The sequence below is a fragment of the Devosia sp. CAU 1758 genome (assembly GCF_054482695.1).
Map to the genome: position 1 here is coordinate 330,879 of NZ_JBTLRJ010000004.1, position 110,824 is coordinate 441,702.

112 protein-coding genes, 1 tRNA gene and 1 pseudogene (2 of these 114 only partly in view) are annotated in these 110,824 nt (G+C 61.9%); 69 read left to right on the forward strand and 45 right to left on the reverse strand.

What is annotated here, in order from left to right:
* Positions 1-966 carry the 3' portion of an aminobutyraldehyde dehydrogenase gene (locus ACXYMS_RS15105; protein WP_458907600.1) on the forward strand. Its footprint begins 462 nt before the window's first position, so only the last 966 of its 1,428 coding nucleotides appear in the window; the start codon falls outside the window, past its left edge; the stop codon is at positions 964-966.
* 44 nt (positions 967-1,010) lie between these two features.
* Here ACXYMS_RS15105 and ACXYMS_RS15110 read toward each other — a convergent pair whose 3' ends face one another.
* The 4 genes from ACXYMS_RS15110 to ACXYMS_RS15125 are packed head-to-tail and all read right to left on the reverse strand — an operon-like array spanning position 1,011 to position 9,466.
* The gene (locus ACXYMS_RS15110) at positions 1,011-4,610 is read right to left on the reverse strand and encodes a WD40 domain-containing protein (RefSeq protein ID WP_458907602.1); all 3,600 of its coding nucleotides are present in this window, start codon (positions 4,608-4,610) and stop codon (positions 1,011-1,013) included.
* A gap of 22 nt (positions 4,611-4,632) precedes the next feature.
* Entirely contained in the window at positions 4,633-8,454 is a 3,822-nt protein-coding gene (locus ACXYMS_RS15115; protein ID WP_458907604.1) for a caspase family protein, read from the reverse strand.
* A gap of 57 nt (positions 8,455-8,511) precedes the next feature.
* Positions 8,512-8,892: a hypothetical protein gene (locus ACXYMS_RS15120; RefSeq protein ID WP_458907606.1), complete on the reverse strand. Its 381-nt coding sequence runs from the start codon at positions 8,890-8,892 to the stop codon at positions 8,512-8,514.
* The gene (locus tag ACXYMS_RS15125) at positions 8,873-9,466 is read right to left on the reverse strand and encodes a hypothetical protein (RefSeq protein ID WP_458907608.1); all 594 of its coding nucleotides are present in this window, start codon (positions 9,464-9,466) and stop codon (positions 8,873-8,875) included. The genes ACXYMS_RS15120 and ACXYMS_RS15125 overlap by 20 nt, the downstream gene beginning before the upstream one ends.
* A 165-nt stretch (positions 9,467-9,631) precedes the next feature.
* Here ACXYMS_RS15125 and ACXYMS_RS15130 point away from each other — a divergent pair, with 165 nt between their 5' ends.
* From ACXYMS_RS15130 to ACXYMS_RS15165, 8 genes are all read left to right on the forward strand, one after another.
* Positions 9,632-10,699 carry a DUF4384 domain-containing protein gene (locus ACXYMS_RS15130; protein ID WP_458907610.1) on the forward strand — a complete coding sequence of 356 codons (1,068 nt, stop codon included), beginning with the start codon at positions 9,632-9,634 and terminating at the stop codon, positions 10,697-10,699.
* Positions 10,700-10,726: 27 nt separating this feature from the next.
* Complete coding sequence (locus tag ACXYMS_RS15135) at positions 10,727-11,704, forward strand: OmpA family protein (RefSeq protein WP_458907612.1); 978 nt, start codon at positions 10,727-10,729, stop codon at positions 11,702-11,704.
* Between the two features lie 5 nt (positions 11,705-11,709).
* Positions 11,710-13,275: a caspase family protein gene (locus tag ACXYMS_RS15140; RefSeq protein WP_458907614.1), complete on the forward strand. Its 1,566-nt coding sequence runs from the start codon at positions 11,710-11,712 to the stop codon at positions 13,273-13,275.
* On the forward strand, positions 13,248-14,816 hold the full coding sequence (locus ACXYMS_RS15145; RefSeq protein ID WP_458907616.1) for a caspase family protein: 1,569 nt from the start codon (positions 13,248-13,250) through the stop codon (positions 14,814-14,816). Before ACXYMS_RS15140 ends, ACXYMS_RS15145 begins: the two co-directional genes overlap by 28 nt.
* Before the next feature lie 404 nt (positions 14,817-15,220).
* Complete coding sequence (locus ACXYMS_RS15150) at positions 15,221-15,922, forward strand: hypothetical protein (RefSeq protein ID WP_458907618.1); 702 nt, start codon at positions 15,221-15,223, stop codon at positions 15,920-15,922.
* Positions 15,922-16,338, forward strand: a complete 417-nt coding sequence (locus ACXYMS_RS15155; RefSeq protein ID WP_458907620.1) for a phage holin family protein — start codon at positions 15,922-15,924, stop codon at positions 16,336-16,338. The genes ACXYMS_RS15150 and ACXYMS_RS15155 overlap by 1 nt, the downstream gene beginning before the upstream one ends.
* Positions 16,338-17,408, forward strand: coding sequence for a DUF3618 domain-containing protein (locus ACXYMS_RS15160; protein WP_458907622.1), 1,071 nt, complete (start codon positions 16,338-16,340; stop codon positions 17,406-17,408). The genes ACXYMS_RS15155 and ACXYMS_RS15160 overlap by 1 nt, the downstream gene beginning before the upstream one ends.
* 50 nt (positions 17,409-17,458) lie before the next feature.
* Complete coding sequence (locus ACXYMS_RS15165; protein ID WP_458907624.1) at positions 17,459-18,592, forward strand: YihY/virulence factor BrkB family protein; 1,134 nt, start codon at positions 17,459-17,461, stop codon at positions 18,590-18,592.
* A gap of 139 nt (positions 18,593-18,731) precedes the next feature.
* Here the strand turns inward: ACXYMS_RS15165 and ACXYMS_RS15170 are convergent, their stop codons facing one another.
* The 5 genes from ACXYMS_RS15170 to ACXYMS_RS15190 form a co-directional block, all read right to left on the reverse strand.
* Positions 18,732-18,932: a hypothetical protein gene (locus ACXYMS_RS15170; RefSeq protein WP_458907626.1), complete on the reverse strand. Its 201-nt coding sequence runs from the start codon at positions 18,930-18,932 to the stop codon at positions 18,732-18,734.
* Between the two features lie 438 nt (positions 18,933-19,370).
* Positions 19,371-21,431, reverse strand: coding sequence for a glycogen debranching protein GlgX (gene glgX / locus ACXYMS_RS15175; RefSeq protein ID WP_458907628.1), 2,061 nt, complete (start codon positions 21,429-21,431; stop codon positions 19,371-19,373).
* A gap of 116 nt (positions 21,432-21,547) precedes the next feature.
* The gene (treY, locus tag ACXYMS_RS15180; RefSeq protein ID WP_458907630.1) at positions 21,548-23,806 is read right to left on the reverse strand and encodes a malto-oligosyltrehalose synthase; all 2,259 of its coding nucleotides are present in this window, start codon (positions 23,804-23,806) and stop codon (positions 21,548-21,550) included.
* Positions 23,803-25,524, reverse strand: coding sequence for a malto-oligosyltrehalose trehalohydrolase (gene treZ / locus ACXYMS_RS15185; protein WP_458907632.1), 1,722 nt, complete (start codon positions 25,522-25,524; stop codon positions 23,803-23,805). Before treZ ends, treY begins: the two co-directional genes overlap by 4 nt.
* A gap of 340 nt (positions 25,525-25,864) precedes the next feature.
* Positions 25,865-25,954: transfer RNA gene (locus tag ACXYMS_RS15190), tRNA-Ser, on the reverse strand.
* 265 nt (positions 25,955-26,219) lie between these two features.
* Here ACXYMS_RS15190 and ACXYMS_RS15195 point away from each other — a divergent pair.
* Both ACXYMS_RS15195 and msrA read left to right on the forward strand, forming a co-directional pair.
* On the forward strand, positions 26,220-26,543 hold the full coding sequence (locus ACXYMS_RS15195; RefSeq protein ID WP_458907634.1) for a hypothetical protein: 324 nt from the start codon (positions 26,220-26,222) through the stop codon (positions 26,541-26,543).
* Between the two features lie 95 nt (positions 26,544-26,638).
* Positions 26,639-27,295 carry a peptide-methionine (S)-S-oxide reductase MsrA gene (gene msrA / locus ACXYMS_RS15200; RefSeq protein ID WP_458907636.1) on the forward strand — a complete coding sequence of 219 codons (657 nt, stop codon included), beginning with the start codon at positions 26,639-26,641 and terminating at the stop codon, positions 27,293-27,295.
* A 99-nt stretch (positions 27,296-27,394) separates the two neighbouring features.
* On the opposite strand, the gene ACXYMS_RS15205 is transcribed toward msrA, so the two are convergent.
* Entirely contained in the window at positions 27,395-29,185 is a 1,791-nt protein-coding gene (locus ACXYMS_RS15205) for a hypothetical protein (RefSeq protein WP_458907638.1), read from the reverse strand.
* Positions 29,186-29,297: 112 nt separating this feature from the next.
* Between ACXYMS_RS15205 and ACXYMS_RS15210 the strand changes: the two genes are divergently transcribed.
* Together ACXYMS_RS15210 and ACXYMS_RS15215 are read left to right on the forward strand one after the other, a co-directional pair.
* Positions 29,298-29,675 carry a VOC family protein gene (locus ACXYMS_RS15210; RefSeq protein WP_458907640.1) on the forward strand — a complete coding sequence of 126 codons (378 nt, stop codon included), beginning with the start codon at positions 29,298-29,300 and terminating at the stop codon, positions 29,673-29,675.
* An 84-nt stretch (positions 29,676-29,759) separates the two neighbouring features.
* The gene (locus ACXYMS_RS15215) at positions 29,760-30,833 is read left to right on the forward strand and encodes a diguanylate cyclase domain-containing protein (RefSeq protein WP_458907642.1); all 1,074 of its coding nucleotides are present in this window, start codon (positions 29,760-29,762) and stop codon (positions 30,831-30,833) included.
* Positions 30,834-30,839: 6 nt separating this feature from the next.
* On the opposite strand, the gene ACXYMS_RS15220 is transcribed toward ACXYMS_RS15215, so the two are convergent.
* Positions 30,840-31,595: a TetR family transcriptional regulator C-terminal domain-containing protein gene (locus tag ACXYMS_RS15220; RefSeq protein ID WP_458907644.1), complete on the reverse strand. Its 756-nt coding sequence runs from the start codon at positions 31,593-31,595 to the stop codon at positions 30,840-30,842.
* Between the two features lie 124 nt (positions 31,596-31,719).
* Between ACXYMS_RS15220 and aptA the strand changes: the two genes are divergently transcribed.
* The 12 genes from aptA to ACXYMS_RS15280 all read left to right on the forward strand — a co-directional run bounded on the left by aptA (position 31,720) and on the right by ACXYMS_RS15280 (position 44,436).
* Entirely contained in the window at positions 31,720-33,048 is a 1,329-nt protein-coding gene (gene aptA, locus ACXYMS_RS15225; RefSeq protein WP_458907646.1) for an omega-aminotransferase AptA, read from the forward strand.
* Positions 33,049-33,114: 66 nt separating this feature from the next.
* On the forward strand, positions 33,115-34,611 hold the full coding sequence (locus tag ACXYMS_RS15230) for a CoA-acylating methylmalonate-semialdehyde dehydrogenase (RefSeq protein ID WP_458907648.1): 1,497 nt from the start codon (positions 33,115-33,117) through the stop codon (positions 34,609-34,611).
* Between the two features lie 159 nt (positions 34,612-34,770).
* On the forward strand, positions 34,771-35,217 hold the full coding sequence (locus tag ACXYMS_RS15235) for an endonuclease domain-containing protein (RefSeq protein WP_458907650.1): 447 nt from the start codon (positions 34,771-34,773) through the stop codon (positions 35,215-35,217).
* 4 nt (positions 35,218-35,221) lie between these two features.
* On the forward strand, positions 35,222-36,472 hold the full coding sequence (locus ACXYMS_RS15240; RefSeq protein WP_458907652.1) for a Zn-dependent hydrolase: 1,251 nt from the start codon (positions 35,222-35,224) through the stop codon (positions 36,470-36,472).
* The gene (locus tag ACXYMS_RS15245; RefSeq protein ID WP_458907654.1) at positions 36,469-37,344 is read left to right on the forward strand and encodes a hypothetical protein; all 876 of its coding nucleotides are present in this window, start codon (positions 36,469-36,471) and stop codon (positions 37,342-37,344) included. Before ACXYMS_RS15240 ends, ACXYMS_RS15245 begins: the two co-directional genes overlap by 4 nt.
* Positions 37,345-37,379: 35 nt before the next feature.
* Positions 37,380-38,834 (forward strand): dihydropyrimidinase, encoded by a 1,455-nt coding sequence (gene hydA, locus ACXYMS_RS15250; protein WP_458907656.1) that lies wholly within the window; start codon positions 37,380-37,382, stop codon positions 38,832-38,834.
* Positions 38,835-38,988: 154 nt separating this feature from the next.
* Positions 38,989-39,774: an ABC transporter ATP-binding protein gene (locus tag ACXYMS_RS15255; protein ID WP_458907658.1), complete on the forward strand. Its 786-nt coding sequence runs from the start codon at positions 38,989-38,991 to the stop codon at positions 39,772-39,774.
* A 125-nt stretch (positions 39,775-39,899) separates the two neighbouring features.
* Positions 39,900-40,286 (forward strand): hypothetical protein, encoded by a 387-nt coding sequence (locus tag ACXYMS_RS15260; RefSeq protein WP_458907660.1) that lies wholly within the window; start codon positions 39,900-39,902, stop codon positions 40,284-40,286.
* The gene (locus ACXYMS_RS15265) at positions 40,283-41,149 is read left to right on the forward strand and encodes an ABC transporter permease (RefSeq protein ID WP_458907662.1); all 867 of its coding nucleotides are present in this window, start codon (positions 40,283-40,285) and stop codon (positions 41,147-41,149) included. Before ACXYMS_RS15260 ends, ACXYMS_RS15265 begins: the two co-directional genes overlap by 4 nt.
* Entirely contained in the window at positions 41,146-42,285 is a 1,140-nt protein-coding gene (locus ACXYMS_RS15270) for an ABC transporter permease (RefSeq protein WP_458907664.1), read from the forward strand. Before ACXYMS_RS15265 ends, ACXYMS_RS15270 begins: the two co-directional genes overlap by 4 nt.
* A gap of 20 nt (positions 42,286-42,305) precedes the next feature.
* A complete protein-coding gene (locus ACXYMS_RS15275) occupies positions 42,306-43,283 on the forward strand; it encodes an ABC transporter substrate-binding protein (protein WP_458907666.1) in 978 nt (325 codons plus the stop codon).
* Positions 43,284-43,545: 262 nt separating this feature from the next.
* Positions 43,546-44,436 carry a hypothetical protein gene (locus ACXYMS_RS15280; RefSeq protein WP_458907667.1) on the forward strand — a complete coding sequence of 297 codons (891 nt, stop codon included), beginning with the start codon at positions 43,546-43,548 and terminating at the stop codon, positions 44,434-44,436.
* 178 nt (positions 44,437-44,614) lie between these two features.
* Here ACXYMS_RS15280 and ACXYMS_RS15285 read toward each other — a convergent pair whose 3' ends face one another.
* Entirely contained in the window at positions 44,615-45,154 is a 540-nt protein-coding gene (locus ACXYMS_RS15285) for a TetR/AcrR family transcriptional regulator (protein ID WP_458907668.1), read from the reverse strand.
* Between the two features lie 122 nt (positions 45,155-45,276).
* On the opposite strand from ACXYMS_RS15285, the gene ACXYMS_RS15290 reads away from it, so the two are divergent.
* From ACXYMS_RS15290 to ACXYMS_RS15335, 10 genes are all read left to right on the forward strand, one after another.
* The gene (locus ACXYMS_RS15290) at positions 45,277-45,687 is read left to right on the forward strand and encodes a VOC family protein (RefSeq protein WP_458907670.1); all 411 of its coding nucleotides are present in this window, start codon (positions 45,277-45,279) and stop codon (positions 45,685-45,687) included.
* A gap of 102 nt (positions 45,688-45,789) precedes the next feature.
* Positions 45,790-46,272 carry a glutathione peroxidase gene (locus tag ACXYMS_RS15295; RefSeq protein WP_458907672.1) on the forward strand — a complete coding sequence of 161 codons (483 nt, stop codon included), beginning with the start codon at positions 45,790-45,792 and terminating at the stop codon, positions 46,270-46,272.
* A gap of 159 nt (positions 46,273-46,431) precedes the next feature.
* Positions 46,432-47,064: a DUF1236 domain-containing protein gene (locus ACXYMS_RS15300; RefSeq protein WP_458907674.1), complete on the forward strand. Its 633-nt coding sequence runs from the start codon at positions 46,432-46,434 to the stop codon at positions 47,062-47,064.
* 130 nt (positions 47,065-47,194) lie between these two features.
* Complete coding sequence (locus tag ACXYMS_RS15305) at positions 47,195-47,653, forward strand: Crp/Fnr family transcriptional regulator (protein ID WP_458907675.1); 459 nt, start codon at positions 47,195-47,197, stop codon at positions 47,651-47,653.
* Positions 47,650-47,943, forward strand: coding sequence for an Rdx family protein (locus tag ACXYMS_RS15310; protein ID WP_458907676.1), 294 nt, complete (start codon positions 47,650-47,652; stop codon positions 47,941-47,943). The genes ACXYMS_RS15305 and ACXYMS_RS15310 overlap by 4 nt, the downstream gene beginning before the upstream one ends.
* Positions 47,944-48,066: 123 nt before the next feature.
* On the forward strand, positions 48,067-48,855 hold the full coding sequence (locus ACXYMS_RS15315; protein WP_458907678.1) for a substrate-binding periplasmic protein: 789 nt from the start codon (positions 48,067-48,069) through the stop codon (positions 48,853-48,855).
* A 116-nt stretch (positions 48,856-48,971) separates the two neighbouring features.
* Entirely contained in the window at positions 48,972-49,790 is an 819-nt protein-coding gene (locus ACXYMS_RS15320; RefSeq protein ID WP_458907680.1) for an amino acid ABC transporter permease, read from the forward strand.
* A 142-nt stretch (positions 49,791-49,932) separates the two neighbouring features.
* Positions 49,933-50,463, forward strand: coding sequence for a CreA family protein (locus ACXYMS_RS15325; protein WP_458907681.1), 531 nt, complete (start codon positions 49,933-49,935; stop codon positions 50,461-50,463).
* 165 nt (positions 50,464-50,628) lie between these two features.
* Positions 50,629-51,264, forward strand: coding sequence for a peroxiredoxin (locus ACXYMS_RS15330; RefSeq protein ID WP_458907683.1), 636 nt, complete (start codon positions 50,629-50,631; stop codon positions 51,262-51,264).
* Between the two features lie 453 nt (positions 51,265-51,717).
* The gene (locus tag ACXYMS_RS15335; protein WP_458907684.1) at positions 51,718-52,071 is read left to right on the forward strand and encodes a septal ring lytic transglycosylase RlpA family protein; all 354 of its coding nucleotides are present in this window, start codon (positions 51,718-51,720) and stop codon (positions 52,069-52,071) included.
* 52 nt (positions 52,072-52,123) lie between these two features.
* On the opposite strand, the gene ACXYMS_RS15340 is transcribed toward ACXYMS_RS15335, so the two are convergent.
* Positions 52,124-53,131 carry an aldo/keto reductase gene (locus tag ACXYMS_RS15340; protein WP_458907685.1) on the reverse strand — a complete coding sequence of 336 codons (1,008 nt, stop codon included), beginning with the start codon at positions 53,129-53,131 and terminating at the stop codon, positions 52,124-52,126.
* Positions 53,128-53,292: a DUF1127 domain-containing protein gene (locus ACXYMS_RS15345; RefSeq protein WP_458907686.1), complete on the reverse strand. Its 165-nt coding sequence runs from the start codon at positions 53,290-53,292 to the stop codon at positions 53,128-53,130. The genes ACXYMS_RS15340 and ACXYMS_RS15345 overlap by 4 nt, the downstream gene beginning before the upstream one ends.
* A gap of 185 nt (positions 53,293-53,477) precedes the next feature.
* Between ACXYMS_RS15345 and ACXYMS_RS15350 the strand changes: the two genes are divergently transcribed.
* The 6 genes from ACXYMS_RS15350 (at position 53,478) to ACXYMS_RS15375 (ending at position 59,118) form a co-directional block, all read left to right on the forward strand.
* Positions 53,478-54,350: a LysR family transcriptional regulator gene (locus tag ACXYMS_RS15350; RefSeq protein ID WP_458907687.1), complete on the forward strand. Its 873-nt coding sequence runs from the start codon at positions 53,478-53,480 to the stop codon at positions 54,348-54,350.
* 88 nt (positions 54,351-54,438) lie between these two features.
* Positions 54,439-54,996 (forward strand): response regulator, encoded by a 558-nt coding sequence (locus ACXYMS_RS15355; protein WP_458907688.1) that lies wholly within the window; start codon positions 54,439-54,441, stop codon positions 54,994-54,996.
* Positions 54,997-55,107: 111 nt separating this feature from the next.
* A complete protein-coding gene (locus ACXYMS_RS15360) occupies positions 55,108-56,280 on the forward strand; it encodes an MFS transporter (RefSeq protein WP_458907689.1) in 1,173 nt (390 codons plus the stop codon).
* Positions 56,277-57,467 carry an MFS transporter gene (locus ACXYMS_RS15365; protein ID WP_458907690.1) on the forward strand — a complete coding sequence of 397 codons (1,191 nt, stop codon included), beginning with the start codon at positions 56,277-56,279 and terminating at the stop codon, positions 57,465-57,467. Before ACXYMS_RS15360 ends, ACXYMS_RS15365 begins: the two co-directional genes overlap by 4 nt.
* Positions 57,460-57,942 carry an MmcB family DNA repair protein gene (locus ACXYMS_RS15370; RefSeq protein ID WP_458907691.1) on the forward strand — a complete coding sequence of 161 codons (483 nt, stop codon included), beginning with the start codon at positions 57,460-57,462 and terminating at the stop codon, positions 57,940-57,942. Before ACXYMS_RS15365 ends, ACXYMS_RS15370 begins: the two co-directional genes overlap by 8 nt.
* A 42-nt stretch (positions 57,943-57,984) precedes the next feature.
* The gene (locus ACXYMS_RS15375) at positions 57,985-59,118 is read left to right on the forward strand and encodes an MFS transporter (RefSeq protein ID WP_458907692.1); all 1,134 of its coding nucleotides are present in this window, start codon (positions 57,985-57,987) and stop codon (positions 59,116-59,118) included.
* Here the strand turns inward: ACXYMS_RS15375 and truB are convergent.
* The 4 genes from truB to ACXYMS_RS15395 form a co-directional block, all read right to left on the reverse strand.
* Positions 59,108-60,019: a tRNA pseudouridine(55) synthase TruB gene (gene truB, locus ACXYMS_RS15380; RefSeq protein ID WP_458907813.1), complete on the reverse strand. Its 912-nt coding sequence runs from the start codon at positions 60,017-60,019 to the stop codon at positions 59,108-59,110. The two genes, ACXYMS_RS15375 and truB, sit on opposite strands and share 11 nt — an antisense overlap.
* Positions 60,019-60,432 (reverse strand): 30S ribosome-binding factor RbfA, encoded by a 414-nt coding sequence (rbfA, locus tag ACXYMS_RS15385; protein WP_458907814.1) that lies wholly within the window; start codon positions 60,430-60,432, stop codon positions 60,019-60,021. The genes truB and rbfA overlap by 1 nt, the downstream gene beginning before the upstream one ends.
* Before the next feature lie 33 nt (positions 60,433-60,465).
* Positions 60,466-61,131, reverse strand: a complete 666-nt coding sequence (locus ACXYMS_RS15390; RefSeq protein ID WP_458907693.1) for a hypothetical protein — start codon at positions 61,129-61,131, stop codon at positions 60,466-60,468.
* 171 nt (positions 61,132-61,302) lie between these two features.
* Positions 61,303-62,322: a 2-hydroxyacid dehydrogenase gene (locus tag ACXYMS_RS15395; protein WP_458907694.1), complete on the reverse strand. Its 1,020-nt coding sequence runs from the start codon at positions 62,320-62,322 to the stop codon at positions 61,303-61,305.
* A 112-nt stretch (positions 62,323-62,434) separates the two neighbouring features.
* On the opposite strand from ACXYMS_RS15395, the gene ACXYMS_RS15400 reads away from it, so the two are divergent.
* A complete protein-coding gene (locus tag ACXYMS_RS15400) occupies positions 62,435-62,980 on the forward strand; it encodes an SH3 domain-containing protein (protein WP_458907695.1) in 546 nt (181 codons plus the stop codon).
* Here the strand turns inward: ACXYMS_RS15400 and ACXYMS_RS15405 are convergent.
* The gene (locus tag ACXYMS_RS15405) at positions 62,977-63,768 is read right to left on the reverse strand and encodes a siderophore ferric iron reductase (protein ID WP_458907815.1); all 792 of its coding nucleotides are present in this window, start codon (positions 63,766-63,768) and stop codon (positions 62,977-62,979) included. The genes ACXYMS_RS15400 and ACXYMS_RS15405 overlap by 4 nt on opposite strands.
* A 184-nt stretch (positions 63,769-63,952) precedes the next feature.
* On the opposite strand from ACXYMS_RS15405, the gene ACXYMS_RS15410 reads away from it, so the two are divergent.
* The 3 genes from ACXYMS_RS15410 (at position 63,953) to ACXYMS_RS15420 (ending at position 67,256) form a co-directional block, all read left to right on the forward strand.
* A complete protein-coding gene (locus ACXYMS_RS15410) occupies positions 63,953-64,381 on the forward strand; it encodes a TadE/TadG family type IV pilus assembly protein (protein ID WP_458907696.1) in 429 nt (142 codons plus the stop codon).
* Positions 64,378-66,018, forward strand: coding sequence for a TadG family pilus assembly protein (locus ACXYMS_RS15415; protein WP_458907697.1), 1,641 nt, complete (start codon positions 64,378-64,380; stop codon positions 66,016-66,018). The genes ACXYMS_RS15410 and ACXYMS_RS15415 overlap by 4 nt, the downstream gene beginning before the upstream one ends.
* Positions 66,019-66,128: 110 nt before the next feature.
* Positions 66,129-67,256: a Gfo/Idh/MocA family protein gene (locus ACXYMS_RS15420; protein ID WP_458907698.1), complete on the forward strand. Its 1,128-nt coding sequence runs from the start codon at positions 66,129-66,131 to the stop codon at positions 67,254-67,256.
* Positions 67,257-67,428: 172 nt separating this feature from the next.
* Here the strand turns inward: ACXYMS_RS15420 and ACXYMS_RS15425 are convergent, their stop codons facing one another.
* Positions 67,429-68,034, reverse strand: a complete 606-nt coding sequence (locus tag ACXYMS_RS15425) for a hypothetical protein (RefSeq protein ID WP_458907699.1) — start codon at positions 68,032-68,034, stop codon at positions 67,429-67,431.
* Positions 68,035-68,134: 100 nt separating this feature from the next.
* Here ACXYMS_RS15425 and ACXYMS_RS15430 point away from each other — a divergent pair, with 100 nt between their 5' ends.
* The 3 genes from ACXYMS_RS15430 to ACXYMS_RS15440 all read left to right on the forward strand — a co-directional run bounded on the left by ACXYMS_RS15430 (position 68,135) and on the right by ACXYMS_RS15440 (position 70,553).
* Positions 68,135-68,572 (forward strand): RrF2 family transcriptional regulator, encoded by a 438-nt coding sequence (locus ACXYMS_RS15430; protein WP_458907700.1) that lies wholly within the window; start codon positions 68,135-68,137, stop codon positions 68,570-68,572.
* 79 nt (positions 68,573-68,651) lie between these two features.
* The gene (locus tag ACXYMS_RS15435) at positions 68,652-69,542 is read left to right on the forward strand and encodes an NAD(P)/FAD-dependent oxidoreductase (RefSeq protein ID WP_458907701.1); all 891 of its coding nucleotides are present in this window, start codon (positions 68,652-68,654) and stop codon (positions 69,540-69,542) included.
* Between the two features lie 135 nt (positions 69,543-69,677).
* A complete protein-coding gene (locus ACXYMS_RS15440) occupies positions 69,678-70,553 on the forward strand; it encodes a FecR domain-containing protein (protein WP_458907702.1) in 876 nt (291 codons plus the stop codon).
* A gap of 118 nt (positions 70,554-70,671) precedes the next feature.
* On the opposite strand, the gene ACXYMS_RS15445 is transcribed toward ACXYMS_RS15440, so the two are convergent.
* Positions 70,672-71,709: an aldo/keto reductase gene (locus ACXYMS_RS15445; RefSeq protein WP_458907703.1), complete on the reverse strand. Its 1,038-nt coding sequence runs from the start codon at positions 71,707-71,709 to the stop codon at positions 70,672-70,674.
* A 69-nt stretch (positions 71,710-71,778) separates the two neighbouring features.
* On the opposite strand from ACXYMS_RS15445, the gene trhO reads away from it, so the two are divergent.
* Together trhO and ACXYMS_RS15455 are read left to right on the forward strand one after the other, a co-directional pair.
* Complete coding sequence (gene trhO, locus ACXYMS_RS15450; RefSeq protein WP_458907704.1) at positions 71,779-72,816, forward strand: oxygen-dependent tRNA uridine(34) hydroxylase TrhO; 1,038 nt, start codon at positions 71,779-71,781, stop codon at positions 72,814-72,816.
* An 81-nt stretch (positions 72,817-72,897) separates the two neighbouring features.
* Positions 72,898-73,851 carry a LysR family transcriptional regulator gene (locus ACXYMS_RS15455; RefSeq protein WP_458907705.1) on the forward strand — a complete coding sequence of 318 codons (954 nt, stop codon included), beginning with the start codon at positions 72,898-72,900 and terminating at the stop codon, positions 73,849-73,851.
* Between the two features lie 226 nt (positions 73,852-74,077).
* On the opposite strand, the gene ACXYMS_RS15460 is transcribed toward ACXYMS_RS15455, so the two are convergent.
* Complete coding sequence (locus tag ACXYMS_RS15460) at positions 74,078-74,650, reverse strand: TetR/AcrR family transcriptional regulator (protein WP_458907706.1); 573 nt, start codon at positions 74,648-74,650, stop codon at positions 74,078-74,080.
* 103 nt (positions 74,651-74,753) lie between these two features.
* Here ACXYMS_RS15460 and ACXYMS_RS15465 point away from each other — a divergent pair, with 103 nt between their 5' ends.
* Positions 74,754-75,152: a hypothetical protein gene (locus tag ACXYMS_RS15465; protein WP_458907707.1), complete on the forward strand. Its 399-nt coding sequence runs from the start codon at positions 74,754-74,756 to the stop codon at positions 75,150-75,152.
* 22 nt (positions 75,153-75,174) lie between these two features.
* Here ACXYMS_RS15465 and mbfA read toward each other — a convergent pair whose 3' ends face one another.
* Positions 75,175-76,155: an iron exporter MbfA gene (mbfA, locus tag ACXYMS_RS15470; protein WP_458907708.1), complete on the reverse strand. Its 981-nt coding sequence runs from the start codon at positions 76,153-76,155 to the stop codon at positions 75,175-75,177.
* 97 nt (positions 76,156-76,252) lie between these two features.
* Between mbfA and ACXYMS_RS15475 the strand changes: the two genes are divergently transcribed.
* From ACXYMS_RS15475 to ACXYMS_RS15485, 3 genes are read left to right on the forward strand one after another with little or no spacing between them, the layout of a single operon-like run.
* Positions 76,253-76,702 (forward strand): hypothetical protein, encoded by a 450-nt coding sequence (locus ACXYMS_RS15475; RefSeq protein WP_458907709.1) that lies wholly within the window; start codon positions 76,253-76,255, stop codon positions 76,700-76,702.
* Between the two features lie 60 nt (positions 76,703-76,762).
* Complete coding sequence (locus tag ACXYMS_RS15480) at positions 76,763-77,737, forward strand: copper chaperone PCu(A)C (protein WP_458907710.1); 975 nt, start codon at positions 76,763-76,765, stop codon at positions 77,735-77,737.
* Positions 77,738-77,742: 5 nt separating this feature from the next.
* The gene (locus ACXYMS_RS15485) at positions 77,743-78,426 is read left to right on the forward strand and encodes an SCO family protein (protein WP_458907711.1); all 684 of its coding nucleotides are present in this window, start codon (positions 77,743-77,745) and stop codon (positions 78,424-78,426) included.
* A 24-nt stretch (positions 78,427-78,450) separates the two neighbouring features.
* On the opposite strand, the gene ACXYMS_RS15490 is transcribed toward ACXYMS_RS15485, so the two are convergent.
* Positions 78,451-79,704: an NAD(P)/FAD-dependent oxidoreductase gene (locus ACXYMS_RS15490; RefSeq protein WP_458907712.1), complete on the reverse strand. Its 1,254-nt coding sequence runs from the start codon at positions 79,702-79,704 to the stop codon at positions 78,451-78,453.
* A gap of 163 nt (positions 79,705-79,867) precedes the next feature.
* Positions 79,868-80,791 carry a LysR substrate-binding domain-containing protein gene (locus ACXYMS_RS15495; RefSeq protein WP_458907713.1) on the reverse strand — a complete coding sequence of 308 codons (924 nt, stop codon included), beginning with the start codon at positions 80,789-80,791 and terminating at the stop codon, positions 79,868-79,870.
* A 105-nt stretch (positions 80,792-80,896) separates the two neighbouring features.
* Here ACXYMS_RS15495 and ACXYMS_RS15500 point away from each other — a divergent pair, with 105 nt between their 5' ends.
* Positions 80,897-81,034: a hypothetical protein gene (locus ACXYMS_RS15500; protein WP_458907714.1), complete on the forward strand. Its 138-nt coding sequence runs from the start codon at positions 80,897-80,899 to the stop codon at positions 81,032-81,034.
* Here the strand turns inward: ACXYMS_RS15500 and ACXYMS_RS15505 are convergent, their stop codons facing one another.
* Positions 81,035-81,949, reverse strand: a complete 915-nt coding sequence (locus ACXYMS_RS15505; RefSeq protein WP_458907715.1) for an extensin family protein — start codon at positions 81,947-81,949, stop codon at positions 81,035-81,037.
* Positions 81,950-82,052: 103 nt separating this feature from the next.
* Between ACXYMS_RS15505 and lepA the strand changes: the two genes are divergently transcribed.
* Positions 82,053-83,858, forward strand: coding sequence for a translation elongation factor 4 (lepA, locus tag ACXYMS_RS15510; protein WP_458907716.1), 1,806 nt, complete (start codon positions 82,053-82,055; stop codon positions 83,856-83,858).
* A 19-nt stretch (positions 83,859-83,877) separates the two neighbouring features.
* On the opposite strand, the gene ACXYMS_RS15515 is transcribed toward lepA, so the two are convergent.
* Genes ACXYMS_RS15515 through ACXYMS_RS15525 form a run of 3 tightly spaced genes read right to left on the reverse strand, consistent with a single transcriptional unit; the run spans position 83,878 to position 86,934 of the window.
* On the reverse strand, positions 83,878-85,746 hold the full coding sequence (locus ACXYMS_RS15515; protein ID WP_458907717.1) for a hypothetical protein: 1,869 nt from the start codon (positions 85,744-85,746) through the stop codon (positions 83,878-83,880).
* Between the two features lie 31 nt (positions 85,747-85,777).
* Positions 85,778-86,275 (reverse strand): ABC-three component system middle component 5, encoded by a 498-nt coding sequence (locus tag ACXYMS_RS15520; protein WP_458907718.1) that lies wholly within the window; start codon positions 86,273-86,275, stop codon positions 85,778-85,780.
* A gap of 2 nt (positions 86,276-86,277) precedes the next feature.
* Positions 86,278-86,934, reverse strand: coding sequence for an ABC-three component system protein (locus ACXYMS_RS15525; protein ID WP_458907719.1), 657 nt, complete (start codon positions 86,932-86,934; stop codon positions 86,278-86,280).
* A 327-nt stretch (positions 86,935-87,261) separates the two neighbouring features.
* Between ACXYMS_RS15525 and ACXYMS_RS15530 the strand changes: the two genes are divergently transcribed.
* Positions 87,262-87,819 carry a hypothetical protein gene (locus ACXYMS_RS15530; protein WP_458907720.1) on the forward strand — a complete coding sequence of 186 codons (558 nt, stop codon included), beginning with the start codon at positions 87,262-87,264 and terminating at the stop codon, positions 87,817-87,819.
* A gap of 591 nt (positions 87,820-88,410) precedes the next feature.
* A complete protein-coding gene (locus ACXYMS_RS15535; protein ID WP_458907721.1) occupies positions 88,411-89,142 on the forward strand; it encodes an SDR family NAD(P)-dependent oxidoreductase in 732 nt (243 codons plus the stop codon).
* Here ACXYMS_RS15535 and ACXYMS_RS15540 read toward each other — a convergent pair.
* Genes ACXYMS_RS15540 through ACXYMS_RS15550 form a run of 3 tightly spaced genes read right to left on the reverse strand, consistent with a single transcriptional unit; the run spans position 89,132 to position 90,781 of the window.
* The gene (locus tag ACXYMS_RS15540; protein ID WP_458907722.1) at positions 89,132-89,551 is read right to left on the reverse strand and encodes a DUF2177 family protein; all 420 of its coding nucleotides are present in this window, start codon (positions 89,549-89,551) and stop codon (positions 89,132-89,134) included. The genes ACXYMS_RS15535 and ACXYMS_RS15540 overlap by 11 nt on opposite strands.
* A gap of 10 nt (positions 89,552-89,561) precedes the next feature.
* On the reverse strand, positions 89,562-90,209 hold the full coding sequence (locus ACXYMS_RS15545; RefSeq protein ID WP_458907723.1) for a ChrR family anti-sigma-E factor: 648 nt from the start codon (positions 90,207-90,209) through the stop codon (positions 89,562-89,564).
* Positions 90,206-90,781: an RNA polymerase sigma factor gene (locus ACXYMS_RS15550; protein WP_458907724.1), complete on the reverse strand. Its 576-nt coding sequence runs from the start codon at positions 90,779-90,781 to the stop codon at positions 90,206-90,208. Before ACXYMS_RS15550 ends, ACXYMS_RS15545 begins: the two co-directional genes overlap by 4 nt.
* A gap of 245 nt (positions 90,782-91,026) precedes the next feature.
* Between ACXYMS_RS15550 and ACXYMS_RS15555 the strand changes: the two genes are divergently transcribed.
* Positions 91,027-92,376, forward strand: coding sequence for an NAD(P)/FAD-dependent oxidoreductase (locus tag ACXYMS_RS15555; RefSeq protein ID WP_458907725.1), 1,350 nt, complete (start codon positions 91,027-91,029; stop codon positions 92,374-92,376).
* Positions 92,373-93,107 carry a DUF1365 domain-containing protein gene (locus ACXYMS_RS15560; RefSeq protein WP_458907726.1) on the forward strand — a complete coding sequence of 245 codons (735 nt, stop codon included), beginning with the start codon at positions 92,373-92,375 and terminating at the stop codon, positions 93,105-93,107. Before ACXYMS_RS15555 ends, ACXYMS_RS15560 begins: the two co-directional genes overlap by 4 nt.
* Before the next feature lie 188 nt (positions 93,108-93,295).
* On the opposite strand, the gene ACXYMS_RS15565 is transcribed toward ACXYMS_RS15560, so the two are convergent.
* The 3 genes from ACXYMS_RS15565 to ACXYMS_RS15575 form a co-directional block, all read right to left on the reverse strand.
* Positions 93,296-94,234, reverse strand: a complete 939-nt coding sequence (locus ACXYMS_RS15565; RefSeq protein WP_458907727.1) for a Gfo/Idh/MocA family protein — start codon at positions 94,232-94,234, stop codon at positions 93,296-93,298.
* Positions 94,235-94,319: 85 nt separating this feature from the next.
* Positions 94,320-94,682, reverse strand: a complete 363-nt coding sequence (locus ACXYMS_RS15570; protein WP_458907728.1) for a VOC family protein — start codon at positions 94,680-94,682, stop codon at positions 94,320-94,322.
* 62 nt (positions 94,683-94,744) lie between these two features.
* The gene (locus tag ACXYMS_RS15575) at positions 94,745-95,998 is read right to left on the reverse strand and encodes a glycerate kinase type-2 family protein (RefSeq protein ID WP_458907729.1); all 1,254 of its coding nucleotides are present in this window, start codon (positions 95,996-95,998) and stop codon (positions 94,745-94,747) included.
* A gap of 124 nt (positions 95,999-96,122) precedes the next feature.
* Between ACXYMS_RS15575 and ACXYMS_RS15580 the strand changes: the two genes are divergently transcribed.
* The 5 genes from ACXYMS_RS15580 to ACXYMS_RS15600 are packed head-to-tail and all read left to right on the forward strand — an operon-like array spanning position 96,123 to position 98,919.
* Positions 96,123-96,815 (forward strand): DUF1045 domain-containing protein, encoded by a 693-nt coding sequence (locus tag ACXYMS_RS15580; RefSeq protein WP_458907730.1) that lies wholly within the window; start codon positions 96,123-96,125, stop codon positions 96,813-96,815.
* A 3-nt stretch (positions 96,816-96,818) separates the two neighbouring features.
* Positions 96,819-97,955, forward strand: coding sequence for an alpha-D-ribose 1-methylphosphonate 5-triphosphate diphosphatase (locus ACXYMS_RS15585; protein ID WP_458907731.1), 1,137 nt, complete (start codon positions 96,819-96,821; stop codon positions 97,953-97,955).
* A complete protein-coding gene (gene phnN / locus ACXYMS_RS15590) occupies positions 97,952-98,518 on the forward strand; it encodes a phosphonate metabolism protein/1,5-bisphosphokinase (PRPP-forming) PhnN (protein ID WP_458907732.1) in 567 nt (188 codons plus the stop codon). The genes ACXYMS_RS15585 and phnN overlap by 4 nt, the downstream gene beginning before the upstream one ends.
* A gap of 58 nt (positions 98,519-98,576) precedes the next feature.
* Complete coding sequence (locus ACXYMS_RS15595) at positions 98,577-98,726, forward strand: hypothetical protein (protein WP_458907733.1); 150 nt, start codon at positions 98,577-98,579, stop codon at positions 98,724-98,726.
* Positions 98,713-98,919 (forward strand): hypothetical protein, encoded by a 207-nt coding sequence (locus ACXYMS_RS15600; protein WP_458907734.1) that lies wholly within the window; start codon positions 98,713-98,715, stop codon positions 98,917-98,919. Before ACXYMS_RS15595 ends, ACXYMS_RS15600 begins: the two co-directional genes overlap by 14 nt.
* A 51-nt stretch (positions 98,920-98,970) precedes the next feature.
* Here ACXYMS_RS15600 and ACXYMS_RS15605 read toward each other — a convergent pair whose 3' ends face one another.
* A complete protein-coding gene (locus ACXYMS_RS15605) occupies positions 98,971-99,186 on the reverse strand; it encodes a hypothetical protein (protein ID WP_458907735.1) in 216 nt (71 codons plus the stop codon).
* Between the two features lie 507 nt (positions 99,187-99,693).
* Between ACXYMS_RS15605 and ACXYMS_RS15610 the strand changes: the two genes are divergently transcribed.
* Positions 99,694-100,740: a LacI family transcriptional regulator gene (locus tag ACXYMS_RS15610; protein ID WP_458907736.1), complete on the forward strand. Its 1,047-nt coding sequence runs from the start codon at positions 99,694-99,696 to the stop codon at positions 100,738-100,740.
* On the opposite strand, the gene ACXYMS_RS15615 is transcribed toward ACXYMS_RS15610, so the two are convergent.
* On the reverse strand, positions 100,737-102,560 hold the full coding sequence (locus tag ACXYMS_RS15615) for an ABC-F family ATP-binding cassette domain-containing protein (protein WP_458907737.1): 1,824 nt from the start codon (positions 102,558-102,560) through the stop codon (positions 100,737-100,739). The genes ACXYMS_RS15610 and ACXYMS_RS15615 overlap by 4 nt on opposite strands.
* A 249-nt stretch (positions 102,561-102,809) precedes the next feature.
* Entirely contained in the window at positions 102,810-103,265 is a 456-nt protein-coding gene (rirA, locus tag ACXYMS_RS15620) for an iron-responsive transcriptional regulator RirA (protein ID WP_458907738.1), read from the reverse strand.
* 173 nt (positions 103,266-103,438) lie between these two features.
* Here rirA and ACXYMS_RS15625 point away from each other — a divergent pair, with 173 nt between their 5' ends.
* Positions 103,439-103,750 (forward strand): HU family DNA-binding protein, encoded by a 312-nt coding sequence (locus tag ACXYMS_RS15625; RefSeq protein WP_458907739.1) that lies wholly within the window; start codon positions 103,439-103,441, stop codon positions 103,748-103,750.
* On the opposite strand, the gene ACXYMS_RS15630 is transcribed toward ACXYMS_RS15625, so the two are convergent.
* From ACXYMS_RS15630 to ACXYMS_RS15645, 4 genes and pseudogenes are all read right to left on the reverse strand, one after another.
* On the reverse strand, positions 103,747-104,931 hold the full coding sequence (locus ACXYMS_RS15630; protein ID WP_458907740.1) for an ROK family transcriptional regulator: 1,185 nt from the start codon (positions 104,929-104,931) through the stop codon (positions 103,747-103,749). The genes ACXYMS_RS15625 and ACXYMS_RS15630 overlap by 4 nt on opposite strands.
* 68 nt (positions 104,932-104,999) lie before the next feature.
* A complete protein-coding gene (locus ACXYMS_RS15635) occupies positions 105,000-105,383 on the reverse strand; it encodes a glycosyl hydrolase-related protein (protein ID WP_458907741.1) in 384 nt (127 codons plus the stop codon).
* Positions 105,383-106,026, reverse strand: a pseudogene (locus ACXYMS_RS15640) (glycoside hydrolase family 38 C-terminal domain-containing protein). The gene ACXYMS_RS15635 and the pseudogene ACXYMS_RS15640 overlap by 1 nt, the downstream one beginning before the upstream one ends.
* A 21-nt stretch (positions 106,027-106,047) precedes the next feature.
* Complete coding sequence (locus ACXYMS_RS15645; protein WP_458907742.1) at positions 106,048-106,206, reverse strand: hypothetical protein; 159 nt, start codon at positions 106,204-106,206, stop codon at positions 106,048-106,050.
* A gap of 429 nt (positions 106,207-106,635) precedes the next feature.
* Here ACXYMS_RS15645 and ACXYMS_RS15650 point away from each other — a divergent pair, with 429 nt between their 5' ends.
* Entirely contained in the window at positions 106,636-107,664 is a 1,029-nt protein-coding gene (locus tag ACXYMS_RS15650; protein ID WP_458907743.1) for a LacI family transcriptional regulator, read from the forward strand.
* 10 nt (positions 107,665-107,674) lie between these two features.
* On the opposite strand, the gene ACXYMS_RS15655 is transcribed toward ACXYMS_RS15650, so the two are convergent.
* Genes ACXYMS_RS15655 through ACXYMS_RS15665 form a run of 3 tightly spaced genes read right to left on the reverse strand, consistent with a single transcriptional unit; the run spans position 107,675 to position 109,511 of the window.
* Positions 107,675-108,613: an aldo/keto reductase gene (locus ACXYMS_RS15655; protein WP_458907744.1), complete on the reverse strand. Its 939-nt coding sequence runs from the start codon at positions 108,611-108,613 to the stop codon at positions 107,675-107,677.
* A 14-nt stretch (positions 108,614-108,627) separates the two neighbouring features.
* Positions 108,628-109,146 carry a hypothetical protein gene (locus tag ACXYMS_RS15660; protein ID WP_458907745.1) on the reverse strand — a complete coding sequence of 173 codons (519 nt, stop codon included), beginning with the start codon at positions 109,144-109,146 and terminating at the stop codon, positions 108,628-108,630.
* The gene (locus tag ACXYMS_RS15665) at positions 109,119-109,511 is read right to left on the reverse strand and encodes a VOC family protein (RefSeq protein WP_458907746.1); all 393 of its coding nucleotides are present in this window, start codon (positions 109,509-109,511) and stop codon (positions 109,119-109,121) included. Before ACXYMS_RS15665 ends, ACXYMS_RS15660 begins: the two co-directional genes overlap by 28 nt.
* Positions 109,512-109,737: 226 nt before the next feature.
* Between ACXYMS_RS15665 and ACXYMS_RS15670 the strand changes: the two genes are divergently transcribed.
* Positions 109,738-110,824 carry the 5' portion of an ABC transporter substrate-binding protein gene (locus tag ACXYMS_RS15670; protein WP_458907747.1) on the forward strand. The gene runs 509 nt beyond the window's last position, so the window shows 1,087 of its 1,596 coding nt (coding positions 1-1,087); its start codon is at positions 109,738-109,740; its stop codon lies off the right edge, out of view.

Consider the following 110,824-nt stretch of genomic DNA (forward strand, 5'->3'; position numbering starts at 1 on the left):
CCGCTGCTGATGGCCGCCTGGAAAATTGCCCCGGCCATTGCCGCGGGCAATGCCGTGGTCATCAAACCCTCCGAGATGACACCGCTGAGCCTTCTGGCGATGAGCGAGATCCTTGCTGAAGTTCTCCCTGCCGGGGTCGTCAATGTGATCTGTGGCAATGGCCCCGAGGTCGGGCAGGCGCTGATCTCGCATGATCTGGTGCGAATGATTTCCCTGACCGGCGATGTCCGCACTGGTCGCGCCGTCCTGCAGGCGGCGGCCGGGCCGATGATCAAGCGCACCCATCTCGAACTCGGGGGCAAGGCGCCGGTCATCGTCTGCGAGGATGCCGATCTCGACAAGCTGGTCGAGACCCTGCGCGAGGCCAGTTTCTACAATGCCGGGCAGGACTGTACCGCCGCCTGCCGCATTCTCGCCCATCGCAATGTGGTCCAGCCTCTGACCGACCGGCTCGAGACCATGATCGGCTCGCTGGTCTATGGCCGCCCCGAACGCGACGATGTCGAATTCGGCCCTGTGATCAGTGCCCGCCAGCAGGAGCGCGTGGATGGCTTTGTGTCCCGAGCGCGGGCGCAGGGTTTCGACGTGATGCAGGGCAAAGCCGCCGAACCGGAGGGCTTTTTCTTCCCGCCCACCCTCGTTGCAGCGCCCATAGAGGCAGAAATTGTCCAGAAAGAGGTCTTCGGGCCGGTGCTCAGCATCACGCCATTCAACGACAACCAGACTGCGCTCGACTGGGCCAATGCCTCCGAATACGGCCTTGGCTCGTCGGTGTGGTCGCAAAAGACCGAAACCGCCATGGACCTGGCCAATGCGCTCGAATATGGCGTCACCTGGATCAATACGCACGGCGTCATGGCCAGCGAAATGCCCCATGGCGGCATGAAGAATTCCGGCTATGGGTCCGATCTCTCCATGCAATCGCTCATCGACTATACCCAGATCCGCCATTTGATGCTGGGTTGAGTCGTTGGCCCGAAATCGTCTCCGGCCCTCGGAAACAGGTCCGGCTAATTCGTTGGGGCGAGCGTTGACGCATCGACATATCCAAGCGCCTTGCCGTCCTTCGAGACTTCAACAAATCTGCCCGATGTTTGAATGGTGCCGACCAGAGTGCCAACGGGCAGAACGCTTATGAGGTCACTTCCGGGTTCGGGTTCGGCGAAAACCTCGGCCGGCGCGATGATGACGTGGTTATGCGCCGATGGCGCCGGTCGGTCAGGGCTCGGCACCGCCAGAGCGCCCAGAATATCGGCGCGCTGCACCACCGGAAAATCCGAGCCGACAATGCTCATCTGTGGGATCTGGCGGAAGTTGAACGCGGCATAGCTGAGCTCTGGCACGGCGATGTCCACCGATCCGGCCAGTTCGGTCACGGCAATGGTGCCATCGGAATTACTGTCGCCATTGTTGAGGGCCTGGAGCAGCGCATAGGTGAAGACCCCGTGACCGCGATAGCCTTCGAGCGCTGGCGCACTGTCGGTTGATGCCGACATGACAGTTCGTCCCATGGCGCGTGTCAGGCGGGCCAATGCCGCGACTTCTTCCAGGCCCCGGCTCGCCACGCCATTGGTAAGCGATCCGCTTTCGCAGGTGTCGTAGAGCAACAGACTTTTGCGAGCCGGGATGGACGATAGCCACGCCTGGAACTGGTCCTGGCCGATACCGTATTCGGCCACCGAAGTTTCATCCACATAGCGGAAGTCCTGCGGCAGGAAGTAATAATGTCCGTCCTGCGTCTTGCCATGCCCGGCCATGAACAGGACGAATACATCGCGCGCGCGAACCCGCGCGGAAAGAGTCTGGAAGGCCGCGGCCAGACCGGACGACGTCACGTCCGCATCGGTGAGGGTCATCACCTCGACGCTCTGATAGAGCCCGGCTCCAGCGCGCCTGAAGGCGTCGCCGATGGCCGCGGCGTCGCTGGCGGCGTAATTGAGGCGCAAGCGGCTGTCATTATATTCGTCAACGCCCACTGCCAGGACATGCAGGGTTGGAGGCTCGGAGGCCGAGATACCTTCCCAAATGACGGTAACGCTGGACGGCGCCGAGGAGATCAATTCCTCCTTGTTATAGGCGACGGCCTCGATGAGATTGACCCCCGGGTCGAGGGTAAGAAGCTGGCTGACCGCGACGGGCTCGTGTCCGGTCTGCCCTGCCTCGGGCGAAAGTCGGTCAAAGCCGCGCGCGTCGAGGCCGAGCGTAATGCCGTTGACGCGCCATTCGATCCTGCCTATGCCGCCGCCCCGGTCCGTCACCAGCGCCGACACCTCGATCCTGTCCGTCTCCACGATGCTCCCGTCGTCGAGGCCGGCAATGACAATCCCAGGAGCTGCTCCACTGTCGAGTACGCTTTCGAGAGCGAGCTGGCCGGCGGCGTCAGCCACCAGAAGGTCGGGGTCACCGGCCAGCTTGGCCGCGACAAGGTCGGGTCGGTAGAGCGCCTCGAAGAGCTGGTCGATCGAATAGGATTCGAGCCCGCGCACAACCGCAAGATTGTGCGCCCCGCTTTCAGAACCGGCAAAGAAACCCTCGGGGGTCAGCGTGACCCATTCGCCGTCCTTGAACGCGAAAGACTGCGCCAGCAGCTTGCCTTTCTGTGCATCCCACAATTGGAGCGCGCCGCTTCCGCTCAGGGCGGCCGCCAGAATTCGCCCGTCAGCTGAATAGACGAGCTGACCTCGGTTACCCGCAAACCGGTTCGGCAGGGCACGCAACAACTGCCCCGTAGCAGCATTGCGAATTCTGATCAGTCCGCTATTGCCCAGGCTGGCCAGCTCCTGACCATCTGGCGCGAACACGATAGCGGAAATCTCGTCCTGTCCGGCTTCAAGGGTCAGTTTGACCCGGCCCGTGGCTGCCTCCCAGATGATCAAGTCGCCGTCCTCTGTCGATGTTGCGGCAAGTCGCCGTCCGGCCAGAAACCGGCCATCCGACGAAAAGGCGAGGGCGTCGGCTCCGGTGGGTATCCGGCGCAGGATTTCGCCTGTGCTCGGCCTGGCAAACAGAGTTTCGTGGAATGTCGACATCACCACCAGGTCACCCTGAGGGGCAAAAGCCACCTCGAATACGGAGTCCTCCAGGTTGAACTGATGCAGCAGAACGGCTGAACCTGTGTCGTACACGAAGACAGATTTGCGGCTTGGGGGCATCGCCGCAACGACATTTCCATCAGGGGACAGAGCCAGCAAATTGACGTCGATATCCGCGGATGCACGCATCGAGCGGGTGGAATTGTCCCACATAATCAACTTGCCCTCGCTGAAGAAGACCGAAGTGTTTCCAGCGATGGCGAAGAGGGAACCTTTGCGGTCAAACCCTTCCAGAGCTTCCATTTCACCGGTGCGGCTGTTCAGCTCGCGCACCCCCTCGGAGGAGATGATCTTAAGTTCGCTGGAGTCGAGCGAAAAACTGTCCAGCCTCTGGCGGATGACCTTGCTGTCCATTTCCGAGAGCGTTTGGCCGTTTAGGGGGTCTATGATCCTCAGCCGGCTGCTAACGAGTACGACGTGTCCGTCGGGCGTACGCGCCATGCCGACCCCGGAACCAGGAAGTTCTCTGACCAGATGACCCGTCTCTATGGATCGAACCTGGAGTTTTCCATCCAACTTCGAAAGCACGTTCTTCCCGTCCGGCAGGAAGAGCAGGGTAGTGTATTCTTCCGCGGGAAACCGGGTCTGCTCATGGCCGCTCGCCAGATCCCAGATCACCACGTCTTGCTTTCCCACGGCGGCTGCAAGGTATCGTCCGTCCGGCGAAACATCGGTGCGGCTCATATGCGCGTCCTGGTCAAATGCCGGTCCCACGCTTTGAACCACCCTCCCGCGCGTCAGATCCCAGATCTCGAAGGAGGAAAATGCGGTTACCAGCAGCTGGCGGCCGCCATCCAAAAAGAACAGATTGCTCAAAAGGGATTGGTTCGATCTCATGACTTTGAGGCGCTCGCCGGTCCGAAGACTCCAGAACTGGATCTCATTGGACATGCTGGATGTCAGCAGTGCCGCGCCATCGGGAGAAAAGTCGACATCCCGTCCATCGCTCGGCAAGGGAAAAACATGAAGCAGCCTTCCGCTTTCCACATCCCAAAGCCGGGCCGTGTCGTCGCGGCTGGTTGAAGCAAGCATGCTGCCGTCCCTTGAAAAGGCAACGGCTTGCACGCCCTCTCCATGCCCCACCAGGGTCCGCAACACGCGTCCTGCGACCAAATCCGCGATGACTATCTGTCCGCCGAAATCGGCGGCTGCGACGAGTTTGCCGTCCGGTGACAGTGCGATCGTCGTACTCAAGTCGATCTGCGGCATGATCTCGGTGGCGATGCCGGTCGTCTGACTGACGCCGCCCGATGCGACTTGCCGGAGGCGCGGCAGGATTTCGGCCGGCGCGGTCTCGCTGTCCAATTGGTGTTCGGTCGCGAACCGGTCGAGGGCTTCGCGCGTACGCTGGCCGCTGAGACCGTCGGCAGGTCCCGGTTCATATCCCAATTCGGTCAGCAGCACCTGGAGTTCGTAGGTGGTCTGATCGAAAGCCAACACCGCAGAATGGCCCAGGCTCCAGATCAGCAAGGCGGCCGCGAGCCCCCGGCCCAGCCATGTCAGAACCCGCTTGCGCATGACGCCCCTCCTCCGCCTTTGCCTATAGCATGGCCGCCAGCGCTGCCGTGGGGACAAAGCCGAGGATCACCCCATCCTTGGCGATCTGGCTCCATCCCTCGCCCTCGGACACGACCCGCACCAGCGTGCCGGGGGCGACCGCCCCCAGCGCCGCCGTCTCATCGGCAGGTTCGCCGCGCAGATTGGTATCGGCGATGACCACATGGCTCGGCGTGCGGTTCACCGGCGCCTGTGTCTCGCTCAGCACGGCCATGGTCTGCACCACGGGGAAGCTGGACCCGACGATGGACATCTGTGGCACCTGCCGCAGACGGAAGGCGTCAAAGGAGATTTGCGGCACCAGGCGGTCGATCGATCCCGCGATCTCGGTGACCTCGATGCTGCCATCGCCATTGCTGTCGCCATCCTCCAGGGACTTGAGAAGCGCATAGGTGAACACACCATGGCCATTGTAACCCTCGATGGCGGGCGCATTGTCGGTCGAGGCGGACAGGATGGTGCGGCCCATGGCCCGGGTCAGCCGCGCCAGCGCCGCGACTTCCTCGAGCCCGCGCGATGCCGCGGCATTTGTCAGGCTGCCACTTTCGCAGGTATCGTAAAGCAGCATCGATTTCCGGGCCGGGATCAGCGCCAGCCATTCCTGGAACTGGTCCTGATCGATGCCACCGGCGGCAATCGAGCTCTCATCGGTGTAGCGGAAATCCTGCGGCAGGAAATAATAGCGTCCGTCCTGGGTCTTGCCGTGCCCGGCCATGAACAGGACAAAGACGTCGCGCGGGCGCACCTTGCTCGAGAGATCGGCAAATACATCGCCCAGATTGCTGGCCGTGACGGCCTCGTCGAGCACCGTGGTGACTTCGACGCTCTGGTAGAGTTTCTCGCCGGCGACGCGGAAGGCCTCGCCGACGGCCCTGGCGTCTGAAGTCGCGAAGTTGAGCTTGAGACGGCTGTCGTAATAATTGTCCACGCCGACGGCCAGGACATGCAGCCTGGGCGGCGTCATCGACGAGGCGCCGTTCCATTGGACCATGACCGAGGCGGGCTCGGAAGCAATCAGCCCGCTTTGATTATAGGCCAGGACTTCGATGATATTGTCGCCCGGATCGAGCGAAAGCGTCTGGCTGGCGGCGACAGCCTGTACCATCGTCAGGTCCGCTTCGGGGGAGAGCCGGTCAAACCCTCGCTCCTCGATCCCCAGAGTGATGCCGTTCACGCGCCACTCGATCTTGCCGATGCCGCCGCCGCGATCGGTGATGGAGGCATTGACCGTGATGCTGTCGGCATCCACCTCCGTGCCGTCGGCCAGACCGGCTATCGCGACATTGGGCGCGAGGCCGCTCTCGATGACCGCCTCGATATCCAGTTGCGCGGCTGCGGCGACCACCACTCCCTGCGGGTCGCCAACGAGTTTGGCTGCGACCAGGTCGGGGCGGTAGAGCGCGTCATAGACGGACTCGATCGGGGAGACATTCTCGCGGCCGCTGCGGATCAGCAATTGCTTGTCGCCGATGCCGGATGACACGAAGAAGCCCTCCGACGTATAGGACACCCAGTCCTCTGGGCCGAAAAGCTGGGTGCGCAGGAGTTCGGCGGCCTTGCGTTCCATCAGGTCCGGGCGAAGGAAGACAATGTCACCCGCATTCCCGACACTGACGAAGCGACCATCGGGCAGGGCCACGGTGCCGGCCACCTCGCCCGAATGACGCGTCAATAGGAAGTGACCGCTCTCATCGGTGTTTATCCCAGAAACGGTACTGCCGTCATTATAGGTGAAGGTTTCCTCGGCCAGGGACGTCACATAGCCCGAATTTCCGGATCGAAGAATTCGGCCTGGCTGGGCCGAAAGGTCGCGCAACCGGCCATTCTCGTAGACCCATATCTTGCCGATGCCCCAGATGGCGTTCCCACCGATGAGGTAGCGCTCCGATCCCTCGCCCATGGGAGTAATGAAATTGGACTGGAGTGTGTAGTGCTGTCCCTCGGCGCGCAGTTCGAAGGGCGATGTCAGCAGCCGCTGCCCCGACTGGACCGAAATGACATCGATGCGCTCGTATGAACCGATCAGCAGGTTCTTGCCGCCGTCGACATAGTTCATGGGCATGCCAAACGCCTTGTCGAATTCCCTCTCTATTGTCCTCTCCACCGACCAGTCGGTGGTCGACAGAAGGGTTATGCCGGTGGCGCGCGCCACGGCCAGCTGGTTGCCGTCAGGGGATAGCGCCAGCCCTGCAAACATGGCCTCGTAGGTCGCGTCTTCAAGCACGGTCTCCACCGCGCCAGTGCTGAGCGTCACAACGATGATCTTGCCGCTGTCGGAGAACAGGACGCGGTCATTACCCGGAAGATAGAGGACCTTGCGGGACGACGCGCAGCCGAAACAAGCGCTGCTGTAGACCGGTACACCCAATGGGATGTGGTCGACCTCGCCATTGCTGCTATCGACGAGAAACAGCACCAGTTCCAATGAACCGGATGCCGGGACGGCACCCATGATCGCGAGCTGTCCGCCATCGGGACGGGCGCCCATGGCCATGGTCTGGACCCCCCGGCGGACATCGCGACTGATAATGCCCTGCTCACCGGAAAGATCGACGGATCGGACGCCGCCCGCATCGGCAATGAGCAGTCGGTTCTCCTGTTGGTCGACTGTCGCATAGCCGTCAAAAGGCGCTGGCAACGGGGTTGCGACGATTTCGTCGCTGCCGATGGTCCATTCCAGGACTTCGGTGCTGCCCGCCTCCGCTTGCCCGCCGAACAGCACGACGCTTTGTCCATTGTCCGCGAAATCGAGGAAATAGCTGCCATAGACGGCTCGACCGTTGGAGTAATGGGTGCCAAGCGGGAATGTGGGGCTTTGCGCGATCAGGGCATCGTCGGCGATGTTGCGAACTTCGATGCGGGCCGTGCCGTCATCATGGACGAACAGCAGCGCCAGATGAGAGGATGACAGTGCACCGATCCATGAATGGTCATAGGTCCGCACGGACCGGCCACGCGCCAGATCCCAAAGCTGCACGCCCGCCGATGCGGTCAACGCATACTGTCCATCCTCGGAGATGCTGATGTCGAACACCTCCTCCTCGCCGGCAATCTTGCCGATTGTTCTTTCCAGATAGGGCGGTGAGAGGGATAGGGTATACAACGTGCTGCCGTAGTTGGTGGCGAACACGACCTGCCCGCTTTGCTCGTGCACGGCGCCGGCTGAGATGAGGTCGCCTGACGTAAATCTCAGCATCTCCATCAAATTTGAAGTTCGCAGATCCTGAAGGGCGATGCTCCCGCCCGCGAGGGATACGACTGCAGCATTTCTGCTTTCGAGGGCGCCAAGCACCCTGAGGCAGAAGGACGAGTTGACGACGCCAAGAGGCTCGAGCGTATCGAGCCGGAACAGATGGGCGCCGCTGCACTTGCCCGCTGCCAGCAGGTTTTCGGAACGGAGCGGCTGTATGAACTCCATGTCCGTAAAGCTGGTCGGAGCGAGAGCCACGGGCGCCTGCTGGGGAAGTTGATTCTCGGCGACGAGAGCGACAATGCTGGCCCTGAGGGCATCGAGCAGGGCCTCTCCCTCAACATCGTGGGCAATCCCTTCCTTTACACGGAAAGAATCGAGTGCAGCCCGCGTCTTTGGCCCCATAGCGCCGTCAGCATCTCCAGGTTCATGTCCGAGAAATGAGAGCATGCTCTGCATTCGCAGCGTCGCCGGGTCGGCCTGAGCCGGTAGGGTCGCAGCGGTGAAAATTCCTGCCAGCAGTCCCATTATCACCAGCATGCTTCGCAACCGGCGCCACTGGAACAGCGATAGCGAGGGGCGAAAGCCACTTGAATGCTCGAAGTCCGGGTTCATGTCGTCCCTCATGTGAAAGGCTCGCCGCATCTTTTCGTCTTCTCTGGCCAGCAGGCGCTATTTGGACGTCTGCCGTGCGCTGCGGATCAGTTGCAACAGGTTCAGCGACGCCGCCGGATTGGAGCGCCAGAGCTGGCCCAATGCGGGATTGTCATTGAACGTCTTCAGGTCCGTCACAGACGGCACAGGACGGACGCCGGTTTCACGGGGCGTCGCCCCATTTGGCACCAGGCTCCGCAGCACGGTCCGCAACAGCCAAGGATGGTCCTGGGCGATGGCGGCGAGCGCCGGGTTCTCGGCGACTGTCAGGTCGTCAGCCCGACTCAGCGGCGGGGGTGCGGCGGGAATGCCGGTCAGGTCGGCCAGAGCAGGCGGTGCCCAGGCGAGGGCCAGGACGATTGCGACCAGCCAGAAGCGATCAGGACAAAGGGCAAACATCGTGACGCGCCTCTCCAAGAACCTTCTCCAATGTCGTTTCCAGCACGCCGGTACTGCGGATTAGCATGGCCCCATAGGGAGAACGCTGTCGTTTCACGAAACCCGCTGCCTCAGCGGCGACCAGCAGTTTGCGACAGGTCTCGGGCGACATGACCGCCACGAGGAGACGGGCCAGGTCGGACTGGTCCATGGCGCCACTCAGTGAAAAATTGCTGTGCAGCTTGGCCAATTGGTCATCGGCGAATAGAGCCGCCTGCAGCCGCTCCGGCGTCAAGCCATATTCGCGCATCCGGGCCGCATCCTGCCCGATGCTGGCCAGATGCTGGTTGTGCAATTGCGCCAGCCTTTCCAGCCCCTCGGCAGAGATCACTTCATTGGCCTTGAGCGAGAACAGGAATTCGGCAAGCTGGTAGAGCGGCTCCTGGCGCAGGAGGTGAAGTGTTGAGGTGTCCCTGGTCTCGGCAAGTGCAATAACCGATCTGTAAAAATTCGCCTTCATTCTATGAACGGCTTCCATGAAATCCAGATTGCGTACAGTATCGGCATCCACAGTGACAAAATCCTGCCTGGTCAATAGCGACGATCCAAGCACCGCGGACCGCGCCAGACAAGCAGCAAGTGTTCGGAAGGGCTCCAATTCGATGGGAGGGCTGCGCGGAACTAGTATTGGAAGTGTAGCGCAATCGGCGGCTATGTTTCCGCAGCGCCCGATATTGGGCTTGTTGAATGGGGACATAATATGAAGCGCCTTACCTTCGCGACCCTCGTGGCCGCAGTGATTGCCGCCACTCTCCCGGCAGAGGCCCAGGATGTCGTCCGGGACCTCACCCTGGCCCAGCAGGCACTGGCGGGGACCTCGGTGCCGCAGGTGGGAAGCCTGACGGTGACCGCCTGGGTCGACCATGAAGACAATAGCTATGCCGAGGGCGAGACCATCAGCCTCTCGGTCATGACCAACAAGCGCGCCTATCTGACAATCATTGCGGTCGGGCCATCGGGCGGCGCCGTGCAGCTCTTCCCCAATGCCTTTCAACCGGCCGATGCCATCGAGCCCGGTAAGGTCTTCGTCATTCCCGGCGACAATGCTCCTGCGCAGATCACCGCCCAGGGACCGACCGGAACCGAACTGGTTCGGGTCATCGCCTCCTCCGAGCCGCTGGAGTTCATCTCGCCCGAAAGCCTGACCGGCGCCGGGGCCTATCGGACCATCGAGGGCGGCGCGGAAGCAATTACGCGCGACCTGGCCCTCGCCGCCATTCCCGACGCGGTCGAAGTGGCCTCTTATGACAAGGTGATCTACACCGTCGGCGAGGCCGATAGCGCCGAGGCGCCACAAGTCTCCGAAATGGCCATTGCCACCACCGGGGTTCCACGGGGACCCATGCTGGTCACCGATGCGAGCAGCTACGCCGCGGGAGACGTGGTCTCCATGGCGGTTACGGCGCTGGACGCCTGCCACCTCTGGGTCGTCGCCGTTTCCGAGGACGACAGCGTCAACGTGCTGTTCCCGACATCGGACGGTATGGACAATGAGCTCGATGCACAGGAAACCATCGTGGTCTCGGGTGAAGGTGCGCCTGTCCAGGTGATTGCGGCCGGGCCCGCCGGCAAGGATGTTGTCTATGTCCTCTGCGGCTCCGACGATACGCCACCTTGGGAGGCCGGCATTGACCTCACCGGCGGCTTTGCGGCCCTTTCGCCCGCCGAACCACTCGGCCGCGCGCTGATCGCCGCATCCGCGCCCGAAGAGACGGCCATTCCGGAAGGCTATGGCTGGACCTTCAAAATATTGACCATTCATCAGTGATCGGGCCTGGAGGCTTTGGTGTCTAACGTGAACCCCATATTCGCGCGCGCTGTGCCGGTGCTGCTTGCTCTTGCCCTCACCTGCATGCCGCTTCCCGCCGGCGTCGCCTTCGCTGCCTCCAGTCCATCGTGCGACGCCGAAGTCCGGCGGCTTGCGACCTCCGATGCAGGTGCCGAGGCAGCGGCCCGGACCTATGCCGCGCTCGCGGCGCCCGATCAGGGCTGTGGCGACGCGGCGCTGTTCTGCGCCGGGCAGATCGTCAGCCTGCGTTTCCTGGAGCAGGCCTATGCCAGCGCCGACCAGGGCACCGGCGCACGCGAACTGAGACAGAGCCTCGAGACAGCTCAGGAATTTGGTGCCCCCTGGCAGGTCCTGGTCGGGATTGCCGATCTGTCCATGGCCATCGCGCTGCAAAGTAAGGAACCGCTCGAATACCAGCGCGCGGCCCGGAACTATCAGGATGCCATCAATGTCATCGGCGAGGCGCCGGTCTGCGAGGCCTATGGCCAGCCGCCCTATCCCGGCCCCGATGAGACAAGCTCGATCCACAGCCGCATGACCGAAGCCCTCATGCTGGCGCCGCAGCTTGAAGTCGTGCGGACCCGCGCCGGCACATGCGGAGGGATATTCCTCAGTTCTATCCGCGGCTTCACGCCCAGTTTCCGCCCATTGCCCATCAATTTCGAATTCGGCAGCGCGGAATTCACCGCGACCGGGCAACAAGCCGCCGAGGTCCTGCTCGAATGTGTCCTCGCGGACAATTACGAGCGCATCTCGCTGAGCGGACATACCGACCCCATCGGCTCCGACCCCTATAACCTGGCCCTGTCACAGCAAAGGCTGGACGCGGTGGCAGGCGTGCTGCGCGCGGGAGGATATGAGGGCGAGCTGGAGCTCTTGCCCCGCGGAGAGTCCGAACCATTCGAGCCCGATGACCCCACCGCCTATAGCGAGGACGAACTGCACCGGATGGACCGTCGTGTGGTTCTGTTGGAGAGCCAGTGAGGATCATGGCCCGGCCCTCCGTCATTCTCGCACTCGTGGTGAGCCTCGCCATGGTCCAGCCCGGCCTGGCGGCGATAAAGGCGCTGGTGGTGGGGATCGATGACTATGCCCACAAACAGGCGCTGCGCGGTTCGGTCAACGATGCCCGAGACCTCATCACCGTGCTTAGCACTACGCCGGACGCCGAAATTACGGCTCTCACCAATGGCGAGGCGACGCGCGCCGCGTTTGAGCAGGCCTGGGCGGATGTCATGACTGGCGCCGTGGCGGGCGACACCATCCTGCTGTCATTCTCCGGGCACGGCATTCGCGTTCCGCAGAGGCAGGGCGCGCCCGCAACGCCCGACGGCTTTGAAAAGGGCTTCCTGCTTCATGGTTATCACGAGCAGTCGGCCAGTGATGAAATCCTGAGGGACGAGCATCTCTATGATCTGTTCGAGAGCGCCGACCGAAAGGGCGTGGAGGTGGTGTTCGTGGCTGATGCCTGCCATGCCGGCGCCGCCGTGCGCGGCACCGATCCACGGGCGCCCGAGCTCCCCTTCAAGTTCCAGCGCTTCGAAATCGAGCCGGTGGTCGCCACTGCTCCACCCTCTGCACCCCTAGCAGCGCGACCGCCGATCCAGGGGCTCACGGTGTTCTCGGCAACGGTCGAGCAGATGGCCGTTCATGAGGTGCTGGTGGACGGACAATATCGCGGCGCCCTGACCTATGCGATAGCCCGTGGCCTGGAGGGCGCGGCCCAGGACGAGACCGGAGCCGTCACCGCGGCGTCCCTGCGTCGCTATGTGGCCCCGCTGGTGCGTTTGCTGTCGCAAAACCGGCAGGTGCCCCAGGCCACCATCCCGGAGCCGCAGCGCGTCATCCTCTCGGTCGATGCCGCCCAGACCCCAACAGAGGCTCCGGCGGTGCTGAGCCTGGCGGTCATCGGCGCGCCGGGGGATTGGCCCGATGGCGTCACCGCAGCCGAGGCCGGCGCGCCGGCTGACCTGATCTGGGACCCGCAGGCCGGCCAGCTCCTGGGACAGAGCGGCGACGTGCTCGCATCGGACATGCAGGCGGATCAATTGCAGGATGCCGTCAACGCGGCGCGGGTCATCGCCTGGCTGCGCCAGTCGATGATGCGGCAGCCCAGCGCGGTGGAGGCCTGGATTACCCCTTCCGACCAATTCCTGCTCGAGGGTCAGCAGATTCGGTTCGAGGCCGATCTGGAGGGGCGCGAATACGTCACCGTGGTCAATCTCAACGCGAGGGGCATGGTGCAGTTCGTCTGGCCGCTGGCCGCCCTTGGGGATCCTGTCAAATGGTCCGCCCAGCGCCCCTTTACCCTCAACGCTCCGGTGACGGAGCCCTTCGGGGCGGACAATCTCATCACTATCACCAGCCATGGGCCTCTGGCTGGCCTCCACGCGCGGCTGGCCGAGCTTCATTCCGTCTCCGACCCCATGGCGCTCTACGAAGCGATCCGCCACGCCGGAACCGGTTCCGATATCCGGATCGGCATCAACTCGGTCTTTACCTGCAAGTCTCTGAGGAGCAACGGTCAATGCGATTCCATGCAGCCTTCGCACTAGTCGCAATAGTCGCCCTGCTAGCGCTCGGCGCTGCGGACCCCGTACTGGCTCGAGACCGGGCCTTGATCGTGGGCGTGGCCAACTACCTCAACGACGAGATCGGCGATCTGACCGCCCCCGACAACGATATCGTGGCCATGCGTTCGCTGGCGATCGATGTCTTCGGCTACGAGGCAGCGGACGTTATGGTGATCAGCAATGAAGAGGCCACGCGCGCCGGGATTTTGGACGCGTTCGAAAGTTGGCTTGTCGAGGGGACCGCCGAGGGTGACCGCGCCTTGTTCTATTTTTCGGGCCACGGCTCGCAGGTGGCCGTGCCCGAGGCCAGTGGCGGCATGCGCTTGACATCGACGCTGGTGCCGTTCGACGCCAGCTTTGATGTCCTGCCTGTGGCCGAGGAGCCCGGAGGTCACGTCCTGGGCGCGCAGATCGGCGAACTGATCGACCGCCTCTCGGGGCGGGATGTCACGATCATCGCCGATTCCTGCTATTCCGGCTCAGTGACTCGGGGGGCGAACCTGGACGCGGACATTGCAGGAAACGATGCCCGTTTCCGTACCATCACGCCCACGACACCGATCAATATTGCCCCTGGCGACTACGGCCCCGATCTCATGGAGCGGGCTAAGACGACCATACGCCTGATCGATCCCGTGCGGCGGGACGGTTCGGCCAGAGAGGGTGTTGCGGTTTGGCAGGCCGCGACTTTGGCGCAGCTCGCCTGGGAGAGCGTCGCAGAAGACGGCAAGCAAAGGGGCATTTTTACGGAAGCCTTTGTACGAGGCCTGCGCGATCTCGACGCGGACCGTTCCGGTTCGGGCCGGATTACCGCTAGCGCCTTGCTGGCCCATGTGCGTGAGAAAGCCGGTGCATTCTGCAGCAGTCTCGGCTCTGCATGCGCCGCAGGCTTTACCCCTGAACTTTTGGCACCCCACAGCTACAGGGCCCGGGTGTTGGCGCCGCGTGACGTTGCAACGGTGCCCTTCCCGCCAGCAGAAGTGCCAACAATGACAGCGTCCGCGGTGTCGGATTCTCCTGCCCTTGTCGATCTCGCCGAAGGCCTGTTCGAGCATGAGAACGACTTCGCGGTCACGGCGGAAATTCTTCCATCCACCACTGTCCCGCTGGGCGCTGCGGTACAGTTTCGGATCACGTCGGAGCGTGGCGGGCAGCTTGTGGTTCTCGATACCGGCCCGGATGGGGTATTCCGTCGCATCTATCCCAATGCCTATTCAGCGGCCGCAGGTCAGCGGCTCGCCATAGTCGCCGGAGCACCGCTCACCATTCCGGATCGCAATTATCCCTTCGAATTCATCGCGACCGATGCGGGAGCGGGCACCCTGCTGGTGCTGGTTGTTGAAGAAGATGTCGATATCGGCCCCTTGCTGGAAAGCGCAGATTTCGCCGCGCCTGACCGGCTGGACCGGGCCTTGCTGGCCGTGGCTGCGGATCTGCAGGCACCCGTTCTCAGCCCCGATCCGGATATACCGAACAGGGCCCGGACCTGGGCCTATGTCAGCGTCCCCTATTCCGTGGAGTGACGAGCCCCGGACCAAGTTGGGAGGCTGAACGGGAGGGCTCCCAAGGGCCTGCGCAGTCCTCCCCTTGATTCAGGTCAGCAGATAAATTTGCATTGAGCGGCCTGCGCCGTCGATAGGCCGGCTAAGTCGCATCAGGGCTCGACACGGCAAGCGCCAGCCATTGAGTGACCAGCGCCTGTTTGGTCCCACCATCAACCTCGACAGCAACGTTTAAGGCCAACAAGAGCCTGCCCTCTGCCTCCTCCTCCTCCGCAAAGCGCAAATCGACTTCGGAGGAGTTGGTTGGCCCTTACGGGCGCCAGGAGACCTACGCGGTTCAGCCCCGTCATTGAAATCATTGCGGATATCTCGATGGCCTGCAAAGCCCTCGGAGGACCTCCCCTGTTCACCAGCTCCAGTCGGCGGTGCAGCCGGTTCATCAATTTTGGGGAACTCGTCCAGAGACGAACCATTGTCGCCTTAGGACGACAGTCGATGTGATCACATTTTTCGAGGAGGTACCGATGAGCACCGAATTCACGAGCACCACCGGTAGCAATACTGGTTCCGGTTCATCCGGCCCACAAAGCCAGACTGACAAGGATCTCAATAGCCTGAGCGCAAAATCCAAGGAAGATTTCGACGCGGTAACGAAAAAGGCCAGCGAAGATATTCAGGAACTTGGTCATCAGGCCAAGGGCAAGCTGGACGAGGCTTCAGCCAATGCCAAGTCATTCGCAGACAATCAGAAAAACCTCGCTGCAGATCAGCTTACCGGCATCGCTTCGGCGATCAGCAAGGTGGCAGACGAATTGGATGGCAACGAACAGCAGACCGTGGCTCGCTATGCCCGTGAACTGGCCCAGGGCCTCTCCAATGTCGGCACGCAAATCCACCAGCGCGATGCCGATGACCTCATGGGCGCTGCGGAAGAATTTGGTCGCAAACAGCCGCTGGCATTCCTGGGTGCTGCAGCCCTGACGGGCTTCATGGCAAGCCGTTTCGCTTTGGCCTCGGCGCATCGCCGCAGCGACAAGGGCAATTCTGCATCTCAGGCAAAAAGCAGCGTCCAACCGTCATCAAATGGCGGCGCGACAGGGTCAGGCAATTACTCGGGAGAACTGTGATGAGTGCGACAAACGATAGTCGGCCGCTAGCCGACCTCCTGAATGGTCTGGTCTCGGATATGTCGGGCCTTTTCCAGAAGGAAGTACAGCTGGCAAAGACCGAAGCATCCGAGAAATTTTCGCAGGCCCTGGCCGCTTTGGCAGCGATCGCCGTTGGCGGTGTTCTCCTTCTCGGCGCACTAGGCGTGCTGCTCAGTGCTGTTGTGCAACTGCTCGCTGCCTGGATGGTGGGGATGGAAATGGATCCCACATTAGCCAGCGCCCTGGCCGCCCTTATCGTCACCGTTGTAGTGGGCGCCATCGGTTGGGTTTCCATCAACCGGGGCATGGATGCGCTCAGGGCAAGCAATTTGAATTTGAATCGCACCACGGCCTCGCTGGGCCGGGATGCTGAAGCCGTGAAAGAGACGCTGTGATGTCTTACGAAACCGAGCACAAGAGTTCCGCCGACCTGCAGCGCGAGATTGACGCGCAGCGCAGCCGCGTTGAGGATACGATCGACCAGATCCAGGATAAGCTCTCCCCCGGACAGTTGGTTGACGAACTGCTGAACTATACCAAGGGTGGCGGAGAAATTGTCTCGAACCTGCAACGCCAAGTCACATCCAATCCGCTTCCCGTGGCGCTTCTCGGCGTGAGCCTCGCCTGGTTGATGGCGAAGCCAGCCAATGGCGCGGCATCAAATCACGACACGGACAAGGCGTGGGATCGCAGGATCAATCGCAATCGCGGCTATGAGAATTCCGATCTGGATGAAGAAGAGTACGGCGATTACCCGGTTACGATTATCACGGGGACCAGTATGCGGCACGCCGGGCATAGCACCGACGAGCACGGTCGCAGCTTCGCCAATTTCACCGATGACGCGGGAAAGAAATTTCGCGCCCTGAGCGACGAGAACGGCAAGCGCGCCGGGCACTTCATCGACGAGGCTGGCAACCGCTTCAAGGGTTTTACCAATGCCGCGGGCGAACGCATCGAACATTTCCGCGATGACGCGGGCAATAAAATGGATGAGGCCAGCGGCTGGGCGTCCCACACCTGGCAGAAGACGCGAGACAAGCTCCAGGAAGTGAGTGATGGCGCCCGCGCAAAAGCTGATGCTGGTCGTAACAGCGCGGCCCGGACCGCAAGCGCCATGCAGGATCAGGTTGGCAATCTCAACCAGATGATCCTCGCCCAGTTTCGCGACCAACCGCTGGTCGGGGGAGGCCTTGCCTTCGCACTTGGCGCAGCACTCGGGTCCAGTCTCCCACATACTGCTCAGGAAGACGCGTTGGTTGGCAAGCAGTCCGATACCTTGAAGCGTAAAGCGGCGGACGAAGCCGCCCACCTTTACGATGAAGGCAAGGAAAAAGCCGGCGAAGTCTACGCTGACGCTTCCGAACGGGCTGGGACAGCGTACGAAAAAGCAAAGTCGAGCCTTTCGGACGCCGTGGACAAGGCCCCGACAGGCGGCAAAGACGACAGTGCCAGTCACGCGTAAATAGCGCCGGGGAGGCCCAAATGTCCTCCCCGGCTGCTCCGGGAGCAGAGATGAGCGATAGCGATCCGAAATATGCCGCCCAGCCAGGTCGCGGCCGCCAGGCAGACACGCCCAACCATATCCCGCTGGCGGGCTGGAAAGACATTGGGTGGAGAGTGTTTCGCGCTATTGGCGAGGACCGCGTGCTGTTCACGTCGGCCGGAGCGACATTTTACATTCTCCTCGCGCTGGTACCCACGCTTAATGCCTTCGTGTCGATCTACGGCCTGTTTAACGACCCCTCGAGCGTCGTCGGACAGGTCAACTTGCTGGTCGGGATCATTCCTCCCGGCGCGCTTGAGATCGTGCGCGATCAATTAACCCGTCTGTCGGCTCAGAGTTCTGATAGCCTCGGCTTATCACTGCTGCTGTCCATAGTACTCGCCCTCTGGAGCTCCAGCGCTGGGGTCAAAGCCATGTTCCAGGCCATGAATATCGCCTACCATGAGGATGAGCGACGCTCCTTCATTGCCTTCAACGGCATCGCACTATTGTTCGCTCTGGCTGGCGCGCTATCGGCCCTGTTGGTCATCACGGTGGTGCTTATTCTGCCCTTTATCGTTTCGTATCTCCCGTGGTCGGAGGGTTTGGGGTGGACGGCGCGCGCCGGGGCCTATGTCGCGATGGCGCTCATCCTCTCATTTGGTATCGCGGCGCTTTACCGTTGGGGGCCCAGCCGCGAACAGGCGAAGTGGCGGTGGATCACCCCGGGCTCCTTGCTGGCGGTTTTGATGCTGGCCGCAGGCTCAGTGATCTTCTCCTGGTATGTCAGCAATTTTTCCGACGACAGTGCCACCTATGGCTCTCTGGGTGCGGTCATCGGCCTCATGATCTGGCTGTGGGTTTCGACGACGATTGTCATACTCGGCGCCGAACTCAATTCGGAAGTGGAGCATCAGACGGCGCGCGATACCACCACCGGAGACCCCGTGCCCCTCGGCGAGCGCGGTGCCCATATGGCAGATGCGGTTGGCCGGGTCTGGCCGCCCGAGCGCGAGACGGTCGAGGTTCCCAAAATCCGAAACCGAAAGAAGTTCTCCTTGGCTGCCTTGGGCATGGTTTTGCCCGCGCTCCTCGTCTCCCGCTTCGCCAGAGCCAAGGATCAAGGCTCATCATCGGGTCCAACAACCCACCGCCGTCCCTGACGGTTTTGGAGGCGCGTGGGCCAGCGCCGAGGCTCTTCCAGTCCTCGCACTCAAATACCACCGCGTCGGAATGGCAACTTCGTGCAACTCGCACTAGGAACCTTCAATTCGGAAGTCGGGCAAGCGGGTCCAAGTGCAATTAAACGGTAATCGGTGGTCGGATGCGTGGCGGTTTCAACTGCTGACCTCTGGGATGCGGCAAACGCAATGCTGCGGCCATGGCGTCCTCTTTTCGGCCATATGGACCGTCGAGCAGGCTGTGAGCATCGTATACGCCGAAACTGCCATCCGGCCGCCGCCGCACCTCCCAACCATCAATCCAGGCAACTTCCTTATCCATATTCGGTCTCCAGGCTTTCGCTAGCAAGCGGGGATGAGGACGCGAAAAGTTCGCGCGTCTCAGTATCAAGGGGGCCAGTGAGAAGGTGTTGGGTGGGCGCTAAGCCGATAAAGGCGCACCATATTGTTGCCGTGGACGGTTTCCCAATAAACCCGGCACAGCAAATTCCTGCGATTGCCAGAGCGCACGCCCTCGACATTCAAGGCCTTAGCCGCGGCCTCTTCTGGCGATTTGGCCTCAACGACACAGTCCGGCTCAATGCGCCCCGAGCGCAGGTCAACGACTCGAAACTTCGCCATGCTACAACTCCTTGCGAAGATTGTTAGCGATGCGGCGGCCTGCCTTCATTTACATATATTAAGTTTGGGTCGATTTGCCGGACGGAGATCGCACGCCTTCAGTCGAAATGCGGTCTGCAAGGCGGGCAGACTTCAACTGTCACCGGACAAATGCCATCACAGTTTGCCAGGGAACCGCGACGGACCCAGAAACGGCTTCATCAGTTTCGACGGTATCGCTGGCAGTGTTGATGCGCAGCGTCCAGTCTCCGTCCGGCAAAACAAATTCTGCGTCATCGCCAGCATTGAGAAGCACCAATGTGTCGGCCCCAGATGCAGACACGGTTTTCAGTCCGAAGCAGCGCAGGCCTTCATTCTGCCAATCGGTGTCTGCCATCTGCCTGCCTTCTGGATGCAACCACTCAAGTACTGGATTGTCGTTCGGCTCAGCGGCCTCCGCCACTCCAAAACGGGCATGAGCTAAGTTGGTCGACCTGCGAAAAGCGCTGAGTGCTGCAACGGCCTCGACAATTTCAGGTCGAGCCTTGTTCCAGTCCAGCCAACTGATTTCATTGTCCTGGCAATAGGCATTGTTGTTGCCGTTCTGGCTGTTGCCGAACTCGTCACCGGCCAGCACCATCGGGACACCTTGACTGAGAAATACCGTCGCGAGCATGGCTCGCACCCGCCGCATACGCGCGGCGATAACGCCTTCGTCTTCGGTTTCACCCTCCGCTCCCAGATTGTCGGACAAGTTGTGATCGTGGCCGTCATTGTTGTCCTCGCCATTGGCATCATTGTGCTTCTCGTTGAAGCTCACTGTATCCCATAGGGTGAAGCCGTCGTGTGCGGCGACGAAGTTTACGCTCGAAGTCGCGGGGCGGTGGCTGTGATTGAACTGCACCGGAGAGCCTGACAGCCGCTCAGACATGGCGCCTGTCAGACCGTCGTCCTTGCGCCAGAACGATCGGGTGTCGTCCCGGAATTTGTCGTTCCATTCACGGAATGGCCATCGATAGCCGCCGACCTGATAGCCGCCATCCCCAATATCCCACGGCTCTGCAATCAGTTTGATGCCAGCCAGCACAGGATCCTGGCGCAACGCATTGAAGAATGAGCCGTCGCGCTCGAAGCCTTCAGACTCCCGGCCCAGGGTGGACGCAAGATCGAACCGGAATCCATCGACATGCATGGCCTGCACCCAATAGCGAAGGCTATCGAGCACCATGCGCAACACCATGGGATGCGAGACATTGAGAGTGTTGCCTGTGCCAGTCGTGTCGAAGCTGTGGCGACTGTTCTCGGGTGAGAGCAGATAATAGCTCGCATTGTCGATGCCGCGGAAGGACAGCGTTGGTCCAAGCTCATTGCCCTCGCAAGTGTGGTTGAACACCACGTCCAGGATCACCTCGATGCCGGCGGCATGGAACTTGCGGATGGCCTGCTTGACTTCGCGGATCTGGCCAGTGTGCAGATAGGGAGCGTGCGGCGCGAAGAAGGACAATGTCGAGTAGCCCCAATAATTGGATAGCCCCTTGTCGACGAGATATCGATCATTGGCGAAGGCGTGGACCGGGAGCAGTTCAAGGGTCGATGCTCCGATCTTGAGCATATGGTCGATAATGGCGTCGGTGGCCAAACCCTTGAAGGTGCCGCGCAGCTCTTCCGGTACGTCCGGGTTCATCATTGTCAGCCCGCGAACGTGGCCTTCGTAAATCACCGTATCCTGCCAGCGCGTCCGCAAGGCGCGATCAGTGTCCCAGTCAAAAGCCGGGTCGGCAACGACGCCCTTGGGTACAAACGGCGCACTGTCGCGCTCATCAAAGCTCAGGTCGTCCTCACCGATGGTATAGCCATGCAGCGCATCGTCCCAAACGATGCCGCCCTTTAGCTCCCGCGCATAGGGGTCGAGCAGGAGCTTGTTGGGATTGAAGCGATGGCCCTCTTCGGGGGCGTAGGGGCCGTGGACGCGGTATCCGTAAACCTGCCCGGGAAGGACGCCCGGCAGGTAGCCGAACCATATGCCGCCCTCCATGGCGGGCAGATCGAGGCGATGGATTTCGCTTTTCCCCGAAGGGTCGAACAGGCAAAGCTCCACGCGTTCGGCGTGTTCTGAAAACAGTGCGAAATTTGTCCCGTCTCCCATGACTTCAGCGCCCAGGATGTCGGGTCGACCGGCCTGGAGATCAAAGGTCGGCTTGCGATCGAGAGATTTGCTCATTGCTTAATCCAGGCCGGGCGGAGGCGCGCGGAACCATGACAATTATGCTCGACCACCAGGGACGGCGCATTTGAACGTCTTTCGGAAGAGAGCGGTTCCGGCCCGTATCGACAATTCTAAGAATTTGCTGAGCCCCAGGCGAGGAAGACATACTGGTCGCCAAATTGCTCCTGCCAGATGGTATCATTTTCCGTCTCCAGGCTGTCAGCCAGACCAGCCCGTAGCGAGCGCTGACCGTCGCTGCGCTCCAACACCATCCGGCCGTTGGACAGTTCCATGCGTGCCACGGCGGTCGCCAAGAACGAGCTTTCTTCGCGGCGAAGCTCGAGCAGGCGACGCGTTAATCGGGCTTTGGTTCCGGACAATCCTTCGCCCTCGTTGAGCCTTGCGAGCGCACACCAATCCACTGCCCGGCGGTTATCTGGATCAGTCAGGGCCAGGAAAATACCCTCGCTCCCCTGATAAATGTCCGGGAAGCCAGGCATGATCATTTTAGCGACCAGTTGTGCCATTACCAGGGAGTCGCCGAGCGCCAGAAGTCGCGACAACTCAGCGGGACACCTTTTGCGCCACGCGCCGATCACTGCCTCGGCGAGACCAATCGTTGCCGTCTCAGCGCCCTCGTCTGGTTTGGTCCAGAAACTGGTCTCCTTCGCCTCCCGCATGGCCTTGCGCAAGTGATCGGCAAGACGGTTTGTCAGATTCGGGTCATCAGGATCCCAGATTGCCAGGCACGTTTGCACAACATACCAACGCCACTTGGGCGCGACAGGGAGCGCTGCCTCCATGCTTTCCGCCGTCGCATAGAGAGAGCCAAAGGCATCAGGGGCATGGCTCATCGCGACCAGCCGCATGCGTGAATCTTCCGAGCGCTTGGTGTCGTGTGTGGAGGTCAGCGTCATGTCCCAGGGCGAACGATCCGAAAGGAAGACGTCTGCCTCAGCCTTTTCAAGGGTCGCTTCTTCCGGCTCGGCTCCAACCTCGTTGGCCGCAAGGTAGCGCGTCCACCGGAACCCGGCCGTGTCCTCTTGTGCTTTTGCCAATAGAGCCCCGGAAACCTGCTGGAATCGCAGGGCAAAGCGCATCGCGGCCCGGGTGTCCGGTTTGCTCAGCGCTGCAGCAAGCGCGTCAATCACAATTCCCGAGCGCAGGCCGATCTTGGCGCGTTCAGCCATGCCGGCGATGATCGCGCGATCACCTGCATTTGTGCCTGTGCTGTCGATATAGGTTCGATACCGTGGTGTTGCAGATAGTAGCGCAATGAGTGCCTCACGAAGGGCTTCAGGCCCAGGTTCTGCGCGTGCAGAACCTTCAGCCGCCTTGCTTCCCAGATTTATGAGTTGGTGCAGCTCAGCGGCCAGTTCGTTTTTCAGAATGTCACGTTTTGCTCTTGCAAGCGCGGCCTCGAAGGTTTCCGTCTCACCCGTGGCTTGTCGCCAGCTCTTATCGAGGCGCTCAAGACCGGAATGCGAGGTCAGGCCGCGCGCAATTAGCCTGGCCGCCTCGTATCCCGTGGTCCCGACTGTCTTCCAACCCTCGGGCAGACGCTCATTGCCTACAAGGATTTTTTCTACCCATACCGGTGTTTCGGGCAGGGTCTCTGCCAGACGATCGAGATAGGCGGCAGGATCAGCTAGACCGTCGATGTGATCGACGCGCAGCCCTTGCACTAGTCCCTGCTTCACCAGATCGATGATGAGTTCGTGTGTGTCATCGAAGACTTCAGGATCTTCAACGCGCATGCCAACGAGACTGGTTACATTGAAGAAGCGTCGATGGGTTATGCTGTCGCGCTCGGCCTCCCAATGTCGAAGGCGCCAGTGCTGGCTTTCGTGCAGCCGCCGAAAGGCGTCCGCATCAGCACCATCGAATTCCGTGTCCCTCCGCAAGGGAACCCGATTTTCGTCAAAAACCAGATGACCCTCTTCGACACGGAACCGATCATCAGAGAGCATTTTCTCGAACGGTTCTGGGAGAATGGGCAGCACCAGCGGACCCGCAGCCCAATCTATGTCGAAGTGGCGGGCAAAGGCACTTTGTTCGCCCTCTATCAGCACCTGCTGCAGCCAGGGATTGTCCAGGGTAAAGGCTGTGTGATTGGGCACGATATCGAGAATGATCCCAAGGCCCCCATTACGCGCCGCTTCAGCCAAACGTTCAAACCCGGCCCGCCCGCCAAGCACAGGTTCGATCTCCGCCGGGTCGATAACATCGTAGCCATGTGTTGAGCCGCCTGCGGCCGTGAAAATGGGCGAGAGGTAGAGGTGGGAGACGCCGAGACTGGCGAAATAACCCATCTGCTCCTGCACTTGGCCGAAACCCACACCATTGCGCAACTGGATGCGATAGGTGGCAATCGGCGGGTGCTGCGTCATGTTCGTGTACTCCAAACCGCCAGGGCGTAAGGATCTGTGGCGAGATCAAATTGTGAGAAATCCGGTTCACGGTCGATGGCGGAATGCTCACCCACGGCCCCGAAATTGAGAAGTACAACGAGTTCACCTGCCGCAAAGATCCAGCGGGCGGAGATCGCTTTTTCTCCCACAAGGGCAACCTGCGCCTTTCCAATACGGGGTGTCGCTGTCAGCGGCATGACATGGTGATGGCGGAAGGCGAGAGCTCTCTGCGTCAAGCTCTGCCAGTCGCGTGCTTCAGCTGTGTCGGACCAGTCCATATTGGACCGCGAGAAGGTATGCGGATCGATGGGGTCGGGCACCTGGTCGCCGAGAGCGGCAATGCCGGCAAACTCGGCGGCTCTGCCTTTGCGGGTGGCGGCGGCCAACTCACCCTCGTAATCCGCAAAGAAAAGAAACGGCGTTGTCGCACCGCGTTCTTCACCCATGAAAACCATCGGCGTGTATGGCGCGGCGAGCAGAAGCGCATAGGCGGTTTTGACGGCATCCGCACTCTCAGCAAGGCTCAACAGCCGCTCGCCGTGAGCGCGATTGCCGATCTGATCATGTGTCTGAATGGAATTGACGAAACTGGTCACCGGCAGGTGCCGGCAATCGGCGCCGCGCGGCGCTTCACGACCGGATCGGTCCTGTCCCTCTTCGATGTGCCCACGCTCTAGAGCGCGGGCGATGTCGCCAATCGGATCGACGGAGAAAGAGGCGTAGTAGTCCTGGCTCTCCCCGGTCAGGGCGGTGTGGATGGCGTGATGAAAATCGTCGTTCCAGGTAGCGGCATAGTAGCCTGTCTCCCGTAGTCCCGGCTCGTTCCGTTCGTCTTCGACAATCAGGTGCAGCGGCCGGCCAAGGTCTAGCTCGGAGACGGCCTGTCCAAGCTCGGCAAAGAATTGGTCTGCGCCTTCCCCCTGAATCTGATGCACTGCGTCGAGCCGCAAACCGTCCAGCCGGTAGTCCTCGAGCCACATCAAGGCGCATTCCATCCAGTAGCGACGCACTGGTGCCTGCGAGAAGTCGATGGCGGCGCCCCAAGGCGTGTGACGGTCGGGATTGAAGAACTCAGGCGTTATGGAATGGAGATAAGCGCCGTCAGGGCCGAAATGGTTCATCACCAAGTCGAGGAGAACCATCAGGCCGTGCTGCTGAGCAATTTCGACCAGGTGTCGGAGATCGTCCGGACTTCCATACGCTGGATGCGGTGCGAAGGGCAGAACGCCGTCATATCCCCAACCACGCCCTCCGGAAAAATGCGACACCGGCATGATCTCGATCGCGGTGAACCCGAGATCAGCCAGTTCCCGCATTTTTTCCGCGGCAGCCCTGAATGAGCCGTCGCCGGTGAAGGTGCCAATGTGGAGCTCGTAGATGACAGCTTCATGGAAGGGCCGGCCACCCCAGGCGGTGGACCAGTTATAGGAGGCTGGGTTGACGAGGCGCGAGGAGCCATGAACGTCTCCCGCCTGCAATCGGCTTGCGGGATCGGGGAGGCGCTGGCCGTCGATATTGAGAGAATAGCGCGCGCCTGAGGGGGCAGTGAATTCTGTGCGCCAGTATCCGTCCTCGCACCTTTCCAGTGGGTGCGTGGTATTTTCGAGTTCACAGGTCACGCTTGAGCGCGATGGCGCCCAGAGCCCTAGTGACCAGGTATCACCGGAAACGGGTGAGGCGCCCCATGACGAAATCATTCGCTCCTCCTAAAGCGACAAAAGCTCTGATGTCGGCAATGCCGTACAAAGCGTTTTGTTGCTCTCGCTGTTGAGGTCTGATCGATAAAACGACGTGCGAGTTTATGTTGTGAGCTACGCCATTTGCCTGACATACGATTTCAGCGAGTACATCACGGCCGAGAAAGTCGGTGCCGAACAGGGCACGGGGTGTACCGGCGGCCTGAAGAGAAGGTTTGACGATGGCAGAAGGCTAGACACCATAGATCGGTGGCCCGAAGACTGTCGCCAATACGATGATGCACACCGTCACCGACGGACCCGAATAGAGCCTTTAAGATCTATGGATTGACGAGATAACTGGCGGAGAGAAAGGGATTCGAACCCTTGAGACGGTTCCCCGCCTACACACTTTCCAGGCGTGCGCCTTCGACCACTCGGCCACCTCTCCGCATCGCGCATGCCCGATTTGGAAAGTCGGGATTGCGGTCCCCGAGGGGGCCGCTGCGAGCGAGGCGCAATATACCCATCAAGGGCGCGGGCGCAAGGGATCACTTTGGCGCCACGCCGATTGTTTTTCCGCGGGCCCAGCCTATCTCTTTATCTGCGTACTATCTTGTGAGAGCCGGGTGCGGCATGGCACAACCCCTAAGTGCTTGCGAAAGGAACGAACCAGGGCCGGTCCGACTTAATCAAGCCAAGCACAGGGAATGTGAATGCGGCTTGTATTGCGAATATTGGGCACCTGGTTGATTGGCCTGGCGCTGATTTTTCTTGTCGTGGATGGTACCAAATCCCTGGCGGCCAATGCGCTGGTCTTGACCAGCCTTGGCCAGGCCTGGATGCAACTGCATCCGCCCAGCCTCGAAGCGGTGTCAGGCTTTTTCGAGAGCCGGTTCTTTGCCGATCTGCTTGACGCGACCATGCAGACGCTGCTGACGTATCCGGTCTTTGCCGTCTTGGGCGTGCCCGGCATCGTGCTCGCGCTGATGGGCCGGAGGCCACGTCGCGAACGTTTTCTGCGCCAGGAACAGATCTGAGACCAGATATGACCCGGCACCGTCGATCTGAAACCACATTGCGCGCGTAACCTCTTCCGATTGCCGTGCGAATAAAGGGCTGAAAGGAGACAAACATGTTTTTCCGCCAAAAGCCGACCACCATCCCGACCGCCGCCGAGGCTCTGGCGGGCCGATCCACCGAAATGCCGGTGGATGCCAATCATTTTGTCAATGGCGCAGCGCTCAGGGGCCCCCTTCCCGATGGGGCCGAAACCATCTATTTTGGCCTCGGCTGTTTCTGGGGCGCCGAGCGCCTGTTCTGGGAACTGCCCGGCGTGATCGTGACGGCCGTGGGCTATCAGGGCGGACACACGCCCAATCCCACCTACGAAGAAGCCTGTTCAGGCCGCACCGGCCATACCGAGGCGGTCAAGGTGGTCCATGACCCCAAGACAATCAGCCTCGAGACCCTGCTCAGGAGTTTTTGGGAGGAGCACGATCCCACCCAGGGCATGCGCCAGGGCAATGATGTGGGCACCCAATATCGTTCGGCCATCTATACCACGACACCCGAACAGGCCGAAATCGTGGCGAAAAGCCGGACGGCCTATCAGGCCGCACTCGATCAGCGCGGTCTTGGCCCGATCACCACCGAGATCGCGACAGCGGGGCCCTTCTACTATGCCGAAACCTACCACCAGCAATATCTGGCCAAGAACCCCAATGGCTATTGCGGGCTGGCCGGCACCGGCGTTTCCTGCCCGATCGGTCTTGGTGTCGCGGCCGAATAGGGATTTCAGCCTGAACGACCTTCCCCCAGGGTGATAAATGAGGCGTCCCGACGATCCGCCGGGGCGCCTTTGCCTTGCTTGGCCGACATGCTCTGGCCTCTAGGGCGTCACCGCATAGATCTTGAGCGGCCCGCCCAGCGACACGTCCCTGAGCCAGTCCGGCGGGGTGCCGGCGGCAAGGAGGCTTAGCACCGTGTTCGGTGCCTCGAGGCCCGGTCCGCGCATTTCCGGCATGGCATCGCAGGTGACCATCAGCCCCAACCCCCGCGTGACGGCCATGGCGCGGGCCTCGTCAACAGGGCGATTGAAGTAGCGGAAGGCGTCAAGCACCCCGGCCTCATTGCGATGATAGGGTGCGGCGACCACCGCATGCGGTGTTTCGAGCAGCAGATGTGACCCCAGGTCGATGGGCGCCATGATCCGCTCCGGCGGCAGGCCGGCAAGGTCGATGAAACTATCGGAAACGAGGCATGGCAGTTTATTGGCCCGTCCCTCGGTCACCGCCTGCGCCCGTCCGGTGGGCAGCAGGGCCAGAACGAGGCTGACCACGACGCTGAGGATCACGCCCGAAAAGACCAGCCAGGCACCCACCAGCCCCAGCGCCGAAACCAGGCGCGGACGACCGAGATAGGCGTTCCGCGCTGAAACGATCAGCCAGGCCGCTGCCGGAATGGTCGGCAGGATGGCCAGCCGTGCGCCGCGCACCTGCGCCAGCATCACCAGCGTGGCGCAACCGAGGAAGATGATCAGCGTCATCCAGCCCAACCGCTGCGCCGGTTCTAGCTGGAACGCCAGGCCAGCGGCGAGCAGGCCGAGGAACACCGGCGCCCCCACCACGATCGAATAGATGGGCAGGTCCCACAGGGACACATGCCAGGGCTTGGCCTCGACAATGGCGGCGATCCAGTTGTCCTGCAGCCAGGGGTCGAGGCTCCCATAGGGACCGGCAAGGCATTGCGGATAGACAAGAACCACCGAGGCAGCTGCAACCAGGCCCAGAGCGCCCACGAGGAGAAGGCGCAGCCAGGTCGCGCGGGGCGACGGCAGCAGCGAGACGATGGAAAATGAAAGGCCAACCATGAGCCCGGCCAGCACGAAGACCGGCGAGATCATGTCGCAGGCCGCCTCCAGCCAGCGGTCCGGCGGTCGCGCCAGCATGAGATGGACCAACAGCCCGCCGGCCAGCCCCAGCCCGAAGCGCCTGAGATTACCGGCCCGCGCCGGATCGGCCACATAGCCAAAACCGAAGGCGAGGATCGCGGCCACCACCAGCGGCGCTGCCTCCAGCGCCACCGCCAGTGCTGCCGCTGCCAGCAGTCCGGCCCCCCAGGCTGCGACCGGGCGGCGCAGGGCCACGAGACTGGCCCACAGGCAGCCAAGGGTCAGGAGGATGATGACATTGTGGTGGTCCACCCGCCCCGGCGTGAATTCGGCGAGAATTGCGGGGCTCAGGATTGGTAGCACCAGCGCCGGCAACAGCCCTGCTCGGCCCACCAGTTCGACGGTGACCCGGACACTGAGCCACAGCAACACGCCCAGGAGCAGCAGCGGCCAGATCGTGCCGGTGGCAATTTGTGCGGTGTGCATGTCGGTAAATTGCAGACATAGCCACAGCAGGCCTGCCAGCGGCAGGTCGATCAGCCGCGACCAGTGGATTTCAGCGCCGAAGGGGGTGTTGAGCCTATGCTGCACCAGATCGTACCAGCCCTGGCCGCCGAGCAGGTCGCGCACCACCACCATGCGCATCGCGTCATCCGTATCGAGAAAGAACGGTCCGGCGCCATGGGCAAAAAGGCCACGCCCCACCAGCGTGCCCACAGCCAGCGTCCAGATAGCCATGAGCCACAGCCAGTCCAAGCGGGTAAGGGCAGGGGAGGGCGCTGCGGACAAGGCGATATTCCTTTGGCGAAGAAGACCCAAGCTTGGATCAGCGCCGGTTAATAGCGGGTGCAGATGTCAGGGCGCCGCCTTATGATCCGGGGGCGATCGGAAGGAGACCGGCATGGATATGCAAGCCAGCCTTGGCCCCATCGGCCAGATTGCCCGCAATGTGCGCGACATTGCCGAGGCCACAAGATGGTATCGCGATGTCCTGGGCCTGCCCCTGCTCTATAGTTTCGACGGCATGGCTTTTCTTGAAGCCGGCGGCACCAGGCTCTATCTGCAGCAGGGCGGTGACCCCGGCCCCGAATCCATTCTCTACTTTCGCACTGCCGACATTGCCGCGACCCATGCGCGGCTCTCCGAAAGCGGTGTGGTCTTCAACCGCCCGCCTCATATGGTGCACCGGCACCAAGACGGCACAGAGGAATGGCTGGCTTTTTTCGCCGATCCCGAAGGACGTCCGCTTGCGCTTATGGGGCAGGGGCCAAACCGATAGCAGCAAGGCGGGAAAATGCGTGACCCGCTAACCTATTGCCAACCATTGCCGGGCGATGATGGCGCCGGACGCGGGACCACCTCAGTGGACAGACAGATCGACAGTTTTTGGACTTTGCCGGATGCCGATCCGGTCAAGGCGCTGGCGCCAATCCAGCGCCTGGTGCTGTTGGCTTTTGTGGGCGCATTGCTTGCCGGCTTCCTGCTGGTCATGTCGGCCCTGCATGTGATGTGGACCACCGACGCCCTTTCCATGGCAGATGAGCGCGCCCGCGCGGCCGAGATTGCCGATATCCTTCTCGACCTACCCAGGGATCAGGCCGAAGACATGGTCGCTGCGCTGGGCGAAGTGGCCGGCTTGCGGGGGCTGACGCTGTCCCGTGAGGGTGCCAGCGAACCCTTCGCACAATCCATCCCGCTTCTCGCCGGGTCGCTGGGCGGCCAATTTCTGCTCTGGCATGCGGATCGGCCTGGGCTTTATCTGTTCAACAGCTTTGCGCCCCAGCGCGTGCCGGTCATGCTGGTGCTGATCGGCAGTGTGCTGGCCTGTCTGGTCTTCATGCAGAGCCGGGTGCGGCGCATCGAGGACCAGCGCATCCTGGCGCAGCGCCAGGCCATGCGCGATCACCTGACCGGCCTGCCCAACCGGTTGGCACTCGAGGGGGAACTGGCGCGCCTGGCCGAGGAGAAGCAGCACTTTTCCATGCTGGCGCTGGATCTGGACAGGTTCAAGCCGATCAACGACCTCTTCGGCCATCACGCCGGTGACCTCACGCTGATCGAAGTGGCGCAGCGCCTGGCGATGCAACTGCAACCCGGCGAGTTCCTGGCGCGCATCGGTGGCGATGAATTCGTGGCCATCGTCCAGCGTGGTGGTGAGCGGGATGTTCTCAGCATGCTGGCGCGCAGCTGCATCGCCGCCGTCAGTCAGCCGTTGCAGGTCGTGGGCCAGAATGTGTCGGTCGGCATCAGTCTCGGCATTGTAGAGCATGGGCTCGATCACCCGGCAAATGCGCTGCTCAAGCACGCCGACCGGGCACTCTACGAGGCAAAACGTCTCGACGGTGGCGCCTTCTGCTTTACCGGCGAAGGCACTGCAAGTGCAGCGAGTCAGCGGGCCGCCGTGGCTGGCCCATCTCCGCTTCTGGCGGTCGGCTGACCGGCCTCAGGCCGCCCGCTTGCCTTCGGGCTTTTCGCCCGGCCGTGGTCGCGGGCTCAATCCATGCATGAACAGCTGTTCGAGATAGCGCGCGGCATCCTCGAACCGTCCCTCGCCATTGCGCCCCTTGCCCAGCACCGCCCGCACCTGCACGTCAAAATCGGCATAGTGCTGCGTTGTGGCCCAGATCGAAAAGATCAGGTGATAGGGATCGGACCGCGACAGGCGGCCCTGATCCATCCAGGTGAGGAGGACCTTGGCCTTCTCGTCGACGAGATTTTTGAGATCCACCTCGATCATGTCGATCACATGCTCGGCGCCGCGCAGCATTTCATTGGCAAACAGACGGCTTTCACGCGGAAAGTCGCGCGCCATTTCCAGCTTGCGACGGATATAGGAGCGGATTTCGGTGAAGGGGTCGCCATTCTCATCAAACTCGCGCAGTGGCGCCAGCCAGGTGTCTAGCAGCCCGGCAATCAGCCTTCGGTGAATCTCTTCCTTCTTCGGAAAATAATAGAGCAGGTTGGGTTTGCTCATCCCCGCCACCTCGGCGATCTGGTCGATGGTGGCGCCGCGGAACCCGTGGACGGAAAAGACTTCCAGCGCGGCTTCCAGGATGATGTCCTGCTTTTCCTTCTGGATGCGGGTCAGCGGTCGCTGCCGCACCGGCGGATGACTTGCGGCTGCCTTGGCGTCCGCCTTGTGCTGGCGCGTGGCTGCGACAGGCACATGGTCGGCGGCTTTCAATTTTCTCGTGGCCATTTTCGCCTTGCGGGAATGTGTAGGGATGCTAACATTTTTCCAACTGGTCAAAATTTCCGGGGTTCGGGCCGTCGCGTCAAGACCCAAAAGCAGGCCAGCTCAGATTCATTGGGAGCGAGAGTTCGTGTCCACTTCATCCAACGTTGCGCCGAACGATCTCAGCGCCTTCTGGATGCCCTTTACGGCAAACCGGCAGTTCAAGAAATCCCCACGCATGTTCGTGGCCGCCAGGGATATGCATTACACCACTGCCGACGGCCGACAGGTGCTTGATGGCACGGCAGGCCTGTGGTGCTGCAATGCTGGCCATGCACGCCCGAAAATCATCGAGGCTATTGCCAAACAGGCAGCAGAGCTCGATTACGCCCCCGCCTTCCAGATGGGCCATCCCAAGGCCTTCGAGCTGGCCAATCGGCTGGTCGACCTGGCCCCCGAGGGACTCGACCATGTGCTCTTCACCAATTCCGGCTCGGAATCGGTGGAGACCGCGCTCAAGCTGGCGCTGGCCTATCACAAGGTTCGGGGTGAAGGCTCGCGCACCCGCCTGATCGGCCGCGAACGCGCCTATCACGGCGTCAATTTCGGCGGCATTTCCGTAGGCGGCATCGTCACCAATCGCAAGATGTTCGGCACGCTGCTGGCCGGCGTTGACCACATGCCCCATACCCATAATCTCGAGCAGAACGCCTTTTCACGCGGCGAGCCGCCCCATGGCGCCGACCTGGCCGACGAGCTCGAACGCATCGTCACCCTGCATGATGCCTCGACCATTGCCGCCGTCATCGTCGAGCCGGTGGCCGGCTCCACCGGCGTGCTCATTCCCCCGCCGGGCTATCTCAAGCGCCTGCGCGAGATCACCAAGAAGCACGGGATCCTACTGATTTTTGATGAGGTGATCACCGGATATGGTCGCCTGGGCACCCCGTTCGGGGCGGACTATTTCGGCGTCACGCCCGACATCATGGTCACTGCCAAGGGTCTGACCAATGGCGTCATCCCCATGGGCGCGGTGATGGTGTCGGCCGAGATCCATGACACGTTCATGGCTGGCCCCGAGCACATGATCGAGTTCTTCCACGGCTATACCTATTCGGGCAATCCGGTCGCCTCGGCAGCGGGCCTGGCAACGCTTGAAACCTACAAGGAAGAGGGGCTGCTGACCCGCGGCGCCGAGCTCGCCAAGGTCTGGGAGGATGCCCTGCATTCTTTGAAGGGCCTGCCCCATGTCATCGACATCCGCAATATCGGCCTTGTCGGCGCCATCGAGCTTGAGCCCATTGCCGGCCAGCCCACCAAGCGCGCCTTCTCGGCCTTCCTCAAGGCCTATGAGCAGGGCCTGCTGGTTCGCACCACCGGCGACATCATCGCGCTCTCGCCCCCGCTGATCATCACCAAAAGCCAGATCGGCGAGATCGTCTCGACACTTTCGGGCATCCTCAAGACACTTGAGTAGAATGGAACAAAAATTCTATACCAAAGAATATAGAATGATCGTTCCCAATTTGGAGGGGAAGTCCTGATGCATGTCATCGAAAATGCCGTAGCAGGCAAGCGCTATGTCTCGTCCTCGACTCGCCGCGTCCCGGTGTTCAATCCCGCGACCGGCGAGCAGAGCGCCGAGCTGCCGCTGTCGACCCTCGGCGAACTCAACGCTGCGGTCGAAAGTGCCAAGAAGGCGCAAGTGGCCTGGGGCAATACCCCGCCCATGAAGCGCGCCCGTGTCATGTTCAGGTTTAAAGCGCTGCTCGACCAATATGCGCACGATATTGCTCGCGAGATTTCACGCGAGCACGGCAAGGTGCATGACGACGCGCTGGGCGAAGTGGCCCGCGGCATCGACTGCGTCGATTTCGCCTGCGGCATTCCGCAGCTCCTGAAGGGCGAGTTCAGCCGCAATGTCGGCCCGAGCATCGACTCCTATTCGGACCGCCAGCCTTTGGGCGTCGTGGCCGGCATCACCCCGTTCAACTTCCCGGCCATGGTGCCGATGTGGATGTATCCTGCGGCCATTGCCTGCGGCAATGCCTTCATATTGAAGCCCTCCGAACGCGACCCCTCCGCTTCGATGCTGGCCTGGAACCTCTTTATGGAAGCCGGGCTCCCCGAGGGCATCCTCAACGTCGTGCATGGCGACAAGGAAATGGTCGATGGCATTCTCGACCATCCCGACATCAAGGCCGTGAGCTTTGTCGGTTCCACCCCAATCGCCGAGTACGTTTATCAGCGCGGCACTCAGGCCGGCAAGCGCATGCAGGCCCTGGGCGGCGCCAAGAACCACATGGTCATCATGCCCGATGCCGATCTCGATCAGGCCGCCGATGCGCTGATGGGCGCCGGCTACGGCTCGGCGGGCGAACGCTGCATGGCCATTTCGGTCGCCGTGCCGGTGGGCAAGGACACCGCCGATGCGCTGGTGGCAAAGCTCAAGCCGCGCGTTGAAAGCCTCAAGATCGGCCCGGCCACCGACAAGGACGCCGAAATGGGGCCGGTCGTCACCAAGATGCACCGCGACAAGATCCTGGGCTATATCGATTCTGGCGTCGAACAGGGCGCCAAGCTGGTCGTCGATGGCCGCGGCTTCAAGCTCCAGGGCTATGAAGAGGGCTATTATGTCGGCGGCACACTGTTCGACAATGTCGAGCCGGACATGACGATCTATCGCGAGGAAATCTTCGGGCCGGTGCTCTCCGTGGTCCGCCGCGAAACCTTTCAGGACGCAGTCGACCTCATCCATGGCCACGAATATGCCAATGGCACGGCCATCTTCACCCGCGACGGCGACGCCGCCCGCGAGTTTGCCGACAAGATCGAAGTTGGCATGGTGGGCATCAACGTGCCCATCCCGGTGCCGGTCGCCTACCACTCTTTCGGCGGCTGGAAGCGCTCGCTGTTCGGTGACCACTCCATCTACGGCCCCGAAGGCGTGCATTTCTACACACGGCTCAAAACTGTCACCACCCGCTGGCCCGCCGGCATCAAGGGCGGCGCGGAATTTTCCTTCCCGAGCGTGAAGTAGGAAAAGATGGTGAGAGGGCAGGAACAGTCTCAACCCCTCACCGCAACCCTCTCCCCGCGAGGGAGAGGGGCCGAAGGCTCCGGCAATTCCAGCAAAACACCGGCCCCCACCTCTCCCCTGAGGGGAGAGGTCGACGCGAAGCGTCGGGTGAGGGGTTCAGTGCAGCGGGCGCGCACGCTTCGTTCGAATGGCTCCGATGCGGAGCGCAAATTGTGGAGACTGCTGCGTGGTCGCAGGCTCGAAGGCCACAAGTTCGTGCGCCAGTTGAACATTGGTCCGTACACAGCGGATTTTGTCTGCCGCAAGGCCGCGCTGATCATTGAGGCCGATGGCGGCCAGCACGCTGAAAGCGCGCAAGATGCCAAGCGCACCGCCTACCTCAATGCCCAGGGCTATTCCGTCCTTCGCTTCTGGAATAGGGACATTCTGCTTCATCCCGAAACCGTTTGGGACGCGGTCGTCAGCGTCCTGGCGCTGAACCCCTCACCCGACCTCCGCTTCGCTCCGGCCACCCTCTCCCCTCAGGGGCGAGGGGTCAGCGGCGCACGCGCCGCTTCTGCCAAGAAACGCAGCTTCCGGCTCAATGCCGTCCAAACTCAAGAGTAATCTCATGACCTCTCCCGGCGAAAACCTTCGGATCAATGGCGACCGGCTCTGGGAGAGCCTGATGGAGATGGCGAAAATCGGCCCCGGCGTGGCTGGCGGCAATAATCGCCAGACCCTGACCGATGCCGACAGGGAGGGGCGCGAACTCTTTGCTCGCTGGTGCGAGGCGGCCGGGCTGACGCTGGGGGTCGACCAGATGGGCACCATGTTTGCCCGCCGCGAGGGCACTGACCCTGATGCTCTGCCGGTCTATGTCGGGTCCCATCTCGACACCCAGCCAACCGGCGGCAAATATGACGGTGTCCTCGGCGTATTGGGCGGGCTCGAAGTCATCCGCTCGCTCAACGACCTGGGGATCAAGACCAAGCATCCCATCGTCGTCACCAACTGGACCAATGAGGAGGGCACCCGCTTTGCCCCGGCCATGCTGGCCTCGGGCGTCTTTGCGGGCATGCACACGCTCGACTGGGCCTATGACCGCAAGGATGCCGAGGGCCTGCGCTTCGGCGACGAACTGGACCGCATTGGCTGGAAGGGCCCTGAACAGGTCGGCGCCCGCAAGATGCACGCCTTTTTCGAACTCCATATCGAGCAGGGGCCGATCCTCGAGGCCGAGGGCAAGGATATCGGCGTCGTCACCCATGGCCAGGGCCTCTGGTGGCTCGAGGTGACGCTGACCGGCAAGGACGCCCATACCGGCTCGACCCCGATGAACATGCGCGTCAATGCGGGCCTGGGCATGGCCCGCATCACCGAGGCGGTGCACCGGATCGCCATGGCACACCAACCCAATGCCGTGGGCGCGGTGGGCCAGGCCAATGTCTATCCCAATTCGCGCAATGTCATTCCGGGCAAGGCGGTCTTCACCATCGACATCCGCTCGCCGGAGCTGGAAAAACTGACCTCGATGCGTAGCCAGATCGAGGCGGCGGCGGCAGAAATCGCCGAGGAACTGGGCCTGGGCCTTTCCATCGAACCCACCGGCCATTTCGACCCGGTGACCTTCGACGAAAACTGCGTCAAGGCCGTCCGCGACGCTGCCGAACGGCTCGGCTACAGCCACCGCAACATCGTCTCGGGCGCCGGGCACGACGCCTGCTGGATCAACCGGCTCTACCCCACCGCCATGGTCATGTGCCCCTGCGTCGATGGCCTCAGCCACAACGAGGCCGAGGATATTTCGAAGGAATGGGCAGCGGCAGGGGCCGACGTGCTGTTCCACGCCGTGGTCGAGACGGCGGAGATCGTGGAGTGAGTGAAAATCAGCCGCCAGCTAAGGGCATTGTCAAAAATCCACTCACCGTGATCGCCGTCTTCGCGGGATTGGCAGAAGTTAGCGCTACTATCGCGCTTCCGCAGCTTGAACAACAGGTACAGAGTATTTTTGTCTGGTTTGTAATGCTGTTCCCTACACTGTTAGTTGCCCTCTTTTTCTTCACGCTTTGGTCAAAACACCATGTTTTGTATGCGCCTAGCGACTTTTCTGACGAAGATAACTTTATGAAGCACTGGGTTCCTTCGTTATCACGAAACGCGACAGACCCAATAACATTTGAGGAAATAGAAGAGGGCATTGTCGATGAGCAAGCGGTGCCCAGAGACAAGGCGTCTTCAGGTTCAGAACCTGAAGCCGCTAAGAGAATCGACTATCCGCAAAAGAGCGAAAAGACTATTCAAAGCTACGAGCGGCAACATGAATCTTGGCAAGCAGAGCGCCTCCTGGTTGCTAGAATTTCGAGCGAGTTAAATCTTAGTTTTGTCCGTGATGTCGCCTTGGCCGACATGCAGGATATTCGATATGACGCAATCGCCAGCGGCCCCAGCGGGCCGGTTATTGTTGAGGTAAAGCGAGTAATTAGCGCTAGTGCGGCTCGTCAGGTTGCTCGTCGCGAACTTGAGCGAGCCGCACTTGTGTCACTAAAGGTTCCGGAGGAGACACTGGCTGGTGGCCGCCTGATTGTAGGCATCGTCTTCGCAAAATTTATTGAACTAGGCGAAATGCGGATGATCGAAGCTGAGCTCAACAAAGAAGCTTCGTCAACGCAATTGCCGATCAAGGTAGAGTTCCGACTGTATACCTTGGAGCAACTTCAGAGATCCAGTTCCGGCCGCGAATACATATCCTAGTGCTTGCGCGCGTAATACAAATATTGAGGTGAAATATGGCCAGCAAGATCATCAAGAACGGCACCATCGTCACGGCCGACCTGAGCTACGAAGCCGATGTCAGAATCGAGGGCGATGTCATCGTCGAGATCGGCAAGAACCTCTCCGGCGACGAGACCCTCGACGCCACAGGCTGCCTCATCATGCCCGGTGGCATCGATCCCCATACCCATCTCGAAATGCCTTTCATGGGCACTTATTCGGCCGATGATTTCGAAAGCGGCACGCGTGCGGCGCTCTCGGGCGGCACCACCATGGTCGTCGATTTCTGCCTGCCTAGCCCCGACCAGAGCCTGATGGAAGCGCTCAAGATGTGGGATAACAAGTCGGGCAAGGCTTCGACCGACTACTCCTTTCACATGGCCATCACCTGGTGGGGAGAACAAGTGTTCAACGAGATGGCAGAGGTGGTGGACCGGGGCATCACCAGCTTCAAGCACTTCATGGCCTATAAGGGCGCGCTCATGGTCAACGATGACGAGATGTTCGCTTCGTTCCAGCGTTGCGCGGCGCTCGGCGCCCTGCCGCTCGTGCATGCCGAAAATGGCGACGTCGTTGCGGCGATGACGGCAAAACTTCTGGCGGAGGGCAATAACGGGCCGGAGGCCCATGCCTATTCCCGCCCCCCGGAAGTCGAGGGTGAAGCCACCAACCGCGCCATTATGCTGGCCGACATGGCGGGCGTACCGCTTTATGTGGTCCACACCTCTTGCGAACAGGCGCACGAAGCCATCCGCCGCGCCCGGCAAAAAGGCATGCGGGTCTATGGCGAGCCGCTGATCCAGCACCTGGTGCTCGATGAGAGCGAGTATTTCAATCCCGACTGGGATCACGCCGCCCGCCGGGTCATGTCCCCGCCCTTCCGCAACAAGCAGCATCAGGATTCGCTCTGGGCTGGCTTGCAGTCGGGTTCGCTCTCCGTCGTTGCCACCGACCATTGTGCCTTCACCACCGAGCAGAAGCGCTTCGGCGTCGGCAATTTTGCGAAAATCCCCAACGGCACGGGCGGCCTCGAAGATCGCCTGCCGGTGCTCTGGACCGCCGGGGTCAATACCGGGCGCCTGACTCCCAATGAATTCGTGGCGGTGACGTCCACGAACATCGCCAAGATCCTCAACATGTATCCCAAAAAGGGTGCGGTCATGGTCGGCGCCGATGCCGATCTGGTGGTCTGGGATCCCAAGCGGAAAAAGACCATTTCGGCCAAAAACCAGCAGTCGGTGATCGACTATAATGTGTTCGAAGGCTTCGAGGTCACCGGCCTGCCGCGCTTCGTGCTGAGCCGCGGCAAGGTTTCCATCGTCGAAAGCGAGGTCAAGGCTGAGCCGGGCCATGGCAAGTTCGTCGCCCGCGAGGCGAAGAATCCTGTGAACCGGGCGCTGAGCCAGTGGAAGGACATCGTCGCCCCGCGCAAGGTCGAGCGGACGGGTATTCCGGCGACGGGGGTTTGATGAGTTTGGTTGTCGCGGATATATCCCCATCACCCGTCTCGGCCTTTGGCCGACCCTCCCACCCGGGTAAGAGAGGAACAGGAGGGCATTGGGCCCACTCTTCTCCCCCTCGCGGAAAAGGTGGCCCGAAGGGCCGGAAGATCGGGGGGCTCGCATGAGCGTCGTCTCAGCCACCAATCTCGGCCTCACCTTCCCCACCGGTGATGGTGACATCGTCGCGCTTTCCGACGTGAATTTAGCCATCGAGAAGGGCGATTTCGTCTCCTTCATCGGTCCCTCAGGCTGCGGCAAGACCACGTTTCTCCGCGCCATCGCTGATCTCGAAAAACCCACATCCGGCACGCTCACCGTCAACGGCATGAGCCCCGAACAGGCCCGCCGCAATCGGGCCTATGGCTATGTGTTCCAGGCGGCAGCGCTCTATCCCTGGCGCACCATCGAAAAGAACATCGCCCTGCCGCTTGAGATCATGGGCCATTCGGCGGCCGAGCAGGCCGAGCGCGTCCAGCGCACCATGGAACTGGTGAACCTGTCCGGCTTCGAGAAGAAATATCCCTGGCAGCTATCGGGCGGCATGCAGCAGCGCGCCTCCATCGCCCGTGCGCTGAGTTTCGACGCCGATCTCTTGCTGATGGACGAGCCCTTCGGCGCATTGGACGAGATCGTCCGCGACCACCTCAATTCCGAATTGCTCAAGCTCTGGGCGCGGACGCAGAAGACCATCTGCTTCGTCACCCACTCCATTCCCGAGGCGGTTTATTTGTCCACCCGCATCGTGGTGATGTCGCCGCGCCCCGGCCGGGTGATCGACGTTATCGACAGCACCTTGCCGAGAGAGCGCCCGCTCGACATTCGCGAAACTGCTGAATTTTTGGCGATTGCCGCTCGCGTCCGCGAGGGTTTGCGGGCTGGTCACAGCTATGACGAGGGGGCGGTGTGATGCGGGTCGGGCGACGGATTGCAGCCCTATTGCCGGTTCTGCTGCTCTTGTGCGTCCCTGCCCTCGCTCAGAAGGATCGGGGTCTGGACAAGGCCAGCGACGGACAGTTCACAGGACTGCTCGTGGTGACCGACGACCTGGATTGGTACGACATGTTCGCCCGACCGGAAGTCCCGCAGTTCTCGGGGAAGTCGCATTTTGTGCCGGGCGATTGGGGCTCGCTTGCCATCGTCTTCAGCAACGCAGAAGCGATAGACGGAAAGGCCGAAATACGATGCGACTCAGAGGCCTTCGATCCTTCAGGCTCCAGGCAAGTGGCAACAAACGAGGTTTGCTATGCCGGTCCCTATAGAGGGCCGAACATCTTGCACCCGACCCTGGTTGATCTGCGCTTCGGCATAGCCGACGATGATCCGCATGGGCCAGCTGGCTTCAAAGTGACTCTGCGCGACGCCAATTCCGATCGAGAGGTAGCGCTAGAGGTGCGCTTTACCCAAGGCGCCAAGCCATGACCCGCATCCTCCCCGTCCTCACCATTCTCCTCGCCCTCCTCGTCATCTGGTACGCCGCCGCCATTGGGATGAACGCGTCCTGGCAGGAGAGGCTCAATACCCGCGCCGACCTGGTCGATGTCCCCTTCATCACTTTTGCGCAGCAGACCTGGGCGCAGGACAAGCCTGTCCTGCCATCGCCGCATCAAGTGGTCGGAGAGATATGGAACGCCACGGTGGCGCTGGACATCAACTCCAAGCGCTCGCTGGCCTATCACGGCTGGATCACTCTATCGGCGACCCTGCTCGGCTTTGCCTTTGGCACCGCGCTCGGTGTGCTGCTGGCCGTGGCCATCATCCACAATGATGCGTCCGACCGCTCGCTGATGCCCTGGATTATCGCCAGCCAGACCATTCCTATCCTCGCCGTGGCGCCTATGGTGGTGGTGGGCCTTGGCGCGGTGGGCCTGACCGGCCTTGTGCCGAAATCGCTGATCTCAATGTATCTCAGCTTCTTCCCGGTGGTGGTCGGTATGGTCAAAGGCCTGCGCTCGCCCGAGGGTATCCAGCTCGATCTGATGCGCACCTATGACGCCAATGGCTGGCAGACTTTCTGGAAGCTGCGCTGGCCTGCCGCCATGCCGTTCCTGTTCGCTTCGATGAAGGTCGGCATCGCCATTTCGCTGATCGGCGCCGTGGTCGCCGAATTGTCCAACGCCTCGGGCGGCGGCCTCGGCGTGCGCCTGCTCACCGGCTCCTACAATGGCCAGACGGTGCAGATCTGGGCCGCCCTGTTCATCGCGGCAGGCCTGGCGGCAATTCTGGTGGCCGTGGTGGGCACAGCAGAAAAATGGGTCAATGCTCGCATGGGGGCACGGGCATGAGGCATGTTCAGGGTCGTTGGCTAGCCATTCTGGGGCTCGTATGCGTCGTGGTCGCCGCGCTGATGCCGGAACTGGTTGCAGATGGGTCAACCTATCAGCAGGGTCTGATATTCCCCATTTTCATCCTGCCCATGGCAGGGCTCTTTGCTAGCGCCATCATTGGCCTCTGGACACGCTGGGGCGTGTTTGCTGCTGGTGTCAGTGCGATCTTGATCTTTTGTTCAGGGCTGTTGCTACCGGGCACTGGAGAGACATACCAAGCCGAAGTCGGCCCTGCTTACTGGCTGTACCTTGCCGCGTTCTGGTTGCTGACGTGGAATTTCGTCGAGCGACTATCGGCCGCCATCCGGATTGGTAGGCTGCCTGAAACTGGAACGGGCTTGATCATTCCTCTGACCTTCGGTCTGACTCTCCTGATCCTCTGGGAGGCCGTCACCCGCGGCGCCAATGTGCCGCCGGTGCTGCTGCCGCCGCCATCGGCCATCTGGGCGCGGCTGACTTCGGAAGTCCCCACGCTCTGGGCCGATTTCGTGCAGACCTTCGTCAAATCCGTGCTGCCCGGCTATGCCATGGGCTGCCTTGCGGGCCTCGGCGTCGCGATCCTTGTCGACCGCTCGCCCTTCCTCAAGGCCGGCATCATGCCCATCGGCAATTTCATGTCGGCTTTGCCCATTATCGGCATCGCCCCGATCATGGTCATGTGGTTCGGTTTCGACTGGCAGTCCAAGGCCGCCGTCGTTGTTGCCATGACCTTCTTTCCCATGCTGGTCAACACGGTGGCGGGGCTCAACGCAGCCTCCGCTATCGAGCGCGACCTCATGCACACCTATGCCGCCTCCTCGTGGCAAACCCTTATGAAGTTACGGCTTCCCGCTGCGGGCCCCTTCATATTCAACGCCCTCAAGATCAACTCGACTCTGGCCTTGATCGGCGCAATCGTAGCGGAATTCTTCGGAACGCCCATTGTGGGAATGGGCTTCCGGATTTCGACCGGGGTGGGGCGTCTCGCCATCGACCTGGTCTGGGCGGAGATCGCTGTTGCGGCGGTCGCGGGGTCCGCCTTTTATGGGGTGATCGCTCTCATCGAAAGGGGCGTCACCTTCTGGCATCCGTCTGTCCGTGGTGGACGGGCGTAACAGGGAATGGGAACGTAAAAATGAAGAAGCTGATCGCAGGTCTGCTCACCGGCGCCCTGGCGCTGGGCATCGCACCGGCCTTTGCACAGGACGCGCTGACACTGCAATTGAAGTGGGTGACCCAGGCGCAGTTCGCCGGTTATCTCGTCGCCGAATCCAAGGGCTTCTATGACGAGGAAAACCTCGACATCACCATCCTGCCCGGCGGCCCCAACATCGCCCCCGAACAGGTCATTGCCGGCGGTGGCGCCGACATCATCGTCACCTGGATGGCCGCCGGCATGGCCGCCCGTGAATCGGGCGTTCCACTGGTCAATATCGCCCAGCCCTTCAAGCGTTCGGGCCTGATGATGATCTGCCCCGAAGAAACCGGCATCACCTCGGTCGCCGATTTCCCCGGTCACACCCTAGGCGTCTGGTTCTTCGGCAATGAATATCCGTTCTTTGCATGGATGAACAAGGAAGGCATCGCCACCGATGGCTCGGAAGGCGGCGTCACCGTCCTCCAGCAGAGCTTTGATATCCAGCCCATGATCCAGGGCCAGGCCGACTGCATCTCGGTCATGACCTATAATGAATATGGCCAGGCGCTCGATGCCGGCTATGGCCCCGATAACCTCACCATCTTCAACTATACCGAGATGGGCAATGACCTGCTCGAAGACGGCCTCTATGTCATGGAAGACTCGCTCTCCGATCCGGCCAAGGTCGATGCCTATACGCGCTTTGTGAAGGCCTCGATGAAGGGCTGGGCCTATGCCCTGGAAAACCCTGAGGAGGCCGCGCAGATCGTCGTCGACATGGACGATACCGGCGCCGCCACGATCGAGCACCAACTCTACATGGTGGGCGAAGTGACTAAGCTGGTCGACGCCACCGACCCGGCCCTCGACATGGAAACCTATGAGCGCACCGTGCAGGCTCTGCTCGACCAGGCGATCATTACCGCCGAGCCCGAGGGTGCCTACACGACCGTCGTCACCGACGCGCTGAAATAGGCAGCGCATACTGAACGGAGAGAGCGGGCGGGGAGCGATCCCCGCCTGCTTTTTGTTGGCTCGGGCATGACCGGATCAATATGGCGGGCTTTGCCACATTTTGGGAACGAATTGGCTCCTCTCGAAGTTGTTATGCCATTGCGTCACTCAAAAGAGGGCTTTCACATGAACTCGATCATCTACCTCGTTGGCCTTGTGGTCATTGTCCTGGCCATCCTCTCTTTCATCGGCCTGGCTTGAGCCAGTTCAGGAGGAGAACATCATGAGCATGGATTCACCGGCCGGCATCGCCGTCGTCGAAACTGAAACCCAAACCGCCGAGACGAGCTACGTCGATTGGCCCGCGATTATTGCCGGCATTGTCTTCGCCACTGCAATCTCGCTGGTGCTGATCAGCTTCGGCTCCGCAATTGGCCTTAACTTCATAGATTTCAACGCCCGAGAAGGTGCGGCGCCGGTTTTGATTGGCATTGCTGCGGCCAGCTGGTTCCTCTGGGTGCAGATATCGTCCTTCATGGCTGGCGGCTATCTCACCGGCCGCCTGCGTCGGCGCCACTATGACGCCAGTGAAGACGAAAGCGACATGCGCGATGGTGCCCATGGCCTCCTGGTCTGGGGCGGCGCCCTGATTATCGGTGCCATGCTCGCTGTCAGCGGTCTGGGAACGGCGGGAAGCATGGTTGGTTCGGCATTGTCCACGGCCACCACGGCAGCCTCCAATGCGGCCGAAGGCTCGGGGGAAATGATGGACCCCAATGCCTATTTCGTTGACACCCTGTTCCGCGCCAACACGCCTTCCGATCCGGGCGTGGCCCGCGACGAAGCAAGCCGCATTTTCGCTCGGGCAGCCCTTGAGAATGGCGCTGTTGCCGAGGAAGACCGCACCTATCTGACCAATGTCGTGGCTGCAAATACTGGCCTGGCACCAGAAGAAGCCCAAGCGCGTGTCGATCAGGTCATTGCCGATGTCGAAACCGCCCGCCAGGAAGCTATCGAAGCTGCCCGTATTGCCCGCAACACGGCCATCATCGCCGCCTTCCTCCTTGCTGCCTCTTCGCTTGTCGCCGCTATCGGCGCCTATTGGGCGGCACAGAAGGGCGGCAACCATCGCGACAAGAACGCTGCTTTCCCCAGCGTCTTCCGTCGCTTCTGATCTGAGCCAGAAAGGAGAAATGCCATGTTGGGCGGACTGTTGCTTTGGCTGATCGGCGTGCCGATCTGGTTGATTATCATCCTCTTCCTGGTCTTCTGACCAGAACAACCAAAGGCGGGGCGCAAGCCCCGCCTTTTCATTTCTATTGGTTATCGCATCAAGCCGAGTAGGCACGGGGTCACTTCCGCAGTCCTCGGATCACCGCCTCCATAGCGGCGCGATAGGCGTCCAGTTCTGCCCTGGGTGCCAGGGCCGCACGGTCGAACAGGGCACCGAGCAGTTGGGCGGTGGGTTCAACCGCCACGTTCCGCAGCACACCGGCATCCACCGCGCATTGCACGCCCTCGACCAGCGTCCTCTGCCCATAGCGCTGGTTGATGGCATCGAGCGCCTCGCGATCCAGCACCGCCGGCGCGTCGATCAGCATGATGCGTCGGCGCCCCTCGTCCTGCATGGCGGCGAGAAACCCCTCTCCACCGGTCACCAAGGCCTCAATCATGTCCGCTGGCGCTGCTGCGCCCTCGGCGACGCTTGTGATCGCTTCTGCCACGGCGCGATGCTCATCCTCTACCACGGCCTCGAACAGCGCCAATTTGTCGGCAAAGTGGTGATAAAGCGCGCCGCGCGTCACCCCGGCCGCAGCAACAATTTCCGGCGTTCCGGTTCCGGCATAACCCTTTTCGGCAAAAAGCGATCGCGCGGCCCGCAACAGCGCCATGCGCGTCGTTTCCCGCCGTTCTTCCTGCGTTCGTCTTGCCTCTTGCATACATACTGCCTGTATGTTAGTTACATGATACATGCAGTATGTATCTAACTCAGACGCATCGCAAGGAGACTAAAATGAAGTTCACCAGCATGTTTCCGCTCATCCATGTGCGCGACGTCGCGACCAGCGCCGCGTTCTATCAGAAGCATCTCGGCTTCACGCCGGTCTTTGTCAGCGACTGGTATGTGCATCTGCGCGGCCATTCCGAAGGGGTCTTCGAAATGGCGCTGATCGACTACACCCATGATTCCATCCCCGAGCCCGGCCGCCAGCCCACCAGCGGCTTCATCCTGAGTTTCTACGTCGAGGATGCCGCAGCCGAGGCCGAGCGCCTCGCCGCCCAGGGCGTCACCATTGCCCAGCCCCTGCGCGACGAGGTATTCGGCCAGCGCCACCTGATCGTCTCCGATCCCAATGGTGTCCTCATCGACATCATCACCCCCATCGATCCCGACCCGGAATGGCTGGCCGCCCAACAGGGCTAAGAGAAAGGAAGGACGAGAAAAAGAGGCACGGCGCGGCGCCGCGCCTCATTGCCGCACGACCGACCTGTGCTAGCTCTGGGTGCCCCACACCCGGAGCCTTTCATGCCCAGAACCCTTTCCGCCTTCTCCGCCAATCGGCTCGACGGTACGCCACAATCACTTGGCGAGTTCGCTGGCCATGTGGTGCTCGTCGTCAATGTCGCCAGCCATTGCGGCTTCACCCAGCAATATGAGGGCCTCGAGACGCTCTACCAGACCTATCGGGAGCGCGGCCTGGTCGTGCTGGGCTTTCCCTGCAATCAGTTCGGCGAACAGGAGCCGGGAACGGCGGACGAGATCGCCAGCTTCTGCGCCACTAACTATGGCGTCAGCTTCCCCATGTTCGAGCGTATCGATGTCAATGGAGACGCCGCTCATCCGCTGTTCGAGTGGTTGAGAGAATCCGCACTAGGCCCGCCCGGCAGCGAGGCCATCCAGTGGAACTTCACTAAGTTTCTCATCGATCGCGACGGCGCCGTGGTCGCGCGCTACGCCCCGACGACGGAACCAGCGGATATCCGTTCTGATATCGAACCGCTGCTGTAGCCCATCGCCACAGCTCTCATCACATTCATTCCGCTGTGGAACGGATTGGTGGCATTCCCGTTCATTTCGCAAGGGGCGGATACGAGCTCGCCGGCCCCGGCGTGCTCCCCTTGCCAAAAAAAAAAGGCGGCATTAGCCGCCAGTAGAAGGAATGACACAATGAAAAAGACCCTTCTGGCCTCCGTGGCCGTGATTTCGCTTGCCTTTTCGCTGCCGGCCATGGCGCAGACCAGCGGTACCGTTGATGCAAATGCTGGCGCTACCATCGGTGCTACTGGCGGCGCGGCCGGCGGTGCAACGCTCGGCTTTCTCGCTGGCGGCCCTATCGGCGCGGTGATCGGGGGCTTCGCCGGTGCGGTGATCGGCGCCGAAGCTGGCATTGAATCCTCGACCATTGAATATGTCGGGAACAATCCGGTTGAGACGGTGACCATCCAGGGTTCTCTTGACGTTGGCGCCGCAATTCCCGCCGAGGTGACTGTTTATCCGATCGAAGGCGACGACAACCATGGCTATTTCTACGCCAATGGCCGCGTCTGGATCGTGGCGCTCGACAGCAATACCGTGGTTTATTCCCCCGGCTATGTCGTGAACCAGTCCGCCGCAGACTTCGCCATCAATAACCCAGTCGATCCCATCAATGCCGAGGGCGATGTGGTTGTGGGCTATGTCCTGCCCGAGGACGTCAGCATCAACACCATCCCGGACAGCTCCTTCTACGGGTATGTCTATATCGACGGCCGCCCAGCGCTGGTGGAAAGCTCCTCGCGCACTGTGGTCTGGGTTCAGTAAACTCAGTTTCTCGCAGCAAGGCCGCCCGGACGATCGTTCGGGCGGCTTTGCTTTGTTCTACCAATGCTTTAGATTTCGCACCTGAGACAGATGCCGGCGGCTCAAAAGGCCGGTCTGTGGAGGCGTGCCGATGGCCGATATTCTTGACTATTGCGCGGATCTTGCCGAGATCAGGTTCAAGTCCGGCCAAGTCATGCTGCCCGAGGGCGAACGGCTTGGAAAGCTGCTGATCTTGATCGAGGGCCAGGTAGAAGTCGTTCGCGAACGCACCCAGGTCACCCATGTGGATGAGCCCGGCTCGATTTTCGGGGAACTGGCCGTGCTCCTCGACATGCCCCATTCGGCCACGGTCAAGGCGCTGTCGCCGGTTCGGGCCTATGAAATTCCTGACGCGCTCACCTTTCTCGATGGGCATCCCGAGATGAGCCTGCACATCGCCACCATGCTGGCCCGGAGGCTCTACTACACCACCTCCTACCTGGTGGATTTGCAGCAGCAGTCCGCCGGCAAGCGGCAGGATCTCGATCTGGTCGACCAGATTCTATCGACCCTGATCGATCCGGCCGAGACCGGCAAGAAGCGGAAATGACTGGCAAGCCATCGGTTACCATCGCCTATTGCACCCAGTGCAACTGGCTGCTGCGCTCGGCCTGGATGGCCCAGGAACTGCTCTCCACCTTCTCGACCAAACTGGATCGGGTGACACTGATCCCCGGCACCGGCGGCATCTTCGAAATTCATCTCGACGAGGAACTGCTCTGGGAGCGCAAGCGCGATGGCGGCTTCCCCGATATCCGCCTGCTCAAGCAGAAGTTGCGCGACCGTATCGACCCTGACCGGGACCTCGGTCATGTCGACCGGATCAATCTCGAACAGTAACGGGTTCTCAATTGCCCTGAGTGCATGCATGCCGAGATGGTGGAAGCCCAGCGGCACCCCATTCCCAAGGTCCACGCGCTTGGTCTAGTCTCCGGGTAAATCACTCCGGGAGACGATCAAGACATGAACATCAAATCCGCTCTTCTTGCCGGCGCCGCCATGGTGCTGGCCGCCTGGCCGGTTGCCGCTCAGGACCTGCCCGATCTCGGCGGGCGCACCATCCATGCGGTCACCGAAAATGCCTATTATCCGCTCAATTTCGCCGGCCCCGACGGGCAGGGCATCGGGCTCGAATATGATGTCATCAACGAGGTCGCCAAGCGCCTCAATGCGACGGTCGAGTGGGACCTGACCGCCTGGGACGTGATGATCGAAAGCGTGCGCACCGGCCAGTTTGACATCGGCGCCGATGGCATCACCATCACTGCCGAGCGTGAAGAGCAGGTCGATTTCACCGATCCCTTCATCACCGTCGAGCAATATTTTCTGGTCCGTGCCGACGAAGAACGCATCACAGGACCGGGAAGCTTTGCCGAAAACACCGACCTCTTGTTCGGCGCCCAGGCCGGCACCTCCTCCTTCTACACCGCCATCTATGATGTGCTCGATGGCGACGAGGCCAATCCCCGTGTCAAAACCTTCGACAGCTTTGGTGCTGCCGTGCAGGCGGTCAAGGCCGGCGACGTCGATGCGGTGATCGCTGACCAGGCCGCTTCGGCCGGCTATATCGGCGCCGATCCCGGGGCCTTCAAGCAGGCCGGCGATGCCATTAAGTCCGACCCCTTCGGCTTCATCCTCACCCCCGGCTCGGATCTCGTAGAACCCGTCAATGCCGCCTTGGCTGCAATGAAGACCGACGGCTGGCTCGACGAACGCATCAATTACTGGTTCTTCGAATACGCGGCGGAGTAATCCGCTGACCACTGAGAGCGGTCTCACTCCACCCTTGAACCCTCCCCTTTGCGTGAGGGTTCAAGCGTGGGGGTTCCGGCCCATCCGCCACGCCGACGCCAGCGTTTAGACCGCCCATGACCTATCGCCCCCGCCCGCCATCGCTCCTCTCCCGCATGCCCTGGTGGCTGCTGGCCATTGGACTGCTGTTCGTGCTCGGCTTCTGGGCGATCAGCGCCGATGGCACTTATTCGTCTATTTTCCGCACCCTTTCGGGCGGCGTCGTCACCACGCTCTGGGTGACGATATTCGCCTTCGGCGCTGCAACCATTCTGGGGCTGCTGGTGGCGCTGGCGCGCACCTCGGGCAATCGAATGCTGCGCGAACTGGCGACCTTTTATATCGAGATCATCCGCGGCATCCCCATCCTGGTCTTTCTCTTCTACATCGCCTTCGTCGCCGCCCCGGCCATGGTGGCGGGTTTCAACTGGCTCCTGTCGCCCTTGATCGGCATAGGCTGGATTGAACCGGCGACAGTGCGCGGCTTCGATTTCGTTTGGCGTGCCATCTTCGCGCTCACCGTCTGCTATTCGGCTTTTATCGCCGAGATTTTTCGCGCCGGCATCGAGGCGGTGAGCCGTGGTCAGATCGAGGCGGCCCGTTCGCTTGGCCTTTCCCGCTGGCGCTGCTTCCGCCTTGTCATCTTCCCGCAGGCCTTGCGCACCATCCTGCCCCCGCTGGGCAATGATTTCGTATCCATGGTCAAGGATTCGGCGCTGGTGTCGGCCCTGGGGGTGCAGGACATCACTCAATTGGGCAAGCTCTCGGCCTCCTCGAGCTTCCTGTTCTTCGAGACCTATAATGTCGTCGCCTTCCTCTATCTCACCATGACCATCTCGCTCTCGCTGCTGGTGCGCTGGCTGGAAAAGGCGATGGATGGAAAAGTGGTGCGGTAGCCCTTCTTCCTCGCCACCATGTATGCTGCGTTCCTTCGCCTCCCTCTCTGCAAGGCGGGGGGCGCGACGTCGCGGCTTGCTCAATGACCTTGCACCGGGCCGCCCTCCACCCCATCTTCGACCCACCACTCCGGAGGACCCCATGCATCCCATCGCCCGCCTTGCCATCGTCGCTGTCGCCGCCATCTCGCTTGCTGCCTGTGGCAATCGCAACGAGGTGGGCAATGTCGGGGTCGACTGGACCGGCAATGACATTTCCATCGAGGCCGTGGCCGATCCCGATGTCGACGGCGTGGTGTGCCATCTCTCCTTCTTCAACCGCTCCTTCATTGATCGCATCAGCCAGGGCAACTGGTTCGAGGACCCTTCCTACTCGGCGCTCGATTGCTCGGCCGTGGGACCAATTACGGTGGGCGATATTTCCATGCGCGGCGGCGGCGAGGAAATCTTCCAGCAGGGCCGCTCGCTGATCTGGAAGTCGCTGCGCGTGACCCGCATCTATGACAGCGCCAATAATGCGCTGATCTACCTGGCTCATGCCCGCCAGATCCAGCAGGGTTCGGGCAAGATGAGCCTCTCGGTGGTGCCGCTCAACGGCCTTGGTGTCACCTGGGAGAACGGCGCGCCGGCCTCCCAGCCGATGCAGGGGTCGGTCATGGTTGTAGGCGAGTAATCGGCGCTGTTCTGAGCTGCCCCACCTCGCCGCAAAGCCTTGCCGCACTCGGCCCCAACTAGGCAAAGCGTTTCCGCTTATGCCGCTTCAAGCGGCGGGTGCGTGCACGATATTCTTCAATCTACAAACAGTGGACCCGCGAGCAGCGGGCAAAGGAAGACAAAAATGGCAATCCTGATCGGAGATACCGCTCCAGATTTCACCCTCGCCTCCACCGAGGGCTCCATCCACTTCCACGATTTTATCGAGGGCTCATGGGCCGTGCTGTTCAGCCACCCCAAGAACTTCACCCCGGTCTGCACGACCGAACTGGGCTACACCGCCAAGCTCAAGGATGAGTTCGCAAAGCGCGGCGTCAAGGTGCTGGGCCTGTCGGTCGACAAGCTTGAGGACCACGCCGGCTGGGCCAAGGACATCGAGGAAACGCAGGGGTCGGCCCTCAATTTCCCGCTTCTGGCTGATACCGAGGGTGAGGTCGCGCGCAAATACGACATGATCCACCCCAATGCCGACAACACGCTGACTGTGCGTTCGCTCTTCGTCATCGGGCCGGACAAGAAGGTGAAGCTCAAGATCGAATACCCGGCCTCCACCGGCCGCAATTTCGATGAGATCCTGCGCGTCATCGACAGTCTGCAACTGACTGCCAAGCACCAGGTCGCGACCCCGGTGAACTGGAAGAACGGCGAGGACGTCATCATCGTCCCGGCCGTGACCAATGAGGCGGCCAAGGCCAAGTATCCCGAGGGCTGGAAGGAACTGAAGCCCTATCTTCGAATTGTGCCACAGCCGCAGGACTGATCCCCCGGCACTCCGTTTCTCCCTGACCAACTTGAGGGCGATGGCACCACCATCGCCTTTTTCTTTGTCGAGTGGGGTATGTTGGTGCCACATTCGTGCCGCATTGCGCCCCGCCAGACCGTCCCCTCGGTTGTCCTTCCCGGCTTGCAAGGCGGCAAATGTGCCGGATTGAGACGGTTTGCAGGAACCGTTGCGCATGGGCCACACCGAGCAAATCGGTTCCCCGATGTGTCGCATACCGGTGGGAGAAAGGCGCTTCTCACCAGAGATCATGGATTCAATTTCTACAGTTTTCCGATTGAGGCGGAGTGCGTTCGTTAGCGGGCGCGAAAATCCGTGCTCTTCTTGCCGCAGATTGGACCTCGAAATCCGACATCCGGCGGCTCGCCAATATTCGGTCCGCAACTGCCCTTATTGAAGCGTCATCGACAACTTCAGTGAGCCTCTAGACCATTGACCAATAAAGCCGTTCTCGCCGCCGCATCGGCCGCAGCCCTCCTCCTTTTATCTCCTGCAGCCTATGCCCAATGTGGCGGCGCCTCCTGGTACGGTCCCGGATTTCACGGCAAGACCGCAGCATCCGGGCAGACCTTTGACCAGAACGCCATGACCGCGGCGCACCGGACCCTTCCCTTCGGCACCCAGGTTGAAGTGACCGATCAGAGCACCGGCAAGAAAGTTCAGGTCACCATCAACGACCGTGGTCCTTTCCACGGCAAGCGTATCATTGACCTGTCCAAGGGCGCCGCAGCGGCCCTGGGCTTCCAGAACAAGGGCGTGACTTCAGTCTGCATCGCGCAGCGCTAGGTCAACCCCGTCTGCAAGATTAAAGGGCCGCCCGGCAACCGGGCGGCCCTTGTCATGCCGGCTCGATTTCGGAGGCGAGCACCGCCGCGATCTCGGCCATCACCGCTGCCGGCAGCGGCCCCTTGTCCAGCGCGCCCAGATTGTCGCGCACCTGCGCCTCGGTCTTGAAGCCGGGAATGGGGAAGGTGTGCGGCGACCGCGCCAGGATCCACCCGAGCGCGCCCTGGGCCGGACTCCGCCCGCCGCTGGTCAGCAGGTCCCGCAGCGCTTCGAGCCGCGCCAGCGCTTCGGGCGTCGGTACCCCGTCCTTGAAATGCTTGACCCAGCCATGTCCAGCCCCGCGCACATCGCCATTGCCGAAGCGGATGTCGGCGCTGAACTTGCCCGAGAGCAGGCCCATGGCCAGCGGCGAACGGTTGAGACTGGCCAGCCCCGCCTCGGCGCAGAGCGCGAGCATGTCCGGCCCGTCATGGAACACATTGAGCTCCTGCTGCACGGCGGCAAAATGCGGGAATTTCAGCATGCGCCGCGCCGCCTTCGCATCATCCGTGCTCCAGCCCCAGGCGCCGATGCGCCCCGCCTTCGCTAGCCTCTCCAGTGCTTCCCCTGCTGCGTCGGCTTGCGCCTCGGTCAGTTCGCCCGGATGGATCTGGTAGAGATCGATACAATCGGTGCCCAGTCGCCTGAGCGATTGCGCATTGGCCCAGTCTATGTAAGCGGGCGTCACATCAATGCCCAGCAGGGCCCGCGTGCTTGCGTCATAGGTAAATCCGAACTTGGTGGCGATGATCACCTCGCTCCGCCGCCCCTTGATTGCCGCCCCGATCACCTCCTCGCTATGACCGGTGCCATAGGCATCGGCGCTGTCGATCAGGCTCGCCCCGAGGTCGAGGCCGATCTGGATGGCGCGGATCGATTGGGCATCGTCCACCTCGCCCCAGCCATCATTGCGGCCATCAAGGGTAAAGTGCCCACCAATGGCCCAGCAGCCGAGGCCAATGGGCGCTGCGGTCCGGCCGGTCCGGCCCAGGTAGCGCCCTTGTATGCGTTCGGTGCTCATTTGCGATCTCCCTCGATATTGAGCCTGGCGACAAAGTCGTCGATTTGGTCGCGCTCAATGCCCATGTCGGCGAGGATCCTCGTGTCGAGCATGGACAGCTTGCGGCGGGTCACATTGCGCATGTGCCAGTCATGCAGCCGGCGAGTCAGGGGTTCGAACATGGTGTCGTCTCCTCGTTTGATTGGCATGCAAAAACCAGGCTGCAAACGCTTGGCGTTCGCATTGCAATTTTGGCGCTACATGGCCAGTTGCGAGGCCACGTCCAGGCCTCGTCGCAACCTTTATTGCGTAGGCCCAGTGACCTGCGCTACGGTCGAGAACGCAATACACTTTGCAGGAATGAAAAATGGATTTTTCCTGGGATGATCTGCGCCTGTTTCTCGATGTCGCGCGGTTGGGCGGGCTGACTGCCGCGACCCAGACTACGGGCCTCTCGGCGGCGACCCTGGGGCGCCGGGTGACAGCGCTGGAGCATCAGGTGGGTGAGCCGCTTTTCCTGCGCAGCCAGACCGGCTATCGCCTGACCCCATCGGGCGAGGAGTTGCTGCTGCGGGCCGAGGAGGTGGAGGCGGCCATGCTCTCGCTCAAGCGCTGGAAGGACGGTGCCATTGGTGAGCGGGTGGTGCGCGTCTCAGCGGGGCCCTGGACCTCGGCCTTCCTCGCCCGCCACATCGCCAGCATCTGGACCGCCGCCGACCGCTTCGCGCTCGAACTGGTCACCGCCAGCCACAAGGTCGATATCGGCCGCCGACACGCCGATATCGGCCTCAGGAACCAGCGCCCCACCGAGCAATGGCTGGCCGGGCGGCTTGTTGGCAAGGTGGCCTACGGGCTCTACGCCCGCCCTGAATTGATCAGCGGCGTGGCCGCTGGCTATTTCGTCGGCGTAGCGGGGGAGGGTAGCCAGACCCAGTCGGCCCGCTGGCTCCATGCCCGCCATGGCGACCGCGTCGCGACCCGCGGCAATGATGCCATGAGCGTGCTCGAACTCGTGGCGGCCGGGGCCGGCATATCGGTCTTCCCCTGCTTTGTGGGCGATAGCGATCCGCGTATTGCCCGCATGGCGGGCGTGATCCCGGAACTGGAAACCGAGCAATGGCTGGTCTGCCACCATGAGGAACGCCACGCCCCCGCCGTCCGCCTCGTCACAGACCGCATCGCCGCCCTCATGCGCGAACATGCGCCGCTCTTTCGAGGCGAGGCGCGCCAGAATAAATAGTGTCCGTAGAAAATATCTTGCATTAGCGCTATGTTAGTAGCTTGCGACCAGTATTCCAGCTGGACGCAGTAATATTGGCGGCGATGCAATGCGCGCATACGCTTATGTCGTGGGCCCCGAAAGCGGGCCGGGAGCGGCACTTCTGGATATGGCTCGGGGACTCGGCTTTGGCGGGGTCGCTCCCTTTTCGACCATTGCCCAGGCTGAGCGACAGGCCCAGTCGACGCCGCTCTGTTATTTCCTGTTCGCCGCCACCGACGATCTTGGCTCGCTACGCGGCGTGGCCGATGCGGTACGGTTCAGCACTGCACGGCGACTGCGCTTTTCGCCGCTGATCTATTTCGCCGAGAGCCCCTCGGTCGAGATCATCAATGCCTGTCTCAATATGGGGTTTGACGACATCATCACCATGCCCTTCACCCGCAAGCGGGTGCTGGAACGGGTGTCGCGCCAGGTCGGACAGAACTTCGTCTATTACGAGACACCCAACTATTTCGGGCCGGATCGGCGAGGGCGCAATGGCCAGCAGGCTGCGTCCCATGACAATCGCAAGGGCGGTCAGTTCCGGCGTCTCGAAATCGTGCGTAACCTGATGACCGGCGTCAATGTAGTCCGCGACGACCATTTTGCGCCGGCTGCCGTGTGACCCGAATGCAATCGTTGCAATAAACCATTCTGCGTCTCCTGCAGGTCTATTCTCAGCCCTGCGGAAATGGCCTAGCTTAGCCTATCGATCTTTCTTGAGCACTTTACCAAAATGCGATTCGGCCTTGCGCTGCCGCCCCAGATCAAGGTCTTCGGGGCCTTCTTTGTTTATTCCTTCTGCATGGGGTCAATGTTTCCCCGCCTTCCCGACATCCAGGAAGCCATGGGCGTGGGCGAGGGGCAGCTTGGCCTGGCGCTGATCGGCTCGGCTGTCGGCACGCTGATTTCGCTGACCTTTGCCGGGCGCTTTATCGAGGTCATGGGCTATCGGCGCGTGCTGCTCGCCGCCATTCCCCTGCTCTCGGTACTCTATGCGCTCTCCATGTGGGCGCAAGGGCCCCTGATGTTCTTCCTGCTGCTGGTGCCGGTGGGCCTCACCATTGGCTGCATCGAGATCATTATCAATATCGAGGCTGACCGGGTCGAACACGCCATCGGCCGGCGCATCATGAGCCGCGCCCACGCGTTCTGGAGTCTTGGCTTTTTCTCCGCCGGCATGGTGGGCGCCTTCATCGCCCAGACCGGCCTCGCCCCCCAATGGCACCTGCTCATCATGATCCCGGTCGTGCTGGTGGCGACCCTCGTCGTGCTGGGACAGTTCCAGCCTGCCGCTCATCGCACCGGCTCCAGCACCGACGAGACACCGCGCCTGGCCAAGCCGACCCTCACCATCATGATGCTGGTGGGCGTCTGCCTGTCGGCCATGCTGATGGAAGGCGCCGGTATCGACTGGTCGGCCATCTATATGCACGACATCTTCCAGGCCGAACCTTTCTGGGCGGGCTTTGCTGTGGCGGTCGTCGCCGGCTCGCAGGCCTTTGCCCGCTTCTTCGCCGATGGCTTTGTCGAGCGCTACAATCCGGTCAAGGTGGCGCGGGTGCTGCTGACCATTCTGGGGCTGGGCGTCATCATCGTCTTCTTCGCGCCTGTCGCCTGGTCGGCCTATCTCGGCTTTGCTCTGATTGGCATCGGTTCCAGCGCCCTGTTCCCGCTGGCCATGTCGGCTGCCGCCCAGCAGACCGACCGCCCCGCAGCCATCAACGTGGCGGCGCTGGCGCAATTCTCCTTCACCGCCTTCCTCCTCGGGCCGCCGCTGCTGGGTTATGTCGCCGAGCATTTCGGCATCCAGTGGACCTTCGGCGTCGGCCTGCCGCTTGTGGCCCTGGGCATTGTCACCGCTCAGGTGCTGGCGCCCCGTCCCGTGACCCGGCTCGTGACGCCATGATCGCGCCCCAGCACCGCATCTATGCCTGCTTCTTCTCCTTCGCGGTGGCCACGGGCGCGCTGATGGCGCGCCTGCCCGAAATCCAGACCCATCTCGGCGTTTCCGAGGGGCAGTTGGGACTCACCATGATCGGCATGGCCATCGGCTCGCTGATCTCGCTGACCGCCGGGGCACCCATCGTCGAAAGGCTGGGTTTCCGCACCACCGCCTTCATTTCCACGCTGGGTCCGGCCATCCTCTTTGCTACCATCCCCTGGCTGCCGGCCGCGCCGGCCGTCTTTGCGGTGCTGGTCCTGGTCGGGCTATTGGCGGGGGCGCTGGAGATCAATCTCAACCTCGAGATCGACCGGCTCGAAACGCTCACCGGCAAGCGCTACATGAACCGGGCCCATGGCTTCTGGAGCGTCGGCTTCTTCTTCACGGCGCTCTTCGGCGCCATGATTCGCCAGTCCGGCCTGTCTGCGGGCCTCCATCTGGCGCTCGTCGCCCTCATCATCGTGCTGGTCGCCGGCTATCTGATCTATGGCGCCACCAACACGCCCAAGACAGCACGCAGCCAGACCGAAGTGGGCGGGCACACATTCGCCTTCCCCAATGTCGGCCTCCTGCCGCTTTGTCTCATCGGCTTTGCGGCCTTCCTCGTCGAGGGGGCGGGCATCGACTGGTCGGCCATCTATATGCGCGATGTCTTTGCCGTGGAGCCAATTGTTGGCGGTATGGGGCTGACACTTTTCGCGTTTTTCATGGCCCTGATGCGCCTGACCGCCGACCCCATCGTCGCCCGCTATGGGTCGCGCAATGTCGCCATGGTCATGCTGGGTTCGGCCAGCCTCGGTGCGCTGCTGGTCGGCATCGCGCCCGGGCCCGAACTGGCGCTGGCCGGTTTTGCGCTGATGGGCGCGGGCTGCTCGGCGGTCTATCCGCTCGCCGTGTCCGCCGCAGCTCAACGCACCGACCGGCCGGCAGCGGTCAATGTGGCGGCCATCGGTCAGGTGAGCGTGGTTGTCTTCTTCCTTGCCCCGCCGCTGCTCGGCTTCGTGGCCGAATTCATCGACATCCGCGCCTCCTATCTGGTCTGCCTGCCCTTGCTGCTGGCGGGCCTCTGGGCATCGAGTTTTGCGCTTGGCACAAAAAGGGTGGAAACTCCATTGGGCCTGCCACCCGAACCGCTCGGACCCAATGGCTGAGGAACTGCCGCCCCAGGATTTGCCGCCCATTGTCGACCTGCGCCAGTCGGCCACGGCCCTGCGCGTGCAGCGCGGCGTCATGCGCATGCTGCGCGAGCGGCACGACATGGCCTGCTACGCCGAAGTGCCTTTGGCCAATGGCCGCCGCGCCGATGTGTTGGCCGTGGGGCCAAAGGGCGAAATCTGGATCATCGAGATCAAATCGAGCCTCATCGATTTCCAGGTCGATCGCAAATGGCCCGAATACCGCGAATTTTCCGACAGGTTCTTCTTTGCCAAGCCTCCTGAGCTCGACGCGGAAATCTTCCCCCAGAGCGAGGGCCTGATCGTTGCCGATGGGCATGACGGCGCCATCCTGCGCGACAGCCCGGACACGCCGCTCGCCCCCGCCCGCCGCAAGGCGCTGATGCTCAAGCTCGCGCGTCTCGGCGCCGACCGCATCCACGTGCTGATGGACCCGGGGCCCCGCATCTGATCCAATCTTTCCCCCGTGCCAACAATGGCTTAGACCCGTCTCATGCTTTCCACCCATTGGCGCATCGTTGCGCTGTTCTTCGTTCATGCCCTGGCCATCGGTGCCGTCCAGACCCGTATCCCCGACCTGCAGGTGCTCAACAAACTGTCCGAAGCGCAGCTCGGCCTGGTGTTGATGGGGCAGCCGCTGGGCGGGCTGCCCATGTTTCTGGTCTCGAGCGCCATCATCGAACGCGTGGGGCCGCGCAAGGTCATCCTGTGGTTCCTGCCGGTGGTCATTGCTACTTCGGCTCTGGCCGGGATCCTGCTGCATCCATTGGCACTGTTCGCCATGCTGGCGCTCAACGGGGTCGGCTTCGCGCTCACCAATATCGCAATCAATGTCGAGGCCGACCGCATCGAGGCCGCCAGTGGCGGGCGGATCATGAACAGCTGCCACGGCATCTGGAGCCTGGGGTTTTTAGCCACTGCCCTGATCGGAGCGGCTATGCGCGGGTTGAACATACCGCCCGCCTGGCATCTGGGCCTGCTTGCCCCGCTGCTGATTGCCCTATTGATGGCGATTGTCCTTCCCATGTCGGTCACGGCGCCGCGGGCCCATACGGCCGCAGTCGTCCGCCGGTTCGCCCTGCCTACCCTGGCCACGTTGGGCCTGGTGGCGTTCGGCCTGGGCGCCGGTCTCACCGAAGGGGCGGCGCGTGCCTGGTCCATTATCTATCTGCGCGACACATTCGATGTAGCGCCCTGGGTGCAGTCGCTGGCCCTCCCAGCCTTGGTCGCTGCCATGGCCGTGGGACGGCTCAGGGCCGACCAGGTGCTGGACAGGTTCGGCCCGGTGAGGGTGGCGCGCATCCTGGCCGCCATCGCGATAACGGGTCTGCTGCTGATCGCAGTGGCGCCCTATGCGTGGATCGGGCTGTTTGCTTTCGTCCTGGTCGGTGTCGGCATCTGCGTCCTCTACCCGCTGATGCTTTCGGCTGCGGCGCGTCAGGGGGATCGTCCTGCCTCGCAGAACGTGGCGGCCGCTACCCTGGTTTTCCAGTTGGTCAATCTGGGCGCCCCCGTATTGATCGGTGCCGTGGCGGAGGGCTTTGGCGTGCGCATGGCTTTCGCCATGCTTATCCCGCTGCTGGTGCTGACCTTTGTCATGGCCGGGCAGTTGTGCCCTAGAGGTTGAACACCCGTCGCGCCTGGAACTGGCCGAATTGCACCGAGCCGGTGGCCAGCACCTTGCCCTTGAAGCTGACCCAGCATTCATCCATCGAGACGGGCGCCCCGGCCCCGGTCAGCAAGACGGCATTGCCATGGCTGACCGCATTGGCCTGACCGGCATCGAGTCGGATTTCGGGCACCCCGGCCAGCCCGGCCGAGACCGGCTTGAGCAATCCGTCGCGCATTTCACCCGCCTCTGCGGCCTCGAACTGTTCCAGCGTAACGGCATCCGCATCGGTGAAGGGGCCCACGGCCGCGCGATGCAGCCGCGTCACATGCCCCACGGTCCCGAGCGCGACCGCAATGTCCCGCGCCAGCGAGCGCACATAGGTGCCCTTGCCGCAGGTGACTTCCAACACACTCTCATCGGCGCCATGCTCGATCAGTCCGATACCGTCGATATCCACCGGTCGTTCGGCCAGTTCCACCGTCTCGCCGGCGCGCGCCAGATCATAGGCCCGTTCGCCATCCACCTTGATGGCGGAAAAGGCCGGTGGACGCTGCAGAATGGTGCCGGTAAAGCGCGGCAGCACGGCTTCGAGCGCCGCGCGCTCCGGCCGCACCTCGGAGGTGGCGACGACCTCGCCCTCGGTGTCGTCGGTATTGGTCGCGCGGCCCCAGCCAATGGCGAAGCGATAGACCTTGATGCCGTCCTGCACCTGCGGCACGGCCTTGGTGGCCTCGCCCACGGCAATGGGCAAAATGCCCGTCGCCAGCGGGTCAAGCGTTCCGGCATGGCCCGCCTTGGCGGCCGAGAGCAGCCAGCGCACCTTGCCCACCGCCTGGGTGGAGGTGAAATCAAATGGCTTGTTGAGCACGACCCATCCGGAGATGGCGCGCTTCTTGGATCGGGGCTGGCTCAAAATCAGTCTTCGCTGGTTTCGTCGGAATCGGCGTCGAGGTCGCGCTTGACCTTGTCGGAGCGCAGCAGCGCATCAATGCGGCCCGCCTCCTCGAAAGTGTCGTCCACGAAGAAGCGCACTTCCGGGGCATATTTGAGGTTGATTAGCGGTGCAACGCGGCCGCGGATGAATTTGCGGTGGCGGTTGAGCGCCTCCACGATCTCATCGGCATGGCTGCCGCCCAGCGGCATCACATAGGCATTGGCGATCTTGAGGTCGGGCGTCATGCGCACTTCGGGCACGGTGACCACCGCGCCGGCAAGAGCCTCGTCCTCGATGTCACCGCGGGCAAACATGGCCGCCAGGGCATGGCGCACCAGTTCCCCGACGCGCAGCATGCGCTGGCTCGGGCCAGCGGGCTTGTTGTCTTTTTTCATGGGCATGCGGATTAGGCCCTCCCGGGTCTGCCGTCAATCCGCTGTCGTGAGGCTTACCTCGGTCTGCAAGCGGGCCAAATGGCTCTCGACCACATCCGCATCTACAGGCCAGCTGGCCGGGTCGGCCGCGTCGAACGCCTCGCCGCGCCATTCCTGGTACACCATGCCCAGCCCAACATCGGATTTGTAGAAGCCCATCACCATCACCTCGCCCTGGCCGGCGAAGTCGGCAAAGCTGTCGAGATAGGCGCCGCAGACATAGCCCATCGGGGGCAGCACATCGCCACTATCCGGCTCGAGCTGGAACAGCGCCACCGCCTCGGGCTGGCAGGATCGAGCATAGACATTGATCACCACCGAGCGGAAGTCGGACAATGACATGCCCGCTTGGTTGGAAACCCGCGCGCCATAAAGCCTGGTCCAGAAAGCCTCGCCTTCGCCCCGCGGATAGATTTCGAGATGCGCCTGCCCGCTCTCCTCGAGAAACCGGGTTGAAACCTCACTGGAAAGCACGTCGAGGTCGCTGCCCGCGCTCACCCAGTCCGGCGGCGGCAGGATCAGCTTCTGGCCCATGGTTTCCAGCACCAGCGCACCATCCTGGCTGGTGAAGGGCAGGGCCGCTGTTTCCTGCGCCATGGAAGGGCACGTCGCCAGGATTAGGGCGGCCATCGGGGCCAGCGCGCGGTTCATCAAGGCCACGGGGTTCTCCTGACACCCGAAAACAAAAATCAGTGTCGCTGGCGCAAGCCCCTCAGCCGCGTCGACAGGGTGACGATTAGGGGGCAAGCCGGAGGCGTGCAAGGGCCGCGGGCTGCGTATTGTCAAAACACCGCCCGGTTGCGGGTTTGCTGCAACACTCAAAGCCCTGGTCTATCCCCGAGCGGAGCGCGGCAGCGGGTTTTCCGGCAGCAGCCGGTGCGGCGGCTGGTGGCCATCCATGAAAGCGCGGATATTGACGATAACCGCTTCGCCCATCTCGACCCTGGCTTCCATGGTTGCCGAAGCCATATGTGCCGTCAGCACGACATCATTGGTTTCTGCCAGCGCCAGCAGGCGCGGATTGATACCATTGCGGTTCTCGAACACGTCGAGGGCGGCGCCCGCCAGGTGCCCGCTTTCCAGCCGCTCGATCAGCGCCATCTCGTCGATCAGTTCGGGCCGGCTGACATTGATCACATAGGAACCCGGCTTCATCGCATCGAGCCGCGCTGCCGAAAGGATATGGTGGGTTTCGCGGGTCAGCGGCGTGTGCAGCGAGACAATGTCCACGGCCGCCAGCATGGCGTCCAGATCATGCCAATACTGGGCCTCAAGCGGCGTCTCCACCGCTGGTGGCCGCCGATTGCGCGAATAATAGTGGATATTGAGGCCAAAGGCGCGGGCCCGTTGCGCCACGGCGGTGCCAATCCGGCCCATGCCGACAACGCCCAGCGCCTTGCCGCGCAACCGGTGGCCCAGCATCGAGGTGGGCGACCAGCCGGCCCAGGCCCGGTCGCGCAGCAGCATCTGCGTGCCTTCCACCAGCCGGCGCGGCAGTGCCAGCATCAGGGCGGTGGCCATGTCCGCCGTATCTTCGGTCAGCACCGAGGGCGTATTGGTCACGGTCAGCCCGGCCGCCCAGGCGGCATCGAGATCAATATTGTCCACCCCATTGCCGAACTGGGCGATCAGCCGCACGCTGGGCGGCAGGCGGGTGATCAAGTCGGCATCGATGCGGTCGGTGATGGTGGACACCAGCACATCCTTGCCGATGAGCCCAGCCAGGATGTCGTCGCTGGTTAGCGCCAGGTCGGCATCGTTGACATCGGTTTCGAACAGAGTTGCCATGCGTGCTTCAATGCTCGCCGGCAGGCGCCTGGTCACCAGGATCTTGGGTTTGTGCGATGTCATGCGTACCATTGAAGGGCCGATGGAACCGGCGAACCTGCCGCCTTCAGCGACCATTAAGGATATTTTGCTAGTGATAGGGCAAATCCAACCCGTCTGCAAAGTGATGTTGTTTGTGCCAGCCTTCACCGGCCGCCTTCGCGCCTTTCTCCTGATCCTTCTGGCTCTTTGCGCCAGTCCTGCTGCTATGCTCCCGGCCCTCGCGCAGGACAATCCCAGCGGCCTGCCTTTGCCCCGCTTCGTCACCACGCGCTCCCATCCCATCAATGTGCGCGTGGGTCCGGGCACGCGCTACGAAATCGCCTGGAACTACACGGTTTCCGGCGTGCCGGTGGAGATCATTCAGGAATTCGATACCTGGCGGAAGATTCGCGATGTCGATGGCGACGAGGGCTGGGTGCACCAGAGCCTGCTCTCGGGCAATCGCGCCGGGTTCGCTACCCCGCTGATGGCCAATGGCGAGGTCATCATGTATGCCGACAGGTCCACCGATGCGGCCGCGCGGGCGCGCCTCTCGGCGGGCCTGCGCGTCAGCATCAGCGAATGCGACGGCAATTGGTGCAATGTCCTGGCCAGGCAGAACGGCACGAGCCAGACCTGGTCCGGCTACATATCCCAGGAACAGCTCTGGGGCGTTTATCCCGGCGAAGTGTTCGACTAATCTCCTGCAGCCAACTCGGCCAGGATATTGCTGCGCTCCCGCTCGCGCCGCACTGTGTCATCGCGCCTCGGGCAGGACGCGCAATAGCGCTCGGGAAAAGCCAGGTAATCGAGGCAACATCCCTTGCGGGCCATGATCGCCACCTGACGCCCATCCCCAAGGTCCAGCACCTCCAGCTCGCCCTGTCCGTTCAGGCCCATCGCCTCCAGCCATAACCCGCAATAGCGGTGCTGGTCGGCGATGCTGATATCGGACCGAAAATGTCTCAGGCGCACCATGAGCCCCAGCATGCGGTCGGCCAGCAGGCGCAGTGCCGTCAGCCTTTTGAGCCGGGTGACGCCGTTGATCTCGCCCAGCAAAGCATCGCCCATGACCCGCAGGTCGCGCCCGGCGGTTGCGATCAGGCTCTCCACATCGCCCTGCATCTGCGGACCGGCGCGCAGCCTGTAACCATCGACATCCAGGTTCTGGCGCGATTGCGACAGCGTATGTATGGCTGGTAGGGCGCCATGCACATGCACCGCTATCACGGCCAGATAGGCCGGCTGCCAGGTCAGGTTCGTCCACAACCGTACCGCGTAGAAGGGCTGCCCCGCCTGCGGATAAGCCGCTGCGAGCCGCCCATAAAGCGTTTTTAGGAATTCCCGATTATCTTGGCCGGGCGTATGCCAGCCCGGCAAATGATCGCCCGGCGCGCCCTTGAGAAATCCCGTGGCCGCAGCCGCATTGGCGATGAACCGCGTCAGCGCGGCATCGTCCTCGTTCTGGGCGAACAGATAGTTTCTCACTTTCAAGGCAGCTCTCTCGCTTTCGGGTCTCTCCTATCTGCTTCACTCGCGCCAGAAAAGACGTCTCCCGGCTTGGGGTTTGTGCGTAGCCCTGCCCGCAATACCACCAATGCCCCGCTTTACCAGCCAAAGGATCGACCGGGCGCAAGCTGCAACAGACCAGATCATTCGCCCGGAGGCTCGAATGCGAGGGCTGCGCGACCGCTTCTTTACGCATCAGGGTGGCACCGCCGTCATTGAATTTGCGATTCTGACCCCGGTCTATTTGCTGATGCTCACCGGCATGCTGGCCTATGGCATCTATTTCGGCGCCGCCCACGCGCTTCAGCAATTGGCGGCCGACGCGGCGCGCACCGCCATAGCGGGGCTGGACCAGGCGGAGCGCAACCTCCTGGTCGAAGATTTTCTCTCCCGCAACGGCGCGGCCTATATGCTTATCGATCCGGCGCGTCTGGTTCACGCCATCGGCGACAGCCCCTCAGACCCCAACCAATATGTGGTCAGCCTCAGCTATGACGCGACGCTCCTGCCGATCTGGAATCTCTATCCACCGCTCCCCCTGCCCAGTTCGACCATCGCCTATGGCGCCACCATCAGGCGAGGCGGCATATGAATTGGCCGGAATTTCGCCGCGATGAGCGCGGCAATATGGCGGTGTTGTTCGCCTTCGGCTTCGCGGTGTCGGCCGTGGTCTCGGCCGTGGCGGTAGATGCGGCCGCACTTTATCACGAGCGCCGGCTGATGCAGGCCGGAGTCGACCTGGCTTCTATTTCGGCGGCGGCCGATCCCTCCCGCGCCGTCGAGATCGCCCAGTCCGTGCTGGCCGGAGCGCGGCTCCTTGCCCCGGCCAGCACGGACGGGCTGACTGTGATCACTGGCCATTACGACAAGACCGCCCCCGATATCGCCAGCCGCTTCGCACCCCATGCCCTGCCGCTCAATGCCGTGGCGGTGACCCTGGAACGTCCCGGCACCCTGCACTTTGCCGCCGGCTTCGCCCCGGTGCCCGCCATCAGCGCCACCGGCGTGGCCGCCGTCACTCCCGAAGTTTCGTTTTCTGTTGGCTCGCGCCTTGCCAGTCTCCATGGCGGCCTCGCCAATGCGGTGCTCTCCGATCTTCTGGGCACCAGTGTTTCGCTCTCGGTGGCCGATTATGCCGCGCTGGCCGACGCCCGCGTCAATGCCCTGACTTTTCTCGATGTCCTGGCCCTGCAGATGGGCACCGCCGCCGGCACCTATGACGAGTTGCTGGCGATGGAGGCCGATGCCGGTGTGTTGGCCGCGACACTGGCGGAACTCTCTAGCGGACCGCTGCGCACAGCCTTGCAGTCTGTCGTCATGGGGGGCGCCGGCCATTCCGTGCCGCTGGCGGGCCTGGTCTCGCTGGGCCGGCTGGGTGGCATGCGGCTGGGCAGTGGCGGTGCGGCCCCCATTTCCCTCTCCATGCTCGAAATTCTCACGGCTGCCGCGGCCCTCTCCGATGGTGACCGCCAGGTCTCACTCAATCTGGGGGCCGGGGTTCCGGGCCTCCTCAGCCTCAGGCTCGATCTATCCGTGGGCGAGCCACCCCAGGGGGGCGGCTGGTTCGCCATTGGCCCCATCGATACCGTGCTGCACACCGCCCAGATCCGGCTGCGCCTCCGCGCCGAAATGCTGGGTGGGCCCGTGCTTCTTGGGGCGGCGGTCAAACTGCCTCTCTGGCTCGACCTCGCCCATGCCGAAGCCCGTGTCATCGCTGCAACCTGCCCCTCGCCCGCAACGCCCAATGGCAGCGCCAGCATCGCCGTCCGGCCCGGATTGGCGCGATTCGCGCTGGGCGAACTGAGTGACGCCGCTCTCTATAATTTCGGCGCCACACCAACGCCCGGTCCGGCGCAGTTGATCAATGGGCTGCTGCTCAAGGTCACCGGCTCCGCCTTTGTCGAAATCGCCCAGGCAACGCCAATTGCGCTCAGTTTTTCCTCCGCCGATATCGGCGCCGGTATGCTCAAGACCGCCTCCACCCAGACCCTGGTCTCCTCGCTCACCGGCTCGCTGCTGGGCGAACTGGACCTGTCGGTCAACGTGCTGGGCCTGGGACTGGCCTCGCCTTCCGTCGTCGCCCAGGCAGTGCGAAACCTTCTGGCGCCGCTGGCGCCCACGCTCGACCTGGCCGTGGCGGGCATCCTCTCGGCCCTGGGGCTCGGCGTGGGAGAGGCCGATATCCGCGTCTATGGGGTGCGCTGCGACCATGCGGTGCTGGTGGGATGATGCCTGCGGGCGACACATCCAAGAAAGTCAAAGAAATAGCCGACTTTCCCCTTCCGACTCCCCTCCGCGCCTTATAGTCTGATGCACGTACATCTGGGAGGAGTGCGCATATGAGCGCCAAGCGCCTCGGTATCGGCTTTATCGGTACTGGCAATATTTCGTCGGCTTATCTCAAGGCCATTCTGGGCAAGGACGGCATGCCGGGCTTCGGCGTGCTCGACGTCAAGGCTCTGGCCGACATGCGTAGCGAGGCCGCCAGCGCGCGCGCTGCCGAGTTCGGACTCAAGTCCATGAGCGTCGAAGCCATGCTGGCCGATCCGGAAATCGATCTCATCGTCAATCTCACCATTCCGCGTGCGCATGTGGATGTCGGTTTGCAGTGCCTTGCCGCCGGCAAGCATGTCTATTCCGAAAAGCCGCTCGGCATCACCTATGCCGAAGGCCGCAGGCTGCTCGACGCGGCCAATGCTGCGGGCCTGCGCATTGGCTCGGCGCCCGATACGTTCCTGGGTGGTTCGCACCAGCAGGCGCGCGCCATCGTCGATAGCGGCGCCTTGGGACAACTCATTGGCGGCACCGCCTTCATGCAATGCCCCGGCCACGAAAGCTGGCACCCCGATCCGGCCTTCTATTACGACATCGGCGGTGGCCCTATGCTCGATATGGGCCCCTATTACATCACCGACCTGGTCAACCTGCTGGGCCCGGTGGCCCGTGTCTCGGCCATGTCCTCGCGCCTGCGGACCGAACGCACCATCACCTCCGAGCCCAAAAAGGGCCAGACCATGCCGGTCAGCATCGATACCCATGTCACCGGCTCGCTCGGCTTTGCCAATGGCGCCATCGTCCAGATCGGCATGAGCTTCGATGTCGCAGCCCACAAGCATGTGCCGCTCGAACTCTATGGCACCGAGCAGAGCCTGATCGTCCCCGATCCCAATTTCTTCGGTGGCAATGTGGAACTGCGCAAGCGTGGCCGTGACGAGCAATGGGCGGAGGTTCCGGTTACCCAGGCCTTTGCGGATGGCAATTATCGCTCGCTCGGCGTCGCCGATATGGCGGCCGGCATTCTCGATAACCGTCCGCACCGCGCCAATGGCGATCTGGCCCTGCATGTCCTCGAAGTCATGGAAGCCTTCGAGACCGCCGCCCGTGACGGCCGCACTGTGGACATCAAGACTCCGGTCACCCGCCCCGCGCCGCTGGCGGAAAGTTTGAAGGACGGGGCGCTGGGTTAGCCCCCACGCATGCCAGGACACTGGGACGTCCTCGGGCTTGTCCCGAGGACCAGTTCCAACGCGCGCTTTGCTGTCGGTAGGATTGCTCTGCGCGCGAATGGCTTTGACATCGGCTTGCCGATAGTGGCCCTCGGGTCGAGCCCGAGGGCGGCATCGAGTCGGTCAAACCGACCTACCAGTACCAGCCCAGCGCCTCTGCACTGTCCTTGTTGAAATGCAGCGTCACCAGCGCGTCATTGCCGGGGTCGGTCACCCCATCGATATAATGGCGCTGCAGCAGGGTCACGGTTTCCGCGCTCTTGTCCTGGTGCTGGTAGAGGTAATCGAAGCAGCCATCGTCATCGTCGGTGGTGACCATGCTGTAGATTTCCGCCTTCAGCGCCGCCAGAGCCCGGCCTTCGATGGCTGAGCCGCTTTCGCGCTCAAAGGCGCGCACCGTCGGCACCCAGTCGATGCCCATCTCGCAGATATAGCGATCCTCCTTGAACACCGCCTCGTCGACAAAGGAGATGTCGGTCTCCTCGCTCCAGGGATTGGAAATCTCATAGGTGGCGCCATTGGCATTGACCGACAGGTAGATATCGGACCAGGCGCAATTGCCCTCCTGCTCGCGATAGCACCAGCGCTCCGAGCCCATCATCAGCACGGCCACCTCGCTGATCGCCATCAGCTTGCCCGACTTCATCTTGTCGATGGCCGCCTGGCTCTGGGCGTCCTGGGCCAGGCCGGGCAGGGCGCTGCCCAGTATCAAAATCAGCAGCAGAGCGAGACGGTGCATGGTGATCCTCCCCAGATGCCACGCCCCAATCTACCCCAGCATGGGCGGGGAAGGAACGGCCCTCTTGACGGCACGACGAATATGTAACAATAAAAGTTACATGAAACGTTCAAGCCGCCTCTCCATTGCCCTGCATGCCCTGGTGCATCTGCACGCCCAGCCGGCAAAATCGCTCACTTCGGCCAATCTGGCCACCTGCCTGATGACCAATGCCGTCGTGGTCCGTCGCATCCTGGGCGAATTGCGCGAGGCCGGCATTGTCGATGCCACCAAGGGCCCCAATGGCGGCTGGACCCTCAGCCGCCCCGTCGAGGAGGTCACCCTCTACGACGTCTATACGGCCATGGGCGAGCGCCTGCTGGTCCGTACCGAAAGCGATCCGGGCGACGTCACCTGCGCCATCGTGCGCTCGGTCGACCGGGTTATGCACGACTTCCTCGATGATGCCGAAGCATTGCTGGCCGCCAGGCTCCAGCGGGTCCGGCTCAGCGATATAGCCGAAAACGCAATTGGCGCGGGTTTTCCACGCCTCGACTGAACAGAAACACCGGCCAGGCCTTCTACCAGCGCCACCTTGGCGCCGGCTACTGGCGCTCGCCCTCACCAAGGAGAAAAACATGCAGGATGTCATCATTATCGGCGGCAGCTTTGCCGGCCTCACCGCTGCCATGCAACTCGGCCGCGCCCGCCGTAAAGTCACCGTGCTCGACACCGGCCTCAACCGCAATCGCTATGCCAGCCACGCGCATAACATCTTCGCCCAGGACGGCATTCCACCCGCCGACCTGCTGCGCGTTGCTCGTGCGCAGGTCGCTGCCTATCCAACTGTCAAACTGGTCAATGCTCGCGCCGAAACCGTAACCGGCGAACCCGACGCCTTCGCCGTCACCACCGCCGAGGGCGAGACAATAGAGGGCCGGCGCCTGATCCTCAGCTATGGCATTGTCGATGAATTTCCAGCCATACCCGGCTTTGCCGAGAGCTGGGGGAACACGGTCATCCATTGCCCCTTCTGCCATGGCTATGAAGTGGCCGGAAAACCCTGGGGCCTGCTTTATTCCTCGCCCATGTCGCTGCACGCCCCGGCGCTCTATGCCAACTGGACCGACGACATCACGTTGATCCTTGATGGCCACGAGATCATCGACGAAGAGCGGCACAAGCTCGACAAGCGTGGCGTCCGCATCATGGACGGCAAGCTGGCGTCCATCCAGCACGACAAGGGGATCATCCGCTCCGTCACGCTTGAAGGCGGCAGCGAGATTGCCCTTGCGGCGCTCTATGCCCATCCGCGCAACCGGCCCTCGGCGAGCCTGCACGACCAACTAGGCCTCGACATGAAGGAAACGCCCACCGGCTCCATGGTGGCAACGAGCGACATGCAGGCCACCTCCCGCCCGGGCATTTTCGCAGCCGGCGATCTCACCACCGCCATGCATTCGATTACCTTCGCCAATTATGCCGGCTCCATGGCGGCCATGGGTGCATTGCAATCGATGTTGGCGTGATGACGCGGTCGAATTCAACTCTGTCTTAACCAGACAAACAGTCGTGATCACCGGCTTTGCCCATCCGCGACGAACAGTAGCAAATCGGTAGGAGGTGTTGGTTCAGTGTGGCCCGATGTAAGTGGAGGACTGGCCATGTTGAAGCGGCTATTGATCGTTTTTTTCCTCTGTTCTTTTTCTTCTGTCGCGCTGAGCCAGGATTGGGTTGTCACGCGCTTGCGAGGCGAAGCAGAACAGTATGATGGGCGCGCCTGGCATCGCCTCGCTATTGGCGATGTCATCAACCAATCACATCACGTCCGAACCCTTCACCATGCCCGTATGGAATTGGTGCGTGGCAACGAGGTTATAAATCTCGCACCGGCGACGTTTCTGGCGATCCACGAAGCCCAGGGACGCAAGATGACCACGGTGGAGCACCACCTCGGTAGTGTTTCCATCTCTGCGGACAAACGCAACGTCGAACACTTCGCGGTGCACACGCCCGTCCTCGCGGCCGTGGTCAAGGGGACGCAATTCACTGTCACAATCACGCCGAGTGGTGCTGCCGTGAAAGTCGATAGCGGTGCCGTGCAGGTGGAGGACACACAGAATAACATCGTCGCAGATGTGCTGCCCGGTCAGTCCGCTGCCACTGGAACCGGTGATGTTCTGCGTGTTTCCGGGCCGGGGTCCGAGAAAACGGTCTATGTGGTCAATGGCACGCCAGTGGTCGGACCTCCAGGGATACAGGCCAAAGCGCCGACATCGGACACCAATGCGAGCGCGTCCTCCAGCGCGTCTTCCGGCGCCTCGCAAAAACAGAGTGCGGTTTCGCCTGCCCCGCCGCCCGTCAGCGGCGGAAGTGGCAGCGGTGGCGGCTGGGGCGGCGGCGGCAGGGATTACGACGACGACGATGACGACGACTATGACGATGACGATGACGATGATGACGATGATGACGACGACGATGATGATGACGACGACGACGACGATGACGATGATGACGACGACGATGATGACGACGACTAAGTGAGGTCAGTCAGTGCCCGACCACGAGTTGGGCACTGACTGCTTTTACTTTCCTGAAGTCAGCGGATTCCGGGTCTAATTGAGGAAGCGGAAACTCTTCGCTTCTCCAGCTCACAAATTATCGCAACCAGCCCTGCGGGCGCGGCTGCAGCTCCATCTGCCCGCCCTTGGTGGCCTCGTCGATGGCGGCACTCTCTTCCGCGCTCAGGTCGAGATTGTTGAGCACGCCCAGATTGTCCTTGAGCTGATCGAGCGTGCGCACCCCCACCAGCGCCGAGGTCACTTCCTTTCGGCGCAACACCCAGCTCAGCGCCAATTGCACCATGGTTTGACCGCGCGCTTTGGCGATCTCGCCCACCTTGTCGACCGCCTCGAGGACGCGCGGTTCGATATGGCTGGCCCGCAGCGTCCCATTGGGATTGTCGCCCCGCGATCCCTCCGTTGCGCCCTTGTTGTACTTGCCCGAGAGCACGCCCTGCGCCAGCGGCGAAAAGGCGATGACGCCGATGCCGAGTTCGCCACAGGCATCGATAGTCTTGTCGTTCTCGATCCAGCGATTGATCATCGAATAGCTCGGCTGGTGAATAGTGGTCGCCACCCCCATCTCCTTCAGGATGCGGTGCGCCTCGCGGGTCTGCTGCTCGGGATAGGACGAGATGCCCACATAAAGCGCCTTGCCCGATTTCACCGCATGGGCCAGGGCGCCCATGGTCTCCTCCAGCGGCGTATCCGGATCGAAGCGGTGCGAATAGAAGATATCGACATAGTCGAGCCCCATGCGTTTGAGGCTCTGGTCGAGGCTCGCCAGCACATATTTGCGGCTCCCCCACTCGCCATAGGGGCCCGGCCACATATTGTACCCCGCCTTCGTCGAGATGATCATCTCGTCGCGATAGGGCCGGAAATCGCGCGCCATCACCGTGCCGAACAACTCCTCCGAAGACCCTGCCGGCGGTCCGTAATTATTGGCCAGGTCGAAATGGGTAATTCCTTGGTCGAACGCATAGCCCAGGATTTCCATAGCGCTCGGATAATCCCGTGTGCCCCCGAAATTCTGCCACAGTCCCAGGCTGACCACCGGCAGTTTCAGGCCTGAATTGCCCGAGCGGCGATATTGCATGGTGTCATAGCGTGCGTTGTCCGCCCGGTAGGTCATGGTCGTGCTCCAATGTTATGGCTGCGGCCGCCCGTGACGCCGGGCTCGGCCGATGGTATGAGCGTCATAATGACCGCGCCCAGCTCAAGATCCATGCCCATCCTGCCCCAGCCTCATCATCCATACAAGGTGATGGCGCTCTATAAATTTGCTGCTCTGCCGGATGCCGAGGCCCTCAAACCGCCGCTGGCCGAATTCTGCTGCGGCAGGGGCATCAGGGGAACGCTGATCCTCGCGCCCGAGGGCATCAATGGCACTGTCGCGGGCAGCCCGAAGGCCATCGATGATCTGGCCGATTTCCTCTTCGCCGACGGCCCCTTCGGCACCCGCCTCGCCGGCGCCGAGGTCAAATATTCCTTTGCCGACACCGCGCCGTTTCTCCGCATGAAGGTGCGGGTGAAACCCGAAATCGTCACACTGCGCGCGCGCCAGGTCGACCCCAATCGTCAGGTCGGCACCTATGTCGAACCCGAGGACTGGAACGCGCTGATCGAGCGCAATGACGTGGTGTTGGTCGATACCCGCAACGACTATGAAGTGGGCCTCGGCACCTTCCAGCGGGCGCTTGATCCGCACACCCAGAGTTTTGTCGAGTTCAAGGACTATGTCGAAACGCATCTCGACCCAGCCCGCGACAAGAAAGTCGCCATGTTCTGCACCGGCGGCATCCGCTGCGAAAAGGCCTCCTCATACCTCTTGAGCCAAGGCTTCGAGGAGGTGTTTCATCTCAAGGGCGGCATCCTCAAATACCTCGAGGTCGTGCCGCCCGAGGAAAGCCGCTTTGCCGGCGAGTGTTTCGTCTTCGACGAGCGCGTCTCGGTCAGTCATGGGCTCGAACTGGGCAGCGCCACCCTCTGCCGCGCCTGCCGTCACCCGCTCACCGAGACCGACCGATCGCATGCCGACTACCACGAGGGCATCTCCTGCCCGTATTGCAAGGGCGACAGAGCCAGGCACGAAGCCGCAGCCGAACGTCAGCGCCAGATGGATCTGGCCCGGAAACGTGGCCTCTCCCACATGGGCGACGCCGCCAGCGTGGATGCCGAACAGCGGCGAGAGGCCAAGAAGGCCATGGCGGAGAAGTCGAGGCTGGCGAACAAGGGCTGAGCTACGCCACTCGACGTATAGACATCGCAAATGGGTCACGCGATAGATCGTGCGTAAACGCGTCTCGCATAAGCATTTCCTATGGACCTTGACCAGCTTCGCACTTTTGATCGCATCGTCCGCGACCAGTCCTTCACCCGGGCAGCGGCCTATCTCAACATCACTCAGGCCACGGCCTCCATGCGCATCCGTGCGCTGGAAAATCTTCTGGGCGTGCAGCTTTTCCTGCGCGGGCGCACCGTCACCCTTACCGATCAGGGCATGACCTTCCTGCCCTTTGCCCGCCGTATCATCGGTACGGCGCAGGAGGGGCGCGAGGCGCTGCGCCGGGTCGAGCGCGGGCGGGTCTCCATCGGCTCGCTGCGCACCTTGGTCTCCCCGCTCATCACCGAAAGCCTCATCCGCTTCCAGCAGAAATATCCTGCTGTCGATGTGGTGGTGCGCGAGGGGCGGCAGGCACAGATCGCCGCCATGCTGCATGAACGTGAAGTCGAGATGGGCATTTTGTGCTGGCCCAATATCGATCCGCTGGTGGTCGATCTCGAACCGCTGGTGATTATGCGCGAGCGCGTGCCGCTGGTAGTCTCGCCCGAGGTGGCCGCAAAGCTATCGCGCGAACCCACCATTGACGAGGTGCTGGCGCTGGTGCCTCGGGTGATTGCCCTAAGGTGGTGGCAGGCCGATCCGGAGCGCGCCGCAGCCCTGGTGCGCCTCGCCCAGACCAGTGTCGAACTGCCCACCGGCCCGGCCCGACGCCTCGCGATGAAGGGTGAGGGCCTTGGCTTTTTCGTCAATTCGGCCATCGAGGAAGACGTTCAGGCCGGTCGCCTGGTCGAGATCGCCCCGGTCGAGTTCGAGCCGCTGCATCGGGATACCGCCATGGTCGTGCGCAATCGCGCGGTGCTCGAGCGCCCCATGCTGGCCGATTTCATCCGTGAGATCGCCCAGGAATGTGCCCGTGTCGGCGACATCATCGATGATCGGCTGCATCTTTATCCCGCAAGCAATCCGGCGGCGCGCACCGCCTCAAGATAGACTCGAGGCACAAGAGCGCCGATTTTTTCACTCCAGCACGGGCTTGTCACCCTGGCGCAGGCCGCGCCGTGCTGCCTCAAGCACCACGCAATGCAAGCGGTGTGCCTGCAACCGGCGATAAGCGCGGTCTCGCGAATGGCGTCCGAAAGGTGCACCCATACCAGGCTGGTCGCGCCGGAACTGCGCTGATCAATGTTGCCGCGTCGGCGAGGCTGATCCGGACTGTTCAGGGTGCAGAAGCAGCCGCGATAGCCTGCTCCAGCAAGGCCAACAGCGACTGATCATCGGCCAGTTCGGGAGCATAGCGGCGGACGGAATAAAGGCCGAGAAGCGTCATATAGAGACCCGTTGCCAGCGTCGTCGCCGCTTCATTGTCATGGCCGAGTTGGACCAGCAGCCTCGCCAGATATGCGGTGCGCTGCTGATCCACCTTCAGCACGCGAGGCGCGACGTCGGCATCCTCTGCGGCCCAGGAGCGCAGGGCCGCTTCCGTGCGGGCGACGTCCAGGCCCTGCTCTGATGGCTCGAGGGCCAAGCGGATCAGTGTCCGCAACTTTTCCGCCGGTACTCCCGAGGATTCGAGTGCGTTGATCACATCAACCGTGCCTTGGGCCTCCCACATGTCGAGCATGGCGCCAAGCAAGGCCGCCCGATCCGCGAAATGCCAATAGAACGATCCCTTGGAGGTCTCTAGTTGGCGCGACAGCGGCTCCACCCGTACCGCCTCGATGCCGCCATTCGCCAGCGCCGCAAAGCCCGCCAATATCCAATCATTTGGGGCCAAAGACTTTCTGGTCACTCGAGCCTCCTGGTGCGTCAGGTCGCCACAGCCATACGTCACCGTATGGACTTAGCGCAAGCGCGGCAGTAGAACATACGGCACCGTATGGTGGAGATCTGACATGCCTAATACAGCCCGAAACAGCCTGTCCTATTGGTTCATTGCCGCTGCATTTGCCAATCTGGCGACGGCCGCCATACATGTTTTTGCGGGGACGCCCGAGATCATGGACCCGGTGCTGGCGGCAGACCTGCCAATCGCTGTCCAAGCAGTAGTCGATGTTCTCTGGCACCACATCACCGGAATGCTGGTGATGGCCGCATTCGCTTGCCTGTGGGCTGCCCGCCAAGCCGCGTGGCGCGTCCCGGTCTTTGCATTGGTTGGCGGCCAATATGGGCTGATCTCCATCCTTTTCCTCGGTCTTGGCTTCCATTGGTTCGCCAGCCCCTGGCCCATGCCGCAATGGATTCTTTTCACCGTCATGACAGCCATGATGGGGCTGGGCGCGCGCCGCCGCTAAGGCTTGCCCCTTCCAAAGCCCCCTAGCCATTGCCGATGAGAATGCCCGCCGCAAACACCAGCGAGCCGCCCAGAACCACCTGCATTACCGCCCGCCAGAACGGGGTTTGCATATAGCGGTTCTGGATAAAGGCGATGGCCCAGAGTTCGATCAGCACCACGGCCACGGCCACGGCGGTAGCCGTGAAGAAGTCGGCGATCAGATAGGGCAGGGCATGCCCCAGCCCGCCCACCGCAGTCATGATTCCGGCGGCAAAGCCGCGTTTGATCGGCGATCCACGCCCGGTCAGCTTGCCATCGTCCGAGGCCGCTTCGGTAAAGCCCATGGAAATGCCCGCGCCAACGGCGGCGGCGAGGCCAACGAGAAAAGTCTGGTGCGTATCGCCCGTCGCAAAGGCGGCGGCGAAGACCGGAGCCAGCGTCGACACCGAGCCGTCCATCAGCCCGGCCAGCCCCGGCTGCACATAGGTCAGGAGGAACTGGCGGTGCTGCTCCTGCGCTTCGCTGATCCGCCCCGCATCGCCCAGCACCTCGTCGTCGATCTGGTCGGCGCGTTTGGCATGCCCCTTTTCGGCGGCGGCAAGGTCGCCCAGCAATTTGCGAATGCCCGCATCGCTCACCTGCTTGGCGGCTTCCAGATAGAAGCGGTAAGCCCCTTCCTCCATTTCCCACACTTGCTGGCGGGCCTGCTCCAGCGTCAGCGTCTTTTGCAGCCATACTGGCTTGCGGCTAAGGAACCCGCGCACATGCTCGCGCCTTATCGGCACCAACCGCATGCCGAAACGTTGGACATAGATGTCGAGCAGGCGCCGGCGATGCTCGTCCTCCTCGGCGGCCATGCCCTCGAACAAGGCGGCACTGCCTGGATAGGTCTCCCCCAGCCGCGTGGCATATTCTGAATAGATGCGCCCATCCTCTTCCTCGGCCGCCACAGCCAGCGACAGAATTTCGCGCTCGGACAGCGAGGCAAAGTCACGGCGATGGTCAGGCCAGAGACGGAACATGGCACCCTCAGACATTAGAATGGACCAAATAACTTAGAATCATTCTAATCTAATGACAACGGCGTTTGCGTCTGCGACAATCTGGAACCGGGCTGCCATGCCAGCAGGCTTGAGCCCGGAGCCGGGCCGGGCTATCGAGTCTGTCGTGAACATGTCCATGCGCAAGAACTGGCCCATTATGGCCCGGGAGACCGGCATCGCCCTGGCGCTGCTGGCTATCTATGTGCTGACCCTGCTCATGCCGCTGCATCAGGCCGCCGCCCAGCAGCGCGATTTCAATACGCTGGGCTTTTCCACCTTGGAGAGCTGGTCGGTCTGCCAGCCATTGGCGCAGGACGAGGATGGCGCGCCCATCGAAGCGTCTGCCCTCAAATGCCCGGCCACCGCTACCGCCAAGCATCAGCTTGCCGCCCTGTTACCGACAGTCCTCGATATTGCGCCGCGATCGGCCTCCGAGGTCATCCGCTTTGCCGAGGTGTTCCATCTGTTCACGCGCATACGTCCCGACCATGTCGGGCAATCGCGCGCGCCTCCCGTCACGGTCTAGTTCCCACCGGAACCGGGTGGTCCGCCACCCACAAGACCCATATTGACTGGAGATCATCAGATGATCCGTACGCTTGCTACTGCAGCCCTTGCCGCCACCGCACTCCTTGCCGCTTCTGTTCCGGCTCACGCCCATGCCACCTTCCTGGTGCAGGAAGCCAGGATCGGCGCTAGTTACAAGGCCGCGCTTCGCGTGCCCCACGGTTGCGGCGCCGAAGCCTCCCACACAGTCCGGGTGCAGATCCCCGAGGGCTTCTTTGCCGTCAAGCCAATGCCGAAACCCGGCTGGAACCTCGAACTCATCACCGGTGCCTATGAGAACAGCTATTTCAATCACGGCACCGAAGTGACTGAGGGGGTCAAGGAAATCGTCTGGTCAGGCGGCAATCTGCCCAACGAATTCTATGACGAATTCGTCTTTACCGGCACATTCGCCGATACGTTGGAAGAAGGCCCGTTCCACTTCCCGTCCATCCAGGAATGCGCCAATGGCGAAGAAGCCTGGATCGATACCAGCGACGCCAAGGGCCCCAATAATCCGGCGCCGAGCGTCTTTCTGACAATGGGAGGCGTGGATGAGCATGCCCATCACGGCGCCATGTCCGCCCCCGCCCCCGTCACATTGGGCGATATCGCCATCACTGGCCCATTCACCCGTGCCACCCTGCCCAATGCGCCGGTTGCCGGGGGCTTCCTGACCCTCACCAACAATGGAATCGAGGATGACCGGCTCATTGCCGTCATCACGCCCATCGCTAGGGAAGGCCAGATCCACGAAATGGCCATAGAGAACGATGTGATGAAGATGCGCCAGCTTGCCGATGGTCTCGTCATTCCGGCCGGCGAAACGGTCACCCTCGCCCCCGGCGGTTATCACCTGATGTTCATGGGGCTCAATGCCCCTATCGCCGAGGGCGACGCCGTGCCCGTGGCCCTCGCTTTCGAAAAGGCCGGCACCATCACCATTGACCTGATCGCCGCCGGCTCGGCCGCCGATGCATCGGCTGAAGGTCATTCCGGCCATATGGGGCATTGAGGATCATGGCGCTCTCCCATCTGCGTCTGGTGCTCTGGGTGGCGGTAGCCTTGGCCGCCATCACCGCCACCGGCCTTTACGTCTATACTACCATGACCCGCAGTACGCAGGTCGCGGGGCTGGGGCAGGGCGACTACACCCTGGCCACATCCGATGGCGAGGTCTTCACCCATGCCAGCCTTGTGGGCAGTCCCTCCATGGTCTTTTTCGGCTTCACCCATTGCCCGGAAGTCTGCCCCACCTCGCTAGCCGAAATGGCCAGCTGGTACGAAGCGCTGGGCGATGAGGCCGCCGGCCTCAAGGCCTTCTTCGTCACCGTCGATCCCGAGCGCGACACTGCCGCAATCATCGCGGACTATGTCGATTGGACTGGCCATGTAACCGGCGTCACCGGTACACCCGACGAGATCGACAAGGCGATCAAATCCTGGGCGGTCTATGCCGAAAAAGTGCCGCTCGAAGGTGGCGACTACACCATGGACCACACCGCCTCGGTGTTCCTCGTCAATACCGCGGCGAATTTGAAGGCACTATTGCCTATCGCGAGAACAGCGATACGGCGCTGGCCAAGCTCGGGCGGCTGCTCGCCCTATAGTATGTGCGCCTGCGCCTCGAACTGCATCGCAACCGCGAAGCTGTCGCCGATTTCGACCGGCGGCGGCGTCCTGCGCTGGGCCTTGAGCGGATGAACCCGGCGGTAAACAGCGGGCCACTCAAGCCCCCATGAACCGCTCCATGCGGAACGGGTTGATATCGATGGCCATGGCTTCCCCGGTCATGGCCTGTGCCAGCAACTCGCCGGTTGCCGGGCCAAGCGTGAAGCCATGATGTGCGTGGCCGATGCCCACATAAAGCCCGTCATGCTTCGGCGCCTTGCCGATGATCGGCATCATGTCGGGCGTGCAGGGGCGGGCGCCCTTCCAGGGCTGCGGGTCCAATCGCTGGCCCAGCGGGAACAGCTCGCGGGCGGCCTTTTCGGCCTTGCCCAGTTGGATCGGCGTCGGCGCCGCGTCGCGCTCGGCAAATTCGGCCCCGGTGGTGATGCGGATGCCGCGTGCCATCGGCGCCATGGCATAGCCCACTTCCGGGTCGAGCAGAAGGTGGTTGAGGTTCGCGCCTTCCTCGGTGCCGTAATGCATGTGATAACCGCGCTTGACGAAAAGCGGCAGCCTGTAGCCGAGCTTGTCGAGTACATCAGGCGCCCATGGCCCTAGCGCGATCACCGCCTGTTTTGCCGTATGGCGCTGTCCGTCCACATCGGCGCTCCAGTCCTTGCTATCCTGCACCAGCCCCTTGGCGGCGCCGCGCACAAATGTGCCGCCTAGTCTGGTGTAGAGGTCGAAATAGGCGGTCACCAGCGCTCCGGGGTCCTTGACCGTCCATGGGTCGGTCCAGTGGATGGCGCCGCTGAGTCCGCCGAGCAGGCTCGGTTCGACCGCCTTGAGCGCCTGCCAGTCCAGCACTTCATAGCCGATGCCGAACTGGTCATGGTCGCCCCGCGCCTTGCGGGCCTCCTTCTCCAGCTTTTCCGGGCTGCGAAAGGCCAGGTGCCAGCCATAACGCGAGATCAGCTTTTCCGCGTCCGCGCCGGAGGCCTCGATCAGGTCCGAATGGGTGATGATCGAGCGCCCGATCAGCGGCGCATAGCTTTCCACCACCTTGCGATAATGCTCGGGCGAACTCTCCCACCAATAGCGCAGCAGCGGCGGCGCCAGTCGCGGCAGAGCGAGCGGTTCATAGCGTGCGGCCGTCGAGAGATGCAGGCCCACCTGCAAAAGCGTTTGCAGGTCGCGCGGAAAGGGATGCGGCCGCACCCCTTCGCGCTGGATGATCCCGGCATTGCCGAAGCTGGTTTCGTGGCCTGGCGCGCTCCTGTCCACCAGGGTCACGCTGCGGCCCCGGCGCATTAGATGAATGCCGGTGGCGATGCCGACAATCCCGGCGCCCAGAATAATCACGTCGTCCATCGCGGCCCCCATTCGCAGTGCTGGTCTGACTGGTTGCCAGCCTATCAAACCATTGATGCAAGAAAGCGTCCATCTGCTGGGCATGCAGCACAGCTATTCGTATGAAATTTCTGATTTTAAGCGCGTTGCGCAAAAATATTGCAAAAATGGCGGCGATCGATCATTAGCCTGCGGCATTGCCCATATTCTGATGAACATAACCCTCGGCGCTGGCCGGAACCTCGTCTGCCAGCCAGTCCCGGAATAGTTTCAGCTTCTTGGGCTCCCGCCTGCCCTTGGCGGTGGCAAGGAAATAGCCCCGCTTCCCGGTAACCGGCAGATCGAACGGACGCACCAGCCGCCCGTCGCTCACCGCGTCAGCCGTCATCATGTCCGCTGCCAGCAGCACCCCCTGGCCCGAAATCGCCGCGTCGAAGGCCAGCGAGGCATCGGAATAGACCGGGCCTGAGAGCGGCATGGCCGGATCGAGCCCTGCGCGCCCAAGCCAGAGCGGCCAGTCCAGCATGCTGGTTTGGTCGGCAATCACCGGCACACTGCGCAGATCGTCCAGCTGCTGCAACCGCCCGAGTAATTGCGCCGAGCACACCGGCTGATAATCCTGGCCGCCGATCAGGCTGGTCTCGACGCCCGGCCAGGTCCCGTCGCCATAGCGGATGCCGCAATCGATATCGGGTCGGCCAAGGTCGAGCATGGCGCCGGTCACTGTCAGCCGCACCTCCAGCCCGGGATGCAGGGCCGAGAATTTGTGCACCCGCCAGATCAGCCAGCGCGAGGCAAACACGCTCCCCACCGTCACGTTCAGCACGCCCTCATGCGCCCCGGTGAGACTGGCGAGGCCATCCTGCAATTGCGTGAACCCGGCGGAAAGCTGCGGCAGGATCTGCGCCAGCGCCGGCAGCGGCTTCAGGCCCTGTGGCGTGCGCGCAAACAATTCCATGCCCAGCCGGTCTTCGGCCCGTCGCAGATGCTGGCTCACCGCGCCCACCGTCACGCCCAGTTCCTCCGCCGCCGGGGCCAGCGCCCCGCGCCGCGCCACGATTTCGATGGCCCGCAGCGCATTGAGGGGTATGGGAAAGGCCTTGCTCATATAGTTTTTCTATAACAGACGCGAGACCTTGTCCATTGTCCGGGTAGAGGAGCGGGCGCACTATGCCGCTATAGCAACCAATCCTGATCCCTTGGAGAACAGAAAATGTTTATCCTGGCCCGCCTTCTGGCGCGGCTCGGACGCCTCTTCGCGCCTGAGCGTCTCACGCCCAACCCCAACTGCATGAGCCTGCACGACTGGGCTGACCTGCCGCCCCATCACCCGCATTGTCAGGATTGCTGATCATTCGCAGATCTGCGCGGTGCAGCTTTGCCCATGGCAGCCGAGGTCGAGGTGAATGTGATCCTCGTGCTCCGCATTGGCCTCGGGCCCGAGCACGGTGGTAAAATGCCCGCAGGCCGCGCCATGCGCGTGCCGCAGCATCCGCCCCTCGGGCGCAGAAGCCGGCAGCCAGTCGGCCTCGACATTGATCGCCTCGCCATTTTCGAGGCTGAACCCGACCACATCGACGCCATTGGCAAAGCCGTGTTCGGAAACCAAGCCGTAATCGGCGCTATAGCGGTTGCGGCACATATACGACGTGCCGGTGGTCACCGCCGCCACCCGGCTGTCCAGCGCCGCGCCTGCATAGCGGTCAACCGCGCCCACCCATGCGGCCAGCGCCCCGGCCATCTGGCAATTGGTCGTCACCGGGCTCGAGAGCGGCACGCGTCGCCCATTGGCCATCACTGCCGTCACCGAGAGCGGCGACCGTTCCCCGCATAGGCCCTCCTCGATCGGCTCCAGCATTTCCCCCACGATCAGCCCACTCAAGAGCGCCGGGCAGGCAGTCTGGTAAATGCGTGCCGGCTCGGGATGCGAGACGGGAGCCTCGTCTCGCGCAGGCGTGACGGAATCCGGTTCGATCGCCTCATCCTCAACCACCTCCGGCACGTCCTCTTCAGGTCGCGGCCGCGGCAGGGGTGTCGTCCCCCCGCTCGCCTCTGGCTCCTCCACCACCCCGACCTCATGGGGGCGCTGCTCAATCGGCGTCGGCGTCATCGCCTCAACCGGCTCGCGCTCCGGCGCGGCGCGCGGCGCCTGCCGCTCGGGCAGCATCTCCTCGACGAACTCTTCAAAACTCTGGAAAAAGTCCTGCGCCACGGCGGGGCCGGGAACGAGCAGCAGGGAAAAAACGGCGGGGATGAGGATGCGCATGCGCCCCCAACGTCCCAAAGGCCCCCGGCGTTGCCCAAAACGCGGGGTTAACCCCCGCTAAACCATCTTTCTTGGGCCCATCGCATCTGCTATCAGCGCGCCTATGACCACGCCGCTCAAAAACATCCGCAATTTTTCCATCGTCGCCCATATCGACCATGGCAAGTCCACCCTGGCCGATCGCCTGATCCAGATGACGGGCGGGCTGGACCTGCGCGAGATGAAGGAACAGGTCCTCGACTCGATGGATATCGAGCGCGAGCGCGGCATCACCATCAAGGCGCAGACCGTGCGCCTCAAATACACCGCCAAGGATGGCGAGGATTATATCCTCAACCTCATCGACACCCCCGGCCATGTCGACTTCGCCTATGAGGTCAGCCGCTCCATGGCCGCCGTCGAAGGCTCGCTGCTGGTGGTCGATGCTTCTCAGGGCGTCGAGGCGCAGACCCTCGCCAATGTCTATCACGCCATCGACGCCAATCACGAGATCGTCCCGGTCCTCAACAAGGTCGATCTGCCCGCCGCCGATATCGACCGGGTGAAAACCCAGATCGAGGACGTCATCGGCATCGACGCCAGCGATGCGCTCGAAATCTCGGCCAAGACCGGCCTCGGCATCGACACCGTGCTCGAAGCCATCGTCACCCGCCTGCCCGCCCCCAAGGGCGATATCGACGCGCCATTGAAGGCCCTGCTGGTCGATAGCTGGTACGATACCTATCTCGGCGTCGTCGTGCTCGTGCGCATTATCGACGGGGTGATGAAAAAGGGCCAGCGCATCCGCATGATGGCGTCGGGCGCCGTCTATGAGCTTGATCGCGTCGCCGTCTCCACCCCAAAACTGGTCGAGGTCAAGGAACTGACCCCCGGCGAGCTGGGCGTCTTCACCGCCTCGATCAAGGAAGTCGCCGATACCAATGTCGGCGACACCATCACCGACGACAAGAAGCCCACCGCCAAGGCCCTCCCCGACTTCCGCCCGGCCCAGCCGGTCGTGTTCTGCGGCCTCTTCCCGGTCGATGCCTCGGACTTTGACGAGTTGCGCGCCGCCATGGGCAAGCTCAGGCTCAACGACGCCAGCTTCTCCTATGAGATGGAAACCTCGGCCGCCCTCGGCTTCGGCTTCCGCTGCGGGTTCCTGGGTCTGCTGCATCTCGAAATCATTCAGGAGCGTCTCTCCCGCGAGTTCGATCTCGATCTCATCGCCACCGCCCCTTCGGTGGTCTACGAAATCGAGATGACCAATGGCGAGAGCCTGATGCTGCACAATCCGGCCGATCTGCCGGATGTGATGAAGATCGAGGAAATCCGCGAGCCCTGGATCAAGGCGACCATTCTCACCCCCGACGAATATCTCGGGGCGATCCTGAAGCTCTGCCAGGACCGCCGCGGCGTTCAGAACAATTTGTCCTATGTCGGCAGCCGCGCCATGGTCGAATATGACCTGCCGCTCAACGAGGTGGTGTTCGATTTCTACGATCGCCTGAAGTCGATTTCCAAGGGCTATGCGAGCTTCGACTACAAGCTCGACACCCACCGCGAGGGCGACCTGGTCAAGCTGACGGTCCTCGTCAATGCCGAGCCGGTCGACGCGCTCTCCATGCTGGTCCACCGCTCCGTGGCCGAGAGCCGCGGCCGCCAGATGTGCGAAAAGCTCAAGGAACTGATCCCGCCGCATCTGTTTGTGATCCCGATCCAGGCCGCCATCGGCGGCAAGATCATCGCCCGCGAAACCGTCCGCGCCATGCGCAAGGACGTGACGGCCAAGTGCTATGGCGGCGACGCCACGCGTAAACGAAAACTCTTGGACAAGCAGAAAAAGGGCAAGGCCAAGATGCGGCAATATGGGAACGTCAACATTCCGCAGGAGGCCTTCATCAAGGCGCTGAAGATGGGTGACGACTGAGCCATCGGCCCGGTTTGATCTAGCCTACTCGCAGAGACATATTGTTTTCGTCGTATTTGGCGCCAACCGCAAATGATGGTTGATCAGCAGCGGCGCTGGGCATGGAAGTAGAAAAAATAATCTGATGTTCGCATGATAGTGATTTGCTGACATCGATGATCGTTTCTTGGAACTTATGACTTCGTTCGGGGGTCATTCCTTTATCTTCAATATTATCCAAAAGGACGAAACGAGGATAGAGAAAGTCTTTGTCCCAGCACGATGCGGCTAGCAAAGCCACGTGAAATGCGTTCCTGATCACCGTGAGTGAACTCGCCGAATAACTGGATTTGCCGTTTATCTCCACTCGGTCTTCAGTGAAGTTGAAATAAACACCTGAATCCTCGACATTACCTATATCATTTTTGGTGTCAGACCTGAGTATTTCGGCGGTGGCCTTAGCTACTATCCTGTACGCCCTGTTTTGTCGGGCTAGCCGCGCTTCCATCCAAACATCGATGTTCCTTCTCAGGGTGCGGAGTTGTTCTGCCAAGGCCTCTTTGGAGGCTGAAAGTTGAGCTACCTCCTCTGCCATTCTGCGTTCCCGATCAATATCAACTAGCTCTCTGTCCAGGTATCCAACTCGTCTAGTCAGGGCATCGATGCGGGCGTCGGTCTCGGTGCTAAAGTTAAGCGAAATCGAGTTATACTCTTGGGACACCAGATCACGCATGCGCCTGAGCTTGGTAAGGCGATCATCCAACTCGCGTTGGTTCTCCAGACGGAGCGCCTGAAGGCTCAATGACTCCTTTAGTTGAACTTCGAGCTCGTTCTGCATCCGGGCGTATCGCGACCTGTCTTGGTCGGGCTCCAACTTTTGCTTGCATAGGTGGCAGCTATGTTCGTCGTCAGCCGCCTCAAGAGGGGAGAAGCAGCTTGGGCAGAAAGCGAAAGTTAAGTTGCCTAATGCGTCGCCTGTGCGCCTTGCTTGCCTGATCTGCTGCAGCGAACGCTCAATTTCGTGAAGGAGCAGCGAAGCGTCCTCAACTGCCAATTTCGTCTGATTTAAGGCATCTTCGGCCTTCCGCACTTCGAGCCCAATACCGGCTAGGTCTGCGCGAAGCGCATTGAGCACTTCGGAATTCTCGGTTGAGCTGTCTGCCGGTGTATGCCTTTCGGCCCGCAGCGCTTGGATGGTCTCAATGGTAGCGCTTCTATCCTGCTCAGTAGCTCGAGCGCGGCTGAGGAGATCGCTAAAATCCAGCTTTTCATCTACCGCGCGGAGTACCTGCAAAAGACCGGTTAGTTTAGTAGTCGCCGTGGCGTACTCGGCATTTAGCGAGCGCTCTCGTATTTGTGCCGGATAAATTCTCTCGTCAAGCACGCCGCAAAGCAAGTCTCCGACGGCCTGCCTGCGCAAAGGCGCATCCCGAGCCTCAAAACGGAAGATGCGATTAACGGAAGTCATCTGGTCGACATACATAAGTCTAAGTATTTGATGCATAGTGATATTTGCATCGTCGGCGGGCACCTCCGGCATCCCGAGCGCACGAAAAAGCACCTGTGAAAAACTCTCCCGATCCCCGTAGCGCTGATATGCGTACTGAGACCATTGACTACTGTTGGCCGATGAAGCCGAGTCCGCAGAGCCGAAGAAGATTTGCATAGGCAGCCGTTCTGCCGTCGACTTTATCTCGCGGCGAAGGGTCAGCGTTGCACCGCTTACAGAAACCTCGGCAAGAGTGTAATCACACGCCGCCGCCTCATTCTTCCAAGAGGTGAGGTCGCCTCCCAGTGAAAAGAAAATCAAATCCATTATTGTGGACTTGCCGCGGCTATTTCCGTCGCTTCGAATAACATTCACACCGCGATGAAATTGTTCGTCATACGCAGCGGTTCCCGATTTCATTACCACTAGTCTATTTAGAAAAAGGCTTGGGTCATGTCGCGTCATAGCGAAACTCCATGAGCTGCGAACGGTCTCGGAGGCCGCCCTTTCCACCGATAGGAAGGACCCCAAGTCGGCCGGAGAGATATGTAGCCAAGTGTTTGTCTTCATCCGTGGCAGCGGCCGTAATCTCGGGAGAGAGCGGCTTATCGGTACGTGCCGCGAACCCGGACGCTAAGGTTGCCGCATCAAGAAATTCGCCGCCTGCCAGTGCTGACAATGCAAGCCCGTTCACACCCCTCAACTGTTGGAGGAAGATTTTCGGCACAGGAAGTCTGTTGTATTTCGACGGACGCCCAGCCAAGCTGCGGCCTTCCTTACCGGCTCCACGGGGAAAATCGACATCATTAAGAAGGTAAGGAAACACAAATAGCAGATCCAGAATTCTTACGGCGTCGACATGCATTTTCTTCTGCGGATGAGTTTCCAGAAGCAGTGCCGATCTAAATACGGTGTGATAAATATCAAAAGAGCAATGGTAGATAAGCATCCTTACCGCCACCCCAAATGACAATTGCCTGTCAAAAAATACAACATTCCCCGTACAATCCGGATTGGATCGTCGTAAAAATCAGGGCACTCTGAGAGTTCGTGGACAATTGGAGCGACCACAAGCGTGTTGACCGCGAAGTCGATCTCCTTGTTGCTGGCTTCTTCATCAACAAGCGGTGTCACGTTATTCCTGAAAGACTCGTGTATCTTTCCCATTAATGTAGCAGCAATTCTTTGATAGGTAGGAGAGAATAGATTTTCTCTCAAGTCTGCGTAGACCGACTCCTTCATGACCTTGGCCATATCGAGTTCGATTTCTCGGTTTGCCGCAGCAAACTTGCCCTCAAGACCGATGACTTTTTCGTCGGCCACTTGGCGCGTGTAGACCTCAAGTTGCCTAATAAAAGTGGTCAGTACCTTGTCGCCCTCTGCCTCTTCTGAGAGCTTCTTGTAAAGTTTGTGCAGTTGACTGGTGGCGCGTCCGCCGTGGGTGACATTGACTATGTAGTCACCACTGGGGGCGATCACATCGCGTGCTGCCATGTGCCCCCCAACGGAATTGTCGGATTGGGCAATGTCGGAAGGCAGTTCTGCCCCGATGTTGATTCCACTCACTGCCGGCAAATTTGCTCCACCAGCCTTGGTTTCGTTGCTCAAGATTTGTCCGTATTGACGTCTCGGCCCGCCATGTGGCCACCAACAGAATTGCCGGTCTGGTTTACTGCGCCTTGGCTATTTGGCGAGCGCGTTGTGGACGTTGCCTGCACCCGCCTGGCGTCTATGACGACCTTTAATGTGAACCCGCCAACCAACCCGGCCAGTAATGCAATAATGTGCGTAATAATTTCCAACATCGCCCCCTCTGTTTGTTGAAGAAGTAGCAGCTTGAATTACCGGTGCCAACTGCGCCACGTAAAAACTAATCCCCACCCCCTCCACCCGCGCTTACCCTCTCCTGTCATCCCCCTCATGACAGGAGCCACCATGCCCAAACCCTCCCTCAGTCGTGCCTCCCAGCACGAGGCGCTTTTTCTCCGCCTCACCGCCCTCCACAAGGATGTGAGCACGCTCGCCACCCGCAAGGGACCACGCGAAACGCCCGATGGGGTGCGGATCGTGGCCGAAAGCCTCCTTTGCGAATGCGCGCCCTTCCGCAAGACGCGAGATCGCCTGCCGGTGGCGGCACCGGATCTCGCCGGGCTCTGCGTGCAACTGGGCCAGGTGCTGGCGCAATTGGCCGATTATGAGCGGCGCTACACTTTCTGGGATGGTGAGCTGGATTGCTGGTGCTGGCGGCTCGACGAGGGCACCACGCCGGTCATGCGCCTCAAACCGCAGATCAAGGCGCCGCCGACCCCGAGCCGGGGCCCGTCCCCCATGCGCGAGAAGCTCGAAAGGATGATCATCGCCAATCGCAACTCCGCCTATGAGCGGGGTTTCGAGGCCGGCCGCGTCGCCCGCATGGGGCCGCCGCTGCCCAAGGGTCTTGACGACCCCGACGCCTCGGCCAGAAACAATCCCCGCCTCGCCGACCTCGAATAGACATGCCCATGCCCCCATGTGGCGGGGTCAATTCTCCTCAATTGCCCTTCTTCGAAAAAAGTAATCCCCGCCTGATCGAGCTCGAAAAATCTCCTGCCCATCACCCCGCATGGGCTTCGATCCGTCCCGAAGGGCCAATCACGCCAGTGGCGTGATTGGAGGGGAGAAGGCCACGAGACCTATGGTCGAGTGGCGGGGCCAATTCTCCAGGGCTTTCCCGAACCGCGATCCTTCGAAAAAAGTAATCCCCGCCTCGCCGTCATCAAATAAACTCCAGCCCATCACCTCGCACGGGCAGTCAGCATGCGACTGAAGCAGGGGTGAGCCGGGCGCGGGAGTGCGCATCTCCACGCGGGTTCCGGGCGCCGCATCCCTGCGACGAGCGTTCAAGGGGAGCGGGGCCTTGTCCCAAAAACCGGCCCCGGGGACAGGTTTCGTCTCCATAAATAAAATACCGAGACAAAACCTGTCCCGGGGTCTGCTCAATCATTGCTGAACCCACGGCGTTCTCGCCGGGGGCCGCATCCACACGCCCCTGCATCCAATCCGCGTCCCCCAGCGTAGTGTCCTCACCACACGCGGAGACACAGCATGATACGCAGCGGCGAAAAGATCTGGATCATCGGCGGCTCGAGCGGCATTGGCGCGGCCCTGGCCGAGGCCTTTGCCAAAGGCGGCGCAAAGGTCGTTATCTCCGGCCGCGACCAGAAGGCGCTCGACGCCATGGTGGCCAGGGTGGGCCCCGCGCTGATCGCCGCCCGCGCCGATGCCGTCGATGTCGCGAGCCTCCAGGCCGTCGCCGACACCCATGGCCCCTTTTCCCGCGTCATCACCACCGCCGCCATCTACGATCCCGGCCCGGTCTTGAAGGCCGACCAGAAGAAGGCCGAGGCGATTTTCGCGGTCAATCTCACAGGCACCTGGAACGTGGCGCGCATCGGCGCCGGGGCGCTGGAGCCGGGCGGGCAATTGGTGCTGTTCGGCTCGGCCGCCGCCATTTTCGGCCTGCCCAATGGCCAGGCCTATTCTGCCTCAAAGGCCGCGACGGTGAACCTGGCCCAATCGCTGCGGGTCGAGCTCTGGCCAGAAGTCGACGTGCGCCTCGTCACCCCCGGTTTCGTGCGCACCCCTTTGACCGACATGAACACCTTCGACATGCCCGCGCTCATGGAGCCCGAGGACGCGGTCAAGCGCATTTTGCAGGGCCTCGATGGCAAAAGCTTCGAGATCGCCTTCCCCCGTCGCCTCATCTGGCCCCTAAAGCTGCTGGCCGTACTCCCGCACCCACTGGCCTTCGCGCTGACGAAAAGGCTCAGACAGTGAGACGTGTCACGAAGTACCCGGCGACAGCCGATAGGCTAGTAAGAAACCCGCCCCAGGCAAGGTCGATCAGGCTGATCTGGAACGACCAGCCCTTGAGCGTCGAGAGATTGGTCATGTCATAGGTGCCATAAGCCAGTAGCCCCAGCGCCAATCCGGCCAGCAGCGCCCACAGCCAGGATTGGTTGCTCACCGCCGGCAGCACCGCAAATCCGGCAATCCCGGCCACATAGAACAGGTAGAAAATAGCGGCCGGCGCCAGGTTCGGCCGCTCCAGCAGCAGATCCCCGATTTCGGCCCGATAGAACCCGATGCCGATCACCGTCAGCCACAGGAAATCAATCGCAAAGAACACGACGGCCGTTCCGAAATAGGCAGCAAGCAGCGTCGCTATCGAATATCCGGCCAGCATCGGTTTCTCCTCAAATCCCCAACAGGGGTTGCATCAGCCGCAGCAGGCGGCTCGAAAATTTCAGCGGCGCATCGGTAATGGCGAGGCATATGCAATCCGCATCCGTCCCGGCAATCGGCTGATGCGTCAGCGATCCATCGGCATCCTCGATATCGCCGGGGCCGAAGCTGTCTGTGCTGTCGTGGAAGCTTCCGGTCAGCACCAGTGTCAGCTCCCGCCCGCCATGGGTGTGCTCGGGCACCGGCTTGCCGGCGGCAATGCAGAGCAGGCGCGCCTGCGTGGTTTTGTCGCCGGTTTTGATGAGGATCTGCTTGGCATTGCCAAGGTTGCGCCATTTGAGGCTGTCGATATCGCCACCCAGATAGCTGCGCAGCGGCTCGGGCAGGGTGGCCCGCGCGGGCCGCTTCACTGGCCTCACAGGCGCTTCCGGCTCGACCGCAAGGCGGGACTTGAGCGCCTGCCAGCTGTCATCGGGGCCGGACACCGGCTCCAGTTCCTGAAGCAGCGCGCCGCCCGTAGCTTCGACCAGGCTCAACTGTTCCCGGCAATGCGGGCACATGGCCAGATGGCAGGCGACGGCAAGCGACCAGCCTTCGGACAGGGTGCCGGCGGCATAGTCGATCAGGAGGTCGTCATTGAGGTGGTGCTTGATGTTCATTTCAATTCCTCCAGCGCCGCGCGAAGGCGCCCGAAGGCCAGTCTGATGCGAGATTTCACGGTGCCCATCGGCAGGCCCAGCCGGGCCGCGATAGCGCTATGCGATGCTTCATCGAAAAAGGAGAGGCGGATCAGGTCGATCTGTTCCTTGGGCAGGGTCTTGAGCGCTTCGTGCAGGGCCGCGCCATTGCGCTTCTGCTCGAGAACCTCCGGCGCGTCGGCTTCGGGCGCCGGGACAAGGGCGGGATCGTCCGGGTCGAAGGCGGGCCGCTTCTGCTTGCGCCAGGCGTCGATCCAGATATTGCGGGCAATGGTGAATATCCAGGCCGGGGCTTGTCCCCGTGCCGGATCGAACTGGCCGGCCTTGCGCCAGATGGCCAGCATCGTCTCCTGCATCAGGTCTTCTGCGGCCTGCCCGTCACGGGTGAGCTTGAGGAGATAGGCGCGAATGCGCGGGCCGAAGGCCCGGAACAAAGCTTCGAAAGCCGCCATGTCGCGCGTGGCGGCAATGGCGACAATCAACGCCCCGATATCTTCATTTGGCGGTGCGGCATCCACTTTCCGGTCCGTCATGCGATGCGAGGCCCTTTCTGGCGCGGGCACGGCAAGGCGGCGGCGCGTGGGTAACGCTGCATCCTTACACGGCCCGGCAAGTGGGTAAATCGCAAGTGTCATATCTCGATTACGGGAATGCCGCGCGGCTGGATCAGTTCGGCCCGGCATTTTGTCATGCGCACGCCCACCGGAATAAAATATCCGTAACTGAACCGAAACGCTGTCTTGCCCGTATCTCTTGTAAACAGGATAGGACTTAGACAATGTTTCACGCCGCCTCAGGCTTTTCCGGCTCGCATTCCGCGCGGCAGCGCATTGCGGTGATCGGCAGCGGCGTCTCGGGGCTCTCGGCGGCATGGTTGCTGTCGAAATCCCATGATGTCGTGCTCTACGAAGCCGACAATCGCCCCGGCGGTCATGCCAATACGATCGACGTGCCCGGCACCGGCCCGGTCGATACGGGCTTCATCGTCTTCAACGAGAGCAATTATCCCAATTTCACCGCCATGATGGACCATCTGGGTGTCGAAAGTATTCCCACTCAGATGTCGTTCTCGGCCTCGCTCGACCAGGGGCGTTTCGAATATTGCGGCGAAGGGCTGGGCGGCCTCCTGGCGCAAAAGCGCAACGCCTTCAGGCCGCGCTTCTGGAACCTGTTTCGCGATCTGCTGCGCTTCTATCGAGAGGCCCCCGAAGTGCTGGATCGCCCCGACCTGCAGAAATTGACGCTCGACGAATATCTCCAGGCCCAGCGCTATTCGCAGTCCTTTATTGATGACCATCTGCTACCCCTGGCCGCGGCGATCTGGTCGTCCTCCGCCACCGATATCCGTTCCTATCCGCTTCTGGCCTTTGTCCGCTTCTTTCAAAGCCACAATCTCCTCCAGATATGGGAACGACCCAGGTGGCGAACGGTCAAGGGCGGTAGTCGCGCCTATGTGGCCGCATTGCTGGATCAGTTTTCCGGCGAATTGCGACTGTCGACACCCGTGGCAAAAGTTGAGCGCGATGCCGCCGGGGTCACGGTAATCGACATGGACGGGCACGCCGATCGGTTCGATCAAGTGCTGATCGCCAGCCATGCCGATCAGGCCCTTGGCATGCTCGATGCGCCCAGTGTGGCCGAACGCAATCTGCTTGGCGCCTTCGATTATACGCTCAACACCGCGGTACTCCATGCCGATGCCAGCTTCATGCCGCGCCTCAGGCGGGTTTGGAGTTGCTGGAACTATATTTCAGTCGAGCAGGCGCAAAGCGCCCATCCTCTCTGCGTCAGCTATTGGATGAACCGCTTGCAGAGCCTGTCGGGCCGCGACATCTTCGTTACGCTCAATCCCCCCAGCGACCCGCAGCACGAAATTGCGCGGTTCGATTACACCCATCCCCTGTTCGACAGCAAAGCCATACACGCCCAGGAAAATCTCTGGCAGATACAAGGACAGAACCGCACCTGGTATGCGGGCGCCCATTTCGGCCGTGGCTTCCATGAAGACGGCTTGCAATCCGGCCTTGCCGCAGCCGAAGCCATTGGCGCGCTGCCCCGCCCATGGACCGTGTCCAATCCCTCGGGCCGCATCACCCTTGCGCCAACCGCGTCGGCGCTGGTGGCATGAGCCTGAACTCGGCCATCTATGTCGGCCATGTGGTGCACCAGCGGCACCGGCCGAAAAAACACTCTCTGCGCTACCGGGTGTTTTCGGTGCTTATCGATCTCGATGAACTGCCGACACTCGATGGACTACGCTGGTTCGCACACAACAAGCCCGCGCTGTTCTCGTTCCGCGATGCTGACCATGCCGATGGTGGCGACCTGCGGAATTGGGTCGGCGCGCAACTGGCCAGCAAGGGCCTTCCTGCGCCCGGTCGCATCCGCCTGCTCTGCTATCCCCGCATTCTGGGCTATGTCTTCAACCCGCTGACCGTCTGGTATTGCGACGGTGCGGATGGCGCTCCGCTGGCGACGATTTACGAGGTCCACAACACCTTTGGCGAGCGCCACACCTATATATTGCCCGCAGCGGCGGACAGGCAGGAGGCGGACAAGGCCTTCTACGTCTCGCCCTTCATCGACATGAACTGCCATTATGCCTTCAAGCTTTCGGCGCCCGATGAGACCATCCTCGTCGCCATCAACGAGACGCAGGATGGCGCGCCCCTGCTCTATGCGGGCTTTACGGGCAAGCGGCGGGACTTCACCGACGCGACCTTGCTGAGGCTGTTTTTCAGCCACCCGCTGATGACGCTCAAAGTGACCGCCGGCATCCATTTTGAAGCCATCCGGCTGATCCTCAAGGGGATCAGGATCCGCTGGTACACCGACCGGAAAAAGGCAGAAGCCAAGTGAGTCCAGCGGCTCCTGCCCACCCTCCCCCTTGAGGGGAGGGTAGCGTCGCTTGGCTCAGCGAGCCTAGCGAAGCTGGGGAAGGGGTGTCGGCGCGAACATCAAGCGTCGGCGCTGATGAAGTCGGCAGTGGGCCTCATCCGCGATGACGGCCACGGGTCAAGGCGAGTGAAACACCCCAGCCCGGTCCCTTACCATTCGAAGTCCGGCCCGTTCTCGCGCGCGCCCATCAGGAACACATCAGCCATCAGCCGCAGCGGCGCGGCGTCCACATCGCTCTGGCGGGCGTCGAGCAGGTCGGCGAAGCGATCATAGATGCCGGCATATTCTTCATCGCCATGCTCCAGCACGACCGCACCATTGATCCGCAGCGTCCGTCCGCCGCGCTCGAGCTTCAACTCGTCGCCCGTGCCGGTAACGACATGGATCGTCCAGATCTCCCCGCTCTCCTCGAGCCAGTTGAAGCCCGAGGATATCTGAGGCTGATGCGGCTGGCCGGATTTGAAGACTACGTCCACATCGACGGGGGTCTGCCGATTGGCGGGAAAGGTCAACTTTGCGCTGTCCACGAAAACCGGGAAGGGCATGATCTTGGTGAAAATCGAATAGGCATTAATACCGGGATCGCAGACGCCGAACCCGCCCGGCTCCCACACCCAGTCCTGGCCAGGATGCCATTTGCGCACGCTTTCGCGCCAGTCGATGCGGACGGACTTGACCCCTTGGTCGAGGAGGATCGCCCTGGCCCGCTCCACTGCGGCATTATACTGGCTGTGCCAGGTCTGGAACAGCACCCGGTCGAGCCGGTTCGCATGGGCGATGATATCGTCGAGTTCGGAGATCGTGGTGGTGGGGGGCTTCTCCATCATCACGTCCTTGCCCGCATCCAGGGCCTCGCGTACCAGCCCATGGCGAACGCCCGGCGGCGTGCAGATCGAGACAAGGCCGACTTCAGGCATGGCCGCATAAAGTTCGGCCGCCGTGCGGAACACCGGCTTGTCGCCATGCCCCACGCCACGGGTGGACACAGTGGCCGCCAGCTCGAAATCGTCTGAAGCATCGATCACCGGCAGGTGCTGGTCCTGCGCAATCTTGCCCACCCCGATCACCGCAATCTTTCGCTTGGCCATGCCGCAACTCCACTGTCAAAAGGCGCGGCTATAGAGCAGACCTTGGCCGGTTCTGCCAAGAGCTTGGACCGAGAATAGTATGATTTTATGCCGTTGGTGCAGGTGGCGGCGGCTCCCATAATTCGATCTGGTTGCCTTCCGGATCGTGGATACGGGCAAAGCGACCGGTTTCGGGCGTGTCCCATTCTTCGGGCCGTGTTTCAATGTCAATGCCGACCGCCTTGAGCTGGTCCATCATGTCATCGAGGTTATCGACGCGAAAATTGATCATCCATTGCTTGTCGGCGGGGAAATAGTCGGTCTCCTTCTTGAACGGCGCAAAGATCGTAATGCCCGCCTCCTGGCTCCAGAATTCGGGAATGCCCAGATGCGTCTCGTACCATTGGGCCAGCGCCTTGGGGTCGGACGACCGAAAGAAGATGCCGCCAATGCCTACTGCCCGTGCCATGCCTGCCTCCCTCGCTTGAAGCGGAGAGCATGACACAGGCCCGGCATGGTCCAAAGTCAAAATCAGCGAATGATTATGGCTCGGAAATCGTTGACATTGGTGCCTGTGGGGCCGGTGACAAAGAGATCGCCGATGGCCTCGAAGGCGCCATAGGCATCGTTATCGGCCAGGGCCGCCTGCGGGTCGATTCCGGCCTGCCGCATTCGTTGCGCCGAATGGCCGTCAACGAAGGCCCCGGCGTTGTCTTCCGACCCATCGATACCATCCGTGTCGCCGGCAAGGGCTGAGATACCCTCGACCCCATCGAGGGCGATGGCCAGCGCGAGCAGGAACTCGCCATTGCGACCACCGCGGCCCTTGCCCCGCAAGGTCACTGTTGTCTCGCCGCCCGAGAGCAGCACCACCGGCTTTCTGAACGGCCGGCTCCTGGTGGCGATTTCCCTTGCCAGTGCCGCATGCACCTGCGCCACGTCGCGCGCCTCCCCTTCGATGGAATCGGAGAGGATTGCCGCCTCGACGCCATTCTGCCGCGCCAGCGTTGCCGCCGCCTCCAGCGACATGGCCGCCGAGGCAATGGTAACGACACTATTGCCCGCAAAGGCCGGGTCATCGGCTGAGGGCGGCGCATTGCTGTCGCCCGCCAGCAGGGTCTCGGCGGCCTCGGGCAGGGCGATCCGGTAGAGCGCCGCCAGCCGCCTGGCCTCGACGCGTCCGCCGGGCAGGGGCAGGGTCGGTCCGGAAGCGACCAGCGCCGGGTCATCCCCCGGCACATCCGAAACCACCAGCGTCGCCACCCGCGCGGGGGCAGCGGCGGCGGCCAGTCGCCCACCCTTGATGGTCGAGAATTGATTGCGGATGAGGTTCATAACCCCGATTGGCGCGCCCGAGGCCAAGAGGGCGCGGTTAATGTTCTGTTCATCAACGAGGTCCAGGCCCGGCGCCGGGGCCGGGAGCAGCGACGAGCCGCCCCCCGAAATCAGCGCCACCACGAGATCGTCCGCGGTCAGTCCGGACACCATTTCCATCAGCCGCGCGGTTGCCTTCAGCCCCGCCTCATCCGGCACCGGATGAGAAGCCTCAATGATTTCAATGCGTTCGCAGGGCTCAGCATAGCCATAGCGCGTCACCACAAGCCCGGAAATCTCCCCCGGCCAGGCTTTTTCAAACGCACGCGCCATCTGCGCCGAAGCCTTGCCCGCGCCAATGACAATGGTCCGCCCCCCCGGCGCAACGGGCAAATACCGCTCAACCGCCAGCGCCGGCTGCGCCTGGGCAACTGCCTGATGGAAAAGGCTTTTGAGCAGGGAACGGTCCATGGGCTGAGAACCTTGTGCGGAACAGGGTGGGGCTTTGTGACCAGCACTCCGTCATTTGTCCAGCCCTTCGCGCTTGTCAAACCGCTGCCATGAAGGTCCATTAGCGCCGCATTGAGGAGTTTGCATGCCGCAGAGATTCGCCATCTACTACGCGCCGGCCGTCACCGACGCCTTATGGGACCGGGCAAGTGTGTGGCTGGGCCGCGACCCGGCCTCGGGCCAACCATATGATGGCGCCGTCGCCGGTATGGAGCGGGCGCGCCTGCTTAACCTCACTCAGTCTGCCGGCCGATATGGCTTTCATGCCACGCTCAAGCCGCCCATGGCGCTTGCTACAGGCCAGACCGAAGAGGGGCTACGCGCCGCCATGGCGCAATTGGCGGCTGAGCGTGCTCCGGTGCCACTTGGGCGACTGCACATCGTTGATCTCTACGGCTTTCTGGCGCTGGTTCCCGAGGTCGAGGATAATCCGCAACTGGCTGATTTTGCCGCCCATGTTGTCGAGGCTTTCGAGCCGTTCCGCGCGCCGCTCAATATGCGCGAGCGGGCCGAGAAGGCTGCTTTGGACCTCACTCCGCGCCAGGCGGAACTGCTCGACGCCTATGGCTATCCCTATGTCTTCGACGAGTTCCGGTTTCACATGACCCTGACCGACCGGCTGCACTCCGCCGATCGCGAGGAGGTGATGCAGGCCGCCCGGACCTGGTTCGCCCCTGCGCTGCATGGGCCGGTCACGCTCGACCGGCTGAGCCTGTTTCACGAAACGGAAAGCCAGCTTCCCTTCCGTCGCGTCGCCGATTTTGGATTGGGAGCCTGACGCGTGCCTGAAACCGCATTCACCAATGCCCGCATCGTCCTTGCCGACCAGATAGTCCTTGGCAGCCTTCTGGTGCGCGACGGCAAGATTGCTGCCATCGAGCCGGGGACTGGACGCCAGGGCGAAGACATGGATGGCGATTACCTGATCCCGGGTCTTGTGGAACTGCACACCGATCATCTGGAAAACCATTACCGCCCGCGTCCGGGGGTGTTTTGGGATCCTCTGGCGGCGCTACATGCACATGACGCCCAGATTGCCGGTTCGGGGATCACCACCGTGTTCGACGCGGTGCGCATCGGCTCCGATGTCGATTTGCCCGATATGCTCGCCCATGCCCGCAAGCTGGTGGATGCGGTGCGGACCGGCCAGCAGGGTAGCTGGCTGCGCGCCGACCATTTCATCCACCTGCGTTGCGAATTGCCCAGCCACGATGTCGTCGCCCATTTCGATGCCCTGGCCGATCACCCCTTGACCCGCCTGGCCTCGGTCATGGATCATACGCCAGGCCAGCGCCAGTTTCGTTCGCTTGAGGCGTACAAGAACTTCTATGCAGGCCATATGGGCCGCACACCCGGGGAGGCGCAGGCCTATCTCGATGCCCGGCTGGAGGAGCACAGGCGCTATTCGGCGGCCAATCGGCAGGCCATTGTTGCGCGTGCGCGCGCCATGGACATTGCCCTGGCCAGCCATGATGACGCCACGCTGGCCCATGTCGAGGAAGCGGAAGCCGATGGTGTGGCCATTGCAGAATTCCCCACCACACTCGAGGCGGCTTCTGCGGCGCATGCAGCAGGTCTCTCCATCCTCATGGGCGCCCCCAATGTGGTGCGGGGCAGGTCCCACTCGGGCAATATCTCGGCCACCGACCTGGTAGCTGCCGGCTTGCTCGATATCCTGAGTTCGGACTATGTTCCCTTTGCGCTGTTGCAGGCCGCCTTTGTGCTGCCCGGCCGGGTAGCGGGCCTTGACCTGCCCCGGGCACTTGCTACCGTTACCCGTAATCCGGCGCACGCCGCTGGCTTCGATGACCGGGGCGAGATTGCACCCGGCAAGCGTGCCGATCTGGTGCGCGTTGTGGCGGAGGGTCCGCTGCCGGCAGTGCGGGGTGTCTGGCGTGAAGGGCAGCGTGTGAATTGAGCGACCGGCCCCCCGGAGTGCTGGTCTGTGTTATCGGCCCGTCCGGGGTCGGCAAGGACACGCTGATCGGCGGAGCTCGCCAGGCCCTGGATGGCGACAAGCGTTTCAGCTTCGTGCGACGTCTGGTGACCCGACCCGCCGACATGGACCTCGAAGATCATGTGAGCCTGGACACGGAGGAATTTGTCCGCGCCGCCCAGGCAGGGCGTTTTGCCCTGACCTGGCAGGCGCATGGGCTGGACTATGCCTTGCCCATCGGCGTCGACACCGACCTGGCCCTTGGGCGGGTGGTGATCGCCAATGTTTCCCGCCATGCCGTGCCCCTGGCCATTGAAAAATACCCGTTCTGCCGGGTCATCCAGATTTCGGCCGAGATTTCTCTGCGGGCCGAGCGGTTGTCCCGACGCGGCCGCGAAAGCCGCGATCAGATCGTCGCCCGGTTGGCGCGGGAAGGCGCTGCCCTGCCGGCCGATGTGGAGCCGGTAGTCATCGACAATTCCAGTTCGGTCGGGATCGGAGTCACAGCCTTTGTAATGGCCCTGCGGCGCATTGCAGAGGATTGAAACCCTTCGCCTCTCCGGCGCGTTGGTTGCAGACCCGGTCAAGCGTCAGGAGTCCCCCTTGTCCCGTAACAGCCTCTACGGCGTGATCGCGATTCTGCTTATCGCGCTGGTCGCTTTTGGCATCTATACTGTCCAGCAACAACAATCCCAGCCGGGCATCGAAGTGCGTGTCGACGAACAGGGAATATCGATCGATGGAAACGGCTAACGATTTATCAGATACCCGCCGCCAGGCCCTTATCACCGCGCTGGCCGCGGAACTTGAACGCCAAGCGCAGTCTGGTGCGTCACGTATCGATGTAGACGCTCTGGCGCAAGCGGTGGAAGCAACGCTGGACCCGTCCGCCCCGGTCGACGAAGGTCGGCGTCCGTCCGAACTCAATGCCACAAATGACGACTGATCGTTTCGGGCGCTAGCAAACAGAAGGCCAGTGGCAGTGCCACCAGCCCGTTTACGCTGCCTCGCCGCTCTCGACGGCACGGCGAACCGCCATATGCGCGGTTTCGATCGTGGCGAAATGCTGCCCGTCCATCGCAAAGGCGGGGAGCTTGACGGCCACGAACTTGTAGCCGCCGTCCGCAGGCACAACTACACCCTGAGGCTCGCCAGCCACTTCAATGACGATTGGTCTGAGCCTTTCGGCCCTGTTCAGATTGTTTTCCTGCATGGGTGGATTCTCCACTTGCGCGTCGGTCCAACACCGGCTCCCTTCGGATGAAGGTGGCCTGGGAGCTGACAGCGCGGGTTCTATCGGTTTTGTGAGACGAGGATGTGACGGGAAGTCACATTCGTTTTGAGCGACAGGACCCTTGCCAGCGTTTGGCGGCAGACATGCAGGTTACTACAGTCGAACACGTGGCATGGATCGTGAAGGTCGTCGATGTCGGCATCGTCATTCCTCCCCCTGCGGGTGTTGGACTTGAGTGGTGTCACGCCATTGCGGCGTAGCAAAGGCAAGATAGGGCAAGCATTCGCGCTTTTCCAGTGCACCTTTATGCGTATTGGTAGCAATTTCCGGAAAACTCTCGCCGGAATCGCAGCTTCAATAAAATCGTGATATTACAGGTTATGTCTGTGCGTATGTGGCTGCGACTTGCGCAGGGCCTTGTAATCTGCTGTTCTCCCCTATGTCGCGTCCCCGCCATGGCAAAGGCGGGTCTGAGGGGATCACTAGGTGTCGCAGGAAGAAGGACCGCCCGCCACGCGCGGCAAGCGGGGCGTCAAGCCATCGGGAAAGCCCACGCTCAAGACCATCGCGCAGATGACCGGCCTGGCAGTCACCACGATATCGCGCGCCCTCAACAATGCGCCTGAACTGGCGCAGGAGACCCGCGACCGGGTGCAGAAGATTGCGGCCGAGATCGGCTACCTGCCCGACCGTGCCGCGCTGCGCCTGAAGACCGGCCGCACCAATGTCATTTCGCTTATCCTTGAGCCGGACGAACAGATCTATGGCTTCGGCACAAGCCTGGTCACCGGCATTACCGAGGCGCTACGCAATACCGCCTTTCATCTCGTCATCACGCCATTATTTCGCAATGTCGAACCGATTGAGCCGGTCCAGCACATCGTGCGAAACCGCATGGCCGATGGGGTGATATTTTCCAAGGCCGAGGCCTTCGACGAGCGCATCCGCTTCCTGATCGACAGCGATTTTCCCTTTGTAAGCCACGGTCGCAGCCGCTGGCCCGAGCCGCATCCCTTTGTCGACTACGACAACGAAGCCTATGCCTATGGTGCGACGCTGCGTCTAGCGGCTAAGGGGTGCAGGAAGGTCTCCATCGTTCTACCCGATAGCGCCCTGACCTATACCGAGCATCTCAAGGCCGGCATCGAACGGGCGGCGCGCGAAACCGGCATCGCCTACGAGTTCGCCGCCGACGTCAATCTGGGCAGTCCCACCGACGCGATCCGAAGCTATGTCATCAAGCGCGCCAAGCGCCCTGATGGGCCGGATGGCTATGTCTGTGCTTCGGAGATTTCGGCGCTGGCCGTCACCGGCGGCCTGACCGACGCCGGGCTGGTCGTGGGCAAGACCGCCCATGTGGTGACCAAGCAGTCCTCATCCATGTTCGCGCAATTCCAGCCCGGTGCCGAAACCGTCCCGGAAGATTTCGTCGCCGCCGGCCGCAATCTGGGCAGCCTGCTGCTGCGCCGTATCGCCGGCGAGACCGAAGGCCTGCAATTCAAGGCCGAACCGAAGTTTGCCTGGAAGGACTAACCCTCCAACTCCTCGCGCAGCATTTCAAGCTCCAGCCATTGCTCCTCGGCCTTGGCCTTGCGGGCCGCCGTCGCCTCAAGCGCCTTGGATTTGGCGGCGAAGCCATCGGGGTCGCGAGTGTAGAAATTGGTTTCAGCCAGCGCCTTGTTGAGCTCTTCAATCTCGCCATCGAGCCTGGCGATATCCTTGGGCAAGGTTTCAAGGGCGTGCTTTTCCTTGAAACTCATCTTGCGCTTGGGGGCGGGTGCCGAGGCCGCTTGCGTGGTCTGGGTCAGGCTGGTCTTGCCCGCCCGATGCGTCTTGGCGACAGGCTCGCGGGCCGTAACGCCCTCTCCGCGCTGGATGACCATGTCCGAATAGCCGCCGGCATATTCGGTCCACACGCCTTCGCCCTCGGCGATGATCACCGAGGTCGCCACGCGGTCGAGGAAGTCGCGGTCATGGCTGACCACGATCACCGTGCCGGCATAATCGCTGACCATTTCCTCGAGCAGATCGAGCGTTTCGAGATCAAGGTCGTTGGTCGGCTCGTCCAGCACCAGGAAATTGGATGGCAGCGACAGCGCCCGCGCCAGGGCCACGCGGGCGCGTTCGCCGCCCGATAACTTGCCGATGGGCGTATTGGCCTGCTCGGGTCCGAACAGGAAGTCTTTCATATAGCCCACGACATGCTTGGGCTGGCCATTGATCTGGAGCGTGTCCGAACCGCCACCGGTCAATGCTTCCCTGAGGCGCGTATCGGGATGGAGCTTGGCACGGCCCTGGTCGAGCATGGCCAATTCCAGCGCCGAACCCAGCTTGATCTTGCCGCTGTCGGGCTTGTCGAGCCCGGTCAGCATCTTGATCAGCGTGGTCTTGCCGGCGCCATTGGGGCCGACAATGCCGATCCGGTCGCCGCGCAGCACCCGGGTGGAAAAGTCACTGACAATGACGCGATCGCCATAGGCCTTGGAAATGTTCTCGGCTTCCACCACCAGCGCGCCTGAGGTGCGGCCCTCGCTCACCTGCATATTGACCGAGCCAGTGACCCGGCGCTGCTCGCGTCGGTCCTGTCGCAAACCGGCCAGACGTTCGAGCCGCCCGACATTGCGTTTGCGGCGGGCGGTAACGCCATAGCGCAGCCAATGCTCTTCGCGCACGATCTGGCGGTCGAGCTTGTGGCGGTCGCGTTCTTCTTCCTCCAGCACCTGGTCGCGCCAGGCCTCGAAATGCGAAAAGCCCTTGTCGAGGCGGCGCGTCACACCCCGGTCAAGCCACACCGTGGCCCGGGTCAGATCGCTGAGGAAGCGCCGGTCGTGGCTGATCAGCACCATGGCCGAGCGCAGCGAATCCAGTTCGGCCTGCAGCCACTCGATGGCCGGCAGATCGAGATGGTTGGTCGGCTCGTCGAGCAGCAGAACATCGGGCTTGGGCGCCAGCACGCGAGCCAGCGCGGCGCGGCGGCTCTCGCCACCCGAGAGGTTCCTCGGATTTTCCGCGCCGATCAGGCCGAGCGAGCTCAGCAGGTATTGCGCACGATATTCATCGTCGCCCGGCCCCAGGCCCGCCTCGACATAGGCCAGCGTGGTCGCATAGGCCGAAAGGTCCGGCTCCTGCGGCAGGTAACGCAGCGTGGCGCTGGGTTCGACAAAGCGCACGCCCTTGTCATGAGTGACATCGCCCGAAGCGATCTTGAGCAGCGTCGACTTGCCCGAACCGTTGCGTCCGACCAGGGCAATGCGTTGCCCCGGGGAGACGATCAGTTCGGCCGCTTCCAGCAATTGGGTGCCGCCAAAGGTGAGCTGAATATTCTGCAGGGAGAGAAGCGGGGGCTGGGCCATGTCGTGTCCGGTAAATTCGCCCCGGATAGATCATAGGGTCGGCGCCAGATCAATTGGCCGGACGCGCAAAACCTTTGTGCAAAAAGGCCGGTCAGGACGTTGAGGATCCTGGCCGGCCGGGAGACGGTAGCAGCAAGCCCCGTCGTGTTCTGGCATCGCCACCCACAGGCCCCAAGGGGTCGCAGCGCCATGACCGCAATCAATCACGCACAAACATGATTGTCAAACTCATATTTCGGGCAGTTGGATTCACGCTGCCGTGACCGCCCCATCCACCGACAGGCGCAGTCGATCGCGGATCGAGCGCTTCTTGCTGGCGAGATCGGCAATGGTGTGGCGGCTCAGCACCTCGAAGAATGCCCCGAGCGCTTCCCGCAGGGCGCCATTGAGATCGCATTCGCCGATAAGCGGGCAATCGGCACCATCCTCAAAGCATTCGGCCAGCGCAAAGCTTTCCTCGGTCAGCCTTATCGTGTCGAGCAGGGTGATGTCGGCGGCCGGCTTGCCCAGCCTGATACCGCCGTGGCGTCCGCGCACGGTCTGCAGCAGGCCGGCCTCGACCAGCGGTTTGATCAGCTTGAACAGGAACAGTTCCGAAATGCCATAGGCGCGGGCAATCTCGGCAACCCGGCTTAGACCCGGCTCGTTAACAGCACAATAGACCAGCGTGCGAATGGCGTAATTGGATTGGCGGGTCAGTCTCACGGGAAACCTTTCTGCGGCCTCGCTCAGGGTCGGAAACGGCTTTTCAACTTATAACCATTCTAAAAAATGTCAAACAATCTTGAAGACAACGATCATGTTTTTCCGGCCATTCCGGGGCTGGACACTCATTTTAGTTCCACCTATGAATTTAATAGGTGGAGGAGGTTTTAGGCTTGGATCAAACTGTCACCAGGGCAGCGCTGAGCGAAAGTGCTGCGGATACGACCGGACTAGCGCGCTACGACACCGCCCAGATCGGCGATCGCATGTTCGAGTTGATCGGCGATGCTCTCAAGGCCGGCGAAAGCGTCAAGCTGACCGGCTTTGGGACGCTTGAAGTGCGTTCCCGCGCCGAGCGGGTCGGTCGCAACCCGCGCACCGGCGATGAGCATCGTATCGCACCGCGCCGGACGGTGGTTCTTATTCCCAGTGCCCGGTTGCGCGAGGCCTTGGCTTCGCTCGCAGGCAAGACTGGGCCGCGCTAGAAATATCGCCGGAACAGCGGCAGCTCGGCTGCCCCGATGGCAGGCGCCAGATGCCCAAGCTGACCCATAACCACCCGGGGCGTCGGCACGGTACGCTCCGGCAGCAGTTCCAGCGCCGCGGTCACGCCATCCACCAGCGCGGCGGCAATTTCACGCGACAGCATGGAATCGATTACCACCAGGGGTTGCTCCACCACCGCGGTCGCGTTGTAAATCACTTGCGCGAGCGCATGGGCGGCCTCCTTGACCCAGCCAGACAGTTCCCGCTCCTCGCCCGATCCAGGTGGGCTCCCTGGCGGGAATGAGGCCGGGTGGCCACCAGCGGTTAGCCGTTCGCGTAACGCCCAAACTGACGCGATGCGGTGCGCTACCTCCGGCGCTTCGCCCGCCCGGCTGATCAGGATCGATCCCAGTTCTGCGCCAGTGCCCGTCGGTCCTTCCCAGAGCGTTCCGTCGCCGACAATGCCGGCCGCGACGAAATGCGATACCAGCAGGTAGATGACATTGGCAGGCCTCGGCGGTTGCAGGGCGATCAGTTCCGCCCAGCACCCGGCATTGCCGTCATTGAACAGCGTGACTGCAAGGCTCGTGCGTTTCCACAAGGCGTCGGCAAGGTCAAGCGTGCGCCACTGCGCGATCTGCTTCTGTGGCGCATCCAGAATATGAAGGTTCTCTGCCAGGTTTCCGGGCATGGCCACGCCAAGATCAAGCAGTCGCGCGGCCTGAGGCGGCGTCAGCCCGGCAACGAACTCGTCGGCGATCCCTGCAATGGTCTCGACTATTATTGCTGCGTCGGGATAGGCGTAGTCCACATGCCGACGCTGCATGACCCGGGCATGCATGTTGAGCATCACCACTTCCAGGTGTCGCCAGCCGATTTCGACGCCGATGGCCAGCCCGCCATTCTCATTGAGCAGGATCGGCGTTGCCGGCTGGCCGCGTCGTCCGCGGAGCACCGGACCTCGACGGATCAGGCCGCCGCGCTCCAGGTCGCCCAGAATGGCCGAGACTGTTTGTGGCGCAAGTTGCGACAGGCGCGAAATTTCTGCGTTGGACGCACCAGAATTGAAGGCCACGACCGTCAGGACCGCCTTTTCATTGGCGCGGCGGACCCCATTATGGCTCAGACCGCGCCGGCCCGATTCGAATACATCTTGCGTCGGTTCCTCAGTCCTGCTCATGCGCAATGCCCCGGCCGGTCGCACCGGACGGGCGATGGCAACGTGAAGACGAATAAAGAAACGCCTCGCTAAAACTCGACTATCAACGTGACGATTTCGAAAGGACGCAAAGACACCACCAGCGTTCCTTCGTCAAGTATAAGGCGCGCCTCAATATTTTCTTCCATGAGATTGGCCCGGCACACAGATCTGACCGGCACGCCGAAGCGCAGCACGGCCTTGGCACGCCGATTGGCATGTTCGAACACCCTCAGGACAACAGCGTCGGAATGTTTCGCCTTCTTGACTGTCTCGATGCTCACGCTACCTCCCTCGATCCGGGCCAGGCTGAAGCGGGGTAGGGGCGCGTGACACATATCGGCGCGCCGGACCGTGCCGATAACTGCAATGGGATTGTTGAAGCGCTCTGCGGCGCGATGCACTTGGTCAAGGTCGGCGAGGCCCGCATGCATCAGCAATCCATAGCGCAGGCGATGTTCGCCCCGGTCGGCGTCTCGGCTTGGATAGCCGATCCGCGCACCAGCGTCAGTCGAACTTTTTGCTCCAGGGCGTCATAGCCATATTTGCAGTCATTGATCAGCGCCGCGCCAAAATCTGCCTCGCTCACATCGACCCAGCGATGCATGGAGGCCTCGAAGCGCGCCCGATCCCAGCTGGTATTGCGATGGGTGGGACGGGTCACATGGCCGAACTGGATTTCCGAGCGGATTTCGGAGGTGTTGAGGTCGAAGTCGAATTCGGCCTTGAGCACCTGGGCTCGCTCCTGCCAATCGATGAAAGTATCGAACTCGACCTGACGTTCCCCTTCTGTCAGCGAAATACCTGCACAATGCGCGAAGCGCCATAATTGCGCACGATCCGGATGGCGGCGCGGTGCGGGCCGCGCTCCACCACACTGATCTTGGCGGCTGCATCGAGCGGCCAGAACTGTTCCTCAAAATAGGCGTCGATGTCCCAGGCCTCATAGTCCATTGGCTTGTCTTCATAGGCGATGAGCCTGTTGGCCAATTGGCCAAGCTTGAGCACTTCGCGCCGGACCGTCTTGTCAAAGATCGAGTTAATATGTCCCTGGCTGTCGAGGACGACGCGCAGCAGGTCGTTCTCGAGTTGCGCCTCCTATACCAAGAGTGTGCTCATTGGCGCTTCTGTTGCGGCAACGATCTGTGCGTCGGCCCAGCCGAGGCTCGGCAGGTCAGCGGCCAGCCCGACCAGTTCGCTCGTACCGTCAGCTCGTATCAAGCGTTGCAACGCGGTGGCATTTTCGCCCAACAGCAACGCCCCATTGTCCAGCCCGGTCCCTTCGCCAGGCTGACTAGTGAGGTACGGTTCTGCGAGGTGAAATTGACGAGGCGAAGCGACCCCTCGGCCAGCGGCGCCAGCGCCAGCGCTGCACTCTGCCATGGCCCATTTGCTGAGCCATGCGAGGAAAAGTTGCGCTCATAGTCCACGTCGCTATCGACATAGACTTCGATTCGAGATCGGCGCAAAGCCTGAACAGCTTACCCTCCGCTTGGTGTCGTCGACCTGCAGCGCGAGAGGTTTGCCGAGGGGGTTTGAATAAGCCATGGGAATAGTTCTGCTGGGCGCTCGGGCGAGCCATCTGGGTGCAGGCTAGCTAGGAAATTGCAACGTTGCAACGAGGATGTTTTTCGTCTGTTCGTTCCGGCATGCTTCACGCTACAAGTAAGGTCATGGAGCTTATGCATGCAGGATCGCGACAACCGGAAGGGGCGGCCAACGCTCAGGACCATTGCCGAAATGACCGGGCTCAGCCTTTCGACCGTATCCCTGTCGCTGCGCGGCGGGACCTCGCTCAAACAGGAAACGCGGGACCGGGTAGCCGAGGCGGCGCGGCGCGTGGGTTATGTCCCCGACCGCGCCGGGGTGCGATTGCGCACCGGCAAGACCAATGTAATCACCCTGGTGCTGCATGGGGGTGACGATGCCATCGACTTTGCCCGGCAGATGATCCAGGGCATTGGCAGGGCGCTGGCGGGCACGCATTACCATCTCAATGTGACGCCGGAGTTCGGCACCGAGGATGACCTGTCGGCCGTCCGCTATATCCTGGACAGCCGCGCGGCGGATGGCGTCATCATCACTCATACCGCGCCCGATGATGCCCGGGTCAGGACGCTGGTGGAGGCGGGCTTCCCCTTTGTCAGTCATGGCCGCACCGCCTTTGCCGCCCCGCACCCGTTTCACGATTTTCACTCCGAAGCCTTTGCCCATCAGGCACTGGATCGCCTGGCGGACAAGGGCTGTAGGCGCGTCATGCTGTTCACCGGCAATCGGCGCATCACCAACTTTGCCAATATCGTTACCGCCTTCCGGGCAGCGGCCGGTCGGCGCGGCGTGATCGCTGAAATTCTTGCTGTCCGGGAAAGCCGCAGCACGCCGGAAGAGGTCCGCACATTGGGGACCGAACTGGCCATGCGGCCAGACCGGCCCGATGGCATCATCACCGACAATGAAATCCGCACCATTGCCCTATTGGCGGGCATGCAGGCCGCTGGCGTCAGGCCGGGGAAGGGGGTGGAACTGCTCTACAAGCAGACCTCGGGCATCCTGCCCACCTTCTATCCGGACCTCGATTCCATCGAGGAAGACGTCACCGCCTCCGGAGGAGAACTCACCCGCCTGCTGCTGCGCCGCATCGATGGCGCAGTGCCAACAGAACTACAGACCCTCGCCGAGCCGGTGCTGCATTGGCGCAGCGACCGGCCCACATAGACTTTGGCCGCTACTTGCCACTGGCGCTCAGCAGGTTCTCGCCTTCACCGGTCAGGTCCAGCCGCACGCCGCGCGCCAGACTCTGGACCTGTTCGACCGAAGTGGCCGAGGCGATGGGCGCGCTGACCCCTTCCTGTGCCACCAACCATGCCAGTGCAACTTCGACCGGGGTGGCGTTGCGCTCCGAAGCCACCTGATCGAGCGCCCCCAGAATATTCAAACCCTTGGCGTTGAGATATTGGCTCGCGCCACCACCGCGCGCCGACTGGCCCAGATCATCCTGGCTGCGATACTTGCCGGTCAGGAACCCCGAAGCCAGGCTGTAATAGACGATGGCTCCTACCTCGTTCTCGATTAGAAACGGGCGCAGTGCGTCGAACTCGGCGCGATCATAGAGATTGTAGCGTGGCTGGACCACTTCATAGCGCTGCAGCGATTTGACGATGGCAGTCTGCTGCGCCTCTTCCAGCATCTGCGTGCTGTAGTTCGAGGCGCCGATGGTCCGCACCTTGCCGGCGCGCATCAACATGTCATAAGTCTCCAGCGTCTCCTCATGGTTGGCTTCGGCATCCGGCCAGTGGCTGAAATAGAGATCGATGTAGTCAGTCTGTAGACGCTTGAGCGAGGCCTCGATGCTGGCCTTGATGGCGTCGGGCTTGAGCCCGCCGGGTTTCTTGCTGGAATTGACCTTAGTGAAGATGTGGACCTTGTCGCGATTGCCGCGGGCCTTGAGCCATTTGCCGATAATGGTTTCGCTCATGCCCGGCGGATTGCCCGGTACCCAGTTCGGGTAGCCCTCGGCGGTGTCGATGGCGGAAAAGCCGGCGTCGACATAGGCGTCGAGGATGTCGAAGCCCCGCGCCTCATCTACTGTCCAGCCAAACACATTACCGCCCAGCACCAGGGGTTCGATGACCAGTTCGCTGCGTCCGAGGGGGCGACGGTTCATTTTTGTTCTCCCATTTATTCGGTGGTCCCGACGTCTCGGTTGCCGATTTGTTCGTTCTGGGGGACGGGCGGGGCGCACCAATAGAGAGCCTCGGCGATCGAGCGCAGCGACCCGCTGAGGTCGATGAAGTTATATTCGGCGTCCATGTCCTGCGTGTGGCGCAGATAGACGAAACTGCCATGCCGCAGGCCATCGAGAAGCCAGCCATCGTCATCGCGGAGGACTGCGCCATAGGGCGACGTGCCGGTTTCAGCAGGGAGCGTCCGGGTTTCCCGGTCCAGCGTCATCTCCCACTGCCCCGTTGCGCCACCCGCCCTGCTGGAATAGATGTGCAGCCCGGTCGAAAAGTCGTCCTCGCAGCGGACCACCAGGCACGTAAAATCATACGCGCTGGCGTCGCGGGCGCACCCCATGCTGGCCCGGTCGCCCTCCCCGGGCAAAAAAGAGTAATGCCAGCCGGCCTGCTGTGCTGCCGCCGGGACGACCAGCAGCAGCGGCAGCGCCATCAGCGCAGTGTTTCGATGAGATCCCATTTGTTCCCGTAAAGATCGGCGAACACCGCCACGGACCCATAAGCCTCGTGGCGGGGTTCTTCAAGAAATCCAACGCCGTTGCCGCGCAGGCGGGCGTAGTCGGCCGCAAAATTATCTGTCTCGAGAAACAGCATCACCCTGCCACCCGTCTGGTTGCCGACGCTGGCCCGCTGCGCCTCGCCGTCGGCCCGGGCCAGCAGCAGGCGGGCGCCGCGCGCTCCAGGCGGGCCCACGATCACCCAGCGTTTTCCATCGCCGAGGTCAGTGTCCTCCAGCAGCGCGAATCCGATCCTGTCGGTGTAGTAGGCGATGGCGTCATCATAGTCGGCGACGACTATGGCAATCGTAGCGATGGACTGGGTCATGACACAATGGAGCACCATTAGGTCCGGGACGGTCAAGCGATGCGAGTGCCGCCGAACGGATCATTCCGAATCCGTCCAATCCTGTGGATGGCGGTTTTGGCTGTCAACTTATTGACCAATTGGTCAACGCTCCCCATTGCGCTCCCTCAATTTCTAGGCTTTGGTAGCATTCAAGCCCCGGCAGGCAAGCCGGGTGCGCAAAAAAATGTCTCGGGAGACAACAATCATGAAATTGATGAAAACCTTGATGGCGGCGACCGCCATGCTGGCTTTGGCCGCTGGTGCAGCGCAGGCCAAGACCCTTGTCTACTGCTCTGAAGGCTCGCCTGAAGGCTTCGATCCGGCGCCCTATACCGCCGGCACCACCTTCGACGCCTCGTCGCGTCCGATCTACAATCGTCTGGTACAGTTCACCAAGGGCGCATCGACCACCGAACCTGGCCTCGCCGAGAGCTATGAAGTTTCCGACGATGGTCTCGAATATACCTTCCATTTGCGCCAGGGCGTGAAGTTCCACACCACTGAATATTTCACCCCGACGCGCGACTTCAACGCCGACGACGTGCTGTTCAGCTTCGAGCGCCAGTGGCAGGCTGATCACCCATGGCATGCCTATTCGACGGGCATCACCTGGGAATATTTCAACGCCATGTCGATGAGCGACCTGCTCACCTCGATCGAGAAGGTTGACGACTACACCGTCAAGTTCACCCTGACCCGTCCCGAGGCCCCGTTCATTGCCAACCTGGCCATGGACTTTGCCTCGATCCTGTCTGCCGAATATGCCGCCCAGCTTGAAGCGTCCGGCACCATGGACATGCTCAACCAGCAGCCCATCGGCACCGGCCCGTTCCAGTTCGTCGCCTACCAGCAGGACGCGGCCATCCGCTACGCCTCCTTTGACGAATACTGGAATGGTGTGCAGCCCATCGATGACCTGGTCTTCGCCATAACCACCGACCCGGCGGTTCGCCTCCAGAAGCTGCAGGCCGGCGAATGCCATGTCATGCCCTATCCGAACCCGGCCGACCTTGAAGTCATCAAGGCCGATCCGAACCTGACCATGATGGAGCAGGAAGGCCTCAATATCGGCTTCCTGGCCTACAACGCCCAGCAGGCACCGTTCGACAATGCGAACGTGCGCAAGGCGCTCAACATGGCCATCGACAAGGATGCCATCATCGAGGCCGTGTTTGCCGGTCAGGCAAGCGTTGCCAAGAACCCGATCCCGCCCACCATGTGGTCGTATAACGATGCCATCCAGGACGATCCGTATGATCCGGAAGCGGCCAAGGCCATGCTGGCCGAAGAAG

Coding starts and splice junctions, on each gene's coding strand:
- ACXYMS_RS15110 (WP_458907602.1), bottom strand. CDS start 4,610: ATGCGCAAGCGGGTTCTGACATGGCTGGGCCGGGGGCTCGCGGCCGCC.
- ACXYMS_RS15115 (WP_458907604.1), bottom strand. CDS start 8,454: ATGAACCCGGACTTCGAGCATTCAAGTGGCTTTCGCCCCTCGCTATCG.
- ACXYMS_RS15120 (WP_458907606.1), bottom strand. CDS start 8,892: ATGTTTGCCCTTTGTCCTGATCGCTTCTGGCTGGTCGCAATCGTCCTG.
- ACXYMS_RS15130 (WP_458907610.1), top strand. CDS start 9,632: ATGAAGCGCCTTACCTTCGCGACCCTCGTGGCCGCAGTGATTGCCGCC.
- ACXYMS_RS15140 (WP_458907614.1), top strand. CDS start 11,710: ATGGCCCGGCCCTCCGTCATTCTCGCACTCGTGGTGAGCCTCGCCATG.
- ACXYMS_RS15145 (WP_458907616.1), top strand. CDS start 13,248: ATGCGATTCCATGCAGCCTTCGCACTAGTCGCAATAGTCGCCCTGCTA.
- ACXYMS_RS15155 (WP_458907620.1), top strand. CDS start 15,922: ATGAGTGCGACAAACGATAGTCGGCCGCTAGCCGACCTCCTGAATGGT.
- ACXYMS_RS15160 (WP_458907622.1), top strand. CDS start 16,338: ATGTCTTACGAAACCGAGCACAAGAGTTCCGCCGACCTGCAGCGCGAG.
- ACXYMS_RS15165 (WP_458907624.1), top strand. CDS start 17,459: ATGAGCGATAGCGATCCGAAATATGCCGCCCAGCCAGGTCGCGGCCGC.
- ACXYMS_RS15170 (WP_458907626.1), bottom strand. CDS start 18,932: ATGGATAAGGAAGTTGCCTGGATTGATGGTTGGGAGGTGCGGCGGCGG.
- glgX (WP_458907628.1), bottom strand. CDS start 21,431: ATGAGCAAATCTCTCGATCGCAAGCCGACCTTTGATCTCCAGGCCGGT.
- treY (WP_458907630.1), bottom strand. CDS start 23,806: ATGACGCAGCACCCGCCGATTGCCACCTATCGCATCCAGTTGCGCAAT.
- treZ (WP_458907632.1), bottom strand. CDS start 25,524: ATGATTTCGTCATGGGGCGCCTCACCCGTTTCCGGTGATACCTGGTCA.
- ACXYMS_RS15195 (WP_458907634.1), top strand. CDS start 26,220: ATGCGGCTTGTATTGCGAATATTGGGCACCTGGTTGATTGGCCTGGCG.
- msrA (WP_458907636.1), top strand. CDS start 26,639: ATGTTTTTCCGCCAAAAGCCGACCACCATCCCGACCGCCGCCGAGGCT.
- ACXYMS_RS15210 (WP_458907640.1), top strand. CDS start 29,298: ATGGATATGCAAGCCAGCCTTGGCCCCATCGGCCAGATTGCCCGCAAT.
- ACXYMS_RS15220 (WP_458907644.1), bottom strand. CDS start 31,595: ATGGCCACGAGAAAATTGAAAGCCGCCGACCATGTGCCTGTCGCAGCC.
- ACXYMS_RS15230 (WP_458907648.1), top strand. CDS start 33,115: ATGCATGTCATCGAAAATGCCGTAGCAGGCAAGCGCTATGTCTCGTCC.
- ACXYMS_RS15240 (WP_458907652.1), top strand. CDS start 35,222: ATGACCTCTCCCGGCGAAAACCTTCGGATCAATGGCGACCGGCTCTGG.
- hydA (WP_458907656.1), top strand. CDS start 37,380: ATGGCCAGCAAGATCATCAAGAACGGCACCATCGTCACGGCCGACCTG.
- ACXYMS_RS15255 (WP_458907658.1), top strand. CDS start 38,989: ATGAGCGTCGTCTCAGCCACCAATCTCGGCCTCACCTTCCCCACCGGT.
- ACXYMS_RS15265 (WP_458907662.1), top strand. CDS start 40,283: ATGACCCGCATCCTCCCCGTCCTCACCATTCTCCTCGCCCTCCTCGTC.
- ACXYMS_RS15270 (WP_458907664.1), top strand. CDS start 41,146: ATGAGGCATGTTCAGGGTCGTTGGCTAGCCATTCTGGGGCTCGTATGC.
- ACXYMS_RS15275 (WP_458907666.1), top strand. CDS start 42,306: ATGAAGAAGCTGATCGCAGGTCTGCTCACCGGCGCCCTGGCGCTGGGC.
- ACXYMS_RS15280 (WP_458907667.1), top strand. CDS start 43,546: ATGAGCATGGATTCACCGGCCGGCATCGCCGTCGTCGAAACTGAAACC.
- ACXYMS_RS15285 (WP_458907668.1), bottom strand. CDS start 45,154: ATGGCGCTGTTGCGGGCCGCGCGATCGCTTTTTGCCGAAAAGGGTTAT.
- ACXYMS_RS15290 (WP_458907670.1), top strand. CDS start 45,277: ATGAAGTTCACCAGCATGTTTCCGCTCATCCATGTGCGCGACGTCGCG.
- ACXYMS_RS15295 (WP_458907672.1), top strand. CDS start 45,790: ATGCCCAGAACCCTTTCCGCCTTCTCCGCCAATCGGCTCGACGGTACG.
- ACXYMS_RS15300 (WP_458907674.1), top strand. CDS start 46,432: ATGAAAAAGACCCTTCTGGCCTCCGTGGCCGTGATTTCGCTTGCCTTT.
- ACXYMS_RS15305 (WP_458907675.1), top strand. CDS start 47,195: ATGGCCGATATTCTTGACTATTGCGCGGATCTTGCCGAGATCAGGTTC.
- ACXYMS_RS15310 (WP_458907676.1), top strand. CDS start 47,650: ATGACTGGCAAGCCATCGGTTACCATCGCCTATTGCACCCAGTGCAAC.
- ACXYMS_RS15315 (WP_458907678.1), top strand. CDS start 48,067: ATGAACATCAAATCCGCTCTTCTTGCCGGCGCCGCCATGGTGCTGGCC.
- ACXYMS_RS15320 (WP_458907680.1), top strand. CDS start 48,972: ATGACCTATCGCCCCCGCCCGCCATCGCTCCTCTCCCGCATGCCCTGG.
- ACXYMS_RS15325 (WP_458907681.1), top strand. CDS start 49,933: ATGCATCCCATCGCCCGCCTTGCCATCGTCGCTGTCGCCGCCATCTCG.
- ACXYMS_RS15330 (WP_458907683.1), top strand. CDS start 50,629: ATGGCAATCCTGATCGGAGATACCGCTCCAGATTTCACCCTCGCCTCC.
- ACXYMS_RS15340 (WP_458907685.1), bottom strand. CDS start 53,131: ATGAGCACCGAACGCATACAAGGGCGCTACCTGGGCCGGACCGGCCGG.
- ACXYMS_RS15345 (WP_458907686.1), bottom strand. CDS start 53,292: ATGTTCGAACCCCTGACTCGCCGGCTGCATGACTGGCACATGCGCAAT.
- ACXYMS_RS15350 (WP_458907687.1), top strand. CDS start 53,478: ATGGATTTTTCCTGGGATGATCTGCGCCTGTTTCTCGATGTCGCGCGG.
- ACXYMS_RS15355 (WP_458907688.1), top strand. CDS start 54,439: ATGCGCGCATACGCTTATGTCGTGGGCCCCGAAAGCGGGCCGGGAGCG.
- ACXYMS_RS15360 (WP_458907689.1), top strand. CDS start 55,108: ATGCGATTCGGCCTTGCGCTGCCGCCCCAGATCAAGGTCTTCGGGGCC.
- ACXYMS_RS15365 (WP_458907690.1), top strand. CDS start 56,277: ATGATCGCGCCCCAGCACCGCATCTATGCCTGCTTCTTCTCCTTCGCG.
- ACXYMS_RS15370 (WP_458907691.1), top strand. CDS start 57,460: ATGGCTGAGGAACTGCCGCCCCAGGATTTGCCGCCCATTGTCGACCTG.
- ACXYMS_RS15375 (WP_458907692.1), top strand. CDS start 57,985: ATGCTTTCCACCCATTGGCGCATCGTTGCGCTGTTCTTCGTTCATGCC.
- rbfA (WP_458907814.1), bottom strand. CDS start 60,432: ATGAAAAAAGACAACAAGCCCGCTGGCCCGAGCCAGCGCATGCTGCGC.
- ACXYMS_RS15395 (WP_458907694.1), bottom strand. CDS start 62,322: ATGACATCGCACAAACCCAAGATCCTGGTGACCAGGCGCCTGCCGGCG.
- ACXYMS_RS15410 (WP_458907696.1), top strand. CDS start 63,953: ATGCGAGGGCTGCGCGACCGCTTCTTTACGCATCAGGGTGGCACCGCC.
- ACXYMS_RS15415 (WP_458907697.1), top strand. CDS start 64,378: ATGAATTGGCCGGAATTTCGCCGCGATGAGCGCGGCAATATGGCGGTG.
- ACXYMS_RS15420 (WP_458907698.1), top strand. CDS start 66,129: ATGAGCGCCAAGCGCCTCGGTATCGGCTTTATCGGTACTGGCAATATT.
- ACXYMS_RS15425 (WP_458907699.1), bottom strand. CDS start 68,034: ATGCACCGTCTCGCTCTGCTGCTGATTTTGATACTGGGCAGCGCCCTG.
- ACXYMS_RS15430 (WP_458907700.1), top strand. CDS start 68,135: ATGAAACGTTCAAGCCGCCTCTCCATTGCCCTGCATGCCCTGGTGCAT.
- ACXYMS_RS15435 (WP_458907701.1), top strand. CDS start 68,652: ATGCAGGATGTCATCATTATCGGCGGCAGCTTTGCCGGCCTCACCGCT.
- ACXYMS_RS15440 (WP_458907702.1), top strand. CDS start 69,678: ATGTTGAAGCGGCTATTGATCGTTTTTTTCCTCTGTTCTTTTTCTTCT.
- ACXYMS_RS15445 (WP_458907703.1), bottom strand. CDS start 71,709: ATGACCTACCGGGCGGACAACGCACGCTATGACACCATGCAATATCGC.
- trhO (WP_458907704.1), top strand. CDS start 71,779: ATGACCGCGCCCAGCTCAAGATCCATGCCCATCCTGCCCCAGCCTCAT.
- ACXYMS_RS15455 (WP_458907705.1), top strand. CDS start 72,898: ATGGACCTTGACCAGCTTCGCACTTTTGATCGCATCGTCCGCGACCAG.
- ACXYMS_RS15465 (WP_458907707.1), top strand. CDS start 74,754: ATGCCTAATACAGCCCGAAACAGCCTGTCCTATTGGTTCATTGCCGCT.
- mbfA (WP_458907708.1), bottom strand. CDS start 76,155: ATGTTCCGTCTCTGGCCTGACCATCGCCGTGACTTTGCCTCGCTGTCC.
- ACXYMS_RS15475 (WP_458907709.1), top strand. CDS start 76,253: ATGCCAGCAGGCTTGAGCCCGGAGCCGGGCCGGGCTATCGAGTCTGTC.
- ACXYMS_RS15480 (WP_458907710.1), top strand. CDS start 76,763: ATGATCCGTACGCTTGCTACTGCAGCCCTTGCCGCCACCGCACTCCTT.
- ACXYMS_RS15485 (WP_458907711.1), top strand. CDS start 77,743: ATGGCGCTCTCCCATCTGCGTCTGGTGCTCTGGGTGGCGGTAGCCTTG.
- ACXYMS_RS15490 (WP_458907712.1), bottom strand. CDS start 79,704: ATGGACGACGTGATTATTCTGGGCGCCGGGATTGTCGGCATCGCCACC.
- ACXYMS_RS15495 (WP_458907713.1), bottom strand. CDS start 80,791: ATGAGCAAGGCCTTTCCCATACCCCTCAATGCGCTGCGGGCCATCGAA.
- ACXYMS_RS15500 (WP_458907714.1), top strand. CDS start 80,897: ATGTTTATCCTGGCCCGCCTTCTGGCGCGGCTCGGACGCCTCTTCGCG.
- ACXYMS_RS15505 (WP_458907715.1), bottom strand. CDS start 81,949: ATGCGCATCCTCATCCCCGCCGTTTTTTCCCTGCTGCTCGTTCCCGGC.
- lepA (WP_458907716.1), top strand. CDS start 82,053: ATGACCACGCCGCTCAAAAACATCCGCAATTTTTCCATCGTCGCCCAT.
- ACXYMS_RS15515 (WP_458907717.1), bottom strand. CDS start 85,746: ATGAAATCGGGAACCGCTGCGTATGACGAACAATTTCATCGCGGTGTG.
- ACXYMS_RS15520 (WP_458907718.1), bottom strand. CDS start 86,275: ATGCTTATCTACCATTGCTCTTTTGATATTTATCACACCGTATTTAGA.
- ACXYMS_RS15530 (WP_458907720.1), top strand. CDS start 87,262: ATGCCCAAACCCTCCCTCAGTCGTGCCTCCCAGCACGAGGCGCTTTTT.
- ACXYMS_RS15535 (WP_458907721.1), top strand. CDS start 88,411: ATGATACGCAGCGGCGAAAAGATCTGGATCATCGGCGGCTCGAGCGGC.
- ACXYMS_RS15540 (WP_458907722.1), bottom strand. CDS start 89,551: ATGCTGGCCGGATATTCGATAGCGACGCTGCTTGCTGCCTATTTCGGA.
- ACXYMS_RS15545 (WP_458907723.1), bottom strand. CDS start 90,209: ATGAACATCAAGCACCACCTCAATGACGACCTCCTGATCGACTATGCC.
- ACXYMS_RS15550 (WP_458907724.1), bottom strand. CDS start 90,781: ATGACGGACCGGAAAGTGGATGCCGCACCGCCAAATGAAGATATCGGG.
- ACXYMS_RS15555 (WP_458907725.1), top strand. CDS start 91,027: ATGTTTCACGCCGCCTCAGGCTTTTCCGGCTCGCATTCCGCGCGGCAG.
- ACXYMS_RS15560 (WP_458907726.1), top strand. CDS start 92,373: ATGAGCCTGAACTCGGCCATCTATGTCGGCCATGTGGTGCACCAGCGG.
- ACXYMS_RS15565 (WP_458907727.1), bottom strand. CDS start 94,234: ATGGCCAAGCGAAAGATTGCGGTGATCGGGGTGGGCAAGATTGCGCAG.
- ACXYMS_RS15570 (WP_458907728.1), bottom strand. CDS start 94,682: ATGGCACGGGCAGTAGGCATTGGCGGCATCTTCTTTCGGTCGTCCGAC.
- ACXYMS_RS15575 (WP_458907729.1), bottom strand. CDS start 95,998: ATGGACCGTTCCCTGCTCAAAAGCCTTTTCCATCAGGCAGTTGCCCAG.
- ACXYMS_RS15580 (WP_458907730.1), top strand. CDS start 96,123: ATGCCGCAGAGATTCGCCATCTACTACGCGCCGGCCGTCACCGACGCC.
- ACXYMS_RS15600 (WP_458907734.1), top strand. CDS start 98,713: ATGGAAACGGCTAACGATTTATCAGATACCCGCCGCCAGGCCCTTATC.
- ACXYMS_RS15605 (WP_458907735.1), bottom strand. CDS start 99,186: ATGCAGGAAAACAATCTGAACAGGGCCGAAAGGCTCAGACCAATCGTC.
- ACXYMS_RS15615 (WP_458907737.1), bottom strand. CDS start 102,560: ATGGCCCAGCCCCCGCTTCTCTCCCTGCAGAATATTCAGCTCACCTTT.
- ACXYMS_RS15630 (WP_458907740.1), bottom strand. CDS start 104,931: ATGAGCAGGACTGAGGAACCGACGCAAGATGTATTCGAATCGGGCCGG.
- ACXYMS_RS15635 (WP_458907741.1), bottom strand. CDS start 105,383: ATGCATGCGGGCCTCGCCGACCTTGACCAAGTGCATCGCGCCGCAGAG.
- ACXYMS_RS15650 (WP_458907743.1), top strand. CDS start 106,636: ATGCAGGATCGCGACAACCGGAAGGGGCGGCCAACGCTCAGGACCATT.
- ACXYMS_RS15655 (WP_458907744.1), bottom strand. CDS start 108,613: ATGAACCGTCGCCCCCTCGGACGCAGCGAACTGGTCATCGAACCCCTG.
- ACXYMS_RS15660 (WP_458907745.1), bottom strand. CDS start 109,146: ATGGGATCTCATCGAAACACTGCGCTGATGGCGCTGCCGCTGCTGCTG.
- ACXYMS_RS15665 (WP_458907746.1), bottom strand. CDS start 109,511: ATGACCCAGTCCATCGCTACGATTGCCATAGTCGTCGCCGACTATGAT.